Raw genomic sequence first — 112080 nt, forward strand, 5'->3', positions numbered from 1 at the left:
CTGGTACGAATCTGCCGGCCAGAAGCGCGACGAGTCGGCGGTCAGCACTTCGTCCATCAGCGTCAGCACGCCGTTGTCGTCCAGGCCGAACTCGAACTTGGTATCGGCGATGATGATGCCGCGCGTGGCGGCGAACTCGGCCGCTTCCTTGTACAGGCGGATCGAGATCTCGCGCATCTGGCGCGCCAGCGGGATGCCGATGCGGCCCTCGACCTCGGCGAACGAGATGTTCTCGTCGTGCTCGCCCATCTCTGCCTTGGCGGCCGGGGTGAAGATCGGCTCGGGCAGCTTCTGCGCGTTCTGCAGGCCCGGCGGCAGCTCGATGCCGCACACCTTGCCGGTGGCCTGGTAGTCCTTCCAGCCGCTGCCGGCGAGGTAGCCACGCACCACGGCCTCGACCAGGATCGGCTTCAGGCGCTTGACCACCACCGCGCGGCCCCTGACCTGCTCCACTTCATCCGCGGCCACCACGGTCTCGGGTGCGATGCCGGTCTCGTGGTTCGGCACGATGTGCGCGAGCTTGCGGAACCAGAAGTTCGCCATCTGGTTCAGCACGCGGCCCTTGTCGGGGATCGGCTCGCCCATGATGACGTCGAACGCCGACAGGCGGTCGGTGGTGACGATCAGCAGCTTGTCGTTGCCGACGGCGTAGTTGTCGCGCACCTTGCCGTGGCCCAGCAGCGGCAGCGAGTTGATGGAGGACTGGTAGAGAGCGTTGGTCATGATGGTTCCGATCGAACGGAGGTAAAGCACAGCGTCTGCAAAAAACACTGACGCTTAAAAATGCGTCGTCCCCGCGGAGGCGGGGACCCAGTGACTTTTGCCTTTGGTCAGCGCCGCATTAAAGACGCTGGGTTCCCGCCTGCGCGGGAACGACGATTGAAACTTACTGCACGACCTGCGCCAGCTTGCCCGACTTGTACTGCTGCGCGATCTCGCTCAGCGCCACCGGCTTGATCTTGCCGGCCTGGCCTTCGCAGCCGAACGCCAGGTAGCGCGCCTTGCACACCTGCTTGGCGGCTTCGCGGGCCGGCTTCAGGTATTCGCGCGGATCGAACTTGCTCGGGTTCTCGACGAAGAAGCGGCGGATCGCGCCGGTCATGGCCAGGCGGATGTCGGTGTCGATATTGATCTTGCGCACGCCGTACTTGATCGCTTCCTGGATTTCCTCGACCGGCACGCCGTAGGTTTCCTTCATGTCGCCGCCGAACTTGCGGATCTCTTCCAGCAGTTCCTGCGGCACCGACGACGAGCCGTGCATCACCAGGTGGGTGTTGGGGATGCGGGCGTGGATTTCCTTGATGCGGTTGATCGCCAGGATATCGCCGGTGGGCTTGCGGGTGAACTTGTAGGCGCCGTGCGAGGTGCCGATGGCAATGGCCAGCGCGTCGAGCTGGGTGGCCTTGACGAAGTCGGCGGCCTGCTCGGGATCGGTCAGCAGCATCGAGTGGTCCAGCTTGCCTTCGGCGCCGATGCCATCTTCTTCTCCGGCTTCACCGGTTTCGAGCGAGCCCAGGCAGCCCAGCTCGCCCTCGACGGTCACGCCGATGGCGTGCGACAGCTGCACCACCTTGCGGGTCACGTCGACGTTGTATTCGTAGTCGGCCGGGGTCTTGCCGTCTTCGCGCAGCGAGCCGTCCATCATCACCGACGAGAAGCCCAGGTCGATCGCGGCCTGGCAGATCGCCGGCGACTGGCCGTGGTCCTGGTGCATCACCACCGGGATATGGGGATAGGCTTCGACCGCGGCTTCGATCAGGTGGCGCAGGAAGTGCTCGCCGGCATATTTGCGGGCGCCGGCCGAGGCTTGCATGATCACCGGAGCGTTGACCTCGTCGGCCGCCTGCATGATGGCCTGCACTTGCTCGAGGTTGTTCACGTTGAAGGCCGGCAGGCCGTACCTGTTCTCGGCTGCGTGGTCCAGCAGCTGGCGCATCGAAACGAGTGGCATGTCTAACTCCTAAATGAAAATGGGATGTCTCGGTATTCTTCTGTCGGCGCTCAATGCCCCACCCTGACGATCTTCAGGGTGTTGGTACCGCCCGGCTGCCCCATCGGCTCGCCGATGGTCAGCACGATGAAATCGCCCCGCTGCACCACGCCCTGCGCCAGCAGCAGCTCCTCGGCCTGCTCCAGCGCGGTATCGCGGTCGGTGCTGGACTGCAGCGGCAGCGGCACCACGTTGCGGTACAGCTGCATCTTGCGCTGCGACGCCAGGTTGGGCGTCATCGCGTAAATCGGTACATGGATGCGGTGCCGGCTCATCCACAGCGCGGTCGCGCCGGAATCGGTCAGCGCCGCGATCGCCTTCACCTGCAAATGATAGGCGGTGAACAGCGCCCCCATCGCCACCGACTGGTCGATGCGCGAAAAGGTCTGGTTCAGGAAATCGGTGTCGAGCTGCACCACCTCGGACTTCTCGGCCTCGATGCAGACCGCGGCCATGGCCTCGACGGTCTCGACCGGATAGCGGCCGGCGGCGGTTTCAGCCGACAGCATCACGGCGTCGGTGCCGTCCAGCACGGCATTGGCCACGTCCGAGACCTCGGCGCGCGTCGGCACCGGGTTGACGATCATGCTTTCCATCATCTGCGTCGCGGTGATGGTGAGCTTGTTGGCCTCGCGCGCCAGCCTGATCATGCGCTTCTGCAGCGCCGGCACGGCGGCGTTGCCGACTTCCACGGCGAGGTCGCCGCGCGCCACCATGATGCCGTCGGAGGCCTGCAGGATTTCTTCCAGCACGCCCGGATGGATGGCCTCGGCGCGCTCGATCTTGGCGATCATGCGGGCCCGGTGGCCGTGCGGCTGGCCGGCCACGGCGGCCAGCTGGCGCGCCATTTCCATGTCGGTGGCGTTCTTGGGAAAGCTCACCGCGAGGTAGTCCGCGCCCAGCGCCATGGCGGTCTTGATGTCCTCCATGTCCTTGGCGGTCAGCGCCGGCGCCGACAGCCCGCCGCCCTGGCGGTTGATGCCCTTGTTGTTGGACAGCTCGCCGCCGACGCGCACGGTGGTGAAGATCTCGTTGCCCAGCACGCGGTCGACCACCAGCACGATCAGGCCGTCGTTAAGCAGCAGCAGGTCGCCCGGGCCCACGTCGCGCGGCAGGTCCTGGTAGTCCAGGCCGGCGCGCTCTTCGTTGCCGAGCTTGCAGTTGGAATCGAGGATAAAGGGCTCGCCCGGCTTGAGCAGGACCTTGCCGTGCTCGAACTTGCCCACGCGGATCTTGGGGCCCTGCAGGTCGGCCATGATGGCGACCTCGCGCCCGCATGCCTGCGCCGCCTCGCGCACCAGCCGGGCACGGTCGAGATGGTCCTGGGCGGTGCCGTGCGAAAAGTTCAGCCGCACCACGTCGACCCCCGCCGCGATCATGCGCGTCAGGATTTCCAGCGAGCTGGAGGCGGGGCCGATGGTGGCGACGATCTTGGTGGAACGGGTCATGCGGGGTTTCCTGGTTTCAGCGCTCGATGGCCCGACGGCCGGTTGGCGCGACCGGCGGGCCCACGGCTCCGCCAGGCGCGGGGCGGATGCGTCAGCCTGCGGCGCGCTGCTCCAGCACTTCGAAGGCGGGCAGCGTCTTGCCTTCCAGGAATTCCAGGAACGCGCCGCCGCCGGTGGAGATATAGCCCACGCGGTCGGCAATGCCGTACTTGGCGATGGCGGCCAGCGTGTCGCCCCCGCCGGCGATCGAGAACGCCTTCGATTCAGCGATGGCCTGGGCCAGCACCCTGGTGCCGTTGCCGAACTGGTCGAACTCGAACACGCCCACCGGGCCGTTCCAGACGATGGTGCCGGCGGCCTTGAGCTGATCGGCCAGCATCGCGGCGGTCTTCGGACCGATGTCGAGGATCATGTCGTCGTCGGCCACATCCTTGACGTCCTTGACGGTGGCCGTAGCGGTGGCGCTGAATTCCTTGGCGCAAACCACGTCGACGGGAATCGGCACCGAGGCGCCGCGCCTGGCCATGATGTCGATGATGGCCTTGGCGTCGCCGACCAGGTCGGCTTCGGCCAGCGACTTGCCGATCTTCAGGCCGGCGGCCAGCATGAAGGTGTTGGCGATGCCGCCGCCGACGACCAGGTTGTCGACCTTGTCGGCCAGCGACTTCAGGATGGTCAGCTTGGTCGAGACCTTGGAGCCGGCGACGATCGCCACCAGCGGGCGCGCCGGCTGGCCCAGGGCCTTGCCCAGCGCGTCGATCTCGGCGGCCAGCAGCGGGCCGGCGCAGGCAATCGGCGCGAATTTTGCGATGCCGTGGGTGGTGGCTTCGGCGCGGTGCGCGGTGCCGAAGGCGTCGTTGACGTAGACGTCGCAGAGCTTGGCCATCTTCTGCGCCAGCTCGTCGCTGTTCTTCTTCTCGCCCTTGTTGACGCGGCAGTTCTCCAGCAGCACTACCTGGCCGGGCGCCACCTCGACGCCGTCGACCCAGTTCTGTACCAGCTTGACCGGCTTGCCAAGCAGTTCGGACAGGCGCGCGGCGATCGGCGCCAGCGAGTCTTCGGGCTTGAACTCGCCCTCGGTCGGGCGGCCCAGGTGGGACGTGACCATCACCGCGGCGCCGGCGCCCAGGCAGGCCTCGATGGCGGGCACGGAGGCGCGGATGCGGGTGTCTTCGGTGATGTTGCCGGCGTCATCCTGCGGCACGTTCAGGTCGGCACGGATGAACACACGCTTGCCGGAGAGTTTGCCTTGGGAAATCAGATCGGAAAGACGCAGGACAGAGGTCATGACGGTGGATGGCGCGAGATTTCGCTGCGGACTCGGGGAAACCGGCATTTTACCTGAACGCGATCGGGGCTTTGCCGAATCCGGACTGGCGCCGGCCATGATGCGGCCCGCAAGGCACAAACCGACCCGCCAGCCAGTGCCGACGCGCGCCCTGCCGCCCTGACTCCCCACCAAAGAAGGGGCGCACGCGTTTTCCGCGAGACCCCCAAGTGCGGTAATGTACGCAACGTCTGCTACAACAGACACACAATTACGCCAGAGCCGGTTTACAAACGGCCAGGACAAGCGGCAACCGACAAGAGGCTGACAATACGGCCCGCCGCAAGCAGCCAGAACAACAAAGCATGCCGGGTTGCGAGCGGACGCACCACCGGCGCCGCGCATTTATTTTGTCGCGAATGCAAGGGGTAAGTCAGATGAATGAAGCCGACATTCACGGAGCGATCCGCGGCTTGTACGAGGGCATTCTGGATCCGGGAGCCTGGCAGGACAGCCTGCGCACCCTGACCGGGCTGGCGGGCGCGGCACATGCCTCGATGATGGTCTGGGACACGGTGCGCGACCAGATCAGCGTCAACGAGATCGTCAATCCGGTGGTCGAGCTGTTCACCGAATACGAATCGGATTACCAGGCGATCGACCCGGCCAAGCAGTTCGCGCCGGCCCTGCAGCCGGGCGGCTGGTATATCGACGCGCGCGAGCTGGGCGAAGGCACCATGGCGCGCCATCCGTTCTACCGCGATTTCTTCCACCGCTATGGCCTGCGCTCCTACGTGGCCTGCCTGGTCGAGCGGCAGCCCCATTACGAAGTCTATTTCTCGATGCAGCGCGCGCGCCGGCAGCCGCTGTTCTCGAGCGTCGACACCGGCGGCCTCGACTGGATCATCCCGCATATGCGCAGCGCCATGGCGATGCGCGACCGCACCCTCGGGCTGACGGTGCTGGCGCGGCTGTCGACGCAGCTGGTGGAGCGGCTCAATTTCGCCCTGCTGGTGTTTTCGCCGCAGCGCCACGTGCTGTTGTGCAACCGCGCCGGCGAACGCTGGGCGCGGCGCCTGGACCCGGCGGGCAAGGTGTCGGACTGGACCCTGTCGCGCCCGTTCGCCGACATGGTCCAGGCCGCCTGCGACCCGCGCCACGCCGTGGCCGCCCAGGCGGCGCGCGCCACCAGCGGCGACGCCAGCGCGCAGGTCATCGTGCTGCCGCTGCCGCCGTCGCACGCCTTTGCCGCGCAGTGGCAGGAACCGGCCGCGCTGGTGATCGTGCACGAGCAGGACCGCGCCCCGCTGTTGCTCGGTCCCGTGCTGCGCGACCTCTACGGGTTGACGCCGGCCGAGACCCGGCTGAGCGTGCAGCTGGCGCACGGCCAGGGCCTGCCCGAAGCCAGCCAGCAGCTCGGCATCCGCCACGAAACCGCGCGCACGCAGCTCAAGGCGGTATTCCACAAGACCGGCTGCAACAGCCAGGCCCAGCTCACGCACCTGCTCTCGCGCCTGGGCGCGGCGCTGGAACAGGGCTGAACCCGCAAGCCGTGCCACGGGCCGGCGCCGCGCCGGCGGCACGCGCTCTGCCACGCGGGTAAAGTACCAAAAGTACAAGAAGTAAAAAGAAGGGAAGCCATGAGCGACACACAGATGCACGACACCATTCGCGCGCTGTACGAGGGGATTTTCGACGCCGATGCCTGGCAGCGCAGCCTGAGTGCGCTGTGCCAGGCCAGCGGCAGCAGCCACGCGCATCTGCTCGTGCTCGACACCGTGCACCAGCGCGTGCTGGTACACCAGGAGGTCAACCCGATGCCCGAGGCCGTCGCCGCCTATCGCGACCAGTTCGCCGCGATCGACCCGGCGCTGCCGTTCGCGCGGCGCATGGCGGTGGGCAGCTGGTATATCGATTCGCGCGAGCTGGGGCCGCAGGTCATGCGGCAGTCGCCCTTCTACGGCGAGTTCCTGCGGCCGATCGAACAGTCGTCGGTGATGGCCTGCCTGATCGAGCGCCAGCCGCATTACGACGTGTTCCTGTCGCTGCAGCGCCCGCATGGCCACGACCATTACTCACCCGAGGACGCGCGCGCGCTCGACTGGGCCATCCCGCACGTGCGCCAGGCCATGGCGCTGCGCGAGCGCACCCACCAGGTGTCGGCGCTGGCGCATGCGTCGTCGCAGTTGATGGAGCGGCTGCCGTTCGGCGTGATCGTGTTCCGCGAAGATGGCAAGGCGCTGCTGGCCAACAGCATCGGCGAAGCCTGGGTGCGCCGGCTGCTGCCGGCGGTGTCGATCGAGACCAGCGTCGCGGCGCCGCTGGCCGCGCGCGAGGATGGCGGCTGGACCCTGTCGCGCCCGTTCGCGGAAGCGCTGCGCGCGGCGAGCAACCCGGCCAGCGCGCAGCCGGCGCAGGCGCTGCGCGCCGTCGACGGCGCCGGGCGGCAGGCGCAGGTGATCCTGCTGCCGCTGCCCCCGGCACATCACCTCGCGCTGGAATGGCAGCGCCCCAGCGTGCTGGTGGCGATCCACGAACCGGGCGCCGCGCCGATGACGCTGCCGACCGTGCTGCGCGACCTCTACGGCCTGACGCCGGCGGAGATCCGGCTGGCGCTGCAATTGTCATCGGGCATCGGCCTGCCCGAGGCCTGCGAGCTGATCGGCATCCGGCGCGAGACCGGGCGCACCCAGCTCAAGGCGATCTTCACCAAGACCGGCACCGGCACGCAGGCGCAGCTGGCGCACCTGCTGACGCGGCTGGGCGTGCGCCCCTAGCGCCGCGGGCGCTGCCGCCGGCAACGCATCAGTCGATCGACGCGCCCACGGTCTTGACCACGCCCGCCCACTTCTGGCGGTCGGCCTTCACCGTGGCCTTGAACTGCTCCACGGTCTCGACCCGCGGCGTGTTGCCGGCATCGATCAGCTTCTGGCGGATCGCCGGCGTTTCCAGCGCCACCTTGACCGCGTCATTGACCTTGCGGGCGATCTTCGGGTCCAGCCCCCTGGGCCCGAACAGGCCGAACCAGATGGTGCTGTTGAAGCCGGGCAGGCCGCTCTCGGCAATGGTCGGCACATCGGCGATCACCTGCACGCGCTGTTTGGTGGTCACGCCCAGCAGGCGCACCTTGCCGGCGCGGAACTGCGGCAGCACGCTCTGCACCTGGTTGAAGATGCAGCAGACCTCGCCCTTCACCACCGCCTGCAGCGCGTCGGGGCCGCCCTTGTAGGGCACGTGCACCATGTCCAGCCCGGCGCGCGCATTGAACTCGGCAAACGCCAGGTGGGTGCCGGTGCCGTTGCCGGTAGAGGCAAAGTTGTACTTGCCGGGATTGGCCTTGACCTTCTCGATGAACTCCTTGACAGACTTGACGTCGAGCACCGCCGGGTTGACGGTCAGCACGTTGGAGACCTCGACCAGCGGCGCGATCGGGGTGAAATCGGCGTCGGCATCGAACGGCAGGGTCTTGTACAGCGCCGGGTTGATGCCGTGCGTCGCGGCGGTGCCGAGCAGCAGCGTGTAGCCGTCCGGTTTGGCATGCGCCACCACCTCGGAGGCCACGTTGCCGCCGGCGCCCGGCCGGTAGTCATAGACGATGGTGGTCTTCAGCGACTTCTGCAGCGATTCCTGCAGCGTACGGCCGACGATGTCGACGCCGGATCCGGCGGTGAAGCCCATCAGGATCGTTACCGGCTGCGCCGGCCATTCGCCCTGCGCATGGGCGGGCAAGCTGGCCGTGCCGGCCACGGCGGCGCACAGCGCGGCCACGCGGAAGGCGGAACGGAAGGACAAGCGCGGAAGCAGGCGGGACGAGTTGGGCATGGGGGCACCGTCGGTGAATGTCACAAGGAAGCGGCCCGGCGCGGCGGACTTCGCGGCGGACCTGAGCAATGGCCGGGATCTGAGCCCCGGGCCAGCGCAACAAGATAGCAAGGTTCCTGCCAAAACCAAACGACTGAGTTTGCCTGAAGGTATGCCGTGCGGGCATATGGCAACGGCCTCGGCGCGCACTGCGCTTCAGCGCCGCAGCAGCCCCACCAGTTCGTCGACATCCGGCAGCGGCGCCCCGGTACCGGCGGCGTGGTCGTCGTCGGCTTCCAGCAGGCCGTCGGCGAGTGCGCGCTTGTCGCGGTGCAGCTCGACGATGCGCTCCTCGATGGTGCCCGCATTGATCAGCCGGTACACCGTGACCGGGCGCTGCTGGCCGATGCGGTGCGCGCGGCCCATGGCCTGGTCTTCGGCGGCGGGGTTCCACCACGGGTCGGCGATGATGACGTAGTCGGCCGCGGTCAGGTTCAGGCCGAAGCCGCCGGCCTTCAGGCTGATCAGGAAGACATCGCCCTCGCCCGCCTGGAACGCGGCCACGCGGCGCGTGCGCTCGGCCGCGGGGGTGGCGCCGTCCAGGTATTGCAGCGCCAGCCCGGCATGCTCCAGCCCCTGGCGCAGCAGCTGCAGGAAATCGACGAACTGGCTGAACACCAGGGTCTTGTGGCCGCTGGCGGCCAGCCCGCTGGCCAGTTCGACGAAGGCCCGCACCTTGGCGCCTTGGCTCAGTTGCCCGCTCACTTCCGGCGTGACCAGGCGCGGATCGCAGGCGGCGCGGCGCAGCCGCATCAGCTGCGCCAGCACGTGCAGGCGCGCCTGCGCCTGGTGCTGGGCCTGCGCCAGCGCCCGTTCCCTGGCGCCGGCGGGCGCATCACGGGAGGCCTTGCGCGCGGCTTCGACGCGTGCCAGCGCGGCCTCGGCTTCGGTCTGGGCCTGGCGGCGCAGCGCCTCGTAGTGCGCGGCTTCGACCGGCTCGGGCTCGACCCGGATCACCAGCTCAGTCCGAGGCGGCAGTTCATCCAGCACCTGCGCCTTGGTCCGGCGCAGCACGAACGGCGCGACCATGCGGCGCAGCCGCAGGCGCGCCTCGCGGCTGCCGGCGCGTTCGATCGGGTTGGCAAAATGCTCGTTGAAGCGGGCCAGCGAGCCCAGCAGGCCCGGATTGCAGAACCGCATCACCGACCACAGCTCGGCCAGCCGGTTCTCCACCGGGGTGCCGGTCAGCGCCATGCGGAAGTCCGACGGCAGCGCGAACATCGCCTGCGCCCGCCGCGTGACCGCGTTCTTGAAGGCCTGGGCCTCGTCGGCCACCACGGTATGCCAGGCGCGCGCGCAGAAAGCGTCGCTGGCCTGCTGCAGCAGCGTGTACGAGACAATCACCACATCATGCGGCCCCGCCTGCGCCAGCAGCGCGTCGCGATCGCCCTCGGCATAGACATGGACGTTGAGCGTGGGCGCGAAGCGCCGCGCCTCGGCGGCCCAGTTGCCGCACACCGAGGTCGGCGCGATCACCAGCGCCGCGCCGCCGCCGGCGCGCGCGACCAGCACGGCCAGCGCCTGCAGGGTCTTGCCCAGGCCCATGTCGTCGGCCAGGCAGGCGCCCAGGCCGGAGGCGGCCAGCGTCATGGCCCAGCGGTAGCCGGCTTCCTGGTATGGGCGCAGCTCGGCCGCCAGCGTGGCCGGCAGCGCGATCTCGCTCTCGCGCGCGGCGCGCAGCCGGTCGATGCGCGCGCGGAAATGCGCGTCGGGATCGACACCCGCGCCGGCCAGCACGTCGTCCAGCCACGGCGTCGCCATCTGCGGCACGCGGATGCCATCGCGGGTGCCATCCGTAAAGCGCTCGCCCACGCCGGCAAGATCGCGCAGCCGGCCGCGCAGCACCTGCGTCAGCGCCACATAGACCCCCTGCCCCATCGGCACGAAGCGCCCGGCATGGCTGCCGGTCCAGTCGATCAGCTTGCCCAGTTCCAGCACCAGCCCCTCGGCCACCCGCAGCTCGCCCGCCAGCTTGTACCACGCGCCACGGCTCTCGACCTGCACCCCCAGCTGCGGCAGGTCGGCGGGCAGCACGCGCAATTCCTTGCCGCGCGGCCATTCGACCGCCTGCACGGCGGGCAGCGACGGCAGCGCCTCGACCACCGCGAGCGCATCCTCGGGATCGTCGAGTGCCCAGGTGTACTCGCCGCACGGCGGCGACAGCGCCACCAGCTGCGGCAGCGCGGCGAAGACCTCGGCCACGCTGGCCAGCTCGGCGTCGAGGTCGCGCTGCGTGGACAGGGTCTCGCCGCGCACCGTGGCCATCAGCCGTTCGCGTCCGGCACCCGGCGCCAGCCGCGGCCCGAGCGGGCCCAGCGGCGTCACCACCAGCCGCAGCGAGATGCCGCGCCCCACCGGCGCCACTTCGGCACGCAGCCGTGCCTCGGCCTCGACCGCGCGCGAGCCCGCCGCGGCATCGGCCTGGATCTGGAACTGGCCGGCCAGCGCGCGCAGGGTCTGGTCGAGCCGGGCGTGGCCTTCCTCGGGAATCGCCAGGCCGTCGCCGATCAGCCGCGCGGCCTCGAACTGCGCCGGGGTATAGCGGATCAGCCGCAGCCGGTGCGGGCCGTCGCGCAGCAGCGTGAACTGGCGCAGCGCCTCGGCCTCCTGCCGCGCGGCGGCGGGCAGCAGTGCCTCCAGCGCCGGCGCCCCGCGCACCGGCGGGAACAGGCGCAGCACGTAGCGGCCGGCGCTGCGCACGGCCTCCAGCGCGGGCGCGTCCTCGACCACGTCCAGCGTCTGCGTGGGCGCGTGGGCCAGCACCACGCCCGGGTGCCCGGCCAGCGCCATCAGCGCCATGGCGCGGTCGAGCACGTAGCGGCGGTTGTGCGAGGCATCGCGGCGGATGGCGCGCGCCACGCGCGCATCCCATGGCTCGAGCCGGTCGTCCTCGGCGATGCGCGCCAGCGGCACCGGCCGGGGCTTGCCCCAGCCCTTGGGGCCGCGCACCTGCTCGAGCGGCTCGATCGTGCCGGGCGCGCCGTCGGCGTCCAGCGTCAGCGCCCACAGCAGGCGCCGGGCCGGTGCCGCCGCACCTTGAGCGGTGGCCGGATCGGTGCCGGCAAGGGCGCGCAGCGCGTCCAGCGCCTGCTGCCAGTCGACCTCCGGCGCGCCAGGGGCGTCCGGCAGCGCGTCAGGCCGGGCAGACTGGCGATGGGGGCTGGAATGTGGGCTCGAAGGCACGGCTTGCAGGAAGGTCGACTGGCGGCACGCCGCCGCCTATGCAGCGACAATGCGGCGACAATGCCGGGGAAAAGCGCATTCTAGACCGCCGCGGCGCCCGCGCCGCGTTGTGACCCATGCCCCCGGGGCTTACAATATCGTTTTTGCTATTTCCACGGCGCAGGGAGAACGGACATGTCGATGGCGGATCGCGACGGCAAGATTTGGATGGATGGCAAGCTGATCGAGTGGCGCGACGCCAAGATCCATGTGCTGACGCATACGCTGCACTACGGCATGGGCGTGTTCGAGGGCGTGCGCGCCTACAAGACCCCCGCCGGCACCGCCATCTTCCGCCTGAAAGAGCACACCCGCCGCCTGTTCAATTCCGCCAAGATCTTCCAGATGGCGATGCCGTTCGACGAGGCCACGCTCGAAGCCGCCACGCGCGAAGTGGTGCGCGCCAACAACCTGGAATCCTGCTACATCCGCCCGATCGTGTGGATCGGCTCGGAAAAGCTGGGCGTCTCGGCCAAGGGCAACACCATCCACGTCGCCATCGCCGCGTGGCCGTGGGGCGCCTACCTGGGCGAGGAAGGCATGGAGCGCGGCATCCGCGTGAAGACCTCGTCGTTCACCCGCCACCACGTCAACGTGTCGCTGGTGCGCGCCAAGGCCAGCGGCTACTACATCAACTCGATCCTGGCCAACCAGGAGGCCACCGGCCTGGGCTACGACGAAGCGCTGCTGCTCGACACCGACGGCTACGTCAGCGAAGGCTCGGGCGAGAACGTCTTCATCGTGCGCAACGGCGTGATCTACACCCCGGACCTGGCCTCGTGCCTGGACGGCATCACCCGCGACGCCACCCTGACCATCGCGCGCGACCTGGGCATCGAAGTGCGCGAGAAGCGCATCACCCGCGACGAGATGTACTGCGCCGACGAAGCCTTCTTCACCGGCACCGCCGCCGAAGTCACGCCGATCCGCGAGCTGGACGACCGCATCATCGGCGAAGGCCGCCGCGGCCCGGTGACCAAGCAGATCCAGGACGCCTTCTTTGCCGCCGTCGGCGGCACCGACGAAAAGTACAAGAAGTGGCTGACGCTGGTGTGAGCACCGGCCGCCGGCCCGCGTGCCAGTCGCCCGCCCCCGCGGGCGCGGCACGCGCCTTGTTTTGACAAACAATACGTTTTATTCCCTGCAACACCATGACGCAAACCGCGACCATCATCGAAATCGGCGCCGAAGACATTCCGCTGCACTGCCCGACCGCCAACACCCCGGCCTGGAACTACCATCCGCGCGTGTTTCTCGACGTGGCCGACACCGGCGAAGCCAAGTGCCCGTACTGCGGCACCGTGTACAAGCTCAAGCCGGGCACCGTGCTGAAGGGCCACCACTGACCCGAGCCGCCTGCCATCGCACTCCCCTGACGCTCCGGGCCGCCCACAGGCGCCCCGGAGCGTTGGCGTTGCCGGCGCCCGCGCCGCTGCGCCCGTGCCGGCTCCTTGCGCCCCTTCCATGAAGAAAGCCCTCGTCATCGCCCCCAACTGGATCGGCGACGCCCTGATGGCGCAGCCGCTGTTCGCGCTGCTCAAGGCACGCCATCCGCGCCTGGTCATCGACGCCCTCGCGCCCAAGTGGGTCGCGCCGGTGCTCGCGCGCATGCCGGAAATCGGCCGCGTGTTCCCGTCGGACCTTGCGCACGGCAAGCTGCAGCTGTCGGCGCGGCTGATGTTCGCGCAGCAGCTGAAGAACGAAGGCTATGACCTCGCCTACGTGCTGCCGAACTCGCTCAAGTCGGCGCTGATCCCGTGGCTGGCCGGCATTCCGCTGCGCATCGGCTACCGCGGCGAAGCGCGCTTCGGCATGCTCAACGTGCGCCACGCCAATCCGCCGCGCGACCACCGCCCGCCGATGGTGGAGCACTACGCGCGCCTGGCGCTCAAGCCCGGCGCCCGCCTGCCCGAGAACCTGACCGAGCCGCGCCTGCGCGTGGACCCGGCGCGCGTGGCCGCCACCGCCGAGCGCTTCGGCCTGGCGCCGCACACGCGCGTGATCGCGTTCTGCCCGGGCGCCGAGTTCGGCCCAGCCAAGCGCTGGCCCGCGGCGCATTTCGCCAGGCTGGCGCAGATGCTGCGGCGCTCGTATCCGTACGCGCAGATGATCGCGCTGGGCTCGGCCAAGGATGCCGAGATCGCCGCCGAAATCACCAGCGAGGCCCCGTTCGTGCGCAACCTGTGCGGCCAGACCTCGCTCGACGACGCGGTCGACCTGCTGGCGCTGGCCGAAGCCGCGGTCTGCAACGATTCGGGCCTGATGCACGTGACCGCGGCGCTGGGCCGGCCGCAGGTGGCGGTGTACGGCTCGAGCGACCCGCGCCACACGCCGCCGCTGTCACAGGCAGCGAGTATCATGTGGCTGCAGCTGGAGTGCAGTCCGTGCTTCAAGCGCGAGTGCCCGCTGGGCCACCTGCGCTGCCTGAAAGAGATCGAACCGGAAATGGTGTTCGTCGAGCTGCGCAAGCTCCTGCACCGGCCCTGACCTCCCCGCCCTAGCCACGTCCATTGCCAACATGCCTCGCTTTGCCCGCCTGTTCGATTCCGCCGAAGACATCGTCGACGCTTTCCGCGAAGCGCTGAAGCTGCGCGACGCCGAAGGCGCGCTGCGCCTGTGGCTGGACGAAGACTCGATCACCTGCGTGCTGCCCGACGGCCAGCGCCTGATCGGCCACGAACAGCTGCGCCAGGCCTTCTCGCAGCTGCTGGAAGAACAGCCAGTGCTGGTCGACGCCATCGAGACCAGCAGCCATGCGTCGATGGCCGTGTCGATCTTCGACGTGACCGAGGCGCTGCGCTTCGGCAGCGACCGCGTCGAGGCCGACCTGTACGTGCACACCACCTACGTGCTGATGCAGAACCACGAAGGCTGGCGCCTGGCCCACATCCACTGCAGCCCGGCCAACGCGGTGCAGGTTGCCGCGGTGGCCGCCACGCCCGGCCAGGCGCTGCACTGAACCCGCGGCCGCGCAGCGGCCTGCTGCAACACAAGCCGGCATGACGCAGCTTCCGCACCACCGACTGCCCTACGCGGTCCAGGCAGATCCCGCCAGCGCGCACGGCTATGGCGATGGCACGCCGATGCCCTGGTGGCTGCGCGGCGGCCATGCCCAGACCATCATCCCTGCGCGTTTCACCCGCCGCCCGCCGCGCGTGGGCTTTCGCCGCGAACGCTGGGCCACGCCCGACCAGGACTTCATCGACCTCGACTGGACCACACATGCGGTGCAGGCGCAGACGCCGCTGGTGGTGATGTTCCACGGCCTCGAGGGCGACTCCGGCAGCCACTACGCGCAGGCGCTGATGCATGCGCTGTCGCTGCGCGGCTGGCAGGGCGTGATCCCGCATTTCCGCGGCTGTTCCGGCGAGCTCAACCTGGCGCCGCGCTTCTACCACTCGGGCGATTCGGCCGAAATCCGCTGGGTGCTGGAGCGCCTGCGCCAGCACCACTGCGCCGGCGGCCGCAAGCTGCTGGTGGTGGGCATCTCGCTGGGCGGCAACGCCTTGCTGCGCATGCTGGGCGAAGACGGCAGCGCCGCCGGCCACGTGCATGCGGCCGCGGCGATTTCCGCGCCGCTGGACCTGGCCGCCGGCGGCGCCGCGCTGTCGGCCGGCTTCAACCTGGTCTACACGCGCATGTTCCTGCAGACGCTCAAGCGCAAGTCGCTGGCCAAGCTGGAGCAGTTCCCGGGCCTGTTCGACCGCGACGCCATGCTGGCCAGCCGCGACCTGTACGCCTTCGACAATGTCGTCACCGCGCCGCTGCACGGCTTTGCCGATACCGACGACTACTGGCGCCGCGCCGCCAGCAAACCCGTGCTGCGCGAGATCGCCGTGCCCACGCTGGTGCTCAACGCGCGCAACGATCCCTTCCTGCCCGCTCGGCACCTGCCCGGCCCGGCCGACGCCAGCCCGCAGGTCTGGCTGGAACAGCCCGAGCACGGCGGCCATGTCGGCTTCATGACGCCGCCCGCGGACTGGCGCCGCCACCTGCCGCTGCGGGCCGACGGACGCTTCGGCGGTCATATCGAATGGCTGCCGGCACGGATCCTGAGATTTTTCGACAGCATGATGTAAGGCGGGCGCCGGTCCCGACAGCCCGCCGGGGAGACCGAGATGGACGACATCGTCAGGCAGGCCATGGCACGCTGGCCCAACGTGCCCAATGCCTACGGCTGGCTCACGCTGGACCGCCGCGGGCAGTGGCGCCTGCGCAATGAGTACGCGCAGCAGCACGGGCTTTCGGGCGACCCGATCCGCCATGAAGCGCTGATCGGCTTTATCGAACGCAACTACCAGTGCGACGAACGCGGCTGCTGGTACTTCCAGAACGGGCCGCAGCGGGTGTTCGTGACGCTGGGCTATGCGCCGTGGATCGTGCGGCTGCACCAGGGCGCGCTGCAGACCACCACGGGGCAGCCCTTCACGCTGCAGGCCTGCTTTGCCGACGAGCACGGCAACGTGGTACTGGCAGGCACCGTCGCCGGCATGGCGCCTGGCACCGCGCCGGCGTTGCAGGCGGCGCTGCTGCACGACCACGACCTGGAGCAGTTCAGCGGCGCCAGCACCTGGCATGGCGAAGCCTGCGGCGCCGACCTGGGCGTGTTCCGCCACGATGGCCGCGACCTGGCAATCGAGCCGATCGCCGAGAGCGAGGTGCCGAAGCGCTTCGGCTTCGTGCGCCAGCCGGCGGCGCCGGCCGGCTGAGCCGCGCCAACCTCGAACCTCAGTTGGGCATGCCCTTGTTGTCCTGCTTGTCCTCGCGGTACTGGCGCTCCAGCTGGTGCAGGCGCGCATCGACCTCCGACAGCGTATAGAAATCGCCGTCGCCGGCCTTGCGCGCGATCTGCAGCTGTTCGATGGCGGCCTGGTAGGCGCCATCCATCGCATATTTCTCGGCCAGGGCCTGATGTTGCTGCAGCCGCTTGCCCTGGCCGGCGTACGCGCGCGCCAGCATCTCCCACCATTCGCTGCGGCCGGTCTCCTGGCGCGTGCGCTCGCGCAGGAAGCGCACCGCTTCGTCATGGCGGCCGGAGCCGATCAGGGTCTCGGCGTAGGCCACCGCCACCGCGTGCGACAGCGGGAAGGCCTTCATCGAAGCGCTGGCCTGCGACAGTGCCTCGGGCACGCGGCCCTGCGCGCGCGCCAGTTCCACCGCCATCACGTCGAGCATCGGGCTGCCGGAACTGGCCCCGGGGATATTGCCGTACAGGCGGCGGGCTTCGGCAAGTTCCTGTTCGGCGGCCGGATAGCGGCGCAGGCGCTGCTCGACCAACGCCAGCGCGTAGTGCACCGCCGGCGCGCGCAGTGCGGAGGCTCCGGCCAGTTGCGTGCGCAGCGCCGCGCGCAGGTTCTGCAGCTCGCTCGGCGACGCTTCCTGGATCACGCGGGCGCGCATGCGCGCAAATTCGTACTCGGGCGTGTTGGGCACCTTGCGCTGGCTGGCATGGCTGACGCGGTCCTGCATGTCGGCGATGCGCTCGGAGGTCAGCGGGTGGGTGCGCACATAGGACGGCACCGAATTCTCGGCGGTGCCCGCGGCGCGCTGCAGCCGCATGAAGAAATCGGGCATGCCCTGCGGGTCGAAGCCCGCCGCGGTCAGGATCTGGAAGCCGACCCGGTCGGCCTCGCGCTCCGCGCCGCGCGAGAACGACAGCTGGTTGGCAATGGCGGCGCCCTGCCCGCCCATGGCCAGCGCCGCCGCCGCATCCGGGCTGCGCGTCGCGGCCAGCCCGGCCAGCACCATCGACGCCAGCGCAATCCACATCGACTGGTCTTGCTGGGTGATGCCGCGCGCGATATGCCGCTGCATCACGTGGCCGATTTCGTGGCCCAGCACCGAGGCCAGCTCGGACTCGGTATCGGACTGCACCAGCAGCCCGGTGTGCACGCCGATATAGCCGCCGGGCAGCGCAAAGGCGTTGATGCTGCGGTCGCGCACCGCGAACAGGTCGAAGCCGGTGGCGAAGGTGCCGGCGCCGGTCGAGCCGGAGATGTTCTGGCGCCGCGCCGCCTGCACCAGCCGGTAGCCGAGCGCGTTCAGGTAGTCGGACAGCAGCGGATCGGCCACGTACAGCGGATCGCGCCGGATATCGCGCATGATGCGGTCGCCCAGGCGTTTTTCCATGTCGGGCGACAGCGACGCGGTGGACGGGTCGCCGAGATCCGGCAGCTGCACGCCGCCCGCCTCCACCACCGCATTGTTGGTGCGCAGGCCGAACTCGGACTTCTGGCCCGCCTTGACGCTGCGGTTCAGGTTGTCGTAGACCTGGTCCGCCGCCTCGGCCGAGGTGGCCGGCGCCGGCGCACGGGGCGCAGCCACCGGCGTCGCTGGCGCCGCTGCCGGGCGCGGCGTACCCTGTGGCCAGGCCGGTGCCGCGAACGTCAGCGCCAGCAGCGCCGCCAGCGGCCGCCGCCATGGCGCCCAGGCGCCGCCGGCGCGGCGGCGGCCGGCTTCGCGATGTGACGCGGAACCGGCAGGAACGGCATCCGCCACGGCGCCACGGCCAGATGCGGCAGACCTGCGAAGCGATGGGTGTTTTGGCATGTTGCTATGATAGCGGCCTCCCGTGGCCGTTCCCATCGGACGCGTCGGTCGGACCTTTCGGGGCGACACTGGCGGCACCGGCGGCCCCATGCATGCAGTTCGCCCGAAGCTCTCGATCATGACCCAGCTCACCCATTTCGACACCGCCGGACAAGCCCACATGGTCGACGTCGGCGACAAGGCCAGCACCCATCGCGTCGCGGTGGCGACCGGCACCATCACCATGCAGCCCGCCACCTTCGCCCTGGTGCGCGACGGCAGCGCCAAGAAAGGGGATGTGATCGGCATCGCCCGCGTGGCGGCGATCATGGCCACCAAGCGCACCGCCGACCTGATCCCGCTGTGCCACCCGATCGGCCTGACCAAGGTGGCGGTCGAGTTCGCGCTGGACGAGGCCACCGCCACCGTCGCCTGCACCGTGCGCACCGAGACCCGCGGCCAGACCGGCGTGGAGATGGAGGCACTGACCGGCGTGCAGGTCGCGCTGCTGACGATCTACGACATGTGCAAGGCGGTGGACCGCGGCATGGTGATCGGCAATGTGAAGCTGCTGGAAAAGCATGGCGGCAAGTCCGGGGATTGGGTAGCGGCGGGTTGATCGCTCTGCTCGCGACACAGCGTACGTGACGTGTGCAGTACGCCGGGCCAGGGCGGACGTTGCCTCGTCTTACGCCATCTTCCTTCCCTGGTAATAAAGGTAACGCCGCATTTCCACACGCGCCGTCCCCACCATCCGCGCGCGACAATTTGGTATTCAATATGATTGCGGGCCGCCAGGGATTGCGGCCGGCTGACCCTGTCCGCGACGCGCGCGGGGATGAGGTGGACACCATGAACGGGCGCATGCTCTGCCAGATCGCCCTGGCACTCGCGGCCACGGCCGCCAGCGGCGCTGCCCTCGCCGGGCGGGCCGATCTCCACGATGCCGCCTGGCATGGCGGCGATCTGCGCGACGGCATGGTGAAGACGCGCACCAGCGTAGGCGTGGGCATCTATCTCGGGCCCGGCGCGTTCTACGGCGGCTATCCCTACGGCTACCCCGCACCGTACTACTACCCGCCCGCCGCAGTCGCGGTGCCCGCGGCGCCGCCAGAATACATCGAGCAAGGCCCGAACGGCCCGGTGCCCGCCCCCGGCCCGGACGGCGTCATGCCGCAGCAGGGCTGGTGGTACCACTGCAGCCAGCCCGAAGGCTACTACCCTTACGTCGCATCCTGCCCTGGCGGCTGGCAACGCGTGCCGGCACAGCCGCCCGCCAATTCCTGACACGGGGTGACACCATGCATGCCCTGACCCGCGCCACGCTGGCCGTGGCCACCCTCGCCCTCGGCGCCTGCGCCGTGCTGCCCTCCGGACCCAGCGTGATGGCACTGCCCGGCACCGGCAAGAACTTCGACCAGTTCCGCGCCGACGACTACAACTGCCGGCAGTTCGCCTTGGGGCGCGTCGGCGGCGTGTCTTCGGCCCAGGCGGCCAACAATGCCGCGCTCGGCAGCGCGGTGGTCGGCACTGCGCTGGGCGCTGCCGCGGGGGCGGCCTTCGACGGCGGGTCGGGAGCGGCAGTGGGTGCAGGCGTCGGCCTGCTCACGGGTGCCGCGGTCGGTGCCGGCAATGCGCAATACGCCGGCTATGGCACGCAGCAGCAGTACGACGCCGCCTACGTGCAGTGCATGTACGCCAGCGGCAATCGCGTGCCCGTGCCGGGGCGCGTGGCCGCCGTCCCGGCGCCGGCGCCGCGGTACTACTATCCGCCGCCCCCGCCGCCGGTCTACTACAGCCCGTACCCGTACTACTAGGTCAGTCCCGGCCCAGTTCGGCAAGCCGCCGCGAGCGGTCGAGCACCCAGCCGCAGAACGCCTGCGGGCGCGCTTCCGCCTTGACGCCGCGGCACGCCTGCGCGATCGTCGCGTACTGCGCGGCCTCGTCGCCAAGGTAGTACCAGCGCAGGCGCTCCATCCACTGCCGGCCTTGCGCGGCATCGCCCGTCAGCGCCAGCAGCCATGCCGTGCGCGCGATCATGGTAGGGGTCGGCAGCAGGTGCACCGCCGCGACATGCGCAGGCAACAGTGACGCGGCATTCTCCGGCGTGATCGCGGCCTGCCCCGCCGCATCGGCCTGCGCATGCTGGCGGAACCAGAAGCGGGGCATCGGCAGCGCCTGGCGGCCTTCGCTGCCGGCATACTCGCGCGCTTCCGCACGCCGATAGTCCTGCCACATGGTGCCCAGCACCACCGCGGCCACCGCGACAAACGCCAGCGCCAGCCCCCGCGCCACCGGCAACGGCACCCGCCAGCGCCCGAAGCCCGACGGCTCCAGCCACCCCAGCATGAAGCAGAACGGCAGGAAGAAATACAGGTAATGCAGCGGGTATTCCAGCATCGAATGCGCGCACAGCATCGCCAGCCAGGTCAGCACCAGCACCGTCTGCCTGCGCTCTTCCGGATCGCCATGCCACAAGCGCACCCGCACTACCCGCCACAGCCACGCCAGCAAAATCACGGCGACGCCAACGGTGCCGACGACCCCGGTCTTCGCCAGCAGGTCGAGAATCGCGTTGTGGGCGTGCAGGGACATCTCGACCTTCACGCCCACCTGTTCCAGCTGCTGGAATTGCGCCCAGCCGAACTCGCCCCAGCCGACGCCGAACCACGGATGGGCGCGGAACATCGCCATGGCGTGCGCCCACAGCGCGCCGCGCGCGGAGATCTGGTCTTCGGCTTCAAGCTGGGCGATGGTGTCGAACAGGCGCCAGTCGAAGGCCTGCCCTGCCGCCTTGATCGTGGGTTGCAGTATCAAGAGCATCGCCACCATGGCAACGGCAGCGACGACCAGTCCAACCGGGCGCTGCATCGGATCCGGACCGCGGCGCTCGCCTCGCGCCAGCCATGCCGCAATCATCGCGTAGCACGCGGCAAGGCCCACATGCAACACGCCGGTACGCGAGCCGGACAGCACGATGCCGCTTTCCAGCAGGGCCACCGCGGCCAGCCACATCGGGAAACGCAAGCGGCCGCGCGAGGCCAGCCACACTGACGCGACCAGTGCCAGGCCGTGTACGGTGGCCTGGTGGTTGGGCTGGTTCAGGTTGCCCCAGAGGCGGCGGTTGGTGTCGTAGAAGTAGGTGGAGACGAGGCCGAAGGAGCGGGGTTCGAGGTGGAAGAGCTGGACCCATTGGGTGACGGTCCCGAGCAGGCCGGCGATCAACGCCGCAATGGCAAGGGCGTCCGCAGAATCCGACGTGCTGCCTTGGGTGCGGCGGTACCACCATGCAGCAGATGCCACAGTGGCGCCGAGCAGCAACGTGAGGACAGTCATCAGGCGGCTGCCGGAAACGTCGGCGTGGCCATGGATCGCAAAGATCAGGCTGACGACAACAAGCCAGAGAAATAGCAGCGAGATGAGCGGCAGCGATGCGAAAGCAACGTCAGTCGAGGTCCCCAGCCGGCGAATCGCTTGAACCACGACGGCAGCAACCGCGACCATGCCGCACAGCGCGGCCGCCCATTCGCCATAGAACGTGGCAAGCGGCAGCGTGTGCCGGGAGACCAGCAGCGGGATGACGATTGCTGCGACGAGAACAGCCGACGAGAAGTTTGGCCGGGAAGGCGGCATTGCGGCGCCTGGGTTGGGAAAAGGCGCATGATAGCTTGGGCGCCAGGCAAAGAAAAAGCGCCCGAAGGCGCTTTTTCATTCGTTCGCAGAACGATTAGGTACGGCAGCTAACCGGTGAGACGTTACCCGGGAGAGTCGCAGCTGCTGCGGGCGCCGGGCCAGGAGCGGGCAGAGTAGAGGCCGCCTTTGCCGCCGAAAAGCACTCCCAATCCACAGAGCCACCAGCCGGCGGAGTACCGGCTACAAGCGCAGCGCCGCCGGAAGACGGCACCAGTACGAGTGTACCGTTGCCCGCACGGGCAGCATAAGTAATGGTAACTTGACCGTTCGCCGCAATTGCAATGCCCGTAACGTTTTGCGTGGCGGCAGGAGCAGCCCAACCGTTTGCAAGTGCGACACCGTTCGCGGCATTCTCGGTAACAGAAGTCTTTGCTGAATCAGCCAGCGTCAAACCTTCGGTAACGCGAGCGCGAATCACGTAGTCTTGGTAAGCGGGAATCGCAATCGCCGCCAGGATACCAATGATCGCCACCACGATCATCAGTTCGATCAGCGTAAAGCCCTTCTGGACGCGGCGGCCCAGCTTCTTCAGTTGTTGTACCCGTTGCATGATTTGACCCCTCGAAGAGATTTTGGTTAAGCGTTGCACGTCTTCGGTTCGTGACGCGGGGACGATTGAGCAGCAAGTGTGCCAGGCACATCCCCCATCGGTAGGGGGTGAAAAACGACAAATTTCGTCACCCGTCGGGGTGATGCTTGCCGGTTGCGCCAAAAATTGTCACCCTGGACCGCTACCACACGCAAGCGCGACAAAAAGTGCGATCACTCACATGAGTTAGTGGGCATGGGCACCGACACACCTGGCGCAGCCCCCAATGAAAAAGGGCGGCCCGCTGGCCGCCCCTTCGCGCATGCGCTGGTTGCCGTTAAGCCGTCTGTGCCGACCGGCGGCTCAGCAGCTTGCCGATGATCACGACCAGGATCGCGCCGGCGGCGCCGAAGACCAGGTGGGCGTGCGGCACGTGGATTTCGAACCAGGCGGCGTCGACCGGGTCGCTGACCAGCATTTCGCCGGCGAGATAGCCGAGCAGCGCGGCGCCCAGCACGATGATGACGGGGAAGCGCTCCATCACCTTGAGCAGGATGGTGCTGCCGAACACGATCAGGGGGATCGACAGCCCCAGGCCGACGATCAGCAGCAGCAGCTGGCTGCCTTCCGGGCCCTTTTGCGCGGCGGCGGCCACGGCGACCACGTTGTCCAGCGACATCACCAGGTCGGCGATCAGGATGGTGCGGATCGCGGCCCAGATATTGTCCTTGGCGTCATGGCCGTCTTCGTCGTCCTCGCCGGTCAGCAACTGCACGCCGATATAGACCAGCAGCACGGCGCCGATGATCTTCAGGTACGGCAGGCTCAGCAGCTTGACCGCGGCCACGGTCAGCACCACGCGCATGATGATGGCGGCGGCGCTGCCCCAGAAGATGGCCTTCTTCTGCTGGGCCGGCGGCAGGTTGCGCGAGGCGAGTGCGATCACCACCGCGTTGTCGCCGGACAGGACGATATTGGTCAGGATGATCGATCCCAACGCAATCCAGAAAGTGGTGGAAGACAGCAGTTCCACGGGGAGGCTCCTCGAGTTCTATGTGATGGCGCGCCTCGTCATCTGACGGGATTTCGGATGTCTGAAGGCGCAGACATGACTGTTTACCCGACCAACCTTTCGATTAGATTTCAATCTTGTAATGTTCGGGGTCATCAAGGCCCCTGAATCACTTCCGCGGAAAAGACAATGCCCCCGCCGAAGCGGGGGCATTGAGGGAACGGTCGATCCCGCTGTCGCGGGAAAGTCGGCCAGGGCTTACAGCATTGCCTTCAGCAGGCGGCCCATTTCGGACGGGTTCTTGGTCACCTTGATACCGCAGGCTTCCATGATTTCCAGCTTGGCCTGGGCGGTGTCGGCACCGCCCGAGATCAGCGCGCCGGCGTGGCCCATGCGCTTGCCCGGAGGCGCGGTCACGCCAGCGATGAAGCCGACCACCGGCTTCTTCATGTTGTCCTTGATCCAGTTGGCCGCATTGGCTTCGTCCGGACCGCCGATCTCACCGATCATGACCACGGCGTCCGTTTCCGGATCGTCGTTGAACATCTGCATCACGTCGATGTGCTTCAGGCCGTTGATGGGGTCGCCACCGATGCCGACAGCCGACGACTGGCCCAGGCCCAGCGCGGTCAGCTGGCCCACGGCTTCGTACGTCAGGGTGCCCGAGCGCGACACCACGCCGATGCGACCCTTCTTGTGGATGTGGCCCGGCATGATGCCGATCTTGATTTCGTCCGGCGTGATCAGGCCCGGGCAGTTCGGTCCCAGCAGCAGGGTCTTCTTGTTCTCGCGGCGCATGCGGTCCTTTACTTCCATCATGTCGCGCACGGGGATACCTTCGGTGATGCAGACCACCAGGTCCAGGTCGGCGTCAACGGCTTCCCAGATCGCGGCAGCGGCGCCTGCGGGCGGCACGTAGATGACCGACACGGTGGCGCCGGTCTGGGCCTTGGCGTCCTTGACGCTGGCGTAGATGGGAATGCCTTCGAAGTCTTCGCCGGCCTTCTTCGGGTTCACGCCGGCGACGAACGCGTTCTTGCCGTTGGCGTAGTCACGGCAGCCACGGGTGTGGAACTGGCCGGTCTTGCCGGTGATGCCCTGGGTGATGACCTTGGTGTCTTTGTTGATCAGAATCGACATGCTTTCGTCCTTTGCTTGACTCGGGCAGCGCGGGCAAAGGCCACGCGCGCTGCCGAAGTTCGCTTGTATTGGGTAACGGCGCCTCGGCTTACTTGCCGGCGGCGGCAGCCACGACCTTCTGGGCGGCTTCTTCCATCGTGTCGGCCGAGATGATCGGCAGGCCCGAGTCAGCCAGCATCTTGCGGCCCAGCTCTTCGTTGGTGCCCTTCATGCGCACGACCAGCGGCACGTTCAGCGACACTGCCTTCGAGGCCGAGATCACGCCTTCGGCGATCACGTCGCAACGCATGATGCCGCCGAAGATGTTGACCAGGATGGCCTGCACGTTCTTGTTGCTCAGCATCAGCTTGAAAGCTTCGGTCACCTTCTCGGTGGTGGCACCGCCGCCCACGTCGAGGAAGTTGGCCGGCTCGCCGCCGAACAGCTTGATGGTGTCCATGGTTGCCATGGCCAGGCCGGCGCCGTTCACCAGGCAGCCGATGTTGCCGTCCAGCGAGATATAGGCCAGGTCGAACTTCGAGGCTTCGATTTCGTTGGCGTCTTCTTCATCCAGGTCGCGGTAGGCGACGATTTCCGGATGGCGGAACAGCGCGTTCGAGTCGAAGTTGAACTTGGCGTCGAGCGCGATCACCTTGCCGTCGCCGGTCAGGATCAGCGGGTTGATTTCGGCCAGCGAAGCGTCGGTTTCGTAGAACGCCTTGTACAGGCCTTGCAGGGCCTGGCGGGCTTGCGCCACGCTCGCGTCGGGCACGCCGATCTTGCGGGCGATGTCGTCGGCGTCAGCGTCGGTCAGGCCGGTCGACGGCTCGACGATCAGGGTGTGGATCTTTTCCGGGCTGTGGGCAGCGACTTCCTCGATGTCCATGCCGCCTTCGCTCGACGCCATCAGGGCGATCTTCTGCGACACGCGGTCCACCACCAGCGAAACGTACAGTTCCTTCTTGATGTCGGCGCCTTCTTCGATCAGCAGGCGGTTGACCTTCTTGCCTTCCGGACCGGTCTGGTGCGTGACCAGCTGCATGCCCAGGATGTTGGACGCGTAGGTCTTGACCTCGTCCATGCTCTTGGCAACCTTGACGCCGCCGCCCTTGCCGCGGCCACCCGCGTGGATCTGCGCCTTGACAACCCACACCGGGCCGCCGAGTTGTTCTGCGGCCTTCAGGGCCTCGTCAACCGAGAACGCGGGGATGCCGCGCGGAACCGGCACATTGTATTTGCGCAGGATTTCCTTGCCTTGATACTCATGGATATTCATGCGTGTTTCCTTTCGGGTAGGCGTAAAAGGTAGAAGGGAAGAATCTGAAAGAAGACGAACTCTCTCGTCGGGCTGGCCGATCCTGAGAATCAGCCGGAGGTGCCGGTCGGCCGGTCGGCCGGGACAGCGTCGTTGCCGTCGATTGCGTGACCACCGCGGTCGCCATTGGCCGCGGGCTGCTGCACCTGAGGCGCGGATGCGACGGCAGGCGCGGCCTCGGCCCTTGCCTTGGGCGTCGGCTGGTGACCATACCAGCGCGGGTAAAACTGACGAACCACCTCGCCGTCGAAACGCAGGGCGTGGCAGCCGTTCAACTGATAGGGCGGCTCCGGATTCGGATCGTCCTCGCCGTTGTCGCGGATACTGATGACCTCGCCGGCAAAGGCCTGGATCGCGGTGCTCGGCAGCACCCCGGCGGCTTCGGTCAGGTGCGAGCAGCCGTGCATGCCGCCCAGGCGCTCGCGCACCGCCTTGCGAAAGCCCTTGCGCAGGTTCAGCCCGATCAGCTTGCGGTAAGCCGGGCCGATCGTGTCGCAGTGGGATGGGTACGGCACCCAGTCCGAGCAGGCCTCGGCATCCAGCACCGTCATTTCCTCGTCGATCGTGATGCGCAGCCACAGGTCGTGCAGCGGCTGGCCTTGCGGGCGGATACGGTCGCCGGCCAGTTCGATGTCGCGGGGCTTGGTGTCGGTCAGGCGCACCTCGATGTCCCACAGGCCGTCCTCTCTCTGGTACGCCTCGGCCGCAATGGCACGGCGGTGACGCAGGGAGCGGTTGACGGGCTGGGACAGAGGCATGGCCAGGCTAGGGATACGGAAGATACGGAAGCTACGGAGAATCCGGGGGGCTGGGGCACCGTGGTGCCGCGGCGCCGACGCGGCACCGAATAACCCGGGGAGTTTAACATGGCATGCCGCGTTGGCCGGGAACATCCTTGTGCGGCGACTGTCGCGCCCGGATTGTCGGCCGACCATGGCGCCGCGGCAGGGCGGGCGGCCTTGCCGCAATGCACCAGCAGGCACCGGCTCGCGGCCCCGACAAGAACCGCGGGCCGGCATGGCGCGATGACGCAACGCAGCGAAATACACATGACGGCAGCGCAGGTACTTCCCGAGGCTGCCTCGTCACTCGGCTCAGTCCACGTCGCCGTAGTCCTCGTCCGCGCCCTGGATGATCTTGCCGACCACCGCGCGCGAAAAGCCGCGTGCCACCATGAAGCGGATCTGCTTGGCCCGCGCCTCGGGCGTGTCGGGCGGCGTACCGAAGCGCTTGCGCCAGACCTCGCGCGCGCGCTCGACCTCGGTGGCGCGCAGGCGCTCCTGCAATTCGCCCAGCTGCTCGCTGCCGAGCTTGTGGGTCTTGGCTTCCTGCATCACGCGCGCGGTACCGTAGCGGGCGCCGCGGCGATGCACCAGGCTGTCGGCAAAGCGCTGGTTCGACAGCCAGTTCTCGCGCTCCAGCGCGTCCAGCAGTTGTTCCAGCTGCTCGGGCGACTCGGCATGCGGCGCCAGCTTGCGCGCGAGCTCGGCGCGGCTGTGCTCGCGGCGCGACAGGTAGCCGACGGCGCGCGCCTTCAGCGACAGCGGGGGACGGGTTGCCATGGGTGACCGGGATCAGCGGTTAACAGAAAGAACGGGCGCCGCGGGCCAAGCAAAAAGGCCGGGGCATCGGCGATGCCCCGGCCTTCCGGATGGCGCAGCGGCCGCCGGCGCGGTCAGTCTTCGACCGTTGCCGCGGCGGCTGCAGCGGTGGGGTTCATGGCCACCACGCCCAGTGCCGCGCGCACCTTGTTTTCGATTTCGGCGGCAATGTCGGGGTTCTCGCGCAGGTATTCGCGGGCGTTGTCCTTGCCCTGGCCGATCTTGTCGCCGTTGTAGCTGTACCAGGCGCCGGACTTCTCGACGATCTTGGCATCCACGCCCAGGTCGATGATCTCACCCTGGCGCGAGATGCCCTGGCCGTAGAGGATGTCGAAGAAGGCCTCGCGGAACGGCGGCGATACCTTGTTCTTGACCACCTTGACCTTGGTCTCGTTGCCGATCACGTCGTCGCCCTTCTTGATCGAGCCGATGCGGCGGATGTCCAGGCGCACCGAGGCGTAGAACTTCAGCGCATTGCCGCCGGTGGTGGTTTCGGGCGAGCCGAACATCACGCCGATCTTCATGCGGATCTGGTTGATGAAGATCACCAGGCAGTTGGTGCGCTTGATGGTGCCGGTCAGCTTGCGCAGCGCCTGGCTCATCAGGCGGGCCTGCAGGCCGGGCAGCGAATCGCCCATTTCGCCTTCGATTTCGGCCTTGGGCACCAGTGCGGCAACCGAGTCGATGATGATCAGGTCGATCGAGCCCGAGCGCACCAGCGCGTCGGTGATTTCCAGGGCCTGCTCGCCGGTGTCGGGCTGCGAGATCAGCAGGTCGCCGACATTGACGCCGAGCTTGGAGGCGTAGTTGACGTCCAGCGCGTGCTCGGCGTCGATAAAGGCGCAGGTGCCGCCCAGCTTCTGCATTTCGGCCACCACCTGCAGCGTCAGCGTGGTCTTGCCCGAGGATTCCGGCCCGTAGATCTCGACCACGCGGCCGCGCGGCAGGCCACCGACGCCAAGTGCGATGTCCAGGCCGAGCGAACCGGTGGAAACCACCTGGATGTCCTTTTCGACCTCGCCGTCGCCCAGGCGCATGATCGAGCCCTTGCCGAACTGCTTCTCGATCTGGGAGAGCGCGGCGGCAAGCGCCTTCTGCTTCTCGGCGCTCACGCCGGCACCTGCCTTCTTGTCGTCCATGGTCGTCCTTGAATCAAATGGTGTATAAATAGGCCGCATGTGGCGCGGCACCGGCATTTGCCGGCATCAGCGCCGGCCCGGCTGTCTGCGCGGCCGCACTCCAGGGGGTCTCCCCGGGCGGCCCCAGCGGAACGTGCGGGTACTGTATAAAAAAACAGTATGCTTGGCAAGCCCCTTCGCGCCCCCGTGCCCGTTGCGCACCGGTGCCGGCTATGCCGGCCAGGGTGGAGACAACCATGCGCATTCTGATCGCCGAAGACGACGACGTGCTGGCCGACGGCCTGACCCGTTCGCTACGCCACTCTGGCTACGCCGTCGACCATGTCGCCAATGGCCTGGAAGCGGATTCGGCGCTGTCGACCCAGACCTTCGACCTGCTGATCCTCGACCTGGGCCTGCCGCGCATGTCCGGGCTGGAGGTGCTCAAGCGGCTGCGCGCGCGCGGCGCGATGCTGCCGGTGCTGATCCTGACCGCCGCCGACAGCGTCGACGAGCGCGTCAAGGGCCTGGACCTCGGCGCCGACGACTACATGGCCAAGCCCTTCGCCCTGTCCGAGCTGGAAGCGCGCGTGCGCGCGCTGGTGCGGCGCGGCGCCGGCGGCGGCGCCACGCTGATGCGCCACGGGCCGCTGGCCTACGACCAGGTCGGGCGCATCGCCTACCTCAACGACCAGATGCTGGAGCTGTCCGCGCGCGAGATCGGCCTGCTGGAGATCCTGCTTACGCGCAGCGGCCGCCTGGTGTCGAAGGAACAGCTGGTGGACCACCTGTGCGAATGGGGCGAGGAAGTCAGCAACAACGCCATCGAGGTCTATGTGCACCGCCTGCGCAAGAAGATCGAGGTCGGCGGCATCCGCATCGCCACCGTGCGCGGGCTGGGCTACTGCCTGGAAAAATTCCAGCCGGCGGTGGCCGCGCCGCACTGATTCCATCACCGCAGGCCGCGTGACCGACCTGAGCGCAATCTCGCCCACATGAGCCTGCTGCGACTGCCCTGGCGGCGCGTGCCGCGCGCCGCGCCCCCTCCTCCTTCCACGGACGCCACCGACCAGGACCTGGCCGACGCGCTGCCGCACCTGGAGGAAAGCACCGCCCATCCCGCGCCGCGCTCGCTGTTCGGCGAGATCCTGGACTGGATGCTGGCGCCGCTGCTGCTGCTCTGGCCGATGAGCATCGCGGTGACCTACCTGGTGGCCAAGTCGATTGCCAACGGTCCCTTCGACCGCGCGCTCGAAGCCAGCGCCATCGTGCTGTCGCAGCAGGTGCGCGAGGTCAATGGCCGGGTCACGCTGCAGCTGCCGTTGTCGGCGCGCGAGATCCTGCGTGCCGACGAGACCGACAACATCTACTACCAGGTGGTCGGCAAGCGCGGCGAGTACATCGCCGGCGACCAGGACCTGCCGCTGCCTTCCGAGGAAGACCAGGGCCACGCCGGGCTGGTGTCGCTGCGCGATGACCGCGTGGCCGGCAACGACGTGCGCGTGGCCTACACCTATATCGAGCTGAAGCAGGTCAGCGGCACCCAGCCGGTGCTGGTGCAGGTGGCCGAGACCCTGGACAAGCGCGCGCGGCTGGCCAACGAGATCATCAAGGGCGTGATCCTGCCGCAGTTCGTGATCCTGCCGCTGGCGGTGGTGCTGGTGTGGTTCGGGCTGTCGCGCGGACTGGCGCCGCTGACCGCGATCCAGCAGCGCATCCGCGCGCGCAATCCGGGCGATACCAGCCCCATCGACGAACGCGCCGCGCCGCAGGAGATCACGCCGCTGGTGGGCTCGTTCAACGACCTGCTGGCGCGGCTGGACCAGTCGGTGCAGACCCAGAAGCGCTTTATCGCCGATGCCGCGCACCAGATGAAGACGCCGCTGGCGGGCCTGCGCATGCAGGCCGAACTGGCCCAGCGCGAGCAGTCGCCGGAAGAACTGCGGCGCTCGCTGGCGCAGATCGCGGGCAGCTCGGAACGCACCGCGCACCTGGTCACGCAGCTGCTGTCGCTGGCGCGCATGGAAAACCTGGCCGGCACCGGCGGCATGGCCGCGCTGGACCTGGCAGCGCTGGCGCGCGAGGTGGTCAAGGACTGGCTGCCGCAGGCATGGGCGCGCGACATCGACCTGGGCCTCGATGCCGACGACCATCCGGTGATGGTCCAGGGCAACCGCCTGATGCTGACCGAGATGCTGAACAACCTGCTCGACAACGCCATCCGCTACACGCCGCGCGGCGGCCGCGCCACGGTGCGGGTCAGCGCCGACGCCTTCGAACCGTTTGCCTACCTCGACGTGGAAGACACCGGCCCGGGCATTGCGCCGTCGGAGCGCGAGCGCGTGATGGAGCGCTTCTACCGCGTGCTCGGCACCAACACCGAAGGCAGCGGCCTGGGCCTGGCGATCGTGCGCGAGATCGTGCAGCAGCACGGCGGCGACGTCCAGATCTCGGACCACGTCTACCAGCAATCGCCACGGCTGGCCGGCGCGCACTTCCGCGTGACGTTGCGCCGCCCCGAAAACTTTCCGTCCGCATGAACGACACCCCTGCCCCCGGCAGCGCCGACGCTCGCCATCGCCTTGCCTGGCATCGCAACCTGCGCTGGATCTGCGGCCTGCTCGCGGTCTGGTTCACGGTCACCTTCGTGGTGGCGTGGTTTGCACGCGACCTGCGCTTCAATTTCTTCGGCTGGCCGTTCTCGTTCTGGGTCGGCGCACAGGGCGCGCTGGTGGTCTATGTGCTGATGGCCGCGCTCTATGCCTGGCGCATGAACCATGACGATGCCGAAGCCGTCAGCGCCGAGCCGCCGCCGGCGGCAATGCCATCGCAAGGCGCCTCGCGCGGACCCGGCGCGGATGCTGCATAGCCGCACGCCCGCAACGCGCATAACCATGCGGAGCGCATGCGCCGAGGACCCGCAGCGCAGCATCCACAGCCCCGTGCGCGCCTAGCGTATACCCCGACGTTTTTTGCTGGCGGCGCGCCGGAATCTGTCAGAACGCAGTAAGTTTCGCCACCCACAATCCTCTGCAACTCTGGGCATAGCGGCCAGCCGCGCGGCGCTTTCCGCGCGCCACGCCCGCCCCGGGATCCATTCCAGACGGAGGAGACAAATGGCAAACGTGCAAAACGTTGCGGTGCCCGGAGGGGGCGCGCAGAACGCACCGATGACTGCCGAAGAGCGCAAGGTGATCTTTGCCTCGTCGCTGGGCACGGTGTTCGAGTGGTACGACTTTTACCTGTATGGCTCGCTGGCGGCAATCATCGCCAAGCAGTTCTTTGCCGGGCTGGATCCGACCTCGGCCTTCATCTTCGCGCTGCTCGCGTTTGCCGCCGGCTTTATCGTGCGGCCGTTCGGCGCGCTGGTGTTCGGCCGGCTCGGCGACATGATCGGGCGCAAGTACACCTTCCTGGTGACGATCCTGATCATGGGCGTGTCGACCTTCATCGTCGGCCTGCTGCCCGGCTACGCCACCATCGGCTGGGCCGCGCCGATCATCCTGATCGCGCTGCGCATGCTGCAGGGCCTGGCGCTCGGCGGCGAGTACGGCGGCGCCGCCACCTACGTGGCCGAACACGCCCCGCACGGCAAGCGCGGTGCGTACACCTCGTGGATCCAGACCACCGCCACGCTGGGCCTGTTCCTGTCGCTGATCGTGATCCTGCTGTGCCGCGAGGCGACCGGTCCGAACTTCGAGGTCTGGGGCTGGCGCATCCCGTTCCTGCTTTCGATCCTGCTGCTGGGCGTGTCCGTCTATATCCGGCTGTCGATGAACGAATCGCCGGCGTTCCAGCGCATGAAGGCCGAGGGCAAGACCTCCAAGGCACCGCTGACCGAATCGTTCGGCCAGTGGCGCAACCTGAAGATCGTGATCCTGGCGCTGCTGGGCCTGACCGCCGGCCAGGCCGTGGTCTGGTACACCGGCCAGTTCTACGCGCTGTTCTTCCTGACCCAGGTGCTCAAGGTCGATGCCAAGACGGCCAACCTGCTGATCGCCGGCGCACTGGTGATCGGCACGCCGTTCTTCATCTTCTTCGGCGCGCTGTCGGACAAGATCGGCCGCAAGTGGATCATCATGGCGGGCTGCGCGCTGGCCGTGCTGACCTACTTCCCGCTGTTCAAGGCCCTGACCCACTACGCCAACCCGGCGCTGGAGCGCGCCCAGCAAAGCGCCCAGATCGTGGTGACGGCGGATCCGAAGCAGTGCTCGTTCCAGGGCAGCCCGATCGCCCGCGAGATCGACTTCCGCAGCTCGTGCGACATCGCCAAGCGTACCCTGGCGCAGGCTTCGGCCAGCTATGAAGTGGTCGAGGCACCGGCCGGCACCGTGGCCACCGTCAAGATCGGCGACAAGGAGATCAAGGCCTTCGATGCCAAGCTGGTGAACGGCCACAGCTTCGACGACGCCAGCAAGCAGCAGATCGCGGCGTTCAAGAAGGAGGTGGGCAGCTCGATGGCCGCGGCCGGTTACCCGACCAAGGCTGACCCGGCGCAGATGAACACGATCATGGTGCTGGTGATCCTGGTCATCCTGGTGATCTACGTCACCATGGTGTACGGCCCGATCGCCGCCATGCTGGTGGAACTGTTCCCGACCCGCATCCGCTACACCTCGATGTCGCTGCCCTACCATATCGGCAACGGCTGGTTCGGCGGCCTGCTGCCCACCATCTCGTTCGCGCTGGTGGCCCAGAACGGCAACATCTACTACGGCCTCTGGTACCCGATCATCATCGCCGCACTCACCTTCGTGGTCGGCGCGCTGTTTATCCGCGAGACCAAGGACGTGAACATCTACGCCAACGACTGAGCGGTCGTGCGGCATTAAGCAGAACAGCAGGCCCACGGGCCTGCTTTTTTTTTGCACGGAAGCCTCGTGCAAAATCTTCACCGGAAGGAGTTGACAGCCGAGAAAGCCCAGGTATAATCTCAGTCTTCGTTGGCGAATTAGCTCAGTCGGTTAGAGCGACGGAATCATAATCCGCAGGTCCGGGGTTCGAGTCCCTGATTCGCCACCATCTATTTGAAAAGCCGCGATCCCGCAAGGGATCGCGGCTTTTTGCCTTGGTGCCCAAGGACAGGCGTTCGTGGCAACGACATAAGGCCGCCCATGCCGGACGGCCCCGCGGGCAACGCTTACCAGTAGCGCACGCGCCCGGTGTCGATATGCACGAACTGGTCGGTCTCGTAGTAGCCGACACCGCCGCGCTGCAATGACTTGGCGGCATCGCGCACATCGGCCAGCGACACGCCGGCGAGCCGGATGTCGATGGCCTTGCCGTCCATATGCAGGCTGTGCTTGGCCACCCCGCCGCCGCGCGTGTTGCGCAGGCGCGAATTGGTGGCCGGGCTGCGGTAGCCGGAAATGACCTGGAATGGCTTGTCGGTGCCCAGTTCGCGGCGCACCTGGAACAACAGGTCGAACAGCTGCGGATCGATGGTGCCGACCTTGCCGGAATAATGGTCGCGCAGGAAACCGTTGAGCGTGGTCAGCGCGTCGGGCACGAAACGGTCGCCCACGGCATAGACCAGCGACACGCGCTCGCCGGTGTGGGTGTGGTCGAAAGCCAGGGTGCGGGCATCCGGCAGGCCGGCCAGCGGCTGGTTGGCGGGCAGGTTCGGGGGCAGGCTTGCCAGCGCGCGGCGCGGCGCCAGCGGCATCAGTCCGGCGGCGAGCGCCAGGGTTCCGGTGGTATGAAGAAAGCGGCGGCGTGCCTTGCGCGTCGCGTCAGTCATGGTACTTCCTCTGAATGTGCGGGGTGCGGCGCCTCAATGGATGACGCCGGAGGCGCTTGCCACAGCGCGCGGCTGGGGGCGACCGTTGCGTTGACGCAGCGCCTTGTCCAGCAATTTGTCGTGACCGTAGATGTCAGGCAGGAAGGATACACGACCATCGGCGCGCGCGATGACCGTGCCGTAAGCCAGCACCACCGGCAACGGCTGCTGCAGGCGCACCGTGTTCGACTTGCCACGTGCCATCGCCTCGCGGATCCGGGTCTCGTTCCAGTCCGGCATATCGTGCAATACGAATTGCGCCAGCGCTACTGGGGCTTCCACGCGGATGCAGCCGTGGCTGAAGTCGCGCCGGTCGCGCTTGAACAGCTGCGGCGACGGCGTGTGGTGCAAATAGATGTTCTCGTTGTTGGGGAACACGAACTTGATGTCGCCCAGCGCGTTGAGCGGGCCGGGCCGCTGGCGGATGCGCAGGCTGCCGTTCAGCACCGCCTCCAGGTTCTCCTCGGACAAGGTGGTCACGGCCTTGCCGTCGCCGCCGACGAACTCCAGCCCCTGCCGGTTGAAATAGCCCGGATCGCGGCGCAGCCGCGGCACCGTCTCGCGCCGCGCGATCGACGGCGGGATGTTCCAGTACGGGCTGAATTCGATATAGCGCATGTCCTCCTCGAACAGCGGCGTGCGCGTGTCGAGCGCCTTGCCGACGATCACCTTCATCTCCAGCTTGATGTCGAGCTTGCCGTCGCGGATTTCATAGGCGCGCAGCATGAACTCCGGCACATTGACCACGATCATGCGCGGACCGTCCAGCGGGGTCCAGCGCAGGCGCTCCATGGTCAGTTCGATCTGCCGCACGCGCTCGGCGATGGGCAGGTTCAGCTGCGCCAGCGTGGCCGCGCCGATCACGCCGTCGGGCTGCAGCCCATGGCGCGACTGGAAGGCCTTGACGCCTTCGACCAGCGCGCCCTCGTAGCGCGGCGGCGCCTGCGTGCCGGCCGGCAGGTCGCCCAGCGCCACCAGGCGCGCGGTCAGCGCGGCGGTGCCGGCCCAAGGCTGGCCCGGCGTGAGCTTGCTGGCCGGCAACGGCGGCAGCGGCTGCTGCCACACCGGCTGCCGGCCGATGTCGCGGTAACGGGCCAGGGCCTGGCGCAGCGTACCGTACAGCGGGAACGTCGGCGCGGCCTGGCGGATGGCATCGGGCAGGCGGTGCTGGGCAACGGCATCGCGCAGCCAGGTGGCGGCATCGAAAGGCCGTTCGGCCGGCGGCGCGAAATTGGCATGGACCGCGCGCGGGTTGATGCGGCCGCCGTGCAGGTCGGACAGCATCCGTTCCATGGCGGCGCTCAGCGCCGCATCGAGCCGGGCCGCGGCATCGGGGGGCAGCGCCGGGCCGTGGGTGGCCTGGGTCACGGCCTGGCGCAGGGCCTCGGCATCGTAGTCGCGCGGATCGAGGCCATCGGCGGCCACGGCGGCCAGCGCGTCCACCGCCTGGCGTGCCTCCGGCACTGGCCGGCCCTGCACGAACCACATCGGCTCGTTGGCGAAGGCGGGAGCGGCGAGCCACGTGGCGCCGGCAATGGCGACGGCGCCGAGGCGGCGCACGGCAGCATTCAGGATCTGGGGCATCGGGCGGATAGCTCGGATTCGTCACAGATGCCCACAGTCTACCCGCGATAGCCGATGGGCGCGGCAAGGCGTGGCAGAAGGCGCATGCCGCGGGCAAACCCGCCAGGCAACGTTCACCACACCAGCTGGTGCCGGCGCGCGTAGTCCACCATCTCGACCAGCGAGCCCACATGCAGCTTGGCCATGATGTTGGCCTTGTGCGTGCTGACGGTCTTGCTGCTGATCAGCAGCTGCGCGGCGATCGACTTGTTGGAGTGTCCGCGCGCCAGGTATTGCAGGATGGTGATCTCGCGGTTGCTCAGGCGCGGCAGGCCGGCCTGTTGCTGCTCGCCGAGCTGGCGCACCGTCTCCAGCGTCTGCAGCGGAAACACCAGATAGCCGCTCAGCACGCCGCGCACGGCCTGCATCACTTCCTCGACGCCGCGCTGCTTGACCACGAAGCCGTGCGCGCCGGCGCGCAGTGCCCGTACCGACGCCTGGGCGGTGTCGTTGCCGGACAGTACCAGCAGCGGCACGCCGGGCAGCGTGGCGATCACCCTGCGGACAAAGTCGATGCCGGGATTGCCGAAGCGTTCGACGTCGACCAGCACCAGGCCGGGCCGGTGCTCGCGGGCGAGGCGGTAGCCCTCGCGGACTCCATCCGTTTCCAGGACCTCGTCGGTGTCAAACTCGGCGGCGAGTTCGGCGCATAACAAGGTGCGGAACCTCGAGGGTTCGTCGACGATCAGCGTTGGGGGCAATTCAGGGCTCCTTAACAACTGGCGGGGAATTGGCCAGGGAACTGGCTATGCCAAGGTTAAGGGCCCTTAGGAACCTTGATGCGCCGAATCCTCACTGCGCGGACGCAGCAGATTCTGCACAAGAGTCAGGCTTTTCCTTCGATGACGCGGCTGGCGTCAAGTGGCTGCAGCGCCGGTCATTCCGACCCGCTCATTCCGTCCCGGCCGGCAGGAAGCGCGGCGCGGGCGCGGAGCGCGGCACCTCGCGCTCGCCCTGCTGATAGAGACGATACGTGCCCCGTGCCTGGTTGTGCGGATGGCGTGCGGCCTCGTCCAGCGTCAGCACGCGCGCGAAGCACACGTCGGTGCCGCCCAGCACGGACTCCCAATGCGTGCTGGGCCTGGCGGCAATCGCCGCGGCGATGCGTGCCTTGACCGCCGGCCACTGGGCGCGGTCGTACTGCGCGGCCGGGTCGATATCGGTCAGTTCCAGGCGCTCGAGCAGTTCGCGGTAGAACTGCGGCTCGAGCGCGCCGAGGGTGATGGCACGCCCGTCCGCGCACGGGAACACATCATAGAACGGCGAGTCATGGAACGGACTCGGTTGCGGGCCGCCCAGCGTGCCGGCCGCGCGCGACACCTGCACCAGCGAGCCGAGCATGGCAACGATGTCGGTGATGGCGGCATCGACCACGCAGCCCTCGCCGCTGGCGCGCGCGCTGAGGATGGCGCTGGTGATGCCGAACGCCAGCCCGAGCGCGCCGGTGGCATCGCCCATCACGGTCGGCGGCACCATCGGCAGGCTGCCTTGGCGCGCGGCCATCGACAGCAGGCCGGTCAGCGCGATGTAGTTGAGGTCATGTCCGGCGCTCTGCGACAGCGGGCCGCTCTGGCCCCAGCCGGTCATGCGGCCGTAGACCAGGCGCGGATTGCGCGCATGGCAGGCCTTGGGGCCCAGCCCCAGGCGCTCCATCGCGCCGGGACGCAGGCCCTCGATCAGCGCGTCGGCGCCGGCGACCAGGTCGAGTGCGGCGGCCACGTCCGCGGGCGCCTTCAGGTTCAGCTGCACCACGCGCTTGCCGTGCTCCAGCTCCATCTCGGCCGGCACCGACTGGCCGCGCAGGATGCGGCGCGCGTCGGGAGCCACCGGGCGGGTCACCAGCGTAACCTCTGCGCCGAGGCCGGCCAGCATGGCGCCGCACAGCGGGCCGGGGCCGATGCCTTCGAATTCCACGACCTTGATACCGCGCAGGGGCTGCAGGTTGCCGCGCTCACTCATGATGGTTGTCTCCGGTTCGCCGCCTGCGCGCACCGTGGCGGGAGGCGGCTGGTATTGGTGGTTGGATCGTGTGCCCGTTGCCGCACGGGCGGGCCATGCAGGCCGTGGGGCTCGGGAGCATGCTACGCGCCGCCGTGTTGACGGGGCAATGGCCAAATCCATCAGCCGGAATGACGGAATAAATCAACGGACCGGCCGACCGGTTATCGCACCAGGAAATCGGACAATTCCGATCCGACTTGATCTGAATCGCATCCTGGCGGGACACTAGGGGGCATGATGGTTCCAGATGGCGTTGCGGCCACATGGCCGCGGCGCTTCCGACAGCCCCCATCCAGGAGATCCCGCCATGACCAATATCGTCCTCGCCACCGACGGCTCGGCCTTCAGCGACGCCGCGGCACGCTTTATCGCCGAAGGCAAGCTGCTGCAGAACGGCTTCACCGTGCATGTCGTCCATGTCGCGCCCGAAGTGAGCGGCCAGGTGCGCGCCTTCGTCAGCAAGGAAACCATCGACGACTGGCACAGGGAAGCCAGCGACAAGGCGATGGCGGCGGTCTGCGATATCCTCGCCGCGGCCAATGTGCCGTTCGAGCGGCACCCGTTGCACGGCTTCGCGCCCGAACGCATCGTCGCCTATGCGAACTCGGTGGATGCGGCGGCCATCGTGATGGGCACGCACGGGCGCGGCTCGTTCTTCGATGCCGTGATCGGTTCGGTGGCGGGCCGGGTGCTGGCCCAGGCGGAGTGTCCGGTGGTGCTGGTCAAGACCCCGGAAAAGAAGGGCTGAGCCCCCCACTGACTGGCGGTGCCGCAATGGCGCCGCCTTGCGGCAGGCCTCAGGCGCCCCACAGGGGCGCTTCGTCCATCAGCGCGACCTGTTCGCGCAATTCCAGGATCCGGTCCTGCCAGTAGCGCGCGGTGCCGAACCACGGGAAGGCGGCCGGAAAGGCCGGGTCGGCCCAGCGGCTGGCCAGCCAGGCGCTGTAGTGCAGCAGCCGCAGCGTGCGCAGCGCTTCGACCAGCCACAGTTCGCGCGTCTGGAATTCCGCAAAATCCTCGTAGCCTGCGACGATGTCCGCCAGCTGGCTTTGCATGGCCGCGCGGTCGCCCTCGAGCAGCATCCAGATGTCCTGGATCGCGGGGGCCATGCGGCTGTCGTCGAAGTCGACGAAGTGCGGGCCCGGCTCGCCATGGGCGCCGCCGCGGGCATCTTCTTCGTCGATCCACAGCACATTGCCGCGATGGCAGTCGCCATGGACGCGCAGCAGCCGCACGTCGCCGGCGCGTTCATAGCAGCGCTGCACGCCGTCCAGCGCCAGCTGCGCCACCGACTGCCAGGCCGGCAGCAGATCGGCCGGAATGCAGCCGCTGGCGAGCAGCCAGTCGCGCGGGGCAATGCCGAAGGTGTCCAGGTCCAGCGCCGGACGCGCCTGGTAGGGCTGGGCCGCGCCCAGCGCATGGATGCGGCCGATGAACCGGCCGAGCCAGGTCAGCGTATCGGCGCGGTCCAGCGCCGGTTCGCGCCCGCCGCAGCGGGGGAAGACGGCAAAGCGGAAGCCCGCGTGATGCAGCAGCGTGCCGGCCTCGCCGGGCGCCAGCGCCATGGCCGGCACGGCGGGAATCTCGGCGTCGGCCAGCTGCTGCACGAAGGCGTGTTCTTCCAGGATGGCCGCATCGGTCCAGCGGCCCGGGCGATAGAACTTGGCGATGACCGGCGCGGCGTCCTCGATGCCTGCCTGCCAGACCCGGTTCTCGTAGCTGTTGAGGGCCAGCAGGCGCCCGTCGGGGCGCAGGCCGGCGCCCTCGAGCGCGTCCAGCATCAGTTCGGGCGTCAGGCCGGCGTAGGGAACACCGGAATCGGCGGGGGCGTCGGACGCGTGCATGGTTGCCGGCCGGCTCCGCGTTAGCGCGCCGGCTTGCGGTTGCCGCCCAGCAGCGCCGCCTGCGGCGCCGGACGGCGGTTGCGCGCCGGTGCCGGCGCGGCGTCATTGGGCTGGCGCGCGGGCTGGGCCGCGGCGCGTTGCGGGCGTGCCGGGTCCTGGCCGTCGCGGCGCGCAGCGGGGCTGCGCGCGCCGGCGGGCTGGGCGGCACGGTTGCCGTTGGCGGCGCCGTTGCCGCGCTGGGCCTGGCCTTGGCCTTGGCCCTGGCGCGGCGCGCCCTGCCCCTGGCGGGCGGCACGCTGGCGCTGCGCGCCTTCGCCGTCGCCGGCCGGACGCGCCTCGGCCCGTCCGCGGCCCTGGCCCTGGCCCTGGCCGCCACCGCCGCGCTGCTGGCGGCCCTTCTGGATCGGCTCCGGGGCGATGCTCGGGTCTACTTCGAAGCCCGGCAGCACGGTCTGTTCGAGCTTGCGCTTGATCAGGCGTTCGATGTCGCGCAGCAGGCCCAGCTCGTCAACGCACACCAGCGAGATCGCCTCACCCTCGGCGCCGGCGCGGCCGGTGCGGCCGATGCGGTGGACGTAGTCCTCGGGCACGTTGGGCAGGTCGAAATTGACCACGTGCGGCAGCTGGTCGATGTCGATGCCGCGCGCGGCGATATCGGTCGCCACCAGCAGCCGCAGCGTGCCGGCCTTGAACTCGGACAGCGCGCGCGTGCGCGCCGACTGGCTCTTGTTGCCGTGGATCGCCAGCGCCGACAGGCCGTCCTTGGTCAACTGCTCGGCCAGCCGGTTGGCGCCATGCTTGGTGCGCGTGAATACCAGCACCTGGTGCCAGTCGTGCTGGCGCACCAGGTGGGCCAGCAGTTCGCGCTTGCGTTCGCGGTCGACCGGGTAGACGCGCTGGTCCACGGTCTCGGCGGTGGTGTTGCGCCGCGCCACTTCGATCGACGCGGGATTGTTCAGCAGGCGGTCGGCCAGCGCGCGGATATCGTCCGAGAACGTCGCCGAGAACAGCAGGTTCTGGCGCTTGGCCGGCAGCACGTTGAGGATCTTGCGGATATCGTGGATGAAGCCCATGTCGAGCATGCGGTCGGCTTCATCGAGCACCAGCAGTTCCACCTGCGACAGGTCGATGGTGCGCTGTGACACATGGTCCAGCAGGCGGCCGGGCGTGGCCACGACGATCTCCACGCCGCGCTTGAGCTGCTCGATCTGCGGGTTGATGCCGACCCCGCCGAACATCACCATCGAGCGCAGGCGCAGGTACTTGCCGTAGTTGCGCACACTCTCCTCGACCTGCGCCGCCAGCTCGCGCGTGGGCGTCAGCACCAGCGCGCGCACCGCCACGCGTGCGCCGCGCGGGGCGCTGCTGGCATGGCGAGCCGCGGTTTCGGACAGCAGCTGCAGCATCGGCAGGGTAAAGCCGGCGGTCTTGCCGGTGCCGGTCTGGGCGCCGGCGAGCAGATCGCCGCCCTTGAGGATGGCGGGAATTGCCTGGGCCTGGATGGGAGTCGGGGTGGTGTAGCCCTGTTCGGCTACGGCACGCACAATCTTTTCGGACAAGCCGAGTTCAGAAAAAGACATGAATTGCTGCTTGGGCCATCGCTGCGCACGCGGTGCGCCAAACGCCGGATGGCTCCTTGTAATCGATCGGAATCGGAACGCGAACGCCGGGAAGCCGGCCTGGCAGGGCACCGGCCCGCCCGCGAAGGAAAGAGCGGTAGTGTACCAGTCCGGCGCAGGCGGGTTCTGCACTGGATCCCGCCGCGCATGCGCGCCGGCGCACACGGGCTGCGCGCGGGTGGCGCTGCGCTATCATGACGGCCTCCGCCCGCCCCGCCGCCACGGGCCGGCACGTCGCCCCGCCTGCCCGGAAAGCCGCCATGCGCTTGCGTTTCCTCGAAGACCAGGAAGTCACACTGCTCGCGGCCATCCCGGTCGGGATCGTCGCCGCCATTGCCACCACGCTGTTCAAGGAGGCGCTGGACGGCGCGGGCATCGTGCTGTTTGCCAGCCACGCCGACGTGGTCACGGTGTTCGCGACGCTGGCGCTGGCATGGCGCGTGGTGGTGCCGGCCGTCGGCGGCGCGCTCGCGGGCGGCCTGCTGGTGCTGGCCAACCGGCTGGCCAGCACCCACCCCGGCGCCACCGACTATATGGAAGCGGTCGCCAACGGCAGCGGCCGGCTGCCGGTGCGGATCACGCTGCTGCGCGCGCTGTCCTCCTTTTTCTCGATCGTCAGCGGCAGCTCGGTCGGCAAAGAAGGCGCGATGATCCAGCTGGCGGCGCTGTGCGGGTCGCTGTTCCCGTCGACCCGGATCGAGCGCGGCGGCGGCTCCAACATGCGCCGCATGCTGACCGCCTGCGGCGCCGCGGCGGGCCTTGCCACCGTCTACCACACCCCTTTTTCCGCCGCCGTCTTTGTCGCCGAAGTGGTGTTCGGCGCGCTCGCGGTGCAGCGCCTGATGCCGCTGTTCCTGGCCTCGGTCGCCGGCGCCATGGTCAGCCAGTGGCACGGCGGCCTGCAGCCGCTCTACCCCGGCCTCGATATCGCCCCGGATCTGCGCCCGCAGATCCTGCTGGCCGCGGCGGCGCTGGGCGTGGCCGCCGGCATCGCGGGCGCGCTGTTCCTGCGCGCCGCCGGCTTCGCGCGCAGCCGATTCGCGGCGCTGCCGGGCGGGCCGGTGGCACGGCTGACGCTGGGCGGCGCGCTGGTCGGCGTGCTGGCGATGGCGGTGCCGGAAGTCGTCGGCAACGGCTTTTCCACCATCCAGACCCTGCTGCAGGAGCAGCCGCTGAGCGTGCCGGTGGCCGCCGTGCTGCTGGCCAAGCTGGCGGCCACGGTGATCAGCATGGGCTCGGGCGCGGTCGGCGGCGTGTTCACGCCGTCGCTATTCGTGGGGGCGGCGCTGGGCCAGCTGCTGGCGCTCGGCATGCAGGGCCCGGGCGCGGCGCCGCTGCTGCCGCTGGTGGGCATGAGCGCCTTCCTGGCGGCCACCAGCCAGGCGCCGTTGATGTCGGTGCTGATGGTGTTCGAGATGACGCTGGCGCCTGCGCTGCTGCTGCCGTCGATGATCGGCGCGGTGGCGGCTTACTACACCGCGTCGCGCTGCCAGACGCTGTCGCTGTACAGCGTGATCGCCGAGCGCGCGCAGGCATCGGCGGCCGCCGAGCATGCCCGCGCGCTGACGCTGGCGGGCCTGTGCGACCCGACCGACACCGTGCTGGATCCCAACGCCACGCTGGCCGCGGCCGCCGACAAGTTCGCCGAGACCGGCACCCGCTACCTCTACCTGGTGCAGCCCGACGGCCGCCTGCTGGGCGCGCTGTCGATCCATGCCTTGCAGCGCGCGCAGCGCGAAGGCGCGCCCGACGACGTGCTGGCGCTGGCAGAACGCGACTTCCCGGCGCTGACGCCGGATTCGCGGCTGCGCGATGCCCTTGCGGTATTCGCCGAGCACGGCATCAACCGGATCCCGCTGGTGCGCGACCCGGCCGGGCGCGAACTGATGGGGACGGTTTCCAAGCAACGCGTGCTGCAAGAGGCATCCTGCCTGTTCTGACGCCGCTTGCCTGCCACGCTGCCTGCCACACCAAGCCGGCGCCGGCGAGGTAAAATGCGCGGTTGCCCGCCTTTCGGCCACAGCCAGCGGGTCATCCACCCACCGCACTGCCCTATTTGTCGGAGTTCCCCATGCCAGCAGGTCGTGATACGCGCCGCGAGGCGCCGGAGTTCGTGACATCCAGCCGCCTGCGCAAGCGTTGGGCAGGACTGGCGTGCGGCGCGGCGCTGCTGCTGGGTGCGGCAGTCGCGGCGGCTCAGCCGGTGCGCGCGATCCCGGACGATGCCGCGGCGGCCAGGCTGGTCATCGCCGCGCCGTCGGCCGGCGCGCCCCAGACTGCCACGCTCGACGGCAAGCGCGTGGGTGTGGCGCCGGGCCTGCGCCTGTTCGGCACCGACAACCAGATGCTGGCCAGCGCCGCGGTGGCGGGCCAGAAGCTGCCGGTGCGGTACAAGCTGGACCTGTACGGCCAGCTGCTGACCGCATGGGTGCTGAGCGAGGCCGAACAGCAGGCGCTGAAGAAATAACCACCCCGAAGTGCGACCGGCGTGCCCCACGCGCCGGCCGTGTTGTTGCAACACCCTGATGCCCCCAGGTCAACCACTGAGATCGGCATATGAAGAAAGTTTTCGTCAAGACGTACGGCTGCCAGATGAACGAGTACGACTCGGACAAGATGGTCGACGTCCTCAACGCCAGCCAGGGGCTGGAGCCTACCGACAACGTCGAAGACGCCGACGTGATCCTGTTCAACACCTGCTCGGTGCGCGAGAAGGCGCAGGAGAAGGTGTTCTCGGAGCTGGGCCGGATGAAGGCGCTCAAGGCCGTCAAGCCCGACCTGGTGATCGGCGTGGGCGGCTGCGTGGCCAGCCAGGAAGGCGCCAGCATCGTCTCGCGCGCGCCCTATGTCGACGTGGTGTTCGGCCCGCAGACGCTGCACCGCCTGCCTGACCTGATTGCGCGCCGCCAGCGCACCGGCCAGTCGCAGGTGGACATCTCCTTCCCCGAGATCGAGAAGTTCGACCACCTGCCGCCCGCGCGCGTCGAGGGCCCCAGCGCGTTCGTGTCGATCATGGAGGGCTGCTCCAAGTACTGCAGCTATTGCGTGGTGCCATACACCCGCGGCGAGGAAGTGTCGCGCCCGTTCGAGGACGTGCTGGCCGAGGTCGCAGGCCTGGCCGACCAGGGCGTGCGCGAAGTCACGCTGCTGGGCCAGAACGTCAACGCCTACCGCGGCAAGATGGGCGATACCGCCGAGATCGCCGACTTCGCGCTGCTGATCGAATACGTGGCCGAGATCCCCGGCATCGAGCGTATCCGCTACACCACCAGCCACCCAAAGGAATTCACCTCGCGCCTGGTCGAGCTGTACGGCCGCTGCGACAAGCTGGTCAACCACCTGCACCTGCCCGTGCAGCATGCGTCCGACCGCATCCTGATGGCGATGAAGCGCGGCTACAGCGTGCTGGAGTACAAGAGCATCATCCGCAAGCTGCGCGTGCTGCGCCCGGACATGTCGATGTCGTCGGACTTTATCGTCGGCTTCCCCGGCGAGACCGATGCCGACTTCGACAAGCTGATGGCGATGATCGAGGAGATCGGCTACGACACCTCGTTCTCGTTCATCTTCAGCCCGCGCCCGGGCACGCCCGCTGCCAACCTGCACGACGACACCCCGCGCGAGGTCAAGCTGCAGCGCCTGCAGCGGCTGCAGGCCACCATCGAGGAAAACGTGCAGCGCATCAGCCGGAACATGGTCGGCACGGTGCAGCGCATCCTGGTCGAAGGCCCGGCGCGCAAGGACCCGACCGAGCTGCATGGCCGCACCGAGAACAATCGCGTGGTCAACTTCGCCCTGCCGGGGGTACCGCAGGCGGGCCGCGACCGGCTGGTCGGCCAGCTGGTCGATGTCAGCATCACGCAGGCATTCCCGCACTCGCTGCGCGGCGAGATCGTGGTGCGGCAGTAACGCTCCGACCCATCCACCCAGCAGCTTCCAGCGAGGCCATCGCCCACCGATGAAGATCCCTTCCGCAGAATTTGTCGCCCCGCGGGACGACAACACCCGGCTGCAGAACCTGTGCGGCCCGCTCGACGAGAACTTGCGCCAGATCGAGCAGGCGCTGGACGTGACCATCCAGCGCCGCGGCCATCGCATGACCATCCGCGGCGGCCACGCGCAGGATGCCGCGCTGGCGCTCGAGCGCTTCTATAACCAGGCACGCACGCCGCTGTCGATCGACGACGTGCAGCTGGGCCTGGTCGAGACGCGCCAGCTCAGCGCGCATGGCAGCTACCTGCCCGGCAACGGCAACGGCAACGGCGATGACGAGGCCGAGCGCGAGGAAGGCGACGAATCGCCGGTGCTGCACACGCGCCGCACCGGCCTGCAGGGCCGCACCGTGGCGCAGCGCGACTACCTGCGCAATATCCTGTCGCACGACCTGACGCTGGGTGTCGGGCCGGCCGGCACCGGCAAGACCTACCTGGCGGTGGCGTGCGCGGTCGACGCGCTCGAGCGCGACGCGGTCAAGCGCATCGTGCTGACCCGCCCCGCGGTGGAAGCCGGCGAGCGCCTGGGCTTCCTGCCCGGCGACCTGGCGCAGAAGGTCGACCCCTACCTGCGCCCGCTGTACGACGCGCTGTACGACCTGCTCGGCTTCGACCGCACGCAGAAGATGTTCGAGCGCCAGATGATCGAGATCGCGCCGCTGGCCTACATGCGCGGGCGCACGCTGAACCACGCCTTCATCATCCTGGACGAGGCGCAGAACACCACGCCCGAGCAGATGAAGATGTTCCTCACGCGCATCGGCTTCGGCTCCAAGGCGGTGATCACCGGCGACACCACGCAGATCGACTTGCCCAAGGGGCAGAAGAGCGGCCTGGTGGAAGCGCAGCACGTGCTGCGCGACGTGCGCGGCATCGCCTGCACCCGCTTTACCAGCATCGACGTGGTGCGCCATCCGCTGGTGGCCCGCATCGTCGATGCCTATGACGAATACCACGCCCAGCACAAGGACGCGTAATTGAAATCCCCGAAATCCAAGTCTTCCGGCGTCAGCCTGACGCTGTTCGATAACGAAGGCCGCGCGCGCAAGAGCGCCGCGCATGCGCTGCGCGTGCAGCTGCCCGACGGCCGCAGCCTGACGCTGGACCTGTCGCAGGCCGCCGATGGCGTGGTCGCGCTGCTGGCCGAGCACACCGATACCAACCAGCAGGCCGGCCTGCTGGTGCGCCCGGACAACCATGACGCGCTGTCGGTGGCGGTGACCGCCGCGCCGCTGACCACCACCACCGGCACCCCCGCCACGCCGCCGGCGCTGGAGCTGGAAGTCCAGCACGGCGACGGCATCGCCAAGGGCAACGGACTGCCGGCGCGGCGCAAGCTCGAGACCTGGGTCAAGTCGGCGCTGTACGCCGACGCCGCGCTGACCATCCGCTTCGTGGGCGAGGAAGAAGGCCGCACGCTGAACCGCACCTATCGCGGCAAGGACTACGCCACCAATGTCCTGACCTTCGCCTATGCCGAGCGCGAGGAGGATCCCGTCACCGGCGACATCGTGCTGTGCTGCCCGGTGGTCGAAGCCGAGGCGCGCGAGCAGCGCAAGCCGCTCGAGGCCCATTACGCCCATCTGGTCGTGCATGGCGTGCTGCATGCGCAAGGCTACGAGCACGAGGACGACGCCGAGGCCGAGGAAATGGAAGCGATCGAGACCGAGACGCTGCAGGCGCTCGGCTATGCCGATCCTTACCGGGCGGAGAAGGCCGACCGGGCCGCGTGACGCGGCTGCCGCAGGCGGCGCCGGCGAGCGTCTCCTGCGGCACATCTGAAGTACGGCCGCGGCCCGCCGTCACGGGCCCGACAGGCTTTTAGTGTATCCTTCAGACGATCTCCACCACGCGCTCGCCGCGAAATGAACGACCCCTATCCCAGTTCGAAGCCCGCTTACCTGAAGCAGGCCGATCGGCCAAGATCGCTGCTCGAACGCCTGTCAGACCTGATCTCCCCCGAGCCGGACACCCGCGCGGAATTGCTTGAAGTGCTCCAGGAAGCGCATGAGCGCAGCCTGATCGATGCCGATTCCCTGTCGATGATCGAGGGCGTGTTCCAGGTTTCCGAACTGACCGCCGCCGACATCATGGTGCCGCGCGCGCAGATGGATCTGGTCAATATCGCCGACGCGCCGGAGACCTTCATCCCCTTCATGCAGCAGACCGCGCACTCGCGCTTCCCGGTCTACGAAGGCAGCCGCGACAACATCATCGGCATCCTGCTGGCCAAGGACCTGCTGCGCTACTACACCGATCCCGCCTTCGACCTGCGCGAGACCCTGCGTCCGGCGGTGTTCATTCCCGAATCCAAGCGCCTGAACATCCTGCTGCGCGAGTTCCGCATCAACCGCAACCATATCGCCATGGTGGTCGACGAATACGGCGGCGTGGCCGGGCTGGTGACGATCGAGGACGTGCTGGAACAGATCGTGGGCGATATCGAGGACGAATTCGACCTGGACGAAGACCAGGACAATATCCTGCCGATGCCCGACGGCAGCTGGCGCGTGCACGGCCTGACCGAGATCGCGCAGTTCAACGAGGCCTTCGGCACGGGCTTTTCGGACCACGATGTCGACACCGTCGGCGGGCTGCTGTCCAACCACGTGGGCCACGTGCCCCATCGCGGCGAGGTCATCACGCTGCCGCCGATCCGCTTCGAGGTGCTGCGCGCCGACGCGCGCCAGGTGCACCTGCTGCAGGTGCACCGCGAAGCCAACACCGACAGCGCCAGCGCGGCCAGCGCATGAAGCTGCCCGCCCCGCTCCCCGACGGCGCCGCTGCCGACGCCGGCGCCACCGGCGTGCGCGGCACGCGCGCGCAATCGCGCGCCGCGGTGCTCGCGCGCCTGCTGCTGGCCGGCGTGCTCGGCATCGCCCATACCCAGGCCTTCGCCCCGCATGACTGGTGGTGGCTGCAGATCCTGTCGCTGGCCGGACTGGCCGCGCTGATCGCCGAGGCGCCGCGCACGCGCGCGGCCGGCGCCATCGGCTATGCCTTCGGCCTGGGCTGGTTCCTGTCCGGCATCTGGTGGCTCTATATCAGCATGCACGTGTACGGCGAGATGCCGTCGTGGATGGCCGCGCTGGCGGTGGTGCTGTTCTCGGGCTTCCTGTCGCTCTACCCTGCGCTGGCCGGCGCGCTCTGGCACAGGCTCACGGCGCGCCTGCCCGCGGGCACGCTGCTGGCGCCGCTGGCGTTCGGCGCGGCGTGGGGCCTGACTGAATGGCTGCGCGGCGTGGTGTTCACCGGCTTCCCGTGGCTGTCGGGCGGCTATGCGCACGCCGACGGCCCGCTGGCGGGCTTCGCGCCGGTGCTGGGCGTGTACGGCATCGGCGCGCTGGCCGCCACCGTGGCGGCGCTGCTGGCCGCCGCCGTGCGCGGACTCGGCCGTGGCGAACGGGGCCGCGCGCTGGGCGCGCTGGCGCTGGCCGGGCTGGTGCCCGCCGCCGGCGCGGCGCTGGTGCCGCTGGCCTGGACCACGCCCGCGGGCAAGCCGCTGACGGTGCGGCTGCTGCAAGGCAACGTGGCGCAGGACATCAAGTTCGAGCCCGCCGGCATCCAGCGCTCGATCGAGCTGTACCGCGACATGATCACCGCGGCGCCGGCCGACCTGGTGGTGACGCCCGAAACCGCGTTCCCGGTGATCCTGCAGGAGCTGCCGGTCGACGTCGCCGTCACCGTGCGCGACTTCGCGCTGGAAAGCGGCACCACGGTGCTGTTCGGCGCCGCCGGAGCCGATTCCCCGGTCGACTTCACCAACAGCGTGTTCGGCCTGGGCCCTGAAACCGAGCGCCTGTACCGCTACAACAAGCACCACCTGGTGCCGTTCGGCGAATTCATCCCGCTCGGCTTCCGCTGGTTCGTCGACATGATGAAGATGCCGCTGGGCGACTTCCGCAGGGGTGGCCTGGACCAGCCCTCGCTGCCGGTGCGGGGCGTGCGCGTGGCGCCGAACATCTGCTACGAGGATTTGTTTGGCGAAGAGATCGCGCAGACGCTGCGCCAGCAGCCGGCGCCGGCCAACCTGCTGGCCAACCTGACCAACCTGGCGTGGTTCGGCGACACCATCGCACTGGACCAGCACCTGCAGATCTCGCGCATGCGGGCGCTGGAAACGCGCCGCCCGATGCTGCGCTCGACCAATACCGGCATGACCGCGGTGGTGCGCCCGGACGGCTCGGTGCAGCAACGCCTGCCGACCTTCACCGTCGGCACGCTGACGGCCGAGGTGCAGGGCATGCAGGGGCTGACGCCCTATATCCGCTGGGGTAACACGCCGGTGCTGGCGCTGATTGCGCTGGTGCTGGGCATGGCGGCCTGGCGCGCGGGCCGGGCGCGCACCACCGGCTGAAGGCGCAAGGCTGGGCGCCGGGCGCGGCGGATCACCGCTGCGGGCCCGGTACCGGTGGCGCGTCAGGTCCGCGCCGGCAGGTTCAGTTCAGCAGCCCGGTCACCACGGACACGGTGGCCGCGGCGATCATGACCGCGATTGCGACCAGATAAGGTTTGCGAGAAAGAAGTGCCATGATCCGAATGTCCCCATCAATAATCAGTTCCTGACATACGGCTGCCGCGGCAAGACCGGGCAGCCGCCGTGCCTGCATACCGGCACGGACTGTCAATCGCAACGCTCTGAAACGGGTTGCTTACTCATACTGTATACAAAAACGTTATCGGCAAGCAGCGGCGCGACTTGAAATCCGCGTCAGTATTTTCCCGATGCGTTGTGCGCGGCCGACATTGGCGCACCGCCGCGCGCCGGCCCGGCCATCGGTGCGTGCCCTATGCAGCCCTGCCAAACGGGGCGCCGCGCCAAAAAGCCGATAGAATTCAGGGTTTGGCAAAATCCGTATGCGGCGGCTCCGGCACGCGCTGCGCGGCCTCGGCTTGCCTCCGCTTGCCTCTACCTAGTCTTCCTATGCTGACCTTCCAACAAATGATTCTGACCCTGCAGGCCTACTGGGACCGGCAGGGCTGCGCGCTGTTGCAACCGATCGATCTGGAGGTCGGCGCCGGCACTTCCCACGTACATACCTTCCTGCGCGCGATCGGCCCCGAGCCGTGGCGTGCCGCCTACGTGCAGCCGTCGCGGCGCCCCAAGGACGGCCGCTACGGCGAGAACCCGAACCGGCTGCAGCACTACTACCAATACCAGGTGGTGCTCAAGCCCGCGCCGGAGAACATCCTGGAGCTGTACCTGGGCTCGCTCGAGGCGCTCGGCCTGGACCTGAAGCAGAACGACATCCGCTTCGTCGAGGACGACTGGGAAAACCCGACGCTGGGCGCCTGGGGCCTGGGCTGGGAAGTCTGGCTCAACGGCATGGAGGTGACCCAGTTCACCTACTTCCAGCAGGTGGGCGGCATCGACTGCAAGCCCATCACCGGCGAAATCACCTACGGCATCGAACGCCTGGCGATGTACCTGCAGAAGGTCGAGAACGTCTATGACCTGATCTGGACCGAGTGGGTCGAGAACGGCGAGACCCGCCGCCTGACCTACGGCGACGTCTACCACCAGAACGAGGTGGAGCAATCCACCTACAACTTCGAGCACAGCAACACCGAAATCCTGTTCCGTCATTTCGCCGAGCACGAGGGCGAGGCCAAGCGGCTGATGGGCAATGGCGACGGCGCCGACGCCGCTCAGGAATCCGGCGCGCGCCTGGCGCTGCCCGCCTACGAACAGGTGCTCAAGGCCGCGCACACCTTCAACCTGCTCGATGCGCGCGGCGCGATCTCGGTCACCGAGCGCGCGGCGTATATCGGCCGCATCCGCAACCTGTCGCGCCAGGTGGCGCAGGCCTACTACGACTCGCGCGAGGCCCTCGGCTTCCCGATGTGCGGCCAGCGCGACGGAGCGCGGGCATGAGGCTGCTGGCGCGCAGCGCGCTGGGCTGCGCCCTGGCCCTCGCCACGCTGGCCGCGGCGGGCAATGCCGCCGGCGCGCGTGCGCAGGCCGCTCCCAGCGCGCAGGTGCTGATACTGCCGGCCGAACTGAGCAATGTGTGCGAGGCCGACGCGCAGGCGCTGCAGCTGGCGATGGCGCGCCAGTGGCGGCCGTCGCTGAACGCGCTGGACCAGTGGACGCAGCTGGTGCGCTCGTTCTCGTGCGACCTGTCCGGCCAGCGCGACCTGGGCTGGCATCGGGTGCCGCTGCGCGCCTATGAAAGCGCGATCCGCTACCCGCTGACCTGGGTCGAAACCGAGACCCACAACGGCCGCACCCGGCGCAAGGTCAAGACCTACTACTCGGCCTCGCAGCTGCCGCCAAAGATCGATTTCTGGGTGGGCGGGCGCATCGACGAGATCCGCTACGACAAGCGCCTGCGCCGCATCGACGCGCGCTTCCCGGCGGCGGGCAGCCGCGGCGGCACCAATGGCGCCGCCAGCGCCGCCGCAGCAGCAGCAGCCGCGCAATGCGCCTACACCACGCTGCAATTCCGGCAACAGAACGGCCTGTGGCTGCTGTCCGGAGTCGAACCTAATCTTTCGCCGCGCTGCTGAGCCAGGCTGCGCGCGCTACAACCTGTTGGATACGATTCATGTCGCAACCCATGACCGACTCGCTGCTGATCGAACTGTTCACCGAAGAGCTGCCCCCCAAGGCGCTGGCGCGCCTGGGCGACGCCTTCGCGCAGGGCCTGTTCGCCGGCCTGGGCGAGCGCGACCTGCTTGAGCCGGGCGCCACCGTGACGCCGTTCGCCACCCCGCGCCGCCTGGCGGCGCTGGTCAGCGGCGTGCGCCGCAACGCGCCGGACCGCGAGCAGCGCGAGAAGGTCCTGCCGCTGTCGGTGGCGCTGGACGCCAACGGCGAGCCGACCGCCCCGCTGGCCAAGAAGCTGGCCGCGCTGGCCAAGTCGATCGGCGTTGCCGAGATCGATTGGCAGTCGCTGGAGCGCGCCTCCGACGGCAAGGCCGAGGCCTTCTTCTACCGCTATACCGCGCGCGGCGCCGAGCTGGCCGCCGGGCTGCAGGCCACGCTGGAAGACACCGTGGCCAAGCTGCCGATCCCCAAGGTCATGAGCTACCAGCGCCCGGACGGCAGCACGGTGCATTTCGTGCGCCCGGCGCACAGCCTGATCGCGCTGTTCGGCGCCGAGATCCTGCCGGTGACGCTGCTGGGGCTGCAGGCCAGCAACCTGACCCAGGGCCACCGCTTCCTGTCGCATGGCGCGATCGAGATCCGCCATGCCAACGACTATGCGCAGCAGCTCGAGTCCGCCGGCCGCGTGGTGGCGAGCTATGCCGAGCGCCGCGAGCGCATGCGCAGCGCGCTGCTGCAGGAGGCCGGCGCCGACCAGGTCATCATGCCCGAGGCGCTGCTCGATGAGGTCAACTCGCTGGTGGAATGGCCGGTGGTGTACGCCTGCCATTTCGAGGAAGCCTTCCTGGCGGTGCCGCAGGAATGCCTGATCCTGACCATGCAGACCAACCAGAAGTACTTTGCGCTGACCGATGCCGACGGCCACCTGCGCAACCGCTTCCTGATCGTCTCCAACCTGGCCACCGAGACGCCGCAATCGATCATCACCGGCAACGAGCGCGTGGTGCGCCCGCGCCTGGCCGATGCCAAGTTCTTCTTCGACCAGGACCGCAAGAAGACCCTGGCCTCGCGCGTGCCGCAACTGGCCAGCGTGGTCTACCACAACAAGATCGGCACGCAGCTGGATCGGGTGCAGCGCCTGCAGCAGATCGCCGGCCATGTCGCCGATGCGCTCAACGCCGCCGGCGTGGCCACCGACAAGGCCGCGGCGATGCGCGGCGCGGAACTGGCCAAGGCCGACCTGCTGACCGACATGGTGGGCGAGTTCCCCGAGCTGCAAGGCACCATGGGCACCTACTACGCGCGCCACGACGACGAAGCCGAGGACGTGGCGCTGGCCTGCTCCGAACACTACCGCCCGCGCTTCGCCGGCGATGAGTTGCCGGCAAGCGCGGTCAGCACCGCGGTGGCGCTGGCCGACAAGCTCGAGACCCTGGTCGGGATCTGGGGCATCGGCCTGCAGCCCACCGGCGAGAAGGACCCGTTCGCGCTGCGCCGCCATGCGCTGGGCATCCTGCGCATGCTGATCGAAAAGCCGCTGGCGCTGTCGCTGTCGTCGCTGCTGGCGCTGACGCAGCAGGCCTTCGCCGGCATCGCCGCGGTCAAGCCGGCGCCCGAGGCCATCCTCGACTTCCTGTACGACCGCGTGCGCGGCTACCTGAAGGACAAGGGCTACACCACCAATGAAGTCGAGGCCGTGGTCAGCCTGCGCCCGGACCAGCTGCATGACATCCTGGGCCGCATGGAAGCAGTGCGCACCTTCGCCGCGCTGCCCGAAGCCGAGGCCCTGGCCGCCGCCAACAAGCGCATCACCAACATCCTGCGCAAGAACACCGAGCCGGTCGGCGCGGTGAACCCGGGGCTGTTCCAGGAAGGCGCCGAAGGCGCGCTGCACGCCGCCATCGAGCGCGTGCGCCCGGCCGTCGAGGCCGCCTTCGCCAGCGGCGACTTCACCGCCGCGCTGCGCGACCTGGCCCAGCTGCGCGACGCCGTCGACCAGTTCTTCAACGACGTGATGGTGATGGCCGAGGACACGCAGTTGCGCGCCAACCGGCTGGCGCTGCTGGCCTCGCTGCATGCGCTGGCCAACCGCGTCGCCGACATCTCCAAGCTGGCCGCCTGAGCGGTTGCCTTAGCCACGCCCCCAGCAACCGCCGGAGCCGCACATGCCGCAGACACCGCCCAAGTTTGTCATCCTGGACCGCGACGGGGTGGTCAACCTCGACAGCGACCAGTTCATCAAGACCCCCGATGAATGGGTGCCGATCGACGGCAGCCTGGAAGCCATCGCCGCGCTCAACCAGGCGGGCTACCGCGTGGTCATCGCCAGCAACCAGTCCGGCATCGGCCGCGGGCTGTTCGAGATGAGCGCGCTCAACGCCATGCACGAGAAGATGCACACGGCGCTGGCACGGCTGGGCGGACGCGTCGAGGCGGTATTCTTCTGCCCGCATACCGCCGCGGACGGCTGCGAATGCCGCAAGCCCCGCTCGGGCATGCTGGAACAGATCAGCGAGCGCTTCGGCATCGAGCTGCGCGGCGTGCCGATCGTCGGCGATTCGCTGCGCGACCTCGAAGCCGGCGTGGCGGTCGGCTGCGCGCCGCACCTGGTGCGCAGCGGCAAGGGCCTGAAGACGCTCGACAAGGGCGGGCTGCCGCCCGGCACGCAGGTGCACGACGACCTGCGCGCCTTTGCCCGCTGGCTGACCGGCAACGACGGCGGCCTGCCGGCCCAGAGTGGCCCGAGCGGCCCCAGTGGCCAGGGCGGGCATGCCGCCGCCGGCTGACCGAGCCTGCGGCCCACGCGTCCGCACCCATTCCCTTTTTGCGCCCCCCGCATGACGTTCCTTCGTTCCCTGTTGTTCGCGCTGTACCTGCTGGTGCTGACGCCGCCCTACGCCTGCGCCTGCTTCCTGGTGTTCCCGTTCATGAATGCCGACCAGCGCTTCCGCTTCGTGCGCGGCTGGCCGCGGCTGGTGATCGGCGCCGCCCGCGTCATCTGCGGCATCCAGTACCGCATCCAAGGCCATGAGCACATGGACGGCATGCTCGACAAGCCGGTGGTGCTGCTGTCCAAGCACCAGTCGGCCTGGGAAACCGTGGCCTACGTCGCGCTGATGCCCAAGCCGCTGTGCTTCGTGTTCAAGCGCGAGCTGCTGCTGGTGCCGTTCTTTGGCTGGGCGCTGGGCATGCTGAAGATGGTCCATATCAACCGCAAGGAAGGCACGCGCGCGTTTGCCTCGGCGGCCCGCCAGGGCCGCGAGCGGCTGGCCGAAGGCGCGTGGATCATCATGTTCCCGGAAGGCACGCGCACCCCTTCGGGCCTGGTAAAGACGCGCTACAAGAGCGGCGGCGCGCGCCTGGCGGTGGAAACCGGTGCCTGGGTGCTGCCGATGGCGGTCAACTCGGGCCGGGTCTGGCCGCGCAATTCGTTCATGAAGTATCCGGGCATGGTGACGATCTCGGTCGGCCCGCCGATCGCATCGGCCAACAAGACCGCCGACCAGCTCAACCAGGAAGTGGCCGACTGGATCGAACGCGACATGCGCCGCATCGACCCGGAAAGCTACCAGGCTGCGCAGCGCAGCGAGTCGACCGCATGAAGCTGCTGCGCCCCGCCGCGGACGCCGACGGCGCGCAGCTGGAGCTGCCGCTGGCGGAACCCGCCCACGCGCCGCAGCCGGCGGCGCCGCTGGCACCGGAGCCGCCGCAACCGCAGCAAGCACCGGCGTGGCCGGTGCCGCAGCCCAATGCGCGCCTGCTGCAGATCGGTGAGCGGCCGCTGCACTACACCCTCAAGCGCTCCGCGCGCCGCACCATCGGCTTCACCATCGACGACCGCGGCTTGTCGATCACGGCGCCGCGCTGGGTCACGCTGGCCGATATCGAGGCGGCCATCCTGGAAAAACAGCGCTGGATCTTCAACAAGCTGGGCGAGTGGCGCCACCGCGAAGCGCGCCGCGTGCTGCCGACGGTCCAATGGCGCGAAGGCGCCGCCCTGCCCTTCCTCGGCCAGCCGCTGACGCTGGCGCTGGAGTCGCCGATCGGCGCGCTGCTGTTCGATGCCGAGCGCCGCGTGCTGCACCTGGCGCTGCCGGCCCATGCCGACGAGCAGCAGATCAAGGACCGCGTGCAGGGCTGGCTGCAGCAGCAGGCACGCCGCCTGCTGGCCGAGCGGCTGGACCTCTATGCCGCCAGGCTGGGCGTGCGCCACACCGGCTTCGCCCTGACCTCGGCCGCGACGCGCTGGGGCAGCTGCACCGCCGACGGCAAGATCCGGCTGAACTGGCGCCTGATGCATTTCCCGCTGTCGATGATCGACTATGTCGCCGCGCACGAACTCGCGCACCTGAAGGAAATGAACCACGGCCCGCGCTTCTGGGAAACCGTCGAGTCGATCTTTCCCGAGTTCCGCGACGCCCGCGCGCAATTGCGCGCGCACCCGCCCGAGCTGCTGCCGACGTTCTGAGGGCCGCTACCGCTACCGGGGCTGGGCCCGGTGGGTTTCGGCCAAAGGCACTAAAATGGCGCCTTCCTATACCGATAACAGTTGAAGGCCCTCCCATGCGACTCCTCCACACCATGCTGCGCGTCGGCGACATGCAGCGCTCCATCGATTTCTACACCCGCGTGCTCGGCATGCAGCTGCTGCGCCAGAGCGACAACCCCGAGTACAAGTACCGCCTCGCCTTCGTCGGCTACGGCCCCGAGAGCGAAACCGCGGTGCTGGAGCTGACCTACAACTACGGCGTCGACAGCTACGACCTCGGCACCGCCTACGGCCACATCGCGCTGGAGACCGACGATGCCGCGGCGGCCTGCGAGCGCATCCGCGCCGCGGGCGGCAAGGTCACGCGCGAAGCCGGCCCGGTCAAGGGCGGCACCACCGTGATCGCCTTCGTCGAAGACCCGGACGGCTACAAGATCGAGCTGATCGAGCGCCATTCCACCCGCGACGCCAGCCGTCCCTGAAGGCCTGCGCCGTGAGCACGCAGAGTATCGCGCGCCAGCCGCTCGACGCCACCGCCATCGGCCTGATGGTGGTGCTGTGCGCCGCCTGGGGACTGCAGCAGGTGGTGATCAAGGTGACCGCGCCGCTGATGGGCGCGGTGCTGCAGGCCGGGGTGCGCTCGGCGGTGGCGGCGCTGCTGGTGTTCGGCTTCGCGGCGTGGCGCGGCACCCCACTGTGGCGGCGCGACGGCACGCTCAACGCCGGCCTGCTGGCGGGGCTGCTGTTCGGGGCGGAGTTCTTCTGCATCTTTGTCGGCCTCGGGCACACCACGGCCTCTCGCATGGCGGTGTTCCTGTACACCGCGCCGATCTTCACCGCGCTGGGACTGCATTTGGTGGTGCCCGGCGAACGGCTGCATCCGGGCCAGTGGCTGGGCGTGGCGCTGGCGTTCGCGGGCATGGCGCTGGCCTTTGCCGATGGCATCGCCGCGCCGTCGGCGCAGGGCAGCACGCTGCTGGGCGATGCGCTCGGCATCCTGGCCGGCGCGCTGTGGGCGGCCACCACCGTGGTGGTGCGCGCCAGCCCGCTGGCCGGCGCACCGGCCAGCAAGACCCTGCTGTACCAGCTGGCGGTGTCCGCGGTGATGCTGCTGGGCATGGCGCTCGCCGGCGGCCAGACCGCCACCGTGCAGATCGACGGCGTGGTGCTGGCGAGCCTGTTCTACCAGTCGGTGCTGATCGCCTTTGCCAGCTACCTGGCCTGGTTCTGGCTGCTGCAGCGCTACCTGGCGTCGCGGCTGTCGGTGTTTTCCTTCCTGACGCCGCTGTTCGGGGTCGCCTTCGGCGTGGTGCTGATGCACGACACCGTGGGCCCGCGCTTCGCGGTGGCGGCGGTGCTGGTGCTGGCGGGGATCGTGCTGGTGAACCGGCGGAGGTGAGAGATTGGAGCTCCCCTCTCCCGCCTGCGGGAGAGGGAGCAAACCCTCAGCGCGCTCAGCGGCGCGCCTCGAACGAGAACATGCCGAGCGCGTCGCGCACTTCCTCCAGCGTCTGCTGGGTCAGTTCGCGCGCCTTCGCGGTGCCCTGGCGCAGGATGTCGAAGACATAGTCCGGATCCTTGGCCAGCGCTTCGCGGCGCTCGCGGATCGGGGCCAGCATGTCCTGCAGCACGCCCTCGATGCGGCGCTTGAGCACCATGTCGCCAAGACCGCCGCGCTGGTAGTGTTCCTTCAGGGCCTGGACCTCCTCGGTGTTCGGATCGAACGCATCGAGGTAGGTAAACACCACGTTGCCCTCGACCTGGCCAGGATCCGACACCTTCAGGTGGTTCGGGTCGGTGTACATGCTGTGCACCGCGGCCTTGATCTGCTCGGGCGCGGCCCCCAGCGCGATCGCGTTGCCCATCGACTTGCTCATCTTGGCCTTGCCGTCGACGCCGGGCAGGCGGCCGAACTGCGGGATCATCGCCTTGCACTCGGGCAGCACGTCGCGGCCGACCTGGTGGTTGATGCGGCGCACGATTTCGTTGGTCTGCTCGATCAGCGGCGCCTGGTCCTCGCCCACCGGCACCACCTCGGCCTTGAAGGCGGTGATGTCGGCGGCCTGCGAGGCCGGGTAGCACAGGAAGCCGGCCGGGATGTCGCGGCCAAAGCCGCGTGCCTGGATCTCTTCCTTGATGGTCGGGTTGCGCTCCAGCCGCGCCACCGTGACGAAATTCAGGTACATCAGCGTCAGCTCGGCCAGCGCGGGCAGGTGCGACTGCACCGTGATGGTGGTCTTGGCCGGGTCGATGCCGACCGCCAGGTAGTCCAGCGCCACCTCCAGCACGTTGCGGCGCACCTTGTCGGGATCGTGCGCGTTGTCGGTCATGGCCTGGGTGTCGGCCAGCAGCAGGTATTGCTCGTGTGAATCCTGCAGCGCGACGCGGCTCTTGAGCGAGCCGACGAAGTGGCCGAGGTGCAGCGGGCCGGTGGGACGGTCGCCGGTCAGGATTACGGGACGCCGGTTGGTTGGGCTGGTTTGGGCTGTCATGGGACGGTCTTGCACGGAAATAGTCGCGGGAGAATCGGGATGCTTTGGGAATGCGGGAATTCGGCTGCCGCGCTCAGGCGGCCTGGCCCGAGGCCTTGTCGCCCAGGCGCCGGGCCAGCTCGACATACTCGCCGACCGGCACTTCCTCGGCGCGCCGGCCCAGGTCGAAACCCATGGCATCGAAATCGACCTGGTCGCGCAGGAACGAGAGCGTGTTGCGCAGCACCTTGCGCCGCTGCGAGAAGGCCGCCGTGACCACGTCGCCGAGCACGGTGATGTCGCAATCGGCATGCGGCGAACGCAGCCGGCCATCGCCGTGGCGCGGCCACGGGATCATGCGGACCACGGCGGAGTCGACCTTGGGCGGCGGATTGAAGGCGCCCGGCGGCACGTCCAGCACGTGCTCCATGTAGTAGCGCACCTGCAGCATGATCGACAGCCGGCCGAAGGCCTTGCTGCCGGGCTCGGCGACCATGCGCTCGACCACCTCCTTCTGCAGCATGAAGTGCTGGTCGTGCACGTGGTCGGCAAACTCCATCAGGTGGAACAGCAGCGGGCTCGAAATGTTGTACGGCAGGTTGCCGACGATGCGCAGCGGTCGGCCGGGCACGGCCAGCTTGTCGAAGTCGAAGTCGAGCGCGTCGCCGGCGTGGACCTGCAGGCGCTCGCCATAGCGGCGGCGCAGCCGCTCGACCAGGTCGCGGTCCAGTTCGACCACCTGCATCTGCGCGATCCGCTCGAGCAGCGGGTCGGTCAGCGCGCCCAGGCCCGGCCCGATCTCGACCAGCACGTCGCCGGCCTGCGGGCTGATGGCATTGACGATGCCGTGGATGATGGTGTCGTCGACCAGGAAGTTCTGCCCGAATCGTTTGCGGGCCACATGGCCCTGGTGCACGTTAGAACGCATGATGTATTAGTCCGGCGTCAGCATGGCGGCTGCGTGCCGGTAGGGATATGGCCCGGGGCACCGCCGCCGGGCCGTCGGCCGTTGGCGTGGCCAGACATGATAACCGCCGTGCGAATGGCCTCGATCATGCTGCCGTGCTCGGCCTGGCCGGTGCCGGCGAGGTCGAGCGCGGTGCCGTGGTCCACCGACGTGCGGATGAAGGGCAGCCCCAGCGTGATGTTCACGCCGTGGCCGAAGGTGCCGTACTTGAGCGGCGCCAGCCCCTGGTCATGGTACATCGCCAGCACGCAGTCGGCATCGCGCAGGTGGCGCGGCTGGAACAGCGTGTCGGCCGGGAACGGCCCGCGCGCGTCGATGCCGGCATCCTTGGCCTGCGCCAGCGCGGGCGCGATGATGTCGATCTCTTCGCGGCCCATATGGCCGCTTTCGCCGGCGTGCGGGTTCAGGCCCGTGACCAGGATGCGCGGCCGCGCGATGCCGAAGCAGCGGCGCAGGTCGGCATCGATGATCGCCAGCGTCTGCACCAGCAGCGGCACCGACAGCGCATCGGGCACCGCGCGCAGCGGCAGGTGGGTGGTGGCCAGCGCCACGCGCAGCATGGCATCGTCGTGCGCCGGCTGCGGGCCGGCCAGCATCATCACCACGCGCGGCACGCCGGCGCTTTCGGCGAGGTATTCGGTATGGCCGGTGAAGGACACGCCGGCGTCGTTGATGGTGCTCTTCTGCACCGGCGCCGTGACCATCGCGGCATACCGGGGCGCGGCGCCGCCGTGCGGCCGGCAGCCGTCGATGGCGGCATCGAGCAGCTTCAGCACATAGCGGCCGTTGCGCGCATCGAGCCGTCCGGCCTCGCACGCCACCGCCAGCGCGATGTCCTCGATCACCACGCCGCCGTCGGCAAGGCGCCGCTCCCAGGCATGGGTGACGCCGATTGCCTCGGCCCGTTCGGCCAGCAGGCGGGCATCGCCCAGCACATGGAAGCGGTAGGCTGCGCCGTCATAGCCATGGTTGGCGCCCGCCAGCTGCAGCAGCGCGCCGATGGTGATATCGGGGCCGATGCCGGCGGGTTCTCCGGTGGAAATGGCCAGGGCTAGCGGGTCGGGCATGTCGGTGGGCGCGGGTGGCGGCGCTGATGGGCGGACGGGCACCGGCGCGTCAGCGCTGCCGGTTGACCCGGTACTCCACGTACGCCTGCGAACGCAGCTGGCGCACCCAGTCATCATAGGCGGCGCGCAGCTTCTGCTCGCGGACCTCGGCGCGGGCAAAGTCGCGCTGCTTCTCCGGCGACAGCTCGGTCTCGCGGCGGTTCAGCACCTGGATCAGGTGCACGCCGAACTGCGTGACCACCGGCTCGGAGATCTCGTTCGGGCGCAGCCGGCTCATGGCCTGCTCGAACTCGGGCACCAGTTCGCCCGGCGACACCCAGCCCAGGTCGCCGCCGTTCTGCGCCGAGCCGTCCTGCGAGAAGCGCTTGGCCGCATCGGCAAAGTCGCCGCCATGGGTGATGCGGTCGCGCAGCGTGCCGAGCTGGCGGCGCGCCTCGGCCTCGGGCATGTTGGGGCCGGTGCGGATCAGGATGTGGCGCACCTGGGTCTGCGTGATCTTGCCGGCCGCGGCCGGGCCCGAGGCCGGCGCCGCGCGCTTGGCCACCAGCTTGATCACGTGGAAGCCGGCGGCGCTCTCGACCACCTGCGGCGCCACCGCGCCCGGCTGCAGGTCGACCACGGCATTGGCGAACAGCGCCGGCAGGCGGCCGATTTCGCGAAAGCCCATGGCACCGCCCTGGGCCGCTTCGGGCCCTTCGGAGCTGGCCTGCGCCAGCTGCGCGAAGTCGGCGCCCTCCAGGGCCTGCTTGAGCAGCCCGTCGGCCTTGGCGCGCAGCGCCTGCTTCTGGGCGTCCGAGGCATTCTCGGGCACGCGCACGAGGATCTGCGCCATGTTGTATTCAGTCGGGCCGCCGGCCGCGCCCTGGCCGCCGCGCGCCGCCAGGTAGTTGTCGATCTCGCCGTCGTAGACCTGCACCTTGGAGTCGACCTCGCGCTCGCGCAGGCGGATCACCTGCACCTGCTTGCGCAGCTCGTCGCGGTACTTGGTCCAGGTCATGCCGCTGCTCTCGACCCGGCGGCGCAGCTCGGCCGCGTTCATCTGGTTCTGCTGCGCCACCGATTCGATCGCGCGGTCGACTTCCTGGTCGGTGACGCGGATGCCGGCGTCTTGCGCGGCCTGGGTCTGCACGCGCTCCATCACCAGGCGCTCGAGCACCTCGCCCAGCAGGTCGGCGCGCGCGGGCACCGGACGGCCGCCGGCACGCAGCTGGCTTTCGATCTCGTCGGCGCGGTCAAGCAGTTCGCGCCGCGTGATCACGCTGTTGTTGACCACCGCCACCACTTCGTCGATCAGCTGCGAGCGCTTCTGGCCGCCGGCCTGCGGCACGCCCAGCTTGGGCTGGCTGGACGGCGCGGTGACGTCGGACGCCTGCGGCACGAAGATGCCGCTGGCGCGCGGCGTGCCGGGCGCCTTCAGTTGCGCGGCGGCGGGCATCGCCATCGCGGCCAGCACGGCCGGCAACAGCAGCCGGTGCCAGGACGTCAGCAAAAAGGAAAACACGGCGAATTCTTGACGTTTCATCGTAATCCGTCATTCATAGTGATCGAACTGGGTCGTCGGCACCGGCTTGGCCGAGACCGGCTCGTAGCCCGGCACGTTCAGGCGCAGGATGTTCAACGGGTTGGACCCGATCTTGGAAAGGCCACGGAACTCCACCTGCAGGAAGACCCGCCCGGTGTAGCCCTGGGTGGTGTTGCGGAAACGCTGGTAGACCACGCGGCCGACCCAGCAGTCCGCGGCGTACTCGACGCCGGCGAGCGCATCGACCATCTGGCTGGCGGTCAGGTCGAAGGCGAAGCGCGCGATGCCGTAGGCCCGGCGCGTGATCGGCCACTGGCTCGACAGCTCGAACTGGTCGATCGCGGTATTGTCGGTCACCGAGGTCGGCCGGCGGTAGCGGTAGCCGGCGTTGAACACCTTGCGCGACTCGGGGCGGTAGGTAAACGCCACGTTGCCGTAGCTGATCCGGTCCGAATCGGGGTTGTACTGCACCCCCGCATCCAGATAGTAGCCGCGGAACAGCTGGATGGTGGTGGCGGCGAGCAGGTCCGACGAGCCCGACTTGGGATCGGCCAGCGTGCCGTTGAGCTGCACGCGCTGCCCGGTGAAGTCATAGCGCTGGGCAATGGTGCCGCGGAAGCGTTCGATGCCGGTATCGGACTCGATCAGGCGCGTGGTCACGCCGCCGGTCAGCTTGTTGTTGTCGGCGATGCGGTCGTAGCCGGTGAACGGGTTCTCGCTGAAGATCTGCCCGTAGCCGAAGTCGGACTGCACCGTGTCGAACAGCGGGAACTGGCTCTGGTCGCGGAACGGCGTGTAGACGTAGAACAGGCGCGGCTCCAGCGTCTGCACGTAGTTGACCCCGAACAGGCGGCTGATGGTCGGCGCGTCGCGCTCGAAGGTCATGCCCGAATCCAGGCTGACGGTCGGGATCGCGCGCGACAGGTTGTTCTGCGCGGTCGGCGTATTGGTGGCCGCTTCCATCTGGTACTGCGCGGCGCTGAACGACACCTTGGGCGTGACGTACCAGCCCGCGCGCACGATCGGGTAGCTGATGCTGGGCTGGAAATACATGCGCTCGCCCTGCGGCTGCTGGAAGCCGGTGGACGTCAGCGGGATGCGGAAGCGCGTATAGTCGGCTTCCATCTGCACGTCGAAGCCGCCCAGGTCATAGCGGATGTACTTGCCGTTCAGCTGCGGCACGCGCTCGTACGAGGGCTCGCTGGGGCGCAGCGTCTGGAACTTCTGCACCCGCGCCAGCAGGGTGAAGTCCTGCCAGTTGTAGGTGACGCCGCCCTCCTGCGTGTACTGCCGCAGCGTCGATTGCGACACGCTGCGGTTGAAGTCGTCCGGGTAGCGGTCATCGGACACCCGGTTCAGGTTCAGGTACGCGGCCAGTCCCGGCGCCAGCCGCTGGGTATGCTGCAGCGAATAGGCCCAGCGGTTCGAGTTGGTCTTCCTGTCGTCCGGCAGGAACTCGGCGCGCACGCGGCCGGAGTAGGTCTCGCTGAGATAGCGGTATTCGCCGCCGAGCTGCAGCCCGCGCTCGGTCATCAGCCGCGGGTAGATGGTCAGGTCACGGTTGGGCGCGATATTGACGTAGTACGGCGCGGTGACGTCGAAACCGGACTTCGAGCTGTAGCCCATCAGCGGCGGCAGGAAGCCGCTGCGGCGATCGTCGTTCAGCGGGAAGCTGAACGCGGGCGCGGCGGCGACCGGCACGCCGAAGAAGTTCAGCACGCCGCCGTAGGCCACGCCCACCTGGCGGTCGCTGTCCAGGTCGATCCGGTTGGCGCTGAAATACCAGTCGGCATTGTCGGGCGAGCAGGTAGTGTACGACGCCTGCCGGGCCGTGCTGCGGTTCTGGTCGAGGAAATCGATGCGCTCGGCCTTGCCGGTGCCGCCGGTCTGCTGGAAATAGTAGTCCGGCGACAGCATGTAGCCTTCGTTGGCCTCGACCTTGAGCCGCGCTTCCGGCCCCACCGCCAGCGCGCCGCCGCGCGACATGCGCACATTGCCCTGCGCGAAGGCCTCGTCGGTGTCCTGGTCGTAGGTCAGCTTGTCGCCCTTGATTACGCCGCCGTCGCGGCGCAGTTCGGCATGGCCTTCGAGTTCGACGCCGCGCTCGCTGTAGCCGGTCATGCGGTCGGCTTCGATGAAGGTGGGGGCGTCGGGATCGGACTCGGCCCTGGCGGCGGGCTCGGCCAGGCGCGGCACCAGTTCGCCGGACTCCACCGGCAGCGGCGGCGCCGGCGGCGCGGCTTCGAACACCGGCTCGACCTGGTCGAGGTCGGGGATCGCCGAGCCGGTCATCTGCCCATGGGCGCCGGCCGACAGGCCGGCCATGGCCAGCACCAGCGGTCGCAGCGCGCCCGCGTGCAGGCTGCCGCCGCGCCGGGCTCGGGCCGGGGCGCGGGGGGAAGCAGGCGAAGGCAAGGCCCTGTTGTTCGGTGATCGTTGTGATTCGGTCATTCGCACGGGTGGTCAGTCTCGGCACGGGCAGCGGCTCGCCTGCAGGCCGCCAGGCCCCCGCCGGGGCAGGCTGCGGGGCAACGCGGCCCCTGCCGGAGGCCACCGGCGCCCCGGTCTGGTCGGGTATTATACGGGGCAACCCGGGGTGCTCTTGCCGCTTACTTCCGGTTTCATTTCCGGTCATCGAGGGCTCTCACTTTCGTTCCGCCCCCGCGCCCCATCCCCACACGTGCCTCCGACAAGTACCTGTATGGCAGCTCTTCCCCACGACCCGCGCCTGGACCAGCTCAAGGCCTGGGTGGCCGGACTCGGACCGGCATGGTCCGCCGATCCCGATTCCTGCGTGCCGGCTTCGGCCGATGCCAGCTTCCGGCGCTATTTCCGCGTCCGCACCGGCCATCGCGCGCATCCCACCGCGATCGTGATGGACGCCCCGCCGGCGCACGAGGACTGCCGCCCGTTCATCCACGTGTGCGGGCTGTTCGGCGCCGCCGGCGTGACCGTGCCGACGGTGCTGGCGCAGGACCTGGACCAGGGTTTCCTGCTGCTGGCCGACCTTGGCAGCCAGACCTACCTGTCGAAGCTGGACGATTCCTCCGCGCACGGCCTCTACACCGACGCAGCCGCCGCGCTGGTCCGCATCCAGGCCGCCACGCGCCCCGGCGAACTGCCCGCCTACGACCGCGCGCTGCTGCAGCGCGAACTCGACCTGTTCCCGCAGTGGTACGTGGCCAGGCACCTCGGCGCCACGCTGTCCGAGGCCCAGCAGGCTGACTGGCACGAAGTGACGGAAGCGCTGCTAGCCAACAACCTCGCCCAGCCCCAGGTCTACGTGCACCGCGATTTCCACTCGCGCAACCTGATGGTGCTCGAGGGCACCGCCAACCCGGGCGTGCTGGACTTCCAGGACGCGGTGACCGGCCCGATCACCTACGATGCGGTGTCGCTGTGGCGCGATGCCTATATCGAATGGGATGAGGAGCAGCAGCTGGACTGGCTGATCCGCTACTGGGAGCGCGCGCGCAAGGCCGCGCTGCCGGTCAATTCCGACTTCGGCGAGTTCTACCGCGACTTCGAGTGGATGGGGCTGCAGCGCCATCTCAAGGTGCTGGGCATCTTTGCCCGCCTGTACCACCGCGACGGCAAGGACGGCTACCTCGCCAACCTGCCGCTGGTGATGAAGTACACGCGCCAGGTGGCCGGGCGCTATACCGAACTGCGCAAGCTGATCCGCCTGCTGGACGCGCTCGAAGGCGTGTCCAGCCCGGCTGGCTATACGTTCTGACGCCATGCGCGCCGACGCAACCGGTCCGGACGACAATGCCGTGCCCGCCATCACCGCCGCCGGCGAATGGCTGGCCGGTGCGCGCGCGCTCGCGCCGATGCTGCTGGGCGTGGTGCCGTTCGGGCTGATCTACGGCGTGCTGGCGGTCGGCGCGGGCATGCCCGCCTGGCTCGCCTGCGCCATGAGCGCGATCGTGTTCGGCGGCGCCTCGCAGATGATCCTGACCCAGCTGTGGACCGCCGGCACCCCGGCGGTGGTGATCACGCTGACGGTGGCCATGGTCAACCTGCGCCACGCGCTGTACTCGGCCACCATCGCGCCGACCCTGGCCCACCTGCCGCGGCGCTGGAAGGCGCTGATCGCCTACCTGCTGACCGACGAGGCCTTTGCCGCGATGACGCACCGGCTGGGCGACACCGGCCCGCGCGCCCGCTACCGCCACTGGTATTACTTTGGCGGCGGCTTCGCGCTGTGGGCCAGCTGGCAGCTGTCGACGCTGGCCGGCGTGCTGGTCGGGGCCCAGGTGCCGCGCCACTGGCCGCTGGATTTCTTCCTGCCGCTGACCTTTATCGGCATCATCGTGCCCGGCCTCAAACACCGCTCGCATGTCGCCGCGGCGCTGGCCGCCAGCGCGCTGGCGGTGGCCTGCTACAGCCTGCCGCACAAGCTCGGCCTGATGGTGGCGGCGCTGGGCGGCATCGCCGTCGGCATGCTGGTGCTGGGACGCGGCAACCGCCCCGGGCCCCGTGCCGCCAGCCACGCCGCCGACGGCGGCACTGCCGGCACCGCCGGCAAGGAGGCCGCATGAGCGCGCTGACGCTGCTGTGGGTGTTCCTGGCCGCGGGCCTGGCCACGTTCCTGATCCGCCTGTCGTTCATTGCCGTCGAAGGCCGGGTGCGGCTGCCGTCGTGGTTTCGCACCGCGCTGCAGTTCGTGCCGGCCGCGATGCTGTCGGCGCTGATCGCACCCGACCTGCTGATGCAGCAGGGCGAGCTCGCCCTGACCCCGACCAACGCCAGGCTGGTGGCCGGCGTGGTCGCCATCCTGATTGCCGCACGTACCCGCAGCGTGGGCTGGACCATTGCCGGCGGCATGGCCACGCTGCTTGCCCTGGAGGCCCTGTTCCGATGAAGGTGATGATCTTTGCCGCCGGCCGCGGCGACCGCATGCGTCCGCTGACCGATGCCTGCCCCAAGCCGCTGCTGGCGGTGGGCGGCAAGCCGCTGATCGTCTGGAAGATCGAAGCGCTGGCGCGCGCCGGGCTGCGCGACATCGTCATCAACCACGCCTGGCTGGGCGCGCAGATCGAAGCGGCGCTGGGCGACGGCAGCCGCTTCGGCGTGCGCATCGCCTATTCGGCCGAGGGCGAGGCGCTGGAAACCGCCGGCGGCATCGCCAAGGCCCTGCCGCTGCTGTCGCACGACCCGGTCCGCGGCGAGATCTTCCTGGCGGTGTCCGGCGACATCTTCTGCGACTACGATTTCCGCGCGCTGCTGCCGCGCGCGCAGGCGCTGGCCGGCGCGGCCGCGCCGCACATGCACCTGGTGATGGTGCCGAACCCGCCGTTCCATCCGCGCGGGGATTTCGCGCTGGACGACCACGGCCGGCTCTCGCTCGAGGCCGAGCCGGCCACCGGCGCGCGCCTCACCTTCGGCAATATCGGGCTGTACGACACCCGGCTGTTTACCGATATCGTGCCGGGCACGCGGCTGGCGATGACGCCGATCTACCATGCCGGCATCGCCGCCGGCACCGCCACCGGCGAGCGCTTCGACGGTCGCTGGGAGAACGTCGGCACGCCGGCGCAGCTGACCGAGCTGGACGCGATGCTGTCGGCCGCACCGGGGCGCTAGCGCGCGCGACTTTGGCGCCACTGGCGCAGCGGCGCCGCCAGCGGCGGTAGAATCGGCCTGATCCTCCTTATCAGGCCAGACCAATGTCCGCACCCGATCACGCCCACCTCGCCGCCCTCCTCGCCGCCTGCCGCGAACGCCGCGCCCGAGTGCTGCAGCACCTGCGCGCCGGCGGCGGCGGCGTGGCGATCCTGCCCACGGCGCCGGAAGCCATGCGCAACCGCGACAGCGACTATCCGTACCGGCACGACAGCTATTTCTATTACCTGAGCGGCTTCACCGAGCCCGAAGCGGTGCTGGTGCTGGTGGCCGGCGCGCCCGGCGAGCCGGCCGAGGCCGACCGCAGCATCCTGTTCTGCCGCCCCAAGCATGAAGAGCGCGAGATCTGGGACGGCTTCCGCTTTGGCCCGGAAGGCGCGCGCGCCGCGTTCGGCTTCGACGAAGCGCATTCGGTCGAAGAGATCGATGCCACGCTGCCGCCGCTGCTGGCCAACCGCGCGCAGCTGGCCTACCCGCTGGCCGATTCGATCCGCACCGACATGCAGGTGCGGCGCTGGCTCGACGCGGTGCGCATGCAGGGCCGCGCCGGCGTGGCCGCGCCATCGGTGGCGCTCGACATCCGCACCCTGCTCGACGAAATGCGGCTGTTCAAGGATGCCGGCGAGCTGGCCATCATGCGCCGCGCCGCGGCGATTTCCGCCGGCGCCCATGTGCGCGCGATGCAGGCCACCCGCGCCGGCCTGCGCGAATACCACCTCGAGGCCGAGCTGCTCTATGAATTCCGCCGCCATGGCGCGCAGAGCGTGGCCTACAACTCGATCGTCGCCGCCGGCCCCAACGCCTGCGTGCTGCACTACCGCGCCGGCCCGGCCGAACTGAAGGACGGCGACCTGTGCCTGATCGACGCCGGCTGCGAGCTCGACGGCTACGCCTCGGACATCACCCGCACCTTCCCGGTCTCGGGCCGCTTCTCGCCGGCACAGCGCGAGCTGTATGACTTGGTGGTGGCCGCGCAGCAGGCCGCCATCGACGAGACCCGCGCCGGCGTGCCCTACAACGTGCCGCATGACGCCGCCGTGCGCGTGCTGGCCCAGGGCATGCTCGACACCGGCCTGCTCGACCGCAACAAGGAAGGCACGCTCGACGACGTGCTGGCCAGCGGCAGCTACCGCCGCTTCTACATGCACCGCACCGGCCACTGGCTCGGCATGGATGTCCATGACGTGGGCGAGTACCGCGTGGCAAGCCACAGCGGCGAGGGCGAGCGGCCGTGGCGGCCGCTGCAGCCCGGCATGGTGCTGACCATCGAGCCCGGCATCTACGTGCGCCCGGCCGAGGACGTGCCCGAGCACTACTGGCATATCGGCATCCGCATCGAGGATGACGCCGTGGTCACCGAGGGCGACTGCGAGCTGATCACGCGCGGCGTGCCGGTGCTGGCCGACGAGATCGAAGCGCTGATGCGCGACCGCGCCAGCGCCGGGGGGCAGCGATGATCAGCTGGCTGCGCAGGATCCTGCCGGGCCAGGGCGGCGCCCGCGACCAGGCCGGCAGTGCCCGGCGACCCGACCCATCCGAACCGTTCATCGTCAACCTGTATGACGACCGCGTGGTGGTGCACCGCCCCGACGGCCAGCGCGAGGAGCTCGCCTGGAACGTGCTCGAGCGCGTGGTGGTGCGGGTGTCCGAGCGCGCGCCCTGGGCCGGCCGGGCCTGGCTGATCCTGATCGGCGCGCCGGACTCGGGCCAGGGCTGCGTGGTGCCGTTCGATGCCGCCAACCATGCCGCGCTGCTGGAGCAGCTGCGTGCGCTGCCGGGCTTCAACCAGCAAAAGCTCGACAATGCGCTGCGCGACGCCGCGGCCGGCAAGTCGCGCTCGGACGCAATCTGCTGGAAGCGCGGCGCCGAAGCCCAGCCCGGAACCGACGCAGACCCTGCAGGAGGCAGCGACCATGGCGGCCCCGCAGCCTGATTTCGACGGCCCGGCCGATATCGCCATCGTCGGCGGCGGCCCGGTCGGCCTGGCGCTGGCCTGCCAGCTGTTGCACACCACCGGCTGGCGCATCGTGCTGGCAGACGCCGCCACGCCGGCGCGCGCGGCGCGCGACCCGCGCGCGATCGCCTTGTCGCACGGCAGCCGCCAGCTGCTCGAGCAGATCGGCGCATGGCCGGTGCCGGGCAGCCCGATCGAGCATATCCATGTGTCGCAGCGCGGCCGCTTCGGTCATGTCCGCCTGCACCATGACGACTATGGCGTGCCCGCGCTCGGCTACGTGGTGCGCTACGGCGAGCTGTGCAACGTGCTGGAGCGGGCGCTGGCGCAGGCATCGCAGGCGGCCGGCGAAGGCCAGCTGCGGCGGGTCTTCGAAACCCGCATCGAGCGGATCGAGCAGGATCCGGTGCCGCGTGGCGCGGACGTGGCCGACGCCGGCATCGTGCATCTGCAGGGAACTGGCCACGACGGCCAGGCGGCACGGTTTGCCGCGCGCGTGGCGGTCCAGGCCGAGGGCGGGCTGTTCCATGAACAGGCCGCGCACCAGGGCCGCGGCGCACGCACGCGCGACTACCGCCAGACCGCGGTGATCGCCCATGTGACCTGCTCGCGCCCGCAGCCCGGCTGGGCCTGGGAGCGCTTCACCGAGGAAGGCCCGCTGGCGCTGCTGCCGCACGAGGAACACGGCACGCCCGGCTACGCGCTGGTGTGGTGCTGCCCGCCGGAACGGGCCGCGCGCCGCATCGCGCTGCCGGAGGCGCAGTTTGCCGCGGAGCTGGGCCAGGCCTTCGGCGACCGCATGGGCCAGTTCACGCTCGCGGGCAAGCGCCATGCCTTCCCGCTGGGGCTGAATGCCGCGCCGGTCACGGTCAACGGGCGCGTGGTCGCGGTCGGCAATGCCGCGCAAACGCTGCATCCGGTAGCCGGCCAGGGGCTGAACCTGGGCCTGCGCGATGCGTTTGCGCTGGCCGACTCGCTGCGCGGCGCCTGCAGCCCGCAAGCGCTGCAGGCGTTTGCCGCCCGCCACCGCCTTGACCGCGCCGTCACCATCGGCGTGACCGACCTGCTGCCGCGCGTGTTCGGCGTGGCCTACCCGCTCGCGGCCCATGCCCGCGGCGCGTCGCTGGCGGCACTGGCATGCCTGCCGCCGCTGCGGCACGCGCTGGCGCGCCACATGATGTTCGGCATGCGCCGTTAAATCGGTTGGCCGGACGCTGCCAGTGGCGCTTGCGCCACTGGCGATGTGGCATGGCGCCACGGTCCCCGCCGCGCTGCGCCGCGGATGCTCAAATCTTGGGCAACCTCGACCGATTGGCGGTAGAATCCTGCCCTCGCACATGTCCCGATCCACCGCCGGCAGCAGTTTCGGCAGGGGCATGTTTTTCCGTTTCGTCTCTGTTTCCTTCCCGCCCCGCACAGACTGTCCCGATCCGTCGCGGCGCATGTCGTGCGGCGACGCCGGGGCCACCGGGACGGGCCACCAGAATCGCCGCTTCACCGCCATAACCGCCACCACCGCCGTGCAGATCGGACCTCACCAACTCCGCAACAACCTGTTTGTCGCCCCGATGGCGGGCGTGACGGACCGGCCCTTCCGCCAGCTGTGCAAGCAGCTGGGCGCGGGCTACGCGGTGTCGGAAATGGTCGCCTCCAACGCGCAGCTGTGGAAGAGCGAGAAGACCATGCGCCGCGCCAACCACGCCGGCGAGGTCGAACCGATCGCCGTGCAGATTGCCGGCGCCGAGCCGTCGATGATGGCCGAGGCGGCGCGCTACAACGTCGACCGCGGCGCGCAGATCATCGACATCAACATGGGCTGCCCGGCCAAGAAGGTGTGCAACGTCGCCGCCGGCTCGGCCCTGCTGCAGAACGAGCCGCTGGTGGTGCGCATCGTCGAGGCGGTGGTCGCCGCGGTCGGCGAGCGCGTGCCGGTGACGCTGAAGATCCGAACCGGCTGGAACCGCGAAAACCGCAATGCGCTGCGCATCGCGCGCATGGTCGAGGACGCCGGCATCAGCATGCTGACCATCCACGGCCGCACCCGCGCCGACCTGTACCACGGCGACGCCGAGTACGAGACTATTGCCGCGGTCAAGGCGGAGCTGTCGATCCCGGTGGTCGCCAACGGCGACATCACTACGCCGCAGAAGGCCAGGCAGGTGCTGGCGCTGACCGGCGCCGACGCGCTCATGATCGGCCGCGCGGCGCAGGGCCGGCCCTGGCTGTTCCGCGAGATCGAGCACTTCCTGAAGACCGGCGAGATGCTGCCGTCGCCGGAAGTGGCCGAGATCCGCGCCATCATGAACGCACACCTGGAAGACCACTACGCCTTCTATGGCGAGTTCACCGGCGTGCGCACCGCGCGCAAGCACATTGCCTGGTACACGCGCGGGCTGCGCGGCGCCAACCTGTTCCGCCACCGCATGAACACGCTGGAAAGCACCGCCGAGCAGCTGGCGGCGGTCAATGCGTTCTTCGACGAGCAGGCGCAGTTCTCGGACCGGCTGGTGTATGTCGACGACGCGGCGCAAGACAAAGACGAAGCGAACAACAACAAAAACGGGGAGTTGCTTGCCGCATGAGCCGCAACGCTATCGACCAGTGCATCCGGGAAAGCCTGGATACGTACTTTCGCGACCTGGACGGCGAAGAGCCGTCGAACATGTACAACATGGTGCTCGAGGCGGTCGAACGGCCGCTGCTGGAAGCCGTGATGGTGCGCGCCGAGCGCAACCAGTCGCTGGCGGCCGCCTACCTGGGCATCAATCGCAATACGCTGCGCAAGAAGCTGCAGCAGCACGGTTTACTTTGAATTTGAAGCGTTTCCCACTGCCATGATCAAGCAAGCCCTACTCTCCGTTTCCGACAAGACCGGCATCGTCGAATTCGCGCGCGAACTGAACGCGCTCGGCGTCACGCTGCTTTCCACCGGCGGCACCGCCAAGCTGCTGGCCGACAGCGGCCTGCCCGTGACGGAGGTGGCCGACTACACCGGCTTCCCGGAAATGCTCGACGGCCGCGTCAAGACGCTGCACCCGAAGGTCCACGGCGGCATCCTGGCGCGCCGCGACCTGCCCGAGCACATGGCCGCGCTGGCCGAGCACAACATCCCCACCATCGACCTGCTGGTGGTGAACCTGTACCCGTTCCAGCAGACCGTGGCCAAGGATGACTGCACGCTGCCGGACGCGATCGAGAACATCGACATCGGCGGCCCGACCATGCTGCGCTCGGCGGCCAAGAACCACCGCGACGTGACCGTGATCGTCGACCCGGCCGACTACGCCGTGGTGCTCGGTGAAATGCGCGCCAACGGCAACAGCGTCGGCTACGACACCAACTTCCGCCTGGCCACCAAGGTGTTCGCGCACACCGCGCAGTACGACGGCGCCATCACCAACTACCTGACCAGCCTCGGCGCCGACAAGTCGCACCAGGCCCGCAGCGCCTACCCGCAAACCCTGAACCTGGCTTTCGACAAGGTGCAGGAAATGCGCTACGGCGAGAACCCGCACCAGTCGGCGGCGTTCTACCGCGACCTGAAGGCGGTCGACGGCGCGCTCGCCAACTATGTGCAGCTGCAGGGCAAGGAGCTGTCGTACAACAACATCGCCGACGCCGATGCCGCGTGGGAGTGCGTAAAGTCGTTCGACGCTGCCGCGGGCGCCGCCTGCGTCATCATCAAGCACGCCAACCCGTGCGGCGTGGCGCTGGGCGCCAGCGCGCTGGAAGCGTATGACAAGGCCTTCAAGACCGACTCGACCTCGGCCTTCGGCGGCATCATCGCCTTCAACGTGGAACTGGACGAAGCCGCCGCGCAGGCGGTGGCCAGGCAGTTCGTCGAGGTGCTGATCGCCCCGTCGTTCAGCGCCGCCGCGCGCGCGGTGTTCGCGGCCAAGCAGAACGTGCGCCTGCTCGAGATCCCGCTGGGCAAGGGCATCAACCAGTTCGACTTCAAGCGCGTTGGCGGCGGCCTGCTGGTGCAGGGCCCGGACGCCAAGAACGTGCAGCCGTCCGAACTGCGCGTGGTGACGCGCCGCCACCCGACGCCGAAGGAAATGGACGACCTGATGTTCGCCTGGCGCGTGGCCAAGTTCGTCAAGTCCAACGCCATCGTGTTCTGCGGCGGCGGCATGACGCTGGGCGTGGGCGCCGGCCAGATGAGCCGCGTCGATTCGGCCCGCATCGCCAGCATCAAGGCGCAGAACGCCGGCCTGACCCTGGCCGGCTCGGCGGTGGCATCGGACGCGTTCTTCCCGTTCCGCGACGGCCTCGACGTGGTGGTCGACGCGGGCGCGACCTGCGTGATCCAGCCGGGCGGCTCGGTGCGCGACGACGAAGTGATCGCCGCCGCCGACGAGCGCGGCATTGCCATGGTGCTGACCGGCACGCGGCATTTCCGGCATTAAGCTTTCCCGCTTGTTTGCTCCCCTCTCCCGCTTGCGGGAGAGGGGCCGGGGGTGAGGGCAGGCGCTGGCATACCACTGACTGTCCTTCGTGGACACTCCCGCCCTCACCCCAACCCTCTCCCGCAAGCGGGAGAGGGAGTACACCGGCAGCAGGCCGCACCTTAGCGGCGCTCGCAAACGGCTCATGGACGCCAGCGCCGCAACCGGCTGCGCAAAAAGCAATACACTAGTCGGCGTCCTCCCTACCCCATCCCAATGCGAATCCTAGGCATCGACCCCGGCCTGCGCACCACCGGCTTCGGCGTGATCGAGAAGCACGGCAACAAGCTTGCCTACGTGGCCTCGGGCACGATCAAGAGCGACGGCAACTCGACCCTGCCGGAACGGCTGAAAACGCTGTACGACGGCATCAGCGAGGTGTCGCGCACCTACGCGCCCGATTGCGCGGCGATCGAGAAGGTCTTCGTCAACGTCAACCCGCAATCCACGCTGCTGCTCGGCCAGGCCCGCGGCGCAGCGATCTGCGGGCTGGTCGGCTATGGCCTGCCGGTGTTCGAATACACCGCGCTGCAGCTCAAGGTGGCGGTGGTCGGCTATGGCCGCGCCAACAAGGCGCAGGTGCAGGAAATGGTGACGCGGCTGCTGATGCTGCCCGGCCAGCCGGGCAGCGACGCCGCCGATGCGCTGGGCGTGGCGATCTGCCATGCCAACGGCGGCGATACCCTGGGCACGCTCGCCGGCCTGGCGCCCGAGCTGGTGCGCAAGGGCATGCGCGTGCGGCGCGGCCGCCTGGTCGGCTGAACACGCCGGCCGCAGTGCTTGCCGCTGCCGCCTCACGCTTGCGCGTCTTTTACAATCGGGGCTTGGTCCCACCTCAGGAACGCTGCATGCCTAGCCAGTCCCGACTGCGCGCGCCGCGCCCGCGCGCCAGCCTTGCCCGTGTTGTTGCCGCCTGCCGCCGCTGGCTGTTGCCGACCGTTGCCGCCGCGACGTGCGCGGTGCTGGCCGCAGGCTGCGCCACCGCGCCGCGCCCCAAGCGCGCCGCAGCGCCGGCTGCGCCGGCGCCGGCGCCCGCCGCGAGTGCTCCTGCCGCGGTGGCGGCGCCGCCGTCCAAGCCGCTGGTGATCGCGCACCGCGGTGCCAGCGCGCTGCGCCCGGAACATACGCTGGCCGCCTACGCCAGGGCGATCGAGGATGGTGCCGACGCGATCGAGCCCGACCTCGTCATGACCCGCGACGGCGTGCTGGTGGCGCGCCACGAGAACGACATCACCGGCACCACCAACGTCGCCGAACTGCCGCAGTTCGCCGAGCGCAAGCGCACCAAGGTGATCGACGGCGAGCGCCTGACCGGCTGGTTCACCGAGGACTTCACGCTGGCCGAGCTGAAGACGCTGCGCGCGCGCGAGCGCATTCCGCGCCTGCGCCCGGCCAATGCACGGTTGAACGACCAGTTCGAAGTACCGACCTTCGACGAGATCGTGCGCCTGGCCGAGCAGGCCGCGCTGCGCACCGGCAAACCCGTCGGCATCTATGCCGAACTGAAGCACCCCAGCTACTTCCGCGGCATCGGCCTGCCGCTTGAGGACAAGCTCGCCGCGGCGGTGCGGGCGCAGCCGTACCTGCGCAATGCGCCGGTGTTCATCCAGTGTTTCGAGAGCGGCAGCCTGCGCACGCTGCGGCGCACGCTGGGCAACGGCTTGCCCAACGTCAGGCTGGTCCAGCTGATCGGCAACCCGCGCAAGGGCCCGGCCGACTGGAAGCTGGCCGGCGACGGCCGCACCTATGGCGACATGCTGAGTACGACCGGCCTGCGCGAAGTCGCGGCCTACGCCGACGGCATCGGCCCCGAGAAAAGCAGCGTGGTGCCCCGCGATGCGCAGGGTGCGCTGGGCGCGCCGACCGCGGTGGTGCAGCAGGCCCATGCCGCCGGCCTGTTCGTGCATCCGTACACCTTCCGCCCGGAAAACAGCTTCCTGCCCAAGGCGCTGCAGAGCGGCGGCGACGAGGCCACGCGCAGCCCGGCCGGCATGGAGCGCGAGGTGCAGGCCTTCGTCGCGGCCGGCATCGACGGCTTCTTCACCGACGACCCGGCGCTGGGCCGGCGCGCCGTCGATACACCGGCACGCTGAGCCGGCCGGGCGGCCGCCGCGCTACACTGGCGGCCGCCTCTTTCCTGACCTCCTGTTTTTTCCCGCACCATGATCGGACGCATCGCCGGCACCCTTATCGAGAAGAATCCCCCGCACCTGCTGGTCGACTGCCACGGCGTCGGCTATGAGGTCGACGTGCCGATGAGCACCTTCTACAACCTGCCGGCGGTGGGCCAGCCGGTGACCCTGCTGACGCAGCTGATCGTGCGCGAGGATGCGCACCTGCTGTACGGCTTCGGCAGCGCGGCCGAGCGCAACACCTTTCGCGAGCTGATCAAGATCACCGGCATCGGCGCGCGCATGGCGCTGGCGGTGCTGTCGGGCATGTCCGTGCCCGAGCTGGCGCAGGCGATCACGCTGCAGGAAGCCGGGCGCCTGACGCGCATCCCCGGCATCGGCAAGAAGACCGCCGAGCGCCTGCTGCTGGAGCTCAAGGGCAAGCTGGGCGCGGAACTGGGCCACGCGCCCGGCGCGCCAGCGGTGCCCGACAGTGCCGTCGACGTGCTCAATGCGCTGCTGGCGCTGGGCTACTCGGAAAAAGAAGCCGCTGCCGCGATCAAGCAGGTGCCGGCAGGCACCGGGGTGTCCGAGGGCATCAAGCTGGCGCTAAAGGCGCTGTCTAAGGGTTGAGCTTCGGATTGGCGCGTAGAATGGCGCTTTGTTGCCGCAGTCCGGGCCCCTGACCACCATGATCGAAACAGACAAGCTTGCCGCTCCCTCCCGCGTGATCGCCGCCACCCCCGCCTCGTCGCAGGAGGAGGCGTTCGAGCGCGCACTGCGGCCCAAGCTGCTGGACGAGTATGTCGGCCAGGAAAAGGTGCGCGGCCAGCTGGACATCTTCATGCATGCGGCGCGCAAGCGCCGCGAGGCGCTCGACCACGTGCTGCTGTTCGGCCCGCCCGGGCTGGGCAAGACCACGCTGGCCCACATCATCGCGCGCGAGATGGGGGTCAACCTGCGCCAGACCTCCGGTCCGGTGCTGGAGCGACCCGGCGACCTCGCCGCGCTGCTGACCAACCTCGAAGCCAACGACGTCCTCTTCATCGACGAGATCCACCGGCTCTCGCCGGTGGTCGAGGAAATCCTGTACCCGGCGCTCGAGGACTACCAGATCGACATCATGATCGGCGAGGGCCCGGCGGCGCGCTCGGTCAAGCTGGACCTGCAGCCGTTCACGCTGGTGGGCGCGACCACGCGCGCCGGCATGCTGACCAACCCGCTGCGCGACCGCTTCGGCATCGTCGCGCGGCTGGAGTTCTACACCGCCGAGGAGCTGGCCCGCATCGTCAGCCGCTCGGCCCAGCTGCTGCATGCCCGCATCGATCCGCAAGGCGCGCTGGAAATCGCCCGGCGCGCGCGCGGCACGCCCCGCATCGCCAACCGGCTGCTGCGCCGCGTGCGCGACTATGCCGAGGTCAAGGGCGACGGCACCATCACGCGCGAGATGGCGGATGCCGCACTGGCCATGCTCGACGTCGACCGCGTCGGCTTCGACCTGATGGACCGCAAGCTGCTCGAGGCGGTGCTGCACAAGTTTGGCGGCGGCCCGGTCGGCGTGGACAACCTCGCCGCCGCGATCGGCGAAGAGCGCGACACCATCGAGGACGTGCTCGAACCCTACCTGATCCAGCAGGGCTACCTGCAGCGCACCCCGCGCGGGCGCGTCGCCACCGCGGCGGCCTACCGGCATTTCGGCCTGGCCAGCCCGCAAGGCATGGCCGGCGAAGGCGGCGAACTGTTCGGCGACGCCTGAACCGGTGCCCACGCGAGGTGTGCCATGGCGCACACGTCGCGCTCAATTAAATGTTTTAAATTCGCGCCCCAAATTTTTTCGAAGTGGATTGCTGGCCGGTGGCCGATTGTCCACAATGGCTTCATCGGCACCTGCCCGGTGCCATGACGGCTGTGTCCGCCGGGGCACGGCGCCTTTGCAAACCTGTCAAGGAAAGCCATGATCCGCCAGTGTTCCAGCCTGCTAGCCGCACTTCTCGCCGTGGCCGCGTTCAGCGCCGGCAGTGCCAACGCCCAGCGCCCGCCGGCGCCGGTCGGCGTGGCCGAAGAAGCGGTCATCAGCGGCAAGATCGTCGATATCGATCCAGAAACCAAGGCGGTGCTGGTGCAGGGCCCGCGCGGCAACGTGGTCGAGCTGGTGGGCGGCGACGAGGTCCGCAATTTCGGCCAGATCCGCAAGGGCGACATCCTGACCGTGGCGCGCGGCGCCGCGCTGGTCGCGGCGCTGGAGCCGGTCGACAGCAAGGCGACGGCACTGGCCGAATCGGTCGACCGCACCACGCGCGCGGCCGAGGGCGGCAAGCCCGGCATCATGCGCGAGATCACCACCACGGTGACCGCCCAGATCACCAAGGTCGACCCGGCCAAGCGCCTGCTCACCTTCCGCGGCCCGCGCGAGACGCTGCGCACGGTCAAGGTCCAGGACCCCGCCATCGATCTGAATGGCATCAAGCAAGGCCAGATGGCCAAGATCGTCTACCGTGAAGTCGTGGCCATTACGGTCAGGGCGCCAGCGGCAGCCGCAGCAAACTGAGCCACTGAATCAGGCGCGGTACTTTTCCCATCAGGAGGTTACCTATGAATCGTCGCCACTTTGTTACCCGGGTTGCCGGATCGGGCCTGCTCGTTGCGACCGCGATGGCCGCGGGCTGTACCACCACCGGCACCGGGGCGTCCAAAGACCCGGTCGCCAAGAAGCAAGAGATCGACGCGGGCGTCGATGGCGCGCTGAACCGGCTGTACTCCTCGGCCAACGGCTCCCGCGAGCTGGCCCAGCGCGCGCAGGGCATCCTGGTGTTCCCGCGCGTACTGGCAGGCGGCTTTATCGTAGGCGCCGAATACGGCGAAGGCGCGTTGCGATCGAAGGGCGCGACGGTCGGCTACTACAGCACGACGCAGGCCTCGGTCGGGCTGACCGCCGGCGGGCAGTCCAAGGCCGTCATCATCATGTTCATGACGCCGGAGGCTTACAACAAGTTCGTATCCAGCAAGGGCTGGACCGCGGGTGCGGATGCCAACGTGGCGGTGGCGAAGATCGGCGCGGACGGCAGGCTCGACACGCTGACCAGCCAGCAGCCGGTGATCGCCTTCGTGCAGACCAACGCCGGCCTGATGTTCGACGTCTCGGTGAACGGGTCCAAGATCAGCAAGCTGGATATCTGACCTAACGGCGATGCCGCTCCGGCAGCGGCCGCCCTCTCTGACACGGTTCCCGGCCCAGGCCGGGAATTTGTTTTTTGGGCACCCGTGGCTGCGCCATGCCGGGGCTTGCTGCATGCGCGAACGCGCCGCGTGCTGGCATAATCGCGCCCAACTCACTGCGCCAGCGCGCACGCGACCGGGAGCCCCCAATGACTGCCACCACCGCCAGCCCGCCCCAGGCCGGCCGCGTCTACCGCTACTACGACTTCGTCATGGTGGCCTTCGTCACCGTGCTGCTGTGCTCGAACCTGATCGGCGCGGCCAAGGCGGCGCAGGTCACGCTGCCACTGATCGGCACGGTGACTTTCGGTGCGGGGGTGCTGTTTTTCCCGATCTCATACATCTTCGGCGACGTGCTGACCGAGGTCTACGGCTACGGCCGTGACCGGCGCGTGGTCTGGGCGGGTTTTGCCGCGCTGGCCTTCGCCACCTTCATGAGCGTGGTGGTGCTGAACATGCCGGTCGCGCCGTTCATGGCGGACTACCAGCAGAGCCTGCAGGACGTGTTCGGCAATACCTGGCGCATCGCGCTCGGTTCCCTGATCGCATTCTGCTGCGGCAGCTTTACCAACAGCTATGTGCTGGCCAAGATGAAGCTGTGGACCGCTGGCCGCTGGCTGTGGACGCGCACCATCGGCTCGACGCTGGCGGGCGAGCTGGTGGACTCGTCACTGTTCTACGTGATCGCCTTCTACGGCATCTGGCCGCTGGAGCAGGTGGTCCAGGTGGCGGTGGCGCAGTACGTGCTGAAGACCGGCTGGGAAGTGGTGATGACGCCGGTCACGTACAAGGTGGTGGGCTTCCTCAAGCGCGCCGAGAACGAAGATTACTTCGACCGGCATACCAACTTCACGCCGTTCCGCGTCCGGGTCTAGCGCCGCGCTACGGCACGCGCCGGTCCACCTCGTCCAGCGCCAGGTTTTCCAGGTGGCTGACGTCGCCCCATTGGGCCAGCGTCAGGTGGGTGCTGTCGCTGCGCAGGCGGTTGACGCTGGCATTGAGCAACTCGTGCTGGCGTGGCGCTTCCAGCGTCATGCCGGTGGCCTCGCGGTAGAGGCAGTCGAGCACGCCGCCGTGGGCGACCAGCGCGATGCGCTCGCCCGGATGCCGGCGCGACAGCGCCAGCACCGCGTCCACGGTGCGTTCGTGGAAGCCCAGCAGCGACTCGCCCTCGGGCGGCGCGTAATCGGGCACGCGCGCCTGCCAGCGGGCAAAGTCTTCCGGCAGGTGCTCGGCCACCTCGGCGTAGGTCTTGCCCTGCAGCGAGCCGTAGCTGCGCTCGCGCAGGCGCGCGTCGGCGCGCACCTGCAGCCCCAGCGCCTCGGCCAGCGGCGCGGCGGTTTCCAGCGCGCGCGACAGGTCGCTGGAATACACCGCATCGATCGGCTCGCCCGCCAGCGCACTTGCCAGCGCGCGTGCCTGGGCATGGCCGGTCTCGTTCAGCGGAATATCGAGCTGGCCCTGCAGCCGGCGCTCCCGGTTCCAGGCCGTTTCGCCGTGGCGGATCACGATCAGGTGGGTAAAGGCCAGCGAATGCGGCCCGGGGCTTTGCGACATGCCGTTTCCTTCGGGGTTGCTGCGGGTGCTTGCTTGGGGCCGTGCGGGCCCGGCACCGCGCGGAACGCGGCACCGGTCCGGTTTCAGGCCGCCGATGACTTGGCCAGCTTCGGGTTCAGCGTATAGGTGCCGGTCAGGCTGGCCTGCGCGAGCACGTGGCCCTGGATCGCTTCGCGCACCTGGGTGCCGGTAAAGGTGCCCTCCAGCGGCAGCCGGTCGAGGTCCAGCGCATACAGCGTGAACACGTAGTGGTGCAGCAGCGCGTCGTTCCACGGCGGGCACGGGCCGTCATAGCCGTAGTAGTCGCCCTTCATGTCGGCATCGCCGGCAAACCAGCCGGTGTAGTCGTTGATGCCGTGGCGCAGGCCGCCGGCGGTGGCGGTGCCGCCGGTGGCTTCCGGCCCCGGCTTGCCGCGCGCGATCACGCCGTCGCTGTGCGAGCCGGCGGCGATCGAGGTCAGGCCGGGCGGGATGTCTACCAGCACCCAGTGGAAGAAGTCCACGCGCGGCAGCGCGGCCGGCACTTCGCGGCCTTCCTGGTTGACGTCGTCGCCCTTGCTGGGGACGTCGCGGTCGTGGCAGATCAGCACGAACGAGCGCGTCTCGGCCGGCGCGTCTTCCCAGTGCAGGTCGGGATTGCGGTTGTTCGACAGGGCCACGTGGGCGGCGGCGTCGGGCACGCAGAAGGCGAACTCGCCGGGGATCGGCGCGTTGTCGTTGAAGGACTTGCTCCAGAGTTTCATTTGTCTCTCCTGTCTTGATGCCGCGCCGGGGACGCGGCAGCTTCGAATCGGTTCAGGCCGGCGCCACGCGCAGCCAGAAGGTGACCGGACCGTCGTTGACCAGGCTGACCTGCATCATCGCGCCGAACTCGCCGGTCTGCACCTGCGGATGCGCCGCGCGCGCCCGCGCGACGAAATGCTCGTACAGGCGGCGGCCGTCCTCGGGCGAGGCCGCGGGGGTAAAGCTGGGCCGCGTGCCGCTGTTGGTGTCGGCCGCCAGCGTGAACTGCGACACCACCAGCAGCCCGCCCGGATTGCCGTTGCCGTCCATGTTCTGCACCGGCAGGTTCATCTTGCCGTCCGCATCGGAAAACACCCGGTACGACAACATCTTGGCCAGCAGCCGCTCGGCCTGCGCCTCGGTGTCGCCACGCTCGGCGCAGACCAGTGCCAGCAGGCCGGCGCCGATCTCGCCGGTGGTGCGGCCTGCAACCGTGACGCGGGCCTGGGCCACCCGCTGGATCAGCGCGATCATCGCCGCCTCAGGCCAGCGTCACGCGCGCGAAGCGGCGCTTGCCGACCTGCACGACGTAGGTGCCCGCGGCCACCTTGGTAGCCTTGTCGCTCACGGTGGCGCCGTCGATCTTGACGCCGCCCTGCTCGATATTGCGATTGGCCTCCGAGGTCGACGGCACCAGGTTGGCCTGCTTGAGCAGCTGCGCGATGCCCAGCGGCGCACCTTCCAGGCTGACCGCGGGGATATCGTCCGGCACGCCGCCGCGCGCGCGATGATTGAAGTCTTCCAGCGCCTTCTCGGCATCGGCCTGGCTGTGGAAGCGCGCCACGATCTCCTGCGCCAGCAGCACCTTGCAGTCGCGCGGATTGCGTCCCGCGGCGATCTCCTGCTTCATCAGGTCGATCTCGCTCATCGGGCGGAACGACAGCAGCGTGAAGTACTGCCACATCAGGTCGTCCGAGATGCTCATCAGCTTGCCGAACATCTCGTTGGGCGCCTCGGTCACGCCCACGTAGTTGCCCTTGGACTTGGACATCTTCTCGACCCCGTCCAGGCCCACCAGCAGCGGCATGGTCAGGATGCACTGCGGCTCCTGGCCGTATTCCTTTTGCAGCTCGCGCCCCACCAGCAGGTTGAACTTCTGGTCGGTGCCGCCCAGTTCCAGGTCGGACTTCAGCGCCACCGAGTCGTAGCCCTGCATCAGCGGGTAGAGGAACTCGTGCACGGAAATCGGGATCCCGGAGCGGAAGCGCTTGGTGAAGTCGTCGCGCTCCATCATGCGGGCCACGGTGTACTTGGCCGCCAGCTGGATCATGCCGCGCGCGCCGAGCGGATCGCACCATTCGCTGTTGTAGCGGATCTCGGTACGGGCCGGGTCGAGCACCAGGCTGGCCTGGCGGTAGTAGGTCTGGGCATTGGCCTCGATCTGCTCGCGCGTGAGCGGCGGGCGCGTGCTGTTGCGGCCGGACGGGTCGCCGATGGTCGAGGTGAAGTCGCCGATCAGGAAGATCACCTGGTGGCCGAGGTCCTGCAGCTGGCGCAGCTTGTTCAGCACCACGGTGTGGCCGATATGGATGTCGGGCGCGGTCGGGTCCAGGCCCAGCTTGATGCGCAGCGGCACGCCGGTGGCCTCGCTGCGCGCCAGCTTCTGCGCCCACTCCGCTTCGATCAGCAGCTCGTCGCAGCCGCGCCTGGAGATCTCCAGGGCCTGCATCACCGAGGGCGTCAGGGGGTATTTGGCCGGTGCGGCCGAGGCAACTTCAGTCATCACGTAAGTCTTTGAAATACTTGAAATTTTAGGAAATCTGCCGACAGCCGCCAGGGCCGGATTTTGGTATAATCCGCGTTTCCAGGCGCCAGCGGAAGCCTTTCCGGTGCGCCACCCGTCACTTTGCACGGCACTTTGCACAGCAAGGCAGGCGGCCAAAATTACTGAATACTGACAGCACGCGCCGCACCTCGGGGGAGGAAGGCAGACGAGAAACATCGTCCCCGGCAGCGGGCTCAGACCAAGGTTGAATTTTACGTGATGTGGTCCAGACTCCGCGAAGTTTTCGCGCGTGAGCTGGTGGTACTGGTCGATCCGACCAACCCCCAGCATGCGCGGCGGCGCAAACAACTGACGGCCTCGGTCGGCGCGATCTTCACGCTCGGCATGGCCGCGGCCATGGGTGTCGCGCCGCGCAGCGCCTACGACGATCCGCGCGCGCCCCGCACCCAGCAGGCCCTGCGCATGCCCGACGTGCGCGAACAGCTCGAACAGCTTACCGACAGCCAGGCCGTGTACGTGCGCGAAGAGCGCATGCAGCGCGGCGACACCATTGCCAGCCTGCTCAAGCGCCTGGGCGTGGACGATGCCGACGCGCAGGCGTTCATCGTCAAGAACCCCACCGCGCGCGGCCTGTTCAACCTGAACCCGGGCCAGGCGGTGCAGGCGGAAATCGACGAGAGCAACACGCTGGTGTCGCTGCAGGCCAACCTCGGCGGCGACGCCGCGGCCTCGCGCGAGCTGGTGATCGAGCGCGTGCGCGCCGCCAGCGGCGACAGCGCCGCCGCCTACAAGGCCAAGGTGCAGCGCGTCGACAACGACGTGCACTATGAGATGGCCTCGGGCGCGATTTCCTCTGGCGGCTTCTTCAAGGCCATGGACGCGGCCAACGTGCCCGACGAAGTGGTGCAGCAGATGCTGTCGATCTTCTCCGGCGTGATCGACTTCCACCACGACATCGCCGCCGGCGACCGCTTCCGCATCATCTATGAAGCGGGCTTCCGCGACGGCACCTTCGTGCGCAACGGCCGCGTGGTCGCGCTCGAGCTGATCAACCGCAACCAGCTGCACCAGGCGCTGTGGTTCGCGCCCGAGGGCAGCAAGGACGGCGGCGCCTACTACACCTTCGACGGGCGCAGCATGAAGCGGCCGTTCCTGCGTTCGCCGGTGGAGTTCTCGCGCGTGTCGTCGGGCTTCGGGGGCCGCGAGCATCCGCTGCATCATGACTGGGCCCAGCACAAGGGCGTGGACTTCGCCGCCCCCACCGGCACCAAGGTGCTGGCCACCGGCGACGGCATGGTCGAGTTCGTCGGCCAGCAGAACGGCTACGGCAACATCGTCATCCTGTCGCACCCCAACGGCTATTCCACCTATTACGCGCACCTGTCCGGCTTTGCCGGCATGCGCCAGGGGCAGGTGGTGCGCCAGGGCCAGCTGATCGGCTATGTCGGCGCAACCGGCTGGGCCACCGGCCCGCACCTGCACTACGAGTTCCGCTTCAACGACGTGCCGCAGAACCCGCTGACCGTCACGCTGATGGAATCGCCGCCGCTGACCGGCAAGTCGCGCCAGGAATTCCTGACCTACACCAGCGGGCTGCTCAGCCGCATCAACGCGCTGCGCACCTATAACGTGCTGACCGCCGCCAACTGACCGCGTCCATCGTGATCCCCGCGCCTGGCAGCGAACGCTATATCGGCATCATGTCCGGCACCAGCATGGACGGTGCCGATGCGGTACTGGTCGATTTCAGCGGTGCGCGGCCGGCAGTGCTGGCGGCCGCCAGCCAACCCTTCCCCGACACCTTGCGCGCCGCGTTCGGCGCCCTGCAGCAGCCGGGCGAGGACGAGATCCACCGCGAGGCCCTGGCGGCCAACGCGCTGGCGCAGGTGTACGCAGACTGCGTCGGCGCGCTGCTGCGCGAGGCACGTGTCGATGCCGCCTCGGTTGCCGCCATCGGCGCCCACGGGCAGACCATCCGCCACCGGCCCGGCCTCTACGACGGCATCGGCTATACCCGCCAGAGCCAGCATCCGGCGCGGCTGGCGGAGCTGGCCGGCATCGACGTGGTGGCGGACTTCCGCAGCCGCGACCTCGCCGCCGGCGGACAGGGCGCGCCGCTGGTGCCGGCGCTGCATCACGCGCTGTTCGGCAGCGAGGCCGAGACCCGCGTGGCCTGCAATATCGGCGGCATCTCCAACATCAGCATCCTGCCGGCGGCAGGCGGCCCCATCAGCGGCTTCGACTGCGGACCGGGCAATGCGCTGCTCGACTACTGGATCGGCCGCCACCGCGGCCTGGCCTTCGACCACAACGGCGACTGGGCCGCCAGCGGGCGGGTCGACGCCGCGCTGCTGGCGCAGTGCCTGGCCGAGCCCTATTTCAGCGCGGCGCCGCCCAAGAGCACCGGGCGCGACCTGTTCCATCCCGGCTGGCTTGAAACGCGGCTGGCGGCGTTCCAGCAGCTCGCGCCGGCCGACGTGCAGGCCACCCTGGCGGCGCTGACTGCCGAGGCCATCGCGCGCGACGTGCGCGCCAGCGCGCCCGCTGCACGGCGGCTGATCGTCTGCGGCGGCGGCGCCCGCAATGCCTTCGTGATGGCGCGGCTGGCGCAGGCCCTGCCCGGCGTGGCCATCGAGACCTCCGACGACTACGGCGTGCCGGTGTCGCAGGTCGAAGCCATCGCCTTTGCCTGGCTCGCGCGCCAGTGCCTGTTGCGCCTGCCGGGCAACGTCCCCACCGTGACCGGCGCCGCCGGGCCGCGCGTGCTGGGCGCGATCTACCCGCGCTGAACCCCGGCGCCGCCCTCCCCTGCATCGACCCAATCCATGAACGCCTGCGCCAGCGGCGACGCGCGCATGGCCGGCGAGTGCGCCAGCACCACGCGCTGCGGCGTCACCGGCTCGCGCAGCGGCCGGCAGGCGATCGGCATGCCGTCGTAGCTGTGGTCGCCCGCGGGCCGCGTGCACGACAGCGCCACCCCATAGCCGTGCGCCACCAGCCCGCGCTGCATCTCGAAGGTCTGGGTGTACTGGTGCAGCGCCGGGCGCAGCCCGTGGGCCCAGAACAATGACAGGAAGTATTCGCGGGTCTGCGGGATGTCCTCGAGGATCAACCGCTCGGCGGCCAGGTCAGCCAGGCTGATCTCCGCGCTGCTTGCCAGTGGATGGTTGGCCGGAAGCAGCGCGTAGGGCGCCAGCTCCGCCAGCGTGCGGCGCTCGGTGCGGGCGTCGAGTCCCAGTTCATAGGTCACCGCCAGCTCCGCCTTGCCGGCCTGCAAGGTGCGATGGACGGTGGCGAGGTCGGCCTCGAACAGCGTCACCGCGATGCCGGGATGGCGCTCGCGCAGTCCCGCCAGCAGGCGCGGCACGAAGTACGGGCCCAGGTCCTGGAAGCAGGTCAGCGACAACTGGCCGCTCAGGCCGCGGCCGGCGCCATCGTCGGCGGCAAGCCCCGCGGCCAGCGCCAGCACGTCGCGGGCCTTGCCCAGCAGGCGCTGCCCGGCCGGGGTCAGCGACAGCCCGCGACTGACCTGCCGCCTGAACAGTGGCTCGCCCAGCGTGTCCTCCAGCTGTGCGATCGCGGTCGATACCGACGGCTGCGACACATGGCGCGCCCGCGCGGCGGCGCTGATGCTGCCGTGCTCGGCGGCGGCGACGAAGTACTCGAGCTGGCGGAAGGAGAAAGGGATCATGATTTCCTATATCGCAACATAGGAAATATATGCTTTTCCTATCCCTCGCGCTTAGTGATACTGGGTCCATCGCCCCCAACACCTATCGCCATGGACATCACCCCGGAACAGATCGGCACCTACCAGCGCGACGGCGTGCTGGTCTTGCGCGGCGCCTTTACCGAGTGGGTCGAGCGCCTGCGCGAAGGCTTCGCGCAGAACCTGGCCGAGCCCGGCCCCTTTGCCATCGAGAACGTGCGCGCCGGCGAGGGCGGGCGCTTCTTCGAGGACTATTGCAACTGGCAGCGCATCGCCCCGTTCGCCGCGTTTATCCGCGAGTCGGCCGCGGCCGGCATCGCCGGGCGGATCATGCAGTCGCAGGCGGTGCAGGTGTTCCATGAGCACATCCTGGTCAAGGAGCCGGGCACCGCCAAGCCCACGCCATGGCACCAGGACCTGCCCTACTACTGCGTCGACGGCACCCAGACCGCGAGCTACTGGATTCCGCTGGACCCGGTCACCCGGGCCAACACGCTGCGCGTGGTGGCCGGCTCGCATCGCTGGCCACGCCTGGTGCGGCCCAAGCGCTGGGCCAGCAACGAAAACTTCTACGGCGGCGACGATGCCTTCATGGAAATGCCGGACGTGGAGGACGGCAGCCACACCCTGCTTGCGCCGGAACTGGAACCGGGCGATGCGGTGGTGTTCGACTTCCGCACCGTGCACGGTGCCGCGGGCAACACCGGCACCGGGCGGCGTCGGGCGTTCTCGGCCCGCTTCCTCGGCGACGACGTGCGCTTCATGCAGCGCCCAGGGCGAACCTCGCCGCCGTTCCCCGGCATCGGCCAGCAGACCGGCGAGCGCCTGCGTGAAGACTGGTTCCCGGTGGTCTGGCGCGCCCCGCAGTAGGGCGGCGCGGCAAAGAAAAAACGCACCCGAAGGTGCGATTTTTTTGTGCAAGCGGGATCGCTCAGACCGAGAACGACGAGCCGCAACCGCAGGTGGTCGAAGCATTCGGGTTCTTGATCACGAACTGCGCGCCGTTGATGTCTTCCTTGTAGTCGATCTCGGCGCCGACCAGGTACTGGTAGCTCATCGAGTCGATCAGCAGGGTGACGCCGTTCTTGACCATGGTGGTGTCGTCTTCGTTGACTTCCTCGTCGAAGGTGAAGCCGTACTGGAAGCCCGAGCAGCCGCCGCCCTGCACGAACACGCGCAGTTTCAGCTCGGCATTGCCCTCTTCCTCGATCAACTGCTTGACCTTGTCGGCGGCGCTGTCGGTAAAGACGAACGGTGCCGGCACGTCCTCGGTAACGGGTGCCTCTGCGACTGCGTTCATGGGGTGTTCTCCTGTTTAGATACGCCTGTATTCTAAGCGCTACTGGGAAATCGTGCCGAAACCTTGTGTTTTCAAGGGGTTCCCGGCATCGAAGTCGCCGCTACGCGGCCTTTTCAGTGGGACTGGCATCGGCTGCCGGAGTTTCGCCGTCAGCAGCGGCCGTTTCGGTCACTTCGGCCACCGGCGGCGCCTCGACCAGGTTCGGCAACGCCTTGATCTCGGCCTGCACCAGCGGCATCAGCCGGCCCTCGACCAGCGCGCCCTGGTGCATTTCGAGCGCGGCATAGCGCACGTCGCCCAGCACCCGCGCCTGCGGCTGCAACTCCAGCAGGTCGCCGGCGTGCACCGGGCCCTTGACGGTGCCGTTCAACACCAGGTGGCCGACGCTGATCTCCCCCTCGACCATGCCCTTCTCGCTGACCACCAGCATGCTGGGCTTGCCCGGCGCCGCGGTCACGTTCCCGCGCACGCGTCCGTCCAGCCGCAGGCCGCCGGCAAACACCAGGTCGCCATCGATGGCGGTGTCTTCGCCAATCAGCGTGTCGATCGAAAGGCCCTTCTTCTTGGAAAACAGCATGACTCTCACTCCTCTCTCGTTCGTGCCAGGCTGGCCTGCCCATGGCGCAGGCGCGCCGGCAAGCCGGACTTGCCGTCGGCGACAGGGCGAGATTGTAGCCGCGTACGGCCGGATACCCCACAAAAGTATGGCGGCCTGCTCACTATGACGGCAGCACAGCGCCGGTTCCGTAGCCCGCGGGCGAAAAAAAACCGCACGGCCAGCGTGCGGTTTTTCTGGTTTCGCAAGATCCGGCAGGGCCGGACCCGCGAAAACGCATCAGCGCTTCGAGAACTGCTTGCGACGACGCGCCTTGTGGAAGCCGACCTTCTTACGCTCGACTTCACGTGCATCGCGCGTGACGTAGCCAGCCTTCGACAGGGCCGACTTCAGGGTCGCATCGTAGTCGATCAGGGCACGGGTGATGCCGTGGCGCACAGCGCCGGCCTGGCCGGTTTCGCCGCCGCCGGTGACGTTGACCTTGATGTCGAACGTTTCAGCGTGAGCGGTCAGTTCCAGCGGCTGGCGCACGATCATCAGCGAGGTTTCGCGAGCGAAATACTCTTTGATGGGCTTGCCGTTGACGACGATGTCGCCCTTGCCCGACTTGATGAAGACACGTGCCACAGCGCTCTTGCGGCGGCCAGTACCGTAATTCCAGTTACCGATCATGGATTGGCCTCCTTAGATTTCCAGCGCCTTGGGCTGCTGCGCTTCGTGCGGATGCTCGGCTTCGGCGTAAACCTTCAGCTTCTTGATCATCGCGTAGCCCAGCGGACCCTTCGGCAGCATGCCCTTCACAGCCTTTTCCAGGGCACGGCCCGGGAAACGCTGCTGCATCTTGCCGAACGTCGTTTCGTAGATACCGCCCGGGTAGCCCGAATGGCGATAGTACTTCTTGTCCGTTTCCTTGGTACCCGTGACACGCAGCTTGGCTGCGTTGACGATGATGATGTAATCACCGGTGTCGACGTGCGGAGTGAATTCCGGCTTGTGCTTGCCGCGCAGACGGCGTGCCACTTCGCTGGCAACACGGCCGAGGACTTTGTCCGTCGCGTCAATCACGTACCAGTCGCGCTTTACCTCATGAGGCTTGGCGGAAAAGGTCTTCATGATTTTTCCTGACTATTGGTTCGTGCCCGTAATCCGACTCGCGAAGGCTTGTGCTCGCCCCTGCAAGTCTTGTGGCCGCCGCGGGGGTGGCCGGGTGCTTCTGTCTTCTTCCGCGGGCATGACGGAAAAGCCCTCGATTATACTGGCGGCCGTAGCGAGCGCACAAGCAAAGACTGAAGTTTTCGTCAAGATCGACGCCAATCGCCGCGGCTCCAGGTCGCCCAATGCACTTGGAGTGCCAACGGCCTTTGTTCAGGCGAAAAAAAACCCAAGCTTTTGAGCTTGGGTTTGAATCCACCAAAGGAGGAGGGTGGAGGAGACACTTGGAGATCGACGGAGGGACCGCGGGCGGTGCGGAGGGCTTGGCCGGGGGCTTCGCTTTCGCACTCTGGCGCGCTGTCTGCGCCGTCGTTCAATGATTGGAATTATACCTAGGGTTTGCCCGGATGCAAGGGAAATTTGCACTGCGAAACGCGATTTCGTATTACGAAACGTTACCAAGCCCTGTCCGCCTTGAATCTAAACCTTAAAAATCAACAACTTAACGAATCAAGGAAGGTGTCATCGCAACGACACACTAGAGGAAACCCTCAGGTTTTCTAAGGTTATCGGCATCGATGCCCCGAACTTGACCTTGCCATATACTGGGAAAAGCAAGATTCGAGATCACGCGCTTGTGATCGGAAACCGACAATATAAAGCACAGGAACGAACAAAATGGAATGCAAAGTAACATGGATGGGCACCGACGGCATGAGCTTCGTTGCCCAGACCGGCAGCGGCCACATCGTTGCCATGGACGGCGCTCCCGAAGGTGGCGGCCATAACCTGGCTCCGCGGCCCATGGAAATGGTGCTGCTCGGCACCGGCGGCTGCACCGCCTATGACGTGGTGCTGATCCTCAAGCGCGGCCGCCAGGACGTCACCGGCTGCAGCGTGCAGCTGCAGGCGGAGCGCGCCGGCGAAGACCCCAAGGTATTCACCCGCATCAACTTCCATTTTGTGGTGACCGGCAAGAATCTCAACCCCGCCACGGTCGAGCGCGCCATCAAGCTGTCGCACGAGAAGTACTGCTCGGCGTCGATCATGCTGGCCAAGACGGCCGAGATCACGCACACGCTGGAAATCGTCGAAGGCTGATGGAGGTTTGGCCGGCCCGGTGCGCCGCGCGGGCGCCGGGTCGTGCCGATGACTGAAGCAAAGCAGGCCGATAAGCCGGATTCTGTGCGCCCCACCCGCCTTGCGGCGCGCGGCGCGTGACAACCATTCCTCTAGGCCGGCTGTTACCAGCCGGCTCCAGCTCCCTACCCGCAGACTCAGCGGGCCGCTTCATCGCCTGCCTATTTGGGATTGCTCCAGGTGGAGGTTACCGCGTTTCACCCTTCCCGCCGGGCGAACCCGGCGGCAAGACTCGTCTCTGTGGCCCTATTCCGCACGTTGCCGTGGATGGCTGTTAGCCAACACCCTGCCCTGTGGAGTCCGGACTTTCCTCCCCCTGCACCTTGCGGTACAGGCAGCGGTTGCCTGGCCTGCTTTGCGGGCCGCAGTCTAACACCGATTCAATCGGGTTGCCGGTGTAAATCCCGCATGCGCCCGGGCCGGAACACCGCGGTGTCGGCATAGAAGTCAGGGGATGCGTTGTCGCCGCACCATCCCGGGATCCCCATGACCGGCAGCGGCGCAAAGCAATGGCCGCCGCGCAGCCTGCCGGCTGCCGCCGATTCTTGCAGCGACAACGCCACCGCCTTGTCCAGCTCGCCCTGCGCCACCAGCGGCAGCGTCCAGGCATGTGCGGTCACGGCCTTGTACGGCCGCACCAGCTTTTCCAGCAGAGCATGGCCGAACGGCACCACCCTGCAGGTGGTGCCCCACGCGTGCCGGCGCCCGACAAAGAGCCGCTGCCAGGCAAACCCGCGCAGCGCTTGGGCATGTTCGTCGTCTTCGCTCAGGAACAGTACCGCGTTCTCGTCGAACAGCGTGGCGGCGTCGCGTACACCGCCGCGCGCAGTCCGCACGCCTTCGCGCGCGATCACCGTGGCCTGGATCTGGTTGAGCACGCGCTTGCCCTGGGGGAAATGCAGCCAGACCAGGGCGTTGAAGAAATCATGGAGATTGTCGCGCGTCGGGACCTCGCCCGTGGCGTCGATATGCGCTTCGTAGGCGCGGCCCTCGGGCAGGGCCAGTTGCGGGACAAAGCGCAGCGGGAGGTCGCGCGCGTTGTGCAGGCCCAGCGCTACGGACTCGGCATCGAGCAGTCCGCGCAGGTCGGCCCCGCCCTGCACTGCCGCGGCAAGGGCTGCGCCGCGCGGGGCAAAGGGTTGGAACCATGGCCGGGACCAGTCCACCCCGGCCAGCGCGGCGGCGAAGGATTCGCTCTCCGCGGTCGTCCCGTCTTGCAACGTCAAGTCGATCAGCGTGCCTTCCAGCGCAGCGTTTCGCCGCCGCGCAGCGGCACCAGCGTGGTGTCGCCGTAGGGCAGCTCGGCCGGCAGTTCCCAGTCCTCGCGCTCCAGCGTCAGCGTGCCGGCGTTGCGCGGCAGGCCGTAGAAGGCCGGGCCATTGAAGCTGGCGAAGGCTTCCAGCTTGTCCAGTGCGCCGGCGGCGTCGAAGGCTTCGGCATACAGCTCCATCGCGTGCAGCGCGGTATAGCAGCCGGCGCAGCCGCAGGCATGTTCCTTCAGGCCGCGTGCGTGCGGCGCGCTGTCCGTGCCCAGGAAGAAGCGCTCGCTGCCCGAGGTGGCGGCCGCCACCAGTGCCTCGCGGTGGGTTTCGCGCTTGAGCACCGGCAGGCAGTAGTAGTGCGGGCGGATGCCGCCGGTGAAGATGGCATTGCGGTTGTAGAGCAGATGGTGCGCGGTGATGGTGGCGCCGACCGGGCCGCTCGCGTCGCGCACGTACTGTGCCGCATCCCTGGTGGTGATGTGCTCGAACACCACCTTCAGTTCAGGCATGTCGCGGCGCAGCGGCGTCATCACCCGATCGATGAACACGGCCTCGCGGTCGAAGATATCGATGGCCGGGTCGGTCACTTCGCCGTGCACCAGCAGCGGCAGGCCGGCGCGCTGCATCGCTTCCAGCGCCGGATAGCAGCGGCGGATATCGGTCACGCCGGCGTCGCTGTTGGTGGTGGCGCCCGCCGGGTACAGCTTGACGCCGTGCACGAAGCCGCTGGCTTTGGCCGCCGCGATTTCCTCGGGGCTGGTGTTGTCGGTCAGGTACAGCGTCATCAGCGGCTCGAACTGCATGCCGGCCGGCAGCGCCGCCAGGATGCGGGCGCGATAGGCTTGTGCCTGCGCCACCGTGGTTACCGGCGGCTTCAGGTTGGGCATGATGATGGCGCGGGCAAACTGGCGCGCGGTGTCGGGCAGCACGGCGGCCAGCGCCGCGCCGTCGCGCAGGTGCAGGTGCCAGTCGTCCGGGCGGGTGATGGTGAGCTTCTGGGTCATGGCTAGCTTGGGCCTGCCGCGGGCGGCGGCTGGCGTTCGTCGAAATCAGAGAATCAGGATGGCGCGGTAGTCGTTGACGTTGGTGCGCGTGGGGCCGGTGACCACGAGGTCGCCGATGGCATCGAACAGGCCCCAGGCGTCGTGCGCGTCCAACTGGCGCTGGCCCGGCAGCCCGGCGGCCTCGGCACGCGCCAGCGTGGTCGGGTCGGCCAGCGCACCGGCGTTGTCCTCGGAGCCGTCGATGCCGTCGGTGTCGGCGGCGATCGCGTGCACATCGGGCAGGCCTGCCAGTTCGACCGCCAGCGACAGCAGGAACTCCGAGCAGCGCCCCCCGCGCGCCTTGCCGGCGCTGCCGGCCGGCAAAGTGACCGTGCACTCACCTCCGGAAATCAGCGCCACGGGCGTGGCGAACGGGGCATTGTACGCGCGAATCTCGCGCACCAGCGCGGCATAGACGCGGGCTACTTCGCGCGCCTCGCCGGTCACGGTATCGCCCAGCACCACCGGTGTGATGCCGCGCTGGCGGAACAGCGCGGCGGCGGCCTCGAGGCTGCCATGCGCGGTGGCGATCATGATGTTGTCGACCCGATCGAACAAGGGGTCGCCGGGCTTGGGCGTCTCCGGCACCTCGCCACGCGCGCCGCGTTCCAGGTGCGACTGCACGCTGGCCGGCACCTGCGCGCCATAGCGGCGCAGGATCTGCAGTGCGTCATCGAACGTGCTCGGGTCGGCCACGGTCGGGCCCGAGGCGATCGCGCTGGGATCGTCGCCGGCCACGTCCGAGACGATCAGCGTGGTCACCGGCGCCTGGCTCGCCTGCGCCAGCCGGCCGCCCTGGATGCGCGAGATATGCTTGCGCACGATGTTCATGTCGGTGATCGGCGCGCCACAGCGCAGCAATTCCCGGGTGGTCGCCTTCAGGTCGGCCATCGGAATGCCCTCGGCCGGCAGCGACAGCAGGCTCGAGCCGCCGCCCGAGACCAGCACCAGCAGCCGGTCCTGCGGCGTCAGCGATTGCACCGCGGCCAGGATCTCCGCCGCGGCCTGCTCGCCCGCCTCGTCCGGCACCGGATGGCCGGCCTCGATCACGCGGATATGGTCGGTCGGCATGCCATGCGCGTAGCGCGTGACCACCAGCCCCTCCAGCGTGGCCTTGCCGGCATAGGCGCGCTCGACCGCCGCGGCCATCGACGCAGCCGCCTTGCCCGCGCCCACCACCAGCGTGCGGCCACCGGCGTGCGGCGGCGGCAGGTGCTGCGCGACGATCTGCAGCGGATCGGCCGCCGCCACGGCGGCCTGGAAGGTCTCGAGCAGCAGTGCGCGGGCGTCCCCCGCGAACGCGGCGCTCACAGCGCCTCCGCGATGGCACGGCCCAGGTCGGCGGTACCGGCCTTGCCGCCGATATCGCGCGTCAGCGGTGCGTGCTCCGGCCCGGCCGCCAGCACCTGCTCGATCGCGCCCAGCACGGCGGCGCCAGCATCGTCATGGCCGAGGTGTTCCAGCATCATGGCGCCGCACCAGATCTGACCGATCGGGTTGGCCACGCCGCGCCCGGCAATGTCCGGGGCCGAGCCGTGCACCGGCTCGAACAGGCTGGGGAAGGTGCGGTCCGGATTGATATTGCCCGACGGCGCAATGCCGATGGTGCCGGTGCAGGCCGGGCCGAGATCGGACAGGATGTCGCCGAACAGGTTGCTGGCGACCACCACGTCGAACCAGTCCGGATGCTGGACGAAATGGGCGGTCAGGATGTCGATGTGGTACTTGTCGACCTTCAGGCCGGGGTAGTTCGCCGCCATTGCCTCGACCCGCTCGTCCCAGTACGGCATCGTGATCGAAATGCCGTTGGACTTGGTCGCCGACGTCAGGTGCTTCTTGGGGCGCTTCTGGGCCAGTTCAAAGGCGAACTTCAGGATGCGGTCGACCCCGGTGCGGCTCATCACCGTTTCCTGCACCACGATCTCGCGCTCGGTGCCGGGGAACATGCGGCCGCCAATGCTGGAGTATTCGCCCTCGGTGTTCTCGCGCACCACGTAGAAATCGATGTCGCCGGGCTGGCGGCCGGCCAGCGGGCTGCGGATGCCCGGCATCAGCCGCACCGGGCGCAGGTTCACGTACTGGTCGAACGAACGGCGGAACTGCAGCAGCGAACCCCACAGCGAAACATGGTCGGGCACCGTGTCCGGCCAGCCGACCGCGCCGAAATAGATGGCGTCGTACTTGACCAGCGTGTCGAACCAGTCGTCCGGCAGCATCTTGCCGTGGCGGGCGTAGTAGTCGCAGCTGGAAAAATCGAAGTGATCCCACTGGAAGTCGATGCCGAAGCGGCGCGCCGCGGCGTCCATCACGCGGATGCCCTCGGGCATGACTTCCGTGCCGATTCCGTCTCCGGGAATCACGGCAATCTTGTATTGGCTCATCGTTCTCGGGATTGCTAGCAGGTATGTCGGCGCCATGGCTGGCGACATTGGCGGGGGGAGCGTCCGCGGTTGCTTGGCAGCGGCGCGGGCGCGCGGGATAATGCCTGCATTCTATTGCAAAGCGGCAGCCCCCTGCCGTCCGGTGCCCCGACATGTGCCAGCTGCTAGGCATGAACTGCGCCACGCCGACCGACGTGACGTTCTCCTTCACCGGCTTTGCCGCGCGCGGAGGCCTGACCGACCACCACGCCGACGGCTTCGGTGTCGCCTTCTTCGAAGACAAGGCCTGCCGCCTGTTCATCGACAACCAGTCCGCCGGCACCTCGCCGGTGGCGGACCTGATCAAGCGCTATCCGATCAAGTCCAAGAACGTCATCTCGCATATCCGCAAGGCCACGCAGGGCACCGTGCTGCTGGAAAACTGCCACCCCTTCATGCGCGAGCTGTGGGGCCGGCACTGGATCTTCGCCCACAACGGCGACCTGCACGGCTTCACCCCGTTCCTGTCCGGCGTCTACCAGCCGGTGGGAGACACCGACAGCGAACTGGCCTTCTGCACGCTGATGCAGGGCCTGCGCAAGCGCTTCCCGGGCTCGCAGCCGCCGCTGAACGAGCTGGGGCACGCGCTGGCCGACATCACGCGCGACATCACGCTGCACGGCGTGTTCAACTACCTGCTGTGCAACGGGCAGGCGCTGTTCGCGCACTGCTCGACCCGCCTCTACTACATCGTGCGGCAATGGCCGTTCTCGACCGCGCACCTGATCGACGCCGACCTGTCGATCGACTTCGCGCAGGTCACCACGCCAGACGACCGTGTCGCCGTGATCGCCACCGCGCCGCTGACCGACAACGAGACCTGGACCCAGTTCGCCCCCGGCGAGCTGATCATGTTCGAGGACGGGCGCCCGACCATGACGCTGACCGTGCCGATCCCGCCCGAAGTCCAGGCCAAGAACGCCGCCAATACGGCCTGTACCTGAGCCATCCGGCACAAGGGAAAAAGGGACGCCGAGGCGTCCCTTTTTCATAAGGCTGGCAGTCCGTTCAGTGATGCAGGATCTTCGACAGGAACTGCCTGGCGCGCTCCGAACGGTGCTCGATATCGCCGAAGAACTCTTCCTTGTCGGCGTCCTCGACGATCTTGCCCTGGTCCATGAAGATCACGCGGTTGGCCACCTTGCGTGCAAAGCCCATTTCGTGGGTCACGCACATCATGGTCATGCCTTCCTGCGCCAGCTGCACCATCACGTCCAGCACTTCGTTGACCATTTCCGGGTCCAGCGCCGAGGTGGGCTCGTCGAACAGCATGCAGATCGGGTCCATCGACAGCGCGCGCGCGATCGCGACGCGCTGCTGCTGGCCGCCCGACAGCTGGCCAGGGTACTTCTCGGCCTGGCTCTTCAGGCCCACGCGCTCCAGGTATTTCATGCCCTTGGCCATGGATTCGTCCTTGGAGCGGCCGAGCACCTTCATCTGCGCGATGGTCAGGTTCTCGGTGATCGACAGGTGCGGGAACAGCTCGAAGTTCTGGAACACCATGCCGACGCGCGAGCGCAGCTTGGGCAGGTTGGTCTTGGGATTGCCCACCGAGGTGCCGTCGACCAGGATGTCGCCCTTCTGGAACGGCTCCAGCGCGTTGACGGTCTTGATCAGCGTCGATTTGCCCGAGCCCGACGGGCCGCACACCACCACCACTTCACCCTTGGCAACCTTGGTGGTGCAGTCGGTCAGCACCTGGAAGGAGCCGTACCACTTGGAAACGTTATTAATCTCGATCATACGGCCACCTTTTTCTGATAACGCTTGACCAGCAGCGAAGCGGAGAAACAAATGATGAAGTACACCAGGCCGGCGAACAGCAGCATCTCGACGATCCGGCCGTCGCGCTCGCCGATGCCGTAGGCCTGGCCGAAGAAGTCCGCCAGCGCGCTCACGTACACCAGCGACGTATCCTGGAACAGGATGATGCCCTGGGTCAGCAGCAGCGGCACCATGTTGCGGAACGCCTGCGGCAGGATCACCAGCCGCATCGACTGCCCGTAGGTCATGCCCAGCGCCTGCGCCGCGAACATCTGCCCGCGCGACACGCTCTGGATCCCCGCGCGGATGATCTCGGAGTAGTACGCCGCCTCGAACAGCGCGAATGCCACCAGCGCCGAGGTCATGCGCAGGTCGGTCGCCGGCGACAGGTTGAAGATCCCCTGCAAGACCTGCGGGATGATCAGGAAGAACCACAACAGCACCATCACCAGCGGGATCGAGCGGAAGATGGTGACGTACCCCTGCGCGAACCAGTTCAGCAGCCGGAACGACGACAGCCGCATCATCGCCAGGATGGTGCCCCAGATGATGCCGACCACCACCGCGGTGACGGTGATCTTCAGCGAGACCATCATGCCCTCGCCCAGCACGTGCAGCGTGGCCGGGTTGATCGAGGTGAAATCGAAGGAATAAGCCATGGCGCCCCCTTACTTGCCGCCGATGAAGCCGGGCACGCGCGTGCGGGCTTCGACCCAGCGCATCACCAGCATCACGGTGACGTTGATCAGCGCGTACATCAGCGTGACCGCGATGAACGATTCATACGGGCGCGCGGTGTAGTCCACCAGCTGGCGCCCCTGCGCGGCCAGTTCGAGCAGGCCGATGGTCGAGGCCACCGCCGAGTTCTTGAAGATATTCAGGAACTCGGAGGTCAGCGGCGGCACGATCACGCGGAACGCCATCGGCAGCAGCACGTGGCGGTACGTCTGCGGCAGCGTGAAGCCCATCGCCAGGCCGGCATTCTTCTGTCCGCGTGCCAGCGAGTTGATGCCCGAGCGCACCTGCTCGCACACCCGCGCGGCGGTAAACGTTCCCAGGCACAGCATGGCGGCCAGGAACTGCTGCGCGAACGGGTTCATCTGCTTGATCGCCTCGCCGCCGGGCAGCAGCTCGGGCGCGACAAAGTACCAGATGAACAGCTGCACCAGCAGCGGGATGTTGCGGAAAATCTCGACATAGGTGGCGGCAATGCCGGCCAGCCATTTGTTCGGCACCGTGCGCAGCACGCCGAGCACCGAGCCGATGGCCAGGGCAATGACCCAGGACGAGAGCCCCAGCGCGAGCGTGACCTTCAGGCCGGAGATCATCCAGTCCAGGTAGGTCTCGTTCTGGGCGGCCTGTTCGAGGAAAACTCCCCAATGCCAGTTGTAGTTCATGTTGCGTCCTCAAAAAGAAACGGAAGGACATGCCTTCCGTTTCGCAGTGCTGTCAACGGCAGGTCAGTCCAGCGCCTTGTCGTTAGGCGCCTTGATCAGCGTCTTCATGTCTTCGGACAGCGGGAAGTCCAGGTTCAGGCCCTTGGGCGGAACCGGTTGCATGAACCACTTGGTGTACAGCGTGTTGATCGAGCCGTCCTTCATCATGCCGGAGATGACGTTGTCGGACAGCTTCTTGAACTGCGGGTCGTCCTTGCGGATCATGCAGCCGTAGGACTCGCGCGATTGCGGCTTGCCCACGACGATCCAGTCGGCCGGGTTCTTGGCCTTGGCGCGTTCGCCATACAGCAGCGCGTCGTCCATCATGAAGGCGACCGCGCGGCCCGATTCCAGCGTCAGGAACGACTGGCCGTGGTCCTTGGTGCTGATGATGTTCACGCCCAGCTTCTGGTCGTCGTTCATCTTGCGCAGCAGGCGCTCCGACGTGGTGCCGGCGGTGGTGACGACGTTCTTGCCCTTCAGGTCGGCCCAGTCCTTGATGCCGGCATCCTTCTTCACCATGATGCGCGTGCCGATGATGAAGATGGAATTGGTGAAGGCGACCTGCTTCTGGCGTTCCAGGTTATTGGTGGTCGAGCCGCACTCGATATCGATGGTGCCGTTCTGCAGCAGCGTGATGCGGTTCTGCGAGGTGATCGGGATTTCCTTGACCTGCAGGTTCGGCAGCTTCAGCTGGTCCTTGATGGCTTCCACGATCTTCATGTTGATATCGTAGGAATAGCCGACCTGGCGCACGCCGCCCAGGTTGTAGTTGAACGGAATCGACGATTCGCGCACGCCGAGCGTGATGACGCCGGTGTCCTTGATTTTCTTCAGCGTGCCCGTCAGTTGTTCGGCTGCCTGTGCCGTCCCGCACATTACGCCCCCGGCAATCATCAGGGCAGCCAACTTGGCGAAATTCATAACATCTCCTTGACCATGAAGAGAAAGCGGGATTCTAAGAATAAAACCGCCACTGGTGAAACAGTATTGCGCAGCATCCGGCGCAATACAACTGGGTTTTCTCCTAGAACCTCACTTCGGGGCAATCCGTGCGCAGCGCGTCCGGATACGACAACGCGGCCTCCGGCGCTTGCCGGAGACCGCGTCTGGCGGTCATGAAGCCGGGGCCCGGGGACGATTATTGCACTGCACCATGCCAGTGCCTCGCCCCGGGCCCGCCTGCCCCGATCAGGGGTACAGGCCGCGCATTTCACGCGCTTGCAGGATCCGCGTACAGGCCACGATGAACGCCGCCGTGCGCAGCGTCACCTTGTTTTCCTGTGCCACTTGCCAGATTGCCCGGAAGGCTTCTTGCATGATCCGTACCAGGCGCTGGTTGATCTCTTCCTCGGTCCAGAAGAAGCTGGAGAAATCCTGCACCCATTCGAAGTAGGACACGGTCACGCCGCCGGCGTTGGCGATAACGTCCGGGCAGACCAGGATATTGCGCTCGCGCAGGATGTCATCGGCCTGCGGCGTGGTCGGGCCGTTGGCACCCTCGATCACCAGCTTTGCCGTGATTTTCGGCGCGTTTTCGGCGGTAATCTGGCCTTCCAGCGCGGCCGGGATCAGGATGTCGCAGTCGACTTCCCAGAACTGCTCGGTACGCAGGACTTCGCCGCGGAAGCCGTCGATGGTGCCGCTGTGCGACGCGTATTCCATCATCGCCGGCACGTCCAGGCCGGCCGGGTCGAACAGCGTGGTGCGGTGGTCCTGCACCGCCACCACCTTGGCGCCGGCCTCATGGAACAGCTTGGCGGCGACCGCGCCGACGTTGCCGAAGCCCTGCACCGCCACGCGCGCGCCCTTGACCTCGAGGCCGATATTGCGCGCGGCCTCGGAGCCGACCACGAACACGCCCCGGCCGGTGGCCTCGTGGCGGCCCAGCGAGCCGCCCAGCGAGATCGGCTTGCCGGTCACGACGCCGGTCGAGGTGCTGCCCGAGTTCATCGAATAGGTGTCCATCATCCACGCCATCACCTGTGCATTGGTGTTGACGTCGGGCGCCGGGATGTCCTTGCTCGGCCCGATGATGATGTTGATTTCACTGGTGTAGCGGCGCGTCAGGCGTTCCAGCTCCGCGTGCGACAGCGTGCGCGGGTCGACGCGGATGCCGCCCTTGGCACCGCCGTAAGGCACGTTGACCGCCGCGTTCTTCACCGACATCCAGGCCGACAGCGCCATCACCTCGGACAGCGTCACGTCCTGGTGGAAGCGCACGCCGCCCTTGCCCGGGCCGCGCGACAGGTTGTGCTGCACCCGGTAGCCCTCGAAATGGGCGATGGTGCCGTTGTCGAGCTCGATCGGCACGTCGACGATCAGGGCGCGCTTGGGACGCTTGAGGGTCTCGACCCAGCGCGCCAGCGAACCCAGGTAGGGCGTGACGCGGTCGACTTGCTGCAGGTAGATGCCCCAGGGGCCGAGGTTGTCGGCGTTGAGGTAGGACGGGAGTGCGTGCTTTTGGCCAGCAGTGTTGGTCGGTGCTGCGGAAGACATCGGGGTGGGTTCCGGGGTGGAAGATGGGCGCAAGCTTAGGCTTGGCGGCGGCCCGGAATCCAATGCCGTTTGCTCATCGGGTTATGCAGGACGCGCATAACCTTGGGGCAAACCGTCGCTACGCCGAGGTCAGGGTCCCCCACACCTGGTCCACCAGCTGCCGCTTGCGCCGCGCCCCGGCGCGCCGCTCGCCGCCGTTCTCGCCCGGCTTCTCCCGATACAAGCGGATCTCCATGTCGATCGACAGCGGCAGCCCGCGGGCCGACTCGGCCCGCACCAGCCGCCCCGCCGCGACGTCGTCGCGCACCGCGCTTTCGGGCAGAAAGGCCATGCCGTGGCCGGACAGCGCCATCACCTTGAGCGCCTCGGCCATGTCGGTCTCGTAGCATTTGTCCAGCTTGAGCGCCTCGGCGGTTTCAGCCAGCAGCAGGTCGACCATGCGGCCGAGGAAGGCGTTGGGCGTATAGCTGAGGAACGGCACCGGCTTCTTGTCGGTGCCCGGCAGCCGGAACAGAGGCTTGCCGGCGGGGTCCGGCACGCTGTAGGGCGATAGCCGTTCGGTCCCGAGCACCAGCATGTCGTACCGCGCGGGATCCAGCTGGATGGCCTGGCGCGCGTGGTGGTAGACCATCACCAGGTCGCAGCCGCCCTCGACCAGCATCAGCACCGCGTCATGGACATTGAGTGCGCGCAGCCGGCACGGCAGCGTGCCGAGCTTGCGCTCCAGCGCCTTGAGCCATTCCGGGAAGAAGGTCAGCGACAGCGTGTGCGGCACCGCGAATTCCAGCACCTGCGCGTTGGCCGAGCGCTGGCCGCGCATCAGCGCGCGGGTCTCGCTGACCTGCGCCAGCATCGCCAGCGCCTGCTCGTAGAACACCTTGCCGGCCGGCGTCAGGCTGGTGGGATAGCTCGAGCGGTCGATCAGCTCGGTGCCAACCCACGCCTCGAGCGACTGGATCCGGCGCGAAAACGCCGGCTGCGTGACGTGGCGCAGTTCGGCCGAGCGCGAGAAGCTGTGCGTCTCGGCCAGGCTGACGAAGTCTTCAAGCCATTTGATTTCCATGACGCGGATTATCCACCGGCGCGCGGGTGTCCGTCACCTGACACCGGTGCGTTGCGGCCGCTACGCCGGTCCGCCCTTGCCCTGGTGCCGCTGGCGCAGCCAGGGATAGCGCCCGACATCCTGCCCGCCATAGTCGGGGTCCAGGTAGACGTAGCAGCGCTGGATGCGGAAGTTGCGGATCTCGAACACGTCGCACCAGCGCCCCCCGGCATGGCCGACGTCCGCGCGCCAGGTTTCGCCGCTGACGAGGCTGCCGGCAGACGTGCCTTCCACCACCATCAGGTCCCCCTGCTGGATAAAGTTGGCGTAGGCGACATCGTGGCGCACCGATGCCACGATCCCCATCAGGTCGCCGAACAGTTGCTCGATCTGCGCGCGCCCGCGTGCCACACCCCATTTGGGAAAACAGAATTCCGCGTGCTCGTCGAAGAGATCGATCACGCTCTCGCCCCGGTCCATGCGTCTGAAGTACTCCAGCGCCACCGCCTTGCGCTGTTCATCCGTCATTGTCTTGATTTCCATGATCCCGTCTCCTGGGCCGCCGGGCTGGCGGCCGCCTGTCAGATCCGGCGCGGCCGCCCGTGCCCCCCGGGGGCCGCGCCAGGCCCGGCCTACTTTGCGATCGACTCGAGCGCGCTGTAGTTCATGTCGGCTTCCTTGATCTTCGCCTCGTTGAGCTTGTAGCCGCGGAACAGATAGATCGAGGCGTGGCGCGCCTTGAAGTCGATGATGTCGCCCTGGATCGAGGACGAGTATTTGGTGCCGTCCTCGCCGGTCGACGGCGTCATATGGAAGTTGATGAATTTCCAGAACTCGCCCTTCTTGTCATAGGCCTCGCCCATGTAGACGCGCGGATAGTTCACGTCCATGTAGACCACCTTCCTGCCATAAGGGTGTTCGGCGGGCGGCGTGCCTTCGATCACCCACACCTCGCGCGGCTGCCAGGTCTGCACCGGATTCCAGTACGGCGCGTTCTTCAAGTCCACCGTCTTCCATTCTTCGGGCGTGCCCTTCTTGGACGGCGTGTAGCCCAGCTTCGCGTCCGAGATCGCCAGGATCCAGCGCTTGCCCACCAGCCTGATCTTCGGATACCAGGAAGGCCTGGCGTTCCAGACATAGATGTCGTCGTTGAGCACATCCAGCCCGCCCACCGGGTCCATCCATGCGCCGCCCGACAGCCGCCGCGTGCGCCGGGCCGACTTGATATAAGCCCAGCTGTCTTCCAGCTTGGGGCTGTCGTAGCGGATGGTGAAGGTGCCCAGCCCGCGGATGTCCTCCGGCGCGGTCGCGGCGAACAGTGTCTTGCTCAGCACGCTGCCGTCGCCCAGCACGGGCTTGTCGCCGCTGAGCCGCCCCTTCAGGTAATAGCGCTGGAACACCCAGTCCTGCGTCGACTCCAGGCCCTTGTCGCCGCTGATCATCAGGAAGGTGACCTTGTTGTTGATGACGTCGCCTTCCGGGGAGGCGTAATAGAAGTTCCAGATCAGCTTGTCGCCGGCAAAGGGGTCGTTCTGGCTCACCTGCGGGAACGGAATGCCGGCTTCCCAGCCGGTCACCTCGCGGGTCTTCTCGTCGAACTGCGCCTTGCCGGCGTTCTTGCGCGTCGCCTCCAGGTACTTGGGATCGAGCTGCACCGGCTTGGCGTGGGCCAGCGGGATCCTCAGGCCGGTATTGCGGATCTGCCATTCCAGCTTCTCGGTAAGCAGGCTGGCAATGGTGTGGCCGTCGAAGGTGTCGCCTTTGACCTTGTCGAGGTTGTCCTTGTCGATCACGGTGCCGGCCGGCAACTCGGCCGCCTGGCTGGCGGCGCTGGCGCTGGCGAGCACCGCCAGCAGGCACAGCGCGATGGTCTTGCGGATGCGAATCATGTTGTGTCTCCTCACTCGGGATGCATCAGAACTGGCGCGTCAGCCGCGCCAGGAACTGACTGTTGTTGGCAAAGGTGCCGAACAGGCGCGTGGACCCTTCCACCTGGCCGGGGTTGCGCTTGTTCTTGGCAAAGAACAGGTCCGCCTCCAGCACCAGGCGCCAGTGGTCGCCGTAGACGAATTCCACGCTCGGGATCAGGAAGCCGCCGCGGCCTTGCAGGTCCACGCCCGCGGCCAGCTGCGGATTGATCTTGTCGTTGCGGTAGTTCAGCCCGAGGATCACCGTGGCGATGGTGGAATGCTCCTTGGCCGCGGCGCCGTAGCCGACGAGATTGACGATGTCGTCGGAACGCCTGAAGTTCTGGATCCACTTGTCGAACACCTGCACCGAGAAGAACGACGGGCGGCTGGTCCCCAGCAGGCGGCTCAGGTTCAGGTTCTTGTCCATGCGGAACATGGTGGTGACAACGTCCTTCCTGATGATGCCGCCGAAGCCCGGCAACGCCCCGCCAAAGAAATTGGTGCCGATGTTGTAGGGCGCGTTGCGCGTGTAGACCAGTTCGGTGCTCAGCACGGCATCGATGGCGGGGACATAGCCGCTGGCGGTCGCGCCGAACAGGTCGATCTTGGGGAAGATGAAGTCCCCCAGCGTGCCGGTCGGAGCCTGTCCCGACGGCGCGAAGGCCGAGTTGACCACCGGGTCGTTGCTGAACGTCTTCAGGTAGGCCAGCGAATAGTTGACCGGGCCGGCGATGCCCTCCCAGCGCACGCCGCCGGTCTGGTCGCTGACATTGGCGCCGGGCTGCCGGTAGTTGTAGTTGAGCGCGCCGGGCGCGAGGAAGTCGACGCCCTTGTATGGCTGGCCCGCCCAGCGGCCGCCGTACAGGTCGTAGCTGTTGCCGATGTCGCGGTTGCGGTCGAGGCCCGGCCGGTACAGCAGCTGCAGGCTGCCGTCGGCTTCGGGCACGTTGACCTTGGCCTTGACCAGGAACAGCGGCTTGCGCAACTCGTCGCCCTCGCGCTCCAGGAACGAGCGCCAGCGGTAATCGAAGCCGTGCACCAGGTCGAGGGCGCGGAAGAAGTCGGTCTCGCCCCAGACCACCTGCTGCTTGCCGATGCGCAGGTTGACCCGCTCCACCGGCGAGAAGTCCATGTAGTACTCGCGCAGGTCGGCGTTGTCGTACTGGTCCATCAGCCGGCTGCCCGGACCGCCGGGCGAGCTGGTGCGGTTCAGTTGCTCGAGGTCCTTCAGGTAGCGCGTCTTGTATTCGCCGTCGGCCCGGCCGACCACCTTCCATGTCACCGGCCCGGTCTTGGCGTCGGCATTGAGCAGCAGCGAGCCGCGCAGCATGGACGGCGCGAACCTGTCGTCGCGGCCGGTCTCCGGCGGATTCTGCAGGTTGAACGAGGCCCACGTGCGCGCATAGCCGCCCACGCGGAAGCTGTAGTCCTCTCCTTTGGCGTCGCTGCCGGCGTCCTGCGCGGCGGGCGCCGCCGGCTCCCGGGTCTCTGCGGTCTCTGCGCTCTCTGCGGCCTCCGCGGCCAGCAGCTGCGGCGCCACCGCCAGCAGCGCCAGCGCCAGGCCCGCGGCGCTGGTGCCCCGGCGCCGCCCCTTCCAGCAATGCATTGTCATGGTCTCCTCCTGTTGGTCTTGTATCTCTGGCTCTTGTCGATACCTGGCCGCTATGCCTCCGGCACCGGATGCATCGAGATGTCGCGCTCGCCGGCGGCATTGCCTGCGCCCGCTCGCTTCACGATGAACGCCGGCCGGAACACCAGCACCATCGCGGGCATGATGAACAGCGCACTGAGCGCCGAGACGAACAGCCAGATCGCCATCAGCACGCCCATGTCGGCCTGGAAGCGCAGCGACGAGGCGCACCACAGCACCACGCTGGTGGTCAGCGTCAGCGCCGTCACCACCACGCCGCGGCCCGCGCCCAGCAGCGAGGCCACCGTGGCCGTGCGCAGGTCTTTGCCTTCGGCTATCTTTTCCTTGATGCCGTCGACGATGTAGAAGGCGTAGTCGACACCGAGGCCGATGCCCAGCGCCGCCACCGGCAGCGTGCTGAGGTTCATGCCGATGCCCTTCCACGCCATGTAGCTGAAGGTGATGGTGTTGGACAGGATCACCGGCACCATGAAGAAGATGCCGGCCGTGACCGAGCGGTACGCGACCGCGCAGCACAGCACCAGCACCAGCAGCGCCAGCGCGATGCTCTCGATCTGGCCGGCGAGGATCACCTCGTTGACCGCGGCCAGCACGCCGACCAGCCCGCCGGCCAGCTGGTACGTGCCCTGTGCCAGCGGATGGGCGTCGACATATTCCTTGAGGCGCGCCATCGCGGTACGGATGCTGTCGCCCTGGTGGTCGCGGAAGTAGAACGTCACCGAGGCATTGCGCGCCTGCGCATCGGTGAAGCGGGCCATGTCGCCGGGATCGGAGCCCGACACGAACATGTACATCAGCTCGCCGTTCTCCTGCGCGGTGCCGCCGAGCTCCTGGTAGCGCGGGTTGTTCTCGTTGAGCACGCGCCGGACCATCGGGATGACGTCGGCGATCGAGGCGCTGCCGCCGATCTCCGGCTGCGCCGCCATATAGCGCTGCATCCCCGCCATGCTCGCCAGCACCTCGGGCGACTTCACTGCATTGGGCTGGTGTCCCGCAAACACCGCGTAGAGACGGTCGGCACCCTGGAACTGGCGGTTGATGGCAGCGGCATCCTGGTTGTAAGTCGAATCGGGCCAGAGGATGGGCGAGCCCGGCTGCGCATCGCCGACCTGGATCCGGGTCGCGTACCAGGCCGAGACGGCGAACACCGCCACCGCGCCGGCCAGCACGGCGTAGCGCCAGCGCGACGTCGCGCTGCGCACGCACACGCCGAGGATTCGGTCGAGCGCCGGGCCCAGGTCCAGCCGATGCGCGTGGCCGCGCGGATCGCGCACCCACGACAGCAGCACCGGCGTCATCACGCATGCGCTCAGCGCGATGGTCATCACCCATATCGTGCCGATGATCGACACCTTGTGCATCAGCGGGATCGGCGTCAGCACCACCACCACCATGCAGCCGGCGTCGGCAACCACGCCCAGCATGCCGGGCTTGAACAACTGCAGCATGCTGGCCCGCGCCGCCGCGCGCGGGGTGTCGGCGCCCGCGGCCAGCTCCTCGTCGAAGCGCGACACCAGCTGCACCGAATGCGAGATCGCGCGCGCCGTGATCAGGAACGCAATCACGATCACCAGCGGGTCGAGGTTGTAGCCGAGCAGCCGCGCGGCGCCGAGCGCCCAGATCGCGCTGCTCAGCCCCGCCAGCAAGGGCAGCAGCGTGCCGCGCCAGGTGCGCGCGACGATAAACAGCAGCAGCACCAGGCAGCCTACCGTCAGCATGAAGATGTGCAGCGTCTCGGGCAGGAAGTGGCTGACCCAGCCATACAGCATGGGCTCGCCGGTCACGCGCACGCGCACGCCGTCGCCACGCGCCGCATCGGCAATGGCCTGCACCTGCGGGAAGATCTTGTTGTAGTCGGCCGAGCCCTCGTAGAAATCGACGGTCACCAGCGCGGCGCGCAGGTCCTTCGAGACATAGGCGCCATAGACCAGCGGGTTGTTGAGCACGGCCTGCTTCAGCGCGTTCAGCCCGGCCGCGTCCTGGGGCACGTCCGGCCACATCAGCGGCGACGAATCGATGGCCTCGGTGGAGCCGCGGATCTCCTTGAGCTTGCGCGACGCCAGCGAGACGATCTGGAACTGGTTGGCGCCATCGACGCGCTGCAGCGCCGCCGTGACCGTCTTGACCTTGGTCAGGAAGGCCGTGTTGAAGATGTCGCCCTGCTCGGCCTCGAGCACGAGGCTGACCACGTTGGAGCCGCCGAAGGCGTGCTTGTACTGCTCGTGGACCTGGATATACGGATGGCTGCGCGGCAGCAGGTCGTCGAAGACAGTCCTGACCTCCACCCGCAGCGCGGCCACCAGCATCAATGCGGTGACCAGCAGGAACAGGCCCGCGACATAGGCCCGCCGCCGGATGCAGGCCTCGGCAAAGCGTTCGAGCCTGCCCGGTTGTGTTGTGTTCATGATCTCCTCCAGATTCTCTTTCTGCGCGCAGCCGGGCTGTCCCGTGCTTACAGCGCCCTGGCCGTGCCGGCCGCGAGCCGCGAGCCAGCGGCGTAGTACTTGCCGCCATGCGCGAGCACGCGCGTGTACCAGCCGCGGTCCATCGCGTCGAAGCGCGTCGCGCGCCAGGCGGCGCCATCGGCGCCGCCCAGCAGCACCACTCCCTTGTCGCCCACGGCGACCCACTGGCTGCCATCCCAGGCCACGTCGAACAGGTCTTCCTGCGTGGCGCCGGCGACGGATTTCCAGCTGGTGCCCGCATCGCTGCTGACCAGCACGGTGCCGCGCAAGCCCACCGCCACCGCGTGGCCGTCGTCGCGCATGCGCACCGACATCAGGCTTTGCCGCGCCGGGCTGGTGACGGTGGTCCAGTGTTCGCCGGCATCGCGCGTGACGCGGATGCGGCCGAACTCGCCCACCACGCAGCCACGGGCGCCATCGAAGGCAACGCCGTTCCAGGCGGTGTCCTCGACGGGCGCGGCGGACTCCCAACTGTTGCCGTAATCGAGCGAACGCAGCAGCACGCCGCCGCTGCCCACCGCCCAGGCACGTCCATCCTGGCTCGCCTGCACCCGCATCAGCTTGTTGCTGATCGAGGAGCGCGGCGCGCGCGCGGCCTGCCAGTTCATGCCGCCGTCGGCGGTGGCCAGGATGACGCCGTCGTTGCCGACCGCAACGGCACGGCGCGCATCCCAGGCGGCGATGTCCTGCAGGGTTGCGCGCTGCGTGGTGCGCTGCAGGCGCCAGGCCTGTCCGGCGTCATCGCTGTGCAGGATCTTGCCGTTGGTGCCGACGGCCCACATGTGCCCGTCGGGCAGCACGGCCATGCCGTAGAAGGCGTCGCCGCGTTCCACCAGTGGCTGCGGCAGCGCCTTGCCGGCCGGCTTCGGCTTGATGAACAGGCCCGCGTAGAGCAGGCCGCCGATCACTGCCACGGCCGAACCGGACAGCAGGTAGCGTTTGATGCGTTGCATGTTGTGGTCTTCCTCGGAATGTCGCGCTGCGCCGGCAGCAGGCGCACGGCGCCCTGCAGGGTTTCACTGCGAGACAGGTTCAGGCTGGCTTGCCGGCTGCCGCCGGCGGCGGCTTTATGTGGCGGCGGCGGCGGCGCTCTGCAGCGCGCGCTCCAGTTCCTCGTCGAGAAGGCGTGGATTGGCGTGCGGAACGAACTGCAGGAAAGGCTCGGTCTCGACGCGCTCGAACAGGCCGGCGCGGTGGTACGGATCCGATTCGATCAGCGCCCGCGCCTGCGCGCTGTCGCCCTGCACGGCAAGGAACAACCCCCGCGGCGCCTGTGCTTCGTCACACAGGGCGCCGGCACAGACGATCTCCGGCAGGTGCGCGGCGATGTGGCGGATATGGTCCGGTCGGTGCTGCAAGCGCGCGGCGGCGATGTCGGTGCGGAAGTAGGCGCGAATGACTGTTGGCATGATGGGGGCCTCATTTGGCGGAAGCGCTACCGTTGCGGCGCGCGCTCAGGCGGGAGCGGCACCGTCGTAGGCGCGCTGCAGCAGGTCGCGGACCGCTGCGCGCTCGAGCGGGCGCGGATTCGGGTACGGCGCCGCGACCACCAGGTCGGCCGCCTGATCGAGGCCATGCGCCGGCATGCCGATCTCGCGCAGCGAGCGCGGCACGCCGAGCGCGGCGCCGAGCTCGCGCAGTCCTGCGGGCGCGGTGGCAGTGCCCAGCGCGCGCGCAATGCGCACCATCGCCTGCGGCGCCGCTGCGGCGTTGTAGGCCATGGCATAGGGCAGCACCACGGTGTGGACTTCCGCATGCGGCAGGTTGAAGCTGCCGCCCAGGGTATGGCACAGCTTGTGGTGGATGCCCATCTGCAGGTTGCCCAGCACCATGCCGCACAGCCAGGCGCCGTACAGCGCATCGCCGCGCGCCCCGGCGTTGCAGGCATCGCGCTTCAGGCATCGCAGCGCGCCGGCCAGCGCGCGGATGCCTTCTTCGGCCATCAGCGCGTAGACCGGGTTGCCGTCGCCGGCGTAAAGGCCCTCCGCCGCGTGCGCGATCGCATTCATGCCGCTGGTCATGGCCAGGCCCGGCGGCAGGGACAGCGTCAGCTCGGGGTCGTAGATCACGGTGCGCGGCGCCACGCGCCAGTCGCGGCCGGTATGCTTGAGGCCGCCTTCGGTGATGGCGTACAGCGGCGTCATCTCGGAGCCGGCGTAAGTGGTCGGCACGGCGATGAACGGCAGCCCGACCTCGAGCGCGATGGCCTTGGCCAGGCCCATGGTCGAGCCGCCGCCGGCCGCCACGCAGCCATCGGCGTCGGCACGCCGCACCGCGTCGACGGCGTTCTTCACCACATCGACCGGTACATGCATCACGGCATGGCCGTAGACGCCGACGCTGCGCGCGCCGATCAGCTCGGCCATCTGCCGGCCCAGCGCGAACTGCTCCGGCGAGGTCAGCACCAGCACGCGCCGCACGCCGAGCAGTTCCACCTCGCGCAGCAGGTGCTCGCGCGCACCGTTGCCGAACACGATGCGGGATTGGCGCGTTTCATGGATAAAAGATTGCATGCCGCAAGGCTCCTTGGCGTTCAACTGGCATCTGGCACGCAGGCGGCCAGGAAGTAATTGGCGTAAGCGATTTCGCGGTCGCGGATGCCGTGCTCAGTGCCCGGCTCGACCCGGATGCTGACGTCGGCGCCGGCGGCACGGAACCACTGCGCCGACTCGCGCACGCTG

Annotated in this window: 107 protein-coding genes, 1 tRNA gene and 1 other RNA gene (2 of these 109 cut by a window edge); 54 read left to right on the forward strand and 55 right to left on the reverse strand. The window is 68.3% G+C overall.

Annotation, left to right across the window (positions count from 1 at the left end; translation table 11 throughout):
- From AC3FMM_RS04570 to AC3FMM_RS04585, 4 genes are all read right to left on the reverse strand, one after another.
- Nucleotides 1–723, reverse strand: the 5' portion of a protein-coding gene (locus tag AC3FMM_RS04570) for a phosphoribosylaminoimidazolesuccinocarboxamide synthase (RefSeq protein WP_116312185.1). It extends 186 nt beyond the left edge of the window; the window shows 723 of its 909 coding nt (coding positions 1–723); it begins with the start codon at nt 721–723; its stop codon lies off the left edge, out of view.
- Nucleotides 724–886: 163 nt separating this feature from the next.
- Nucleotides 887–1951 carry a class II fructose-bisphosphate aldolase gene (gene fba / locus AC3FMM_RS04575; RefSeq protein ID WP_488686172.1) on the reverse strand — a complete coding sequence of 355 codons (1065 nt, stop codon included), beginning with the start codon at nt 1949–1951 and terminating at the stop codon, nt 887–889.
- A gap of 50 nt (nt 1952–2001) precedes the next feature.
- On the reverse strand, nt 2002–3438 hold the full coding sequence (gene pyk / locus AC3FMM_RS04580; protein ID WP_115679458.1) for a pyruvate kinase: 1437 nt from the start codon (nt 3436–3438) through the stop codon (nt 2002–2004).
- 91 nt (nt 3439–3529) lie between these two features.
- Nucleotides 3530–4726: a phosphoglycerate kinase gene (locus AC3FMM_RS04585; protein ID WP_488686173.1), complete on the reverse strand. Its 1197-nt coding sequence runs from the start codon at nt 4724–4726 to the stop codon at nt 3530–3532.
- A gap of 416 nt (nt 4727–5142) precedes the next feature.
- On the opposite strand from AC3FMM_RS04585, the gene AC3FMM_RS04590 reads away from it, so the two are divergent.
- On the forward strand, nt 5143–6246 hold the full coding sequence (locus AC3FMM_RS04590; RefSeq protein ID WP_115708281.1) for a helix-turn-helix transcriptional regulator: 1104 nt from the start codon (nt 5143–5145) through the stop codon (nt 6244–6246).
- Nucleotides 6247–6345: 99 nt separating this feature from the next.
- Nucleotides 6346–7482: a helix-turn-helix transcriptional regulator gene (locus tag AC3FMM_RS04595; RefSeq protein ID WP_115708279.1), complete on the forward strand. Its 1137-nt coding sequence runs from the start codon at nt 6346–6348 to the stop codon at nt 7480–7482.
- A 28-nt stretch (nt 7483–7510) separates the two neighbouring features.
- Here AC3FMM_RS04595 and AC3FMM_RS04600 read toward each other — a convergent pair whose 3' ends face one another.
- On the reverse strand, nt 7511–8527 hold the full coding sequence (locus AC3FMM_RS04600; RefSeq protein ID WP_115711551.1) for a Bug family tripartite tricarboxylate transporter substrate binding protein: 1017 nt from the start codon (nt 8525–8527) through the stop codon (nt 7511–7513).
- Nucleotides 8528–8722: 195 nt separating this feature from the next.
- The gene (locus AC3FMM_RS04605) at nt 8723–11749 is read right to left on the reverse strand and encodes a DEAD/DEAH box helicase (RefSeq protein ID WP_488686174.1); all 3027 of its coding nucleotides are present in this window, start codon (nt 11747–11749) and stop codon (nt 8723–8725) included.
- A 174-nt stretch (nt 11750–11923) separates the two neighbouring features.
- On the opposite strand from AC3FMM_RS04605, the gene AC3FMM_RS04610 reads away from it, so the two are divergent.
- From AC3FMM_RS04610 to AC3FMM_RS04635, 6 genes are all read left to right on the forward strand, one after another.
- Nucleotides 11924–12844, forward strand: a complete 921-nt coding sequence (locus AC3FMM_RS04610) for a branched-chain amino acid transaminase (RefSeq protein WP_111518487.1) — start codon at nt 11924–11926, stop codon at nt 12842–12844.
- Between the two features lie 95 nt (nt 12845–12939).
- Nucleotides 12940–13134: a zinc-finger domain-containing protein gene (locus tag AC3FMM_RS04615; protein ID WP_010812205.1), complete on the forward strand. Its 195-nt coding sequence runs from the start codon at nt 12940–12942 to the stop codon at nt 13132–13134.
- Nucleotides 13135–13252: 118 nt separating this feature from the next.
- Nucleotides 13253–14275 (forward strand): lipopolysaccharide heptosyltransferase II, encoded by a 1023-nt coding sequence (gene waaF, locus AC3FMM_RS04620; RefSeq protein ID WP_115708275.1) that lies wholly within the window; start codon nt 13253–13255, stop codon nt 14273–14275.
- Nucleotides 14276–14306: 31 nt separating this feature from the next.
- On the forward strand, nt 14307–14747 hold the full coding sequence (locus AC3FMM_RS04625) for a YybH family protein (protein ID WP_012351840.1): 441 nt from the start codon (nt 14307–14309) through the stop codon (nt 14745–14747).
- A gap of 40 nt (nt 14748–14787) precedes the next feature.
- On the forward strand, nt 14788–15867 hold the full coding sequence (locus tag AC3FMM_RS04630) for a YheT family hydrolase (RefSeq protein WP_488686175.1): 1080 nt from the start codon (nt 14788–14790) through the stop codon (nt 15865–15867).
- Between the two features lie 39 nt (nt 15868–15906).
- Nucleotides 15907–16497 carry a DUF2946 family protein gene (locus AC3FMM_RS04635; protein WP_115708271.1) on the forward strand — a complete coding sequence of 197 codons (591 nt, stop codon included), beginning with the start codon at nt 15907–15909 and terminating at the stop codon, nt 16495–16497.
- A 19-nt stretch (nt 16498–16516) separates the two neighbouring features.
- Here AC3FMM_RS04635 and AC3FMM_RS04640 read toward each other — a convergent pair whose 3' ends face one another.
- On the reverse strand, nt 16517–18337 hold the full coding sequence (locus tag AC3FMM_RS04640; RefSeq protein WP_488686176.1) for a beta-barrel assembly-enhancing protease: 1821 nt from the start codon (nt 18335–18337) through the stop codon (nt 16517–16519).
- Between the two features lie 118 nt (nt 18338–18455).
- On the opposite strand from AC3FMM_RS04640, the gene moaC reads away from it, so the two are divergent.
- The 3 genes from moaC to AC3FMM_RS04655 all read left to right on the forward strand — a co-directional run bounded on the left by moaC (nt 18456) and on the right by AC3FMM_RS04655 (nt 20133).
- Nucleotides 18456–18935, forward strand: a complete 480-nt coding sequence (moaC, locus tag AC3FMM_RS04645; RefSeq protein WP_035816150.1) for a cyclic pyranopterin monophosphate synthase MoaC — start codon at nt 18456–18458, stop codon at nt 18933–18935.
- Nucleotides 18936–19168: 233 nt separating this feature from the next.
- On the forward strand, nt 19169–19603 hold the full coding sequence (locus AC3FMM_RS04650; RefSeq protein ID WP_488686177.1) for a hypothetical protein: 435 nt from the start codon (nt 19169–19171) through the stop codon (nt 19601–19603).
- Nucleotides 19604–19617: 14 nt separating this feature from the next.
- Complete coding sequence (locus tag AC3FMM_RS04655; RefSeq protein ID WP_473703455.1) at nt 19618–20133, forward strand: hypothetical protein; 516 nt, start codon at nt 19618–19620, stop codon at nt 20131–20133.
- Nucleotide 20134: 1 nt separating this feature from the next.
- On the opposite strand, the gene AC3FMM_RS04660 is transcribed toward AC3FMM_RS04655, so the two are convergent.
- From AC3FMM_RS04660 to recA, 8 genes are all read right to left on the reverse strand, one after another.
- Nucleotides 20135–21949: a PglL family O-oligosaccharyltransferase gene (locus tag AC3FMM_RS04660; protein ID WP_488686178.1), complete on the reverse strand. Its 1815-nt coding sequence runs from the start codon at nt 21947–21949 to the stop codon at nt 20135–20137.
- Between the two features lie 94 nt (nt 21950–22043).
- Nucleotides 22044–22559: a pilin gene (locus AC3FMM_RS04665; RefSeq protein WP_115679445.1), complete on the reverse strand. Its 516-nt coding sequence runs from the start codon at nt 22557–22559 to the stop codon at nt 22044–22046.
- A 316-nt stretch (nt 22560–22875) separates the two neighbouring features.
- Nucleotides 22876–23571: a TerC family protein gene (locus tag AC3FMM_RS04670; protein WP_116312174.1), complete on the reverse strand. Its 696-nt coding sequence runs from the start codon at nt 23569–23571 to the stop codon at nt 22876–22878.
- A 237-nt stretch (nt 23572–23808) separates the two neighbouring features.
- On the reverse strand, nt 23809–24690 hold the full coding sequence (gene sucD / locus AC3FMM_RS04675) for a succinate--CoA ligase subunit alpha (RefSeq protein ID WP_115679443.1): 882 nt from the start codon (nt 24688–24690) through the stop codon (nt 23809–23811).
- 88 nt (nt 24691–24778) lie between these two features.
- A complete protein-coding gene (sucC, locus tag AC3FMM_RS04680; protein ID WP_115679441.1) occupies nt 24779–25945 on the reverse strand; it encodes an ADP-forming succinate--CoA ligase subunit beta in 1167 nt (388 codons plus the stop codon).
- 89 nt (nt 25946–26034) lie between these two features.
- Entirely contained in the window at nt 26035–26742 is a 708-nt protein-coding gene (locus AC3FMM_RS04685; RefSeq protein ID WP_488686179.1) for a DUF2889 domain-containing protein, read from the reverse strand.
- Between the two features lie 336 nt (nt 26743–27078).
- Nucleotides 27079–27546 carry a recombination regulator RecX gene (recX, locus tag AC3FMM_RS04690; RefSeq protein WP_115708256.1) on the reverse strand — a complete coding sequence of 156 codons (468 nt, stop codon included), beginning with the start codon at nt 27544–27546 and terminating at the stop codon, nt 27079–27081.
- Nucleotides 27547–27659: 113 nt separating this feature from the next.
- Nucleotides 27660–28724: a recombinase RecA gene (recA, locus tag AC3FMM_RS04695; protein ID WP_115679438.1), complete on the reverse strand. Its 1065-nt coding sequence runs from the start codon at nt 28722–28724 to the stop codon at nt 27660–27662.
- A 236-nt stretch (nt 28725–28960) separates the two neighbouring features.
- On the opposite strand from recA, the gene AC3FMM_RS04700 reads away from it, so the two are divergent.
- The 5 genes from AC3FMM_RS04700 (at nt 28961) to AC3FMM_RS04720 (ending at nt 33725) form a co-directional block, all read left to right on the forward strand.
- Entirely contained in the window at nt 28961–29650 is a 690-nt protein-coding gene (locus tag AC3FMM_RS04700) for a response regulator (RefSeq protein ID WP_115679437.1), read from the forward strand.
- A gap of 48 nt (nt 29651–29698) precedes the next feature.
- Nucleotides 29699–31243, forward strand: coding sequence for a sensor histidine kinase (locus tag AC3FMM_RS04705; RefSeq protein WP_115708252.1), 1545 nt, complete (start codon nt 29699–29701; stop codon nt 31241–31243).
- A complete protein-coding gene (locus AC3FMM_RS04710) occupies nt 31240–31572 on the forward strand; it encodes a DUF4212 domain-containing protein (RefSeq protein WP_115708250.1) in 333 nt (110 codons plus the stop codon). Before AC3FMM_RS04705 ends, AC3FMM_RS04710 begins: the two co-directional genes overlap by 4 nt.
- Before the next feature lie 247 nt (nt 31573–31819).
- Nucleotides 31820–33517, forward strand: coding sequence for an MFS transporter (locus tag AC3FMM_RS04715; RefSeq protein WP_115708248.1), 1698 nt, complete (start codon nt 31820–31822; stop codon nt 33515–33517).
- 131 nt (nt 33518–33648) lie between these two features.
- A tRNA-Met gene (locus AC3FMM_RS04720) sits at nt 33649–33725 on the forward strand.
- A 118-nt stretch (nt 33726–33843) separates the two neighbouring features.
- On the opposite strand, the gene mepK is transcribed toward AC3FMM_RS04720, so the two are convergent.
- The 4 genes from mepK to AC3FMM_RS04740 form a co-directional block, all read right to left on the reverse strand.
- Nucleotides 33844–34443 (reverse strand): peptidoglycan L,D-endopeptidase MepK, encoded by a 600-nt coding sequence (gene mepK / locus AC3FMM_RS04725; protein ID WP_488686180.1) that lies wholly within the window; start codon nt 34441–34443, stop codon nt 33844–33846.
- Between the two features lie 33 nt (nt 34444–34476).
- Nucleotides 34477–36066: a L,D-transpeptidase family protein gene (locus AC3FMM_RS04730; protein ID WP_326346979.1), complete on the reverse strand. Its 1590-nt coding sequence runs from the start codon at nt 36064–36066 to the stop codon at nt 34477–34479.
- Nucleotides 36067–36179: 113 nt separating this feature from the next.
- Complete coding sequence (locus AC3FMM_RS04735) at nt 36180–36806, reverse strand: LuxR C-terminal-related transcriptional regulator (protein WP_488686181.1); 627 nt, start codon at nt 36804–36806, stop codon at nt 36180–36182.
- A 190-nt stretch (nt 36807–36996) separates the two neighbouring features.
- Nucleotides 36997–38064 carry a CaiB/BaiF CoA transferase family protein gene (locus tag AC3FMM_RS04740; RefSeq protein WP_488686182.1) on the reverse strand — a complete coding sequence of 356 codons (1068 nt, stop codon included), beginning with the start codon at nt 38062–38064 and terminating at the stop codon, nt 36997–36999.
- A 349-nt stretch (nt 38065–38413) separates the two neighbouring features.
- Here AC3FMM_RS04740 and AC3FMM_RS04745 point away from each other — a divergent pair, with 349 nt between their 5' ends.
- Nucleotides 38414–38854 (forward strand): universal stress protein, encoded by a 441-nt coding sequence (locus tag AC3FMM_RS04745; RefSeq protein WP_115679430.1) that lies wholly within the window; start codon nt 38414–38416, stop codon nt 38852–38854.
- Nucleotides 38855–38903: 49 nt separating this feature from the next.
- Here AC3FMM_RS04745 and AC3FMM_RS04750 read toward each other — a convergent pair whose 3' ends face one another.
- Together AC3FMM_RS04750 and AC3FMM_RS04755 are read right to left on the reverse strand one after the other, a co-directional pair.
- Entirely contained in the window at nt 38904–39950 is a 1047-nt protein-coding gene (locus AC3FMM_RS04750; RefSeq protein ID WP_473703458.1) for a serine/threonine protein kinase, read from the reverse strand.
- A 20-nt stretch (nt 39951–39970) separates the two neighbouring features.
- Complete coding sequence (locus AC3FMM_RS04755; RefSeq protein ID WP_488686183.1) at nt 39971–41530, reverse strand: DEAD/DEAH box helicase; 1560 nt, start codon at nt 41528–41530, stop codon at nt 39971–39973.
- Nucleotides 41531–41829: 299 nt separating this feature from the next.
- Between AC3FMM_RS04755 and AC3FMM_RS04760 the strand changes: the two genes are divergently transcribed.
- The 7 genes from AC3FMM_RS04760 to lnt all read left to right on the forward strand — a co-directional run bounded on the left by AC3FMM_RS04760 (nt 41830) and on the right by lnt (nt 49918).
- Nucleotides 41830–43509, forward strand: a complete 1680-nt coding sequence (locus tag AC3FMM_RS04760) for a ClcB-like voltage-gated chloride channel protein (protein ID WP_488686184.1) — start codon at nt 41830–41832, stop codon at nt 43507–43509.
- 131 nt (nt 43510–43640) lie between these two features.
- Nucleotides 43641–44036 (forward strand): hypothetical protein, encoded by a 396-nt coding sequence (locus tag AC3FMM_RS04765; protein WP_488686185.1) that lies wholly within the window; start codon nt 43641–43643, stop codon nt 44034–44036.
- Nucleotides 44037–44125: 89 nt separating this feature from the next.
- The gene (gene miaB, locus AC3FMM_RS04770; RefSeq protein WP_115708233.1) at nt 44126–45478 is read left to right on the forward strand and encodes a tRNA (N6-isopentenyl adenosine(37)-C2)-methylthiotransferase MiaB; all 1353 of its coding nucleotides are present in this window, start codon (nt 44126–44128) and stop codon (nt 45476–45478) included.
- A 49-nt stretch (nt 45479–45527) separates the two neighbouring features.
- Entirely contained in the window at nt 45528–46538 is a 1011-nt protein-coding gene (locus AC3FMM_RS04775; RefSeq protein ID WP_488686186.1) for a PhoH family protein, read from the forward strand.
- Nucleotides 46539–47294, forward strand: coding sequence for an rRNA maturation RNase YbeY (gene ybeY, locus AC3FMM_RS04780; protein WP_115679423.1), 756 nt, complete (start codon nt 46539–46541; stop codon nt 47292–47294).
- A gap of 132 nt (nt 47295–47426) precedes the next feature.
- Nucleotides 47427–48314, forward strand: a complete 888-nt coding sequence (locus AC3FMM_RS04785) for a CorC family transporter (protein ID WP_115679422.1) — start codon at nt 47427–47429, stop codon at nt 48312–48314.
- On the forward strand, nt 48311–49918 hold the full coding sequence (gene lnt, locus AC3FMM_RS04790) for an apolipoprotein N-acyltransferase (protein ID WP_488686187.1): 1608 nt from the start codon (nt 48311–48313) through the stop codon (nt 49916–49918). Before AC3FMM_RS04785 ends, lnt begins: the two co-directional genes overlap by 4 nt.
- A gap of 82 nt (nt 49919–50000) precedes the next feature.
- Here lnt and AC3FMM_RS04795 read toward each other — a convergent pair whose 3' ends face one another.
- Nucleotides 50001–50189: a hypothetical protein gene (locus AC3FMM_RS04795; RefSeq protein WP_147298393.1), complete on the reverse strand. Its 189-nt coding sequence runs from the start codon at nt 50187–50189 to the stop codon at nt 50001–50003.
- 296 nt (nt 50190–50485) lie between these two features.
- Here AC3FMM_RS04795 and glyQ point away from each other — a divergent pair, with 296 nt between their 5' ends.
- The 8 genes from glyQ (at nt 50486) to AC3FMM_RS04835 (ending at nt 57999) form a co-directional block, all read left to right on the forward strand.
- Nucleotides 50486–51436, forward strand: coding sequence for a glycine--tRNA ligase subunit alpha (glyQ, locus tag AC3FMM_RS04800; RefSeq protein ID WP_116312164.1), 951 nt, complete (start codon nt 50486–50488; stop codon nt 51434–51436).
- On the forward strand, nt 51433–52071 hold the full coding sequence (locus AC3FMM_RS04805; protein WP_115708225.1) for a hypothetical protein: 639 nt from the start codon (nt 51433–51435) through the stop codon (nt 52069–52071). Before glyQ ends, AC3FMM_RS04805 begins: the two co-directional genes overlap by 4 nt.
- Before the next feature lie 38 nt (nt 52072–52109).
- Nucleotides 52110–54233, forward strand: coding sequence for a glycine--tRNA ligase subunit beta (glyS, locus tag AC3FMM_RS04810; protein WP_488686188.1), 2124 nt, complete (start codon nt 52110–52112; stop codon nt 54231–54233).
- A gap of 43 nt (nt 54234–54276) precedes the next feature.
- Complete coding sequence (gene gmhB / locus AC3FMM_RS04815) at nt 54277–54897, forward strand: D-glycero-beta-D-manno-heptose 1,7-bisphosphate 7-phosphatase (protein ID WP_414249772.1); 621 nt, start codon at nt 54277–54279, stop codon at nt 54895–54897.
- A 51-nt stretch (nt 54898–54948) separates the two neighbouring features.
- Entirely contained in the window at nt 54949–55713 is a 765-nt protein-coding gene (locus AC3FMM_RS04820) for a lysophospholipid acyltransferase family protein (RefSeq protein ID WP_115708222.1), read from the forward strand.
- Complete coding sequence (locus AC3FMM_RS04825; protein ID WP_115708221.1) at nt 55710–56579, forward strand: M48 family metallopeptidase; 870 nt, start codon at nt 55710–55712, stop codon at nt 56577–56579. Before AC3FMM_RS04820 ends, AC3FMM_RS04825 begins: the two co-directional genes overlap by 4 nt.
- A gap of 95 nt (nt 56580–56674) precedes the next feature.
- Complete coding sequence (gene gloA / locus AC3FMM_RS04830) at nt 56675–57082, forward strand: lactoylglutathione lyase (RefSeq protein ID WP_018008824.1); 408 nt, start codon at nt 56675–56677, stop codon at nt 57080–57082.
- 65 nt (nt 57083–57147) lie between these two features.
- The gene (locus AC3FMM_RS04835) at nt 57148–57999 is read left to right on the forward strand and encodes a DMT family transporter (RefSeq protein ID WP_488686218.1); all 852 of its coding nucleotides are present in this window, start codon (nt 57148–57150) and stop codon (nt 57997–57999) included.
- Between the two features lie 55 nt (nt 58000–58054).
- Here the strand turns inward: AC3FMM_RS04835 and trpS are convergent, their stop codons facing one another.
- The 5 genes from trpS to AC3FMM_RS04860 form a co-directional block, all read right to left on the reverse strand.
- Entirely contained in the window at nt 58055–59092 is a 1038-nt protein-coding gene (gene trpS / locus AC3FMM_RS04840) for a tryptophan--tRNA ligase (RefSeq protein WP_116312162.1), read from the reverse strand.
- Nucleotides 59093–59165: 73 nt separating this feature from the next.
- Complete coding sequence (gene rsmA, locus AC3FMM_RS04845; RefSeq protein ID WP_115679412.1) at nt 59166–59999, reverse strand: 16S rRNA (adenine(1518)-N(6)/adenine(1519)-N(6))-dimethyltransferase RsmA; 834 nt, start codon at nt 59997–59999, stop codon at nt 59166–59168.
- A gap of 17 nt (nt 60000–60016) precedes the next feature.
- Complete coding sequence (pdxA, locus tag AC3FMM_RS04850) at nt 60017–61105, reverse strand: 4-hydroxythreonine-4-phosphate dehydrogenase PdxA (protein ID WP_414249773.1); 1089 nt, start codon at nt 61103–61105, stop codon at nt 60017–60019.
- Nucleotides 61106–61154: 49 nt separating this feature from the next.
- Nucleotides 61155–62627 carry a peptidylprolyl isomerase gene (locus AC3FMM_RS04855; RefSeq protein ID WP_115708214.1) on the reverse strand — a complete coding sequence of 491 codons (1473 nt, stop codon included), beginning with the start codon at nt 62625–62627 and terminating at the stop codon, nt 61155–61157.
- A 9-nt stretch (nt 62628–62636) separates the two neighbouring features.
- Nucleotides 62637–65078 carry an LPS-assembly protein LptD gene (locus AC3FMM_RS04860; protein WP_488686189.1) on the reverse strand — a complete coding sequence of 814 codons (2442 nt, stop codon included), beginning with the start codon at nt 65076–65078 and terminating at the stop codon, nt 62637–62639.
- A 250-nt stretch (nt 65079–65328) separates the two neighbouring features.
- Here AC3FMM_RS04860 and AC3FMM_RS04865 point away from each other — a divergent pair, with 250 nt between their 5' ends.
- From AC3FMM_RS04865 to AC3FMM_RS04945, 17 genes are all read left to right on the forward strand, one after another.
- Nucleotides 65329–66363 carry an aminoglycoside phosphotransferase family protein gene (locus AC3FMM_RS04865; RefSeq protein ID WP_115708210.1) on the forward strand — a complete coding sequence of 345 codons (1035 nt, stop codon included), beginning with the start codon at nt 65329–65331 and terminating at the stop codon, nt 66361–66363.
- 4 nt (nt 66364–66367) lie between these two features.
- The gene (locus AC3FMM_RS04870) at nt 66368–67171 is read left to right on the forward strand and encodes an AzlC family ABC transporter permease (RefSeq protein WP_116312158.1); all 804 of its coding nucleotides are present in this window, start codon (nt 66368–66370) and stop codon (nt 67169–67171) included.
- Nucleotides 67168–67494, forward strand: a complete 327-nt coding sequence (locus tag AC3FMM_RS04875; protein ID WP_012351792.1) for an AzlD domain-containing protein — start codon at nt 67168–67170, stop codon at nt 67492–67494. The genes AC3FMM_RS04870 and AC3FMM_RS04875 overlap by 4 nt, the downstream gene beginning before the upstream one ends.
- A complete protein-coding gene (gene murU / locus AC3FMM_RS04880; RefSeq protein WP_115679406.1) occupies nt 67491–68216 on the forward strand; it encodes an N-acetylmuramate alpha-1-phosphate uridylyltransferase MurU in 726 nt (241 codons plus the stop codon). Before AC3FMM_RS04875 ends, murU begins: the two co-directional genes overlap by 4 nt.
- An 83-nt stretch (nt 68217–68299) precedes the next feature.
- Nucleotides 68300–69712 carry an aminopeptidase P N-terminal domain-containing protein gene (locus tag AC3FMM_RS04885; RefSeq protein WP_488686190.1) on the forward strand — a complete coding sequence of 471 codons (1413 nt, stop codon included), beginning with the start codon at nt 68300–68302 and terminating at the stop codon, nt 69710–69712.
- Nucleotides 69709–70188, forward strand: a complete 480-nt coding sequence (locus AC3FMM_RS04890; protein WP_488686191.1) for a hypothetical protein — start codon at nt 69709–69711, stop codon at nt 70186–70188. Before AC3FMM_RS04885 ends, AC3FMM_RS04890 begins: the two co-directional genes overlap by 4 nt.
- The gene (locus AC3FMM_RS04895) at nt 70169–71407 is read left to right on the forward strand and encodes a UbiH/UbiF/VisC/COQ6 family ubiquinone biosynthesis hydroxylase (RefSeq protein WP_488686192.1); all 1239 of its coding nucleotides are present in this window, start codon (nt 70169–70171) and stop codon (nt 71405–71407) included. The genes AC3FMM_RS04890 and AC3FMM_RS04895 overlap by 20 nt, the downstream gene beginning before the upstream one ends.
- Nucleotides 71408–71729: 322 nt before the next feature.
- Nucleotides 71730–72791: a tRNA dihydrouridine synthase DusB gene (gene dusB, locus AC3FMM_RS04900; RefSeq protein WP_115711549.1), complete on the forward strand. Its 1062-nt coding sequence runs from the start codon at nt 71730–71732 to the stop codon at nt 72789–72791.
- Nucleotides 72788–73021: a Fis family transcriptional regulator gene (locus AC3FMM_RS04905; RefSeq protein WP_010813887.1), complete on the forward strand. Its 234-nt coding sequence runs from the start codon at nt 72788–72790 to the stop codon at nt 73019–73021. Before dusB ends, AC3FMM_RS04905 begins: the two co-directional genes overlap by 4 nt.
- Nucleotides 73022–73043: 22 nt before the next feature.
- Nucleotides 73044–74618 carry a bifunctional phosphoribosylaminoimidazolecarboxamide formyltransferase/IMP cyclohydrolase gene (purH, locus tag AC3FMM_RS04910; protein ID WP_116312154.1) on the forward strand — a complete coding sequence of 525 codons (1575 nt, stop codon included), beginning with the start codon at nt 73044–73046 and terminating at the stop codon, nt 74616–74618.
- Between the two features lie 255 nt (nt 74619–74873).
- Nucleotides 74874–75419: a crossover junction endodeoxyribonuclease RuvC gene (ruvC, locus tag AC3FMM_RS04915; RefSeq protein ID WP_115663009.1), complete on the forward strand. Its 546-nt coding sequence runs from the start codon at nt 74874–74876 to the stop codon at nt 75417–75419.
- An 86-nt stretch (nt 75420–75505) separates the two neighbouring features.
- Nucleotides 75506–76750 carry a glycerophosphodiester phosphodiesterase gene (locus AC3FMM_RS04920; protein WP_115708200.1) on the forward strand — a complete coding sequence of 415 codons (1245 nt, stop codon included), beginning with the start codon at nt 75506–75508 and terminating at the stop codon, nt 76748–76750.
- Between the two features lie 69 nt (nt 76751–76819).
- Nucleotides 76820–77401, forward strand: a complete 582-nt coding sequence (gene ruvA, locus AC3FMM_RS04925) for a Holliday junction branch migration protein RuvA (protein ID WP_018008807.1) — start codon at nt 76820–76822, stop codon at nt 77399–77401.
- Nucleotides 77402–77459: 58 nt separating this feature from the next.
- Nucleotides 77460–78524 carry a Holliday junction branch migration DNA helicase RuvB gene (ruvB, locus tag AC3FMM_RS04930; protein WP_115679399.1) on the forward strand — a complete coding sequence of 355 codons (1065 nt, stop codon included), beginning with the start codon at nt 77460–77462 and terminating at the stop codon, nt 78522–78524.
- A gap of 198 nt (nt 78525–78722) precedes the next feature.
- Nucleotides 78723–79316, forward strand: a complete 594-nt coding sequence (locus AC3FMM_RS04935; RefSeq protein ID WP_115679398.1) for a hypothetical protein — start codon at nt 78723–78725, stop codon at nt 79314–79316.
- 44 nt (nt 79317–79360) lie between these two features.
- Nucleotides 79361–79945, forward strand: a complete 585-nt coding sequence (locus tag AC3FMM_RS04940; RefSeq protein WP_115705914.1) for a BPSL1445 family SYLF domain-containing lipoprotein — start codon at nt 79361–79363, stop codon at nt 79943–79945.
- 188 nt (nt 79946–80133) lie between these two features.
- Nucleotides 80134–80859, forward strand: coding sequence for a queuosine precursor transporter (locus tag AC3FMM_RS04945; RefSeq protein WP_115708199.1), 726 nt, complete (start codon nt 80134–80136; stop codon nt 80857–80859).
- A gap of 7 nt (nt 80860–80866) precedes the next feature.
- Here AC3FMM_RS04945 and AC3FMM_RS04950 read toward each other — a convergent pair whose 3' ends face one another.
- From AC3FMM_RS04950 to tyrS, 4 genes are all read right to left on the reverse strand, one after another.
- Nucleotides 80867–81541 carry a histidine phosphatase family protein gene (locus AC3FMM_RS04950; protein ID WP_326346989.1) on the reverse strand — a complete coding sequence of 225 codons (675 nt, stop codon included), beginning with the start codon at nt 81539–81541 and terminating at the stop codon, nt 80867–80869.
- 83 nt (nt 81542–81624) lie between these two features.
- Nucleotides 81625–82284, reverse strand: coding sequence for a YbhB/YbcL family Raf kinase inhibitor-like protein (locus AC3FMM_RS04955; RefSeq protein ID WP_115708197.1), 660 nt, complete (start codon nt 82282–82284; stop codon nt 81625–81627).
- A 52-nt stretch (nt 82285–82336) separates the two neighbouring features.
- Nucleotides 82337–82798 carry a D-aminoacyl-tRNA deacylase gene (gene dtd, locus AC3FMM_RS04960; protein ID WP_115708196.1) on the reverse strand — a complete coding sequence of 154 codons (462 nt, stop codon included), beginning with the start codon at nt 82796–82798 and terminating at the stop codon, nt 82337–82339.
- A 7-nt stretch (nt 82799–82805) separates the two neighbouring features.
- Nucleotides 82806–84047 (reverse strand): tyrosine--tRNA ligase, encoded by a 1242-nt coding sequence (gene tyrS, locus AC3FMM_RS04965; protein ID WP_116312152.1) that lies wholly within the window; start codon nt 84045–84047, stop codon nt 82806–82808.
- Between the two features lie 261 nt (nt 84048–84308).
- Between tyrS and AC3FMM_RS04970 the strand changes: the two genes are divergently transcribed.
- Both AC3FMM_RS04970 and AC3FMM_RS04975 read left to right on the forward strand, forming a co-directional pair.
- Nucleotides 84309–85700 carry a M23 family metallopeptidase gene (locus AC3FMM_RS04970; RefSeq protein ID WP_115708194.1) on the forward strand — a complete coding sequence of 464 codons (1392 nt, stop codon included), beginning with the start codon at nt 84309–84311 and terminating at the stop codon, nt 85698–85700.
- A 50-nt stretch (nt 85701–85750) separates the two neighbouring features.
- Nucleotides 85751–86839: an anhydro-N-acetylmuramic acid kinase gene (locus AC3FMM_RS04975; protein ID WP_240987704.1), complete on the forward strand. Its 1089-nt coding sequence runs from the start codon at nt 85751–85753 to the stop codon at nt 86837–86839.
- On the opposite strand, the gene AC3FMM_RS04980 is transcribed toward AC3FMM_RS04975, so the two are convergent.
- Nucleotides 86827–87741 (reverse strand): LysR family transcriptional regulator, encoded by a 915-nt coding sequence (locus tag AC3FMM_RS04980; protein WP_115708191.1) that lies wholly within the window; start codon nt 87739–87741, stop codon nt 86827–86829. The genes AC3FMM_RS04975 and AC3FMM_RS04980 overlap by 13 nt on opposite strands.
- 90 nt (nt 87742–87831) lie before the next feature.
- Here AC3FMM_RS04980 and AC3FMM_RS04985 point away from each other — a divergent pair, with 90 nt between their 5' ends.
- Nucleotides 87832–88629, forward strand: a complete 798-nt coding sequence (locus AC3FMM_RS04985) for a phytanoyl-CoA dioxygenase family protein (RefSeq protein WP_115708189.1) — start codon at nt 87832–87834, stop codon at nt 88627–88629.
- Between the two features lie 61 nt (nt 88630–88690).
- Here AC3FMM_RS04985 and erpA read toward each other — a convergent pair whose 3' ends face one another.
- The 4 genes from erpA to rplM form a co-directional block, all read right to left on the reverse strand.
- Entirely contained in the window at nt 88691–89059 is a 369-nt protein-coding gene (gene erpA, locus AC3FMM_RS04990) for an iron-sulfur cluster insertion protein ErpA (protein ID WP_010813904.1), read from the reverse strand.
- 100 nt (nt 89060–89159) lie between these two features.
- On the reverse strand, nt 89160–89636 hold the full coding sequence (locus AC3FMM_RS04995; RefSeq protein ID WP_488686194.1) for a bactofilin family protein: 477 nt from the start codon (nt 89634–89636) through the stop codon (nt 89160–89162).
- A gap of 258 nt (nt 89637–89894) precedes the next feature.
- Nucleotides 89895–90287: a 30S ribosomal protein S9 gene (rpsI, locus tag AC3FMM_RS05000; protein ID WP_012351769.1), complete on the reverse strand. Its 393-nt coding sequence runs from the start codon at nt 90285–90287 to the stop codon at nt 89895–89897.
- A gap of 12 nt (nt 90288–90299) precedes the next feature.
- Nucleotides 90300–90728 carry a 50S ribosomal protein L13 gene (gene rplM, locus AC3FMM_RS05005; protein WP_010813907.1) on the reverse strand — a complete coding sequence of 143 codons (429 nt, stop codon included), beginning with the start codon at nt 90726–90728 and terminating at the stop codon, nt 90300–90302.
- 717 nt (nt 90729–91445) lie between these two features.
- On the opposite strand from rplM, the gene AC3FMM_RS05010 reads away from it, so the two are divergent.
- The gene (locus AC3FMM_RS05010) at nt 91446–91868 is read left to right on the forward strand and encodes an OsmC family protein (protein ID WP_115679386.1); all 423 of its coding nucleotides are present in this window, start codon (nt 91446–91448) and stop codon (nt 91866–91868) included.
- 55 nt (nt 91869–91923) lie between these two features.
- Here the strand turns inward: AC3FMM_RS05010 and rnpB are convergent.
- The 5 genes from rnpB to AC3FMM_RS05035 all read right to left on the reverse strand — a co-directional run bounded on the left by rnpB (nt 91924) and on the right by AC3FMM_RS05035 (nt 96593).
- An RNA gene (gene rnpB, locus AC3FMM_RS05015) (RNase P RNA component class A) lies at nt 91924–92264 on the reverse strand.
- Between the two features lie 23 nt (nt 92265–92287).
- Complete coding sequence (locus AC3FMM_RS05020; RefSeq protein ID WP_414249779.1) at nt 92288–93133, reverse strand: DUF3025 domain-containing protein; 846 nt, start codon at nt 93131–93133, stop codon at nt 92288–92290.
- 5 nt (nt 93134–93138) lie between these two features.
- A complete protein-coding gene (gene pyrC / locus AC3FMM_RS05025) occupies nt 93139–94173 on the reverse strand; it encodes a dihydroorotase (protein WP_115708183.1) in 1035 nt (344 codons plus the stop codon).
- Between the two features lie 45 nt (nt 94174–94218).
- Entirely contained in the window at nt 94219–95523 is a 1305-nt protein-coding gene (locus AC3FMM_RS05030) for a glycerate kinase type-2 family protein (protein WP_488686195.1), read from the reverse strand.
- Complete coding sequence (locus AC3FMM_RS05035) at nt 95520–96593, reverse strand: tartrate dehydrogenase (protein ID WP_115708179.1); 1074 nt, start codon at nt 96591–96593, stop codon at nt 95520–95522. The genes AC3FMM_RS05030 and AC3FMM_RS05035 overlap by 4 nt, the downstream gene beginning before the upstream one ends.
- A 152-nt stretch (nt 96594–96745) precedes the next feature.
- Here AC3FMM_RS05035 and AC3FMM_RS05040 point away from each other — a divergent pair, with 152 nt between their 5' ends.
- Nucleotides 96746–97576, forward strand: coding sequence for a class II glutamine amidotransferase (locus tag AC3FMM_RS05040; RefSeq protein ID WP_115679381.1), 831 nt, complete (start codon nt 96746–96748; stop codon nt 97574–97576).
- A gap of 64 nt (nt 97577–97640) precedes the next feature.
- Here AC3FMM_RS05040 and AC3FMM_RS05045 read toward each other — a convergent pair whose 3' ends face one another.
- The 14 genes from AC3FMM_RS05045 to AC3FMM_RS05110 all read right to left on the reverse strand — a co-directional run.
- Nucleotides 97641–98375 (reverse strand): amino acid ABC transporter ATP-binding protein, encoded by a 735-nt coding sequence (locus AC3FMM_RS05045; RefSeq protein ID WP_115708175.1) that lies wholly within the window; start codon nt 98373–98375, stop codon nt 97641–97643.
- On the reverse strand, nt 98372–99055 hold the full coding sequence (gene gltK, locus AC3FMM_RS05050; RefSeq protein WP_018008787.1) for a glutamate/aspartate ABC transporter permease GltK: 684 nt from the start codon (nt 99053–99055) through the stop codon (nt 98372–98374). The genes AC3FMM_RS05045 and gltK overlap by 4 nt, the downstream gene beginning before the upstream one ends.
- A gap of 9 nt (nt 99056–99064) precedes the next feature.
- Nucleotides 99065–99793 (reverse strand): amino acid ABC transporter permease, encoded by a 729-nt coding sequence (locus AC3FMM_RS05055; protein ID WP_112773771.1) that lies wholly within the window; start codon nt 99791–99793, stop codon nt 99065–99067.
- Nucleotides 99794–99856: 63 nt separating this feature from the next.
- Nucleotides 99857–100756 carry a glutamate/aspartate ABC transporter substrate-binding protein gene (locus tag AC3FMM_RS05060; RefSeq protein WP_111518361.1) on the reverse strand — a complete coding sequence of 300 codons (900 nt, stop codon included), beginning with the start codon at nt 100754–100756 and terminating at the stop codon, nt 99857–99859.
- A 267-nt stretch (nt 100757–101023) separates the two neighbouring features.
- The gene (locus AC3FMM_RS05065; protein ID WP_115679377.1) at nt 101024–102331 is read right to left on the reverse strand and encodes a Glu/Leu/Phe/Val family dehydrogenase; all 1308 of its coding nucleotides are present in this window, start codon (nt 102329–102331) and stop codon (nt 101024–101026) included.
- A gap of 118 nt (nt 102332–102449) precedes the next feature.
- Nucleotides 102450–103394, reverse strand: a complete 945-nt coding sequence (locus AC3FMM_RS05070; RefSeq protein WP_115679376.1) for a LysR family transcriptional regulator — start codon at nt 103392–103394, stop codon at nt 102450–102452.
- A gap of 60 nt (nt 103395–103454) precedes the next feature.
- On the reverse strand, nt 103455–103916 hold the full coding sequence (locus AC3FMM_RS05075) for a nuclear transport factor 2 family protein (protein WP_116312146.1): 462 nt from the start codon (nt 103914–103916) through the stop codon (nt 103455–103457).
- A gap of 89 nt (nt 103917–104005) precedes the next feature.
- The gene (locus AC3FMM_RS05080; RefSeq protein WP_326346993.1) at nt 104006–105262 is read right to left on the reverse strand and encodes a DUF1329 domain-containing protein; all 1257 of its coding nucleotides are present in this window, start codon (nt 105260–105262) and stop codon (nt 104006–104008) included.
- A gap of 25 nt (nt 105263–105287) precedes the next feature.
- On the reverse strand, nt 105288–106895 hold the full coding sequence (locus tag AC3FMM_RS05085; RefSeq protein WP_240987646.1) for a DUF1302 family protein: 1608 nt from the start codon (nt 106893–106895) through the stop codon (nt 105288–105290).
- Nucleotides 106896–106945: 50 nt separating this feature from the next.
- On the reverse strand, nt 106946–109339 hold the full coding sequence (locus AC3FMM_RS05090) for an efflux RND transporter permease subunit (RefSeq protein ID WP_116312144.1): 2394 nt from the start codon (nt 109337–109339) through the stop codon (nt 106946–106948).
- A gap of 47 nt (nt 109340–109386) precedes the next feature.
- On the reverse strand, nt 109387–110352 hold the full coding sequence (locus tag AC3FMM_RS05095) for a WD40/YVTN/BNR-like repeat-containing protein (RefSeq protein WP_115708167.1): 966 nt from the start codon (nt 110350–110352) through the stop codon (nt 109387–109389).
- A 114-nt stretch (nt 110353–110466) separates the two neighbouring features.
- Nucleotides 110467–110808, reverse strand: coding sequence for a YciI family protein (locus tag AC3FMM_RS05100; RefSeq protein WP_115708165.1), 342 nt, complete (start codon nt 110806–110808; stop codon nt 110467–110469).
- 45 nt (nt 110809–110853) lie between these two features.
- Complete coding sequence (locus AC3FMM_RS05105; protein ID WP_488686196.1) at nt 110854–111912, reverse strand: maleylacetate reductase; 1059 nt, start codon at nt 111910–111912, stop codon at nt 110854–110856.
- 20 nt (nt 111913–111932) lie between these two features.
- Nucleotides 111933–112080, reverse strand: partial view of an alpha/beta hydrolase gene (locus tag AC3FMM_RS05110; RefSeq protein WP_115708162.1) — the 3' end only. Its footprint extends 512 nt past the window's final position; 148 of the gene's 660 nt are visible here — the last part of the coding sequence; the start codon falls outside the window, past its right edge; it ends in the stop codon at nt 111933–111935.

This window comes from Cupriavidus sp. 207A1, from assembly GCF_057798955.1.

Bases quoted from the DNA above. Each gene is read 5' to 3' on its own strand.
- AC3FMM_RS05065 (WP_115679377.1), bottom strand. From the start codon at position 102,331: ATGTCTTCCGCAGCACCGACCAACACTGCTGGCCAAAAGCACGCACTC.
- AC3FMM_RS05090 (WP_116312144.1), bottom strand. From the start codon at position 109,339: ATGAACACAACACAACCGGGCAGGCTCGAACGCTTTGCCGAGGCCTGC.
- glyQ (WP_116312164.1), top strand. From the start codon at position 50,486: ATGCTGACCTTCCAACAAATGATTCTGACCCTGCAGGCCTACTGGGAC.
- AC3FMM_RS04995 (WP_488686194.1), bottom strand. From the start codon at position 89,636: ATGCTGTTTTCCAAGAAGAAGGGCCTTTCGATCGACACGCTGATTGGC.
- AC3FMM_RS04705 (WP_115708252.1), top strand. From the start codon at position 29,699: ATGAGCCTGCTGCGACTGCCCTGGCGGCGCGTGCCGCGCGCCGCGCCC.
- rpsI (WP_012351769.1), bottom strand. From the start codon at position 90,287: ATGATCGGTAACTGGAATTACGGTACTGGCCGCCGCAAGAGCGCTGTG.
- recX (WP_115708256.1), bottom strand. From the start codon at position 27,546: ATGGCAACCCGTCCCCCGCTGTCGCTGAAGGCGCGCGCCGTCGGCTAC.
- glyS (WP_488686188.1), top strand. From the start codon at position 52,110: ATGTCGCAACCCATGACCGACTCGCTGCTGATCGAACTGTTCACCGAA.
- AC3FMM_RS04950 (WP_326346989.1), bottom strand. From the start codon at position 81,541: ATGTCGCAAAGCCCCGGGCCGCATTCGCTGGCCTTTACCCACCTGATC.
- AC3FMM_RS04650 (WP_488686177.1), top strand. From the start codon at position 19,169: ATGAACGGGCGCATGCTCTGCCAGATCGCCCTGGCACTCGCGGCCACG.
- AC3FMM_RS04700 (WP_115679437.1), top strand. From the start codon at position 28,961: ATGCGCATTCTGATCGCCGAAGACGACGACGTGCTGGCCGACGGCCTG.
- ruvB (WP_115679399.1), top strand. From the start codon at position 77,460: ATGATCGAAACAGACAAGCTTGCCGCTCCCTCCCGCGTGATCGCCGCC.
- AC3FMM_RS05080 (WP_326346993.1), bottom strand. From the start codon at position 105,262: ATGATTCGCATCCGCAAGACCATCGCGCTGTGCCTGCTGGCGGTGCTC.
- gloA (WP_018008824.1), top strand. From the start codon at position 56,675: ATGCGACTCCTCCACACCATGCTGCGCGTCGGCGACATGCAGCGCTCC.
- fba (WP_488686172.1), bottom strand. From the start codon at position 1,951: ATGCCACTCGTTTCGATGCGCCAGCTGCTGGACCACGCAGCCGAGAAC.
- AC3FMM_RS04730 (WP_326346979.1), bottom strand. From the start codon at position 36,066: ATGCCCCAGATCCTGAATGCTGCCGTGCGCCGCCTCGGCGCCGTCGCC.
- AC3FMM_RS04985 (WP_115708189.1), top strand. From the start codon at position 87,832: ATGGACATCACCCCGGAACAGATCGGCACCTACCAGCGCGACGGCGTG.
- AC3FMM_RS05055 (WP_112773771.1), bottom strand. From the start codon at position 99,793: ATGAACTACAACTGGCATTGGGGAGTTTTCCTCGAACAGGCCGCCCAG.
- trpS (WP_116312162.1), bottom strand. From the start codon at position 59,092: ATGACAGCCCAAACCAGCCCAACCAACCGGCGTCCCGTAATCCTGACC.
- AC3FMM_RS05010 (WP_115679386.1), top strand. From the start codon at position 91,446: ATGGAATGCAAAGTAACATGGATGGGCACCGACGGCATGAGCTTCGTT.
- AC3FMM_RS04595 (WP_115708279.1), top strand. From the start codon at position 6,346: ATGAGCGACACACAGATGCACGACACCATTCGCGCGCTGTACGAGGGG.
- AC3FMM_RS05045 (WP_115708175.1), bottom strand. From the start codon at position 98,375: ATGATCGAGATTAATAACGTTTCCAAGTGGTACGGCTCCTTCCAGGTG.
- AC3FMM_RS04610 (WP_111518487.1), top strand. From the start codon at position 11,924: ATGTCGATGGCGGATCGCGACGGCAAGATTTGGATGGATGGCAAGCTG.
- gltK (WP_018008787.1), bottom strand. From the start codon at position 99,055: ATGGCTTATTCCTTCGATTTCACCTCGATCAACCCGGCCACGCTGCAC.
- AC3FMM_RS05075 (WP_116312146.1), bottom strand. From the start codon at position 103,916: ATGGAAATCAAGACAATGACGGATGAACAGCGCAAGGCGGTGGCGCTG.
- miaB (WP_115708233.1), top strand. From the start codon at position 44,126: ATGAAGAAAGTTTTCGTCAAGACGTACGGCTGCCAGATGAACGAGTAC.
- AC3FMM_RS05070 (WP_115679376.1), bottom strand. From the start codon at position 103,394: ATGGAAATCAAATGGCTTGAAGACTTCGTCAGCCTGGCCGAGACGCAC.
- AC3FMM_RS04625 (WP_012351840.1), top strand. From the start codon at position 14,307: ATGCCTCGCTTTGCCCGCCTGTTCGATTCCGCCGAAGACATCGTCGAC.
- AC3FMM_RS04945 (WP_115708199.1), top strand. From the start codon at position 80,134: ATGACTGCCACCACCGCCAGCCCGCCCCAGGCCGGCCGCGTCTACCGC.
- murU (WP_115679406.1), top strand. From the start codon at position 67,491: ATGAAGGTGATGATCTTTGCCGCCGGCCGCGGCGACCGCATGCGTCCG.
- AC3FMM_RS04980 (WP_115708191.1), bottom strand. From the start codon at position 87,741: ATGATCCCTTTCTCCTTCCGCCAGCTCGAGTACTTCGTCGCCGCCGCC.
- AC3FMM_RS04660 (WP_488686178.1), bottom strand. From the start codon at position 21,949: ATGCCGCCTTCCCGGCCAAACTTCTCGTCGGCTGTTCTCGTCGCAGCA.
- gmhB (WP_414249772.1), top strand. From the start codon at position 54,277: ATGCCGCAGACACCGCCCAAGTTTGTCATCCTGGACCGCGACGGGGTG.
- recA (WP_115679438.1), bottom strand. From the start codon at position 28,724: ATGGACGACAAGAAGGCAGGTGCCGGCGTGAGCGCCGAGAAGCAGAAG.
- ruvC (WP_115663009.1), top strand. From the start codon at position 74,874: ATGCGAATCCTAGGCATCGACCCCGGCCTGCGCACCACCGGCTTCGGC.
- AC3FMM_RS04955 (WP_115708197.1), bottom strand. From the start codon at position 82,284: ATGAAACTCTGGAGCAAGTCCTTCAACGACAACGCGCCGATCCCCGGC.
- ruvA (WP_018008807.1), top strand. From the start codon at position 76,820: ATGATCGGACGCATCGCCGGCACCCTTATCGAGAAGAATCCCCCGCAC.
- AC3FMM_RS04820 (WP_115708222.1), top strand. From the start codon at position 54,949: ATGACGTTCCTTCGTTCCCTGTTGTTCGCGCTGTACCTGCTGGTGCTG.
- AC3FMM_RS04655 (WP_473703455.1), top strand. From the start codon at position 19,618: ATGCATGCCCTGACCCGCGCCACGCTGGCCGTGGCCACCCTCGCCCTC.
- AC3FMM_RS05100 (WP_115708165.1), bottom strand. From the start codon at position 110,808: ATGCCAACAGTCATTCGCGCCTACTTCCGCACCGACATCGCCGCCGCG.
- AC3FMM_RS04875 (WP_012351792.1), top strand. From the start codon at position 67,168: ATGAGCGCGCTGACGCTGCTGTGGGTGTTCCTGGCCGCGGGCCTGGCC.
- AC3FMM_RS04760 (WP_488686184.1), top strand. From the start codon at position 41,830: ATGCGCTTGCGTTTCCTCGAAGACCAGGAAGTCACACTGCTCGCGGCC.
- AC3FMM_RS04710 (WP_115708250.1), top strand. From the start codon at position 31,240: ATGAACGACACCCCTGCCCCCGGCAGCGCCGACGCTCGCCATCGCCTT.
- waaF (WP_115708275.1), top strand. From the start codon at position 13,253: ATGAAGAAAGCCCTCGTCATCGCCCCCAACTGGATCGGCGACGCCCTG.
- pyk (WP_115679458.1), bottom strand. From the start codon at position 3,438: ATGACCCGTTCCACCAAGATCGTCGCCACCATCGGCCCCGCCTCCAGC.
- AC3FMM_RS04825 (WP_115708221.1), top strand. From the start codon at position 55,710: ATGAAGCTGCTGCGCCCCGCCGCGGACGCCGACGGCGCGCAGCTGGAG.
- AC3FMM_RS04715 (WP_115708248.1), top strand. From the start codon at position 31,820: ATGGCAAACGTGCAAAACGTTGCGGTGCCCGGAGGGGGCGCGCAGAAC.
- AC3FMM_RS04860 (WP_488686189.1), bottom strand. From the start codon at position 65,078: ATGACCGAATCACAACGATCACCGAACAACAGGGCCTTGCCTTCGCCT.
- AC3FMM_RS04640 (WP_488686176.1), bottom strand. From the start codon at position 18,337: ATGCCAAAACACCCATCGCTTCGCAGGTCTGCCGCATCTGGCCGTGGC.
- AC3FMM_RS04785 (WP_115679422.1), top strand. From the start codon at position 47,427: ATGAACGACCCCTATCCCAGTTCGAAGCCCGCTTACCTGAAGCAGGCC.
- AC3FMM_RS04615 (WP_010812205.1), top strand. From the start codon at position 12,940: ATGACGCAAACCGCGACCATCATCGAAATCGGCGCCGAAGACATTCCG.
- AC3FMM_RS04745 (WP_115679430.1), top strand. From the start codon at position 38,414: ATGACCAATATCGTCCTCGCCACCGACGGCTCGGCCTTCAGCGACGCC.
- AC3FMM_RS05105 (WP_488686196.1), bottom strand. From the start codon at position 111,912: ATGCAATCTTTTATCCATGAAACGCGCCAATCCCGCATCGTGTTCGGC.
- AC3FMM_RS04870 (WP_116312158.1), top strand. From the start codon at position 66,368: ATGCGCGCCGACGCAACCGGTCCGGACGACAATGCCGTGCCCGCCATC.
- dtd (WP_115708196.1), bottom strand. From the start codon at position 82,798: ATGATCGCGCTGATCCAGCGGGTGGCCCAGGCCCGCGTCACGGTTGCA.
- AC3FMM_RS04865 (WP_115708210.1), top strand. From the start codon at position 65,329: ATGGCAGCTCTTCCCCACGACCCGCGCCTGGACCAGCTCAAGGCCTGG.
- erpA (WP_010813904.1), bottom strand. From the start codon at position 89,059: ATGAACGCAGTCGCAGAGGCACCCGTTACCGAGGACGTGCCGGCACCG.
- lnt (WP_488686187.1), top strand. From the start codon at position 48,311: ATGAAGCTGCCCGCCCCGCTCCCCGACGGCGCCGCTGCCGACGCCGGC.
- AC3FMM_RS04665 (WP_115679445.1), bottom strand. From the start codon at position 22,559: ATGCAACGGGTACAACAACTGAAGAAGCTGGGCCGCCGCGTCCAGAAG.
- AC3FMM_RS04765 (WP_488686185.1), top strand. From the start codon at position 43,641: ATGCCAGCAGGTCGTGATACGCGCCGCGAGGCGCCGGAGTTCGTGACA.
- AC3FMM_RS04590 (WP_115708281.1), top strand. From the start codon at position 5,143: ATGAATGAAGCCGACATTCACGGAGCGATCCGCGGCTTGTACGAGGGC.
- AC3FMM_RS04600 (WP_115711551.1), bottom strand. From the start codon at position 8,527: ATGCCCAACTCGTCCCGCCTGCTTCCGCGCTTGTCCTTCCGTTCCGCC.
- moaC (WP_035816150.1), top strand. From the start codon at position 18,456: ATGACCCAGCTCACCCATTTCGACACCGCCGGACAAGCCCACATGGTC.
- AC3FMM_RS04935 (WP_115679398.1), top strand. From the start codon at position 78,723: ATGATCCGCCAGTGTTCCAGCCTGCTAGCCGCACTTCTCGCCGTGGCC.
- AC3FMM_RS04775 (WP_488686186.1), top strand. From the start codon at position 45,528: ATGAAGATCCCTTCCGCAGAATTTGTCGCCCCGCGGGACGACAACACC.
- pyrC (WP_115708183.1), bottom strand. From the start codon at position 94,173: ATGACCCAGAAGCTCACCATCACCCGCCCGGACGACTGGCACCTGCAC.
- AC3FMM_RS04890 (WP_488686191.1), top strand. From the start codon at position 69,709: ATGATCAGCTGGCTGCGCAGGATCCTGCCGGGCCAGGGCGGCGCCCGC.
- AC3FMM_RS04750 (WP_473703458.1), bottom strand. From the start codon at position 39,950: ATGCACGCGTCCGACGCCCCCGCCGATTCCGGTGTTCCCTACGCCGGC.
- AC3FMM_RS04805 (WP_115708225.1), top strand. From the start codon at position 51,433: ATGAGGCTGCTGGCGCGCAGCGCGCTGGGCTGCGCCCTGGCCCTCGCC.
- AC3FMM_RS04920 (WP_115708200.1), top strand. From the start codon at position 75,506: ATGCCTAGCCAGTCCCGACTGCGCGCGCCGCGCCCGCGCGCCAGCCTT.
- rplM (WP_010813907.1), bottom strand. From the start codon at position 90,728: ATGAAGACCTTTTCCGCCAAGCCTCATGAGGTAAAGCGCGACTGGTAC.
- AC3FMM_RS04755 (WP_488686183.1), bottom strand. From the start codon at position 41,530: ATGTCTTTTTCTGAACTCGGCTTGTCCGAAAAGATTGTGCGTGCCGTA.
- AC3FMM_RS04585 (WP_488686173.1), bottom strand. From the start codon at position 4,726: ATGACCTCTGTCCTGCGTCTTTCCGATCTGATTTCCCAAGGCAAACTC.
- AC3FMM_RS05060 (WP_111518361.1), bottom strand. From the start codon at position 100,756: ATGAATTTCGCCAAGTTGGCTGCCCTGATGATTGCCGGGGGCGTAATG.
- AC3FMM_RS05085 (WP_240987646.1), bottom strand. From the start codon at position 106,895: ATGACAATGCATTGCTGGAAGGGGCGGCGCCGGGGCACCAGCGCCGCG.
- rsmA (WP_115679412.1), bottom strand. From the start codon at position 59,999: ATGCGTTCTAACGTGCACCAGGGCCATGTGGCCCGCAAACGATTCGGG.
- AC3FMM_RS04940 (WP_115705914.1), top strand. From the start codon at position 79,361: ATGAATCGTCGCCACTTTGTTACCCGGGTTGCCGGATCGGGCCTGCTC.
- AC3FMM_RS04905 (WP_010813887.1), top strand. From the start codon at position 72,788: ATGAGCCGCAACGCTATCGACCAGTGCATCCGGGAAAGCCTGGATACG.
- AC3FMM_RS04630 (WP_488686175.1), top strand. From the start codon at position 14,788: ATGACGCAGCTTCCGCACCACCGACTGCCCTACGCGGTCCAGGCAGAT.
- AC3FMM_RS05040 (WP_115679381.1), top strand. From the start codon at position 96,746: ATGTGCCAGCTGCTAGGCATGAACTGCGCCACGCCGACCGACGTGACG.
- pdxA (WP_414249773.1), bottom strand. From the start codon at position 61,105: ATGCCCGACCCGCTAGCCCTGGCCATTTCCACCGGAGAACCCGCCGGC.
- AC3FMM_RS05035 (WP_115708179.1), bottom strand. From the start codon at position 96,593: ATGAGCCAATACAAGATTGCCGTGATTCCCGGAGACGGAATCGGCACG.
- AC3FMM_RS04885 (WP_488686190.1), top strand. From the start codon at position 68,300: ATGTCCGCACCCGATCACGCCCACCTCGCCGCCCTCCTCGCCGCCTGC.
- AC3FMM_RS04855 (WP_115708214.1), bottom strand. From the start codon at position 62,627: ATGAAACGTCAAGAATTCGCCGTGTTTTCCTTTTTGCTGACGTCCTGG.
- purH (WP_116312154.1), top strand. From the start codon at position 73,044: ATGATCAAGCAAGCCCTACTCTCCGTTTCCGACAAGACCGGCATCGTC.
- AC3FMM_RS04685 (WP_488686179.1), bottom strand. From the start codon at position 26,742: ATGCCTCTGTCCCAGCCCGTCAACCGCTCCCTGCGTCACCGCCGTGCC.
- AC3FMM_RS04975 (WP_240987704.1), top strand. From the start codon at position 85,751: ATGTCCGGCACCAGCATGGACGGTGCCGATGCGGTACTGGTCGATTTC.
- sucC (WP_115679441.1), bottom strand. From the start codon at position 25,945: ATGAATATCCATGAGTATCAAGGCAAGGAAATCCTGCGCAAATACAAT.
- sucD (WP_115679443.1), bottom strand. From the start codon at position 24,690: ATGTCGATTCTGATCAACAAAGACACCAAGGTCATCACCCAGGGCATC.
- tyrS (WP_116312152.1), bottom strand. From the start codon at position 84,047: ATGACTGAAGTTGCCTCGGCCGCACCGGCCAAATACCCCCTGACGCCC.
- mepK (WP_488686180.1), bottom strand. From the start codon at position 34,443: ATGACTGACGCGACGCGCAAGGCACGCCGCCGCTTTCTTCATACCACC.
- AC3FMM_RS04635 (WP_115708271.1), top strand. From the start codon at position 15,907: ATGGACGACATCGTCAGGCAGGCCATGGCACGCTGGCCCAACGTGCCC.
- AC3FMM_RS04835 (WP_488686218.1), top strand. From the start codon at position 57,148: ATGGTGGTGCTGTGCGCCGCCTGGGGACTGCAGCAGGTGGTGATCAAG.
- AC3FMM_RS05095 (WP_115708167.1), bottom strand. From the start codon at position 110,352: ATGCAACGCATCAAACGCTACCTGCTGTCCGGTTCGGCCGTGGCAGTG.
- AC3FMM_RS04740 (WP_488686182.1), bottom strand. From the start codon at position 38,064: ATGAGTGAGCGCGGCAACCTGCAGCCCCTGCGCGGTATCAAGGTCGTG.
- AC3FMM_RS04970 (WP_115708194.1), top strand. From the start codon at position 84,309: ATGTGGTCCAGACTCCGCGAAGTTTTCGCGCGTGAGCTGGTGGTACTG.
- AC3FMM_RS04895 (WP_488686192.1), top strand. From the start codon at position 70,169: ATGGCGGCCCCGCAGCCTGATTTCGACGGCCCGGCCGATATCGCCATC.